Source organism: Cryobacterium sp. BB307 (assembly GCF_012274275.1).
Classification (GTDB): Bacteria; Actinomycetota; Actinomycetes; order Actinomycetales; family Microbacteriaceae; genus Terrimesophilobacter.
In genome coordinates, this window is the sequence record NZ_JAANZA010000002.1 from 170825 (window position 1) to 285006 (window position 114182).

The window sequence follows — 114182 nt, forward strand, 5'->3', positions numbered from 1 at the left end:
CGCTCACCTTGGTCGGTCGGATGCGAAGCCAGCGGACGCCCGCGCCCGTGATCCACTTGACTCGGATGCCGCGCTGCTCCGCGAGTCTCGCGATCACCTCCTCGTCGGTGATCTCCTCGGCCTGACCGACCACCAGCACACTCCAGGAGCCCTTGGCATTCGTGTCCGACCCGTCGATCTCAAACGAGACCCACGGCCATTGCAGCGCGGCGTTCAGCTTGGCTCCGACCCCGGTCGGGAAGGTGACACAGCCGGTATCGGCATCGATCACATGGTTGACCGGGAAGATCTCCGGTCGCCCTTCGATGACGACACCGAGCCGGCCGAGCCGTGACTCGGCGAGCAGCCGCGTGCACTCCTCGGGGGAGAGGTCGATGAGCCAAGTGTGCGGGGTCATCGGCGCCAACTCGAGTCGGTCACTCCGGCTGTGCGGAGCTCGTGAGCCGGATCGAACACCGGCCGAGCGGCGGGCATGATGGCGAGGTCGCCGGTGCCGCCGATCGCGACCCGGTCATCGCCCAAGTCAATGCGAATCCTTCGGCCGGCCAACGCGATGCCGTCCAGGTGCAGGCGGTGCACCCACCCAGGCAGGTCGGGAGAGATCCAGAAACGCCCCTCGGATGGGACGGGCTCAAGCTGGAGAATCGTGCGGAGCCACAGCAGCGGGGAAGCCGCCGACCACGCCTGAGGCGAGCATGACGACGGGTAGACGGCCGGCTCACCCAGTTCGTCCCGGGAGAAACCGGCGAACAACTCCGGCGGTCGGCCGTCGAACTCGACAGCGACATCGAGTTGCCGCTCGATAACAGTCATCGCCGCTTCGTGGAACCCATATCTCGACAACCCCCACGCGCAGATGGCGTTGTCATGCGGCCACACCGAACCGTTGTGGTAGCTGACCGGGTTGTAGGCGCGCGCGTTGGCGTCGAGCGTGCGGATGCCCCACCCGCTGTCCATCCCGGAACTCAGCAGTCGTTCGGCGGCGGTTGCTGCGTACCGGTCGTCGACGATGCCCATCCAGAGGCAATGGCCAACGTTGGAGGACGCGACCGCGACCCGCCGTTTCTGGCCATCCAGTGCGAGTGCGAAGCAACCGGCATCCGGGTCCCAGAATTCGGCATTGAACTTCTCACGCAGGCGCGCCGCCTTCTCGAGGCAGTCTTGGCGCAGCTCGTGGTCGTCGGCCAGCGCCGCCAGCTCGGCTCGGGCCAGGTACGCACCATACGTGTAGGCCTGCACCTCGCACAGTGCGATCGAACCGGTCGCGAGCGCGCCGTCGGCGTGCCGGATGGCGTCCCACGAGTCCTTCCAGCCCTGGTTCACCAGGCCGTAATCGCCGACCCGCTCGTACTCGACGAACCCGTCGCCGTCCCGGTCCCCGTAGTTCTCGATCCAGTTCATCGCCGCGTCGATGTGCGGCAGCAGCCGATCCAGCAACTCAGGGTCCGGGTGCCAGCGCTGCAGTTCCGCGGCGACGATGACGAAGAGGAGTGTCGCATCGACTGAGCCGTAGTAGATGTCTGCCTCATCGATGGTGCGGGCGGCGGTGCCGGTGTACCGCACTTCGTGCAGGATCTTGCCCGGTTCCTCGCCAGACCTCTGGTCGACCCGCGTGCCCTGCAGCCGAGCGAGAGTCTGCAGCACCCCGGCGCACAGCGACGGGTCGACGATCAGCGCCATCCACGAGGTCAGCAGCGAGTCGCGGCCGAACAGGGTCATGAACCACGGTGCGCCGGCTGCGATGAGGGGGAGGTCAGGGTGACCCTCATCGCGGATGCGCAGGGCAGCTAAGTCATCCGCCGTGCGTCGTAGGGTGCGAACCAACTCGATGTTGTCGCTCTTCACGTCTAGCCAGAAGCTCTGCTGCTGCTCCTCCAGTTCCCGAGCGGCCTCCTGATTGCTGGCGAGCGGGCCGAACGGACCGACCAGGGTCCCGTGGTGAGTCGAGGCGACGGACACGACCTGACGCCACGTCTCCCGCGGCTCGAGAGACACCTCCCAACGAGCACCCGTTTGGGTCACCGACGCGGTGCCGCCGAAGTCGACGTCAACCGCGCGGTCGGTGTCTCCGGCACGGCGGAACTCCAGCCGGGAGCCGTCGACCCGACACTCACGCTCGCGCTCCACCCGGCGCGACTCCTTGACCTCGAAGAGGTCGGCGAAGTCGCAGTCCGCGTCGAGCGCGACCTCCAGCACGGTCGGTTCCAGCCCGTGGTTGGTGATCTCGATGAGTTCCTTCATGCCGTCCGCGAAGGCGCGACGCCGGAACACGACGATGTCGGCATCCGCGTGCCCGATCTGAGGACGCCCGCGGCCGACGAACGTCCTCACGAACGGGGAGGGGGCGTCGAGTCCCAGCGGTTCCGTCACAGCACCGGCGACCGTGAGCACCCAGTTGGAGAGGATGCGGGTGTCGAGCACGAACAGTCCCTGGGTGAACAGGGGGGACATGTTGCCGTCACCGTCGGACAGCGCGAAGGACCGGCCGCTGATCAGGGACACTCCCGCCTGCGGTCCGTGGACGGCGGGCACAGGGATGGTTCCTTCGAATTGTGTGGTGTCAGCCATCTCTACTCGGCTTGGATGAGTCCGTCGTTGATCTGCTCGCTGCCCAGCATTGCCGCGTAAAGCGCGAGGTGCCTGAGAACCATCCGCTCGGTCGAGAACCGCCTCACCGCCGCGTCGCGGCAGTCATCGCGGTTGAGCCGGTCGACGGCGGCGAGTGCGTCAGCGAGTTCATCCTCGTCATCGCGCAGGTAGCCGGTGACGCCGTCGTCGACGATCTCCGGAGCGGCGCCACCCGGGAACGCAAGCACCGGTGTGCCGCAGGCCAACGACTCGATCATGACCAGACCGAACGGTTCGCGCCACCGGATCGGATTGACGAGCGCCCTGGCGTTCTGCAGGAGTTCGATCTTCTGTTCCGGTCCCACCTCCCCGATGTATTCGGCATCCGAGCCCAGGCGAGGTTCGACGTACTCGCGGAAGTAGGCTCGCTCGCTCGGTTCCCACATCTTCGCGGCGATCAGGATACGATGCCCGGCTTTGCGTGCAATGTCGATGGCGCGGTGGGCGCCCTTCGTGGGTTCCATCCGGCCCAGGAACAGCACATAGTCGCCCGAGCCGTCGCCCTCGCTGTACTGTTCGACGTCGATTCCGTGATGGATGACCTGGCGGAAGCGGAGCCCAGGAGCGCTCCGCCGCTGGTCGTGAGAGATAGCGATCAGTGACACCCGGTCGTCGACGGGTGCCAGCGCGTCGACCTGGCTTGGGATGCATTCCCCGTGCAGTGTCGCAGAGACCGGAATGCCCGCCGGGTGCGAGCCGACCATCGTCGGACCGACACTCGTGTGGTCGTGAATCACGTCGACATCGCGCAGGCTCTTGTACGCGTCGCGGGAGTGACGCAGCGCGAGCATGGGCGGCTCGGGTGTGCCAGCGGCCTTATCGAAGGACCAGCGGCGTTCAGCCGGGTGGGTCGATTCCCCGACGGTGAAAAGGACCGGCTCATGCCCGTGAGTGGCGATTCCGTGAACGAGCTGGTCGATGACCATCTCGATGCCGCCGTACCGGGGCGGCGGGATCGGCACTGCACACGGTGCGATCACGCCGATGCGCATGGTGGGCAGCGACGGCTTAACCGGGCTGGCCTCGAAGCGCGACTCGGGTCGTTTCGCTGGCTCTTGTCTCATGTGGCCTCGTTCGGGGTTTGGCTGAACCTAAGCACCGCAACCTGCGCGGACGCCTGCGCTGGTCTGACCGCTTCGCGGGAGTCCGCTGGCTCTTATCTGAACAGCGCCTCTACACCTGCTGGCCGAGCTCCTGCAGAACGCTGGGAAGTTCGTCGACGAGTTCGCGCGCCAGGTAGCCGGTTGGGCCGATGCGAGCGGCCAGGCGATCACCGGATGCAGCGTGCAGGTGGGTGCCCCAACAGGCCGCCTGCTCGACCGAGGCGCCGCGAGCGAGCAGACCCCCGATGGCGCCGGCGAGCACGTCACCGCTCCCCGAGGTGCCGAGGCCGCCCTGACCGGAGTCATCGACCCACATCCGCCCATCGGGCGCCGCAATATGGCCGAAGCTCGTCACAACCGCGCCGAAGCGCTCGGCGATGCGGCGCAGGTCGTCGGCGCGATCTTCGAGATCTCGCCCGAGCAGCCTGCTTGCCTCACCCTCGTTCGGTGTCAGCACCAGGCGCCCGCGCAGCTCGCCGACCTGCTCGACGACGTGCGGAATCGCCGCGAGCGCGTACGCGTCGAGGAGGACCAGAGTCGAACGCCCGACCAGTTTCGGCAGCTCACTCACGAGCGTGATCGCCTCGTGCGCGTCATCCAGGCCGGGACCGACGACGACAGCGTCCGCGCGGGCCAGTTCGTCTTCCAGCCGGTCAAGCCCGTTGCCGCGCACGGAACCGGCGGCGTCCTCGGCCAGGCCGATCACGCCCGATTCCGGCACGGCGACGGCGACGCCAATCGCAACGGATTCTGCGACGGCGATGGTGAGCCGGCCGGCCCCGACGCGCAGCGCGGCGAGTCCAGCCAGCATCGCAGCGCCGGGGGAGCGGCGCGCCCCGCCGACCACCAGGATGGCGCCGCGGTCGTACTTCGAACCCGCCCCGCTGGGCAGTGGCCACTCCCGCAGCGCGTTCGGCGTGAGCGGCTCAGTGTGGGAAGGCATCCCGATCCCCGGTGTGCGCTGTCACTGCGGCACCGGCATCCTGCAGGTGCTCGACGACGTTGTAGGAGTCAACCGTCCAGGAACCGTCGACCCGCACGAGCCGACTCACCGACGCGTTGAGCACCGGGGTCGACCGGGCCAGCTGGAGGATCTCGGGTTCGGTGAGTCGTTCGCACAGCGACCGGATGATGGTGACGACCGCGTCGTGGGCGACTATGAGCACTGTGCGGTCGGGCTCGAGCCGGTCGATGTCACCGAGCGCCGCGCGCAGCCGGAAAGCGACGTCCACCCACGACTCCCCGCCGGGCGGGCGGTAGTAGTACTTGCCGAGATGCTGACGCCGGGCGGCTTCGGTTGGGTAGCGGGCGATGATGCCGTGCTTCGTCAGCGCGTCGAGGATGCCGAGCTCGCGGTCGCGAAGCCGTTCATCGACGATGAGGTCGAGGTCGCGGCGCTGATTCACCCTGAGGCGCTGCGCCGTCTCCAGCGCCCGGACGTACGGGGAGCACCAGACCACATCCGGGAACTCATCGTCGGAGAGCGATTGCAGCCAGCGGCCGAGCGCATCCGCCTGTTCGACGCCTGTCTCGCTCAACGGGACGTCCGCATCCCTGGACGGAAGCTCGATCTCCTCGGCTCCGCTGGATTCGGCCTTGGACGCGGCGATATTGCCGATGCTCTCGCCGTGGCGGACCAGCGTCAGTGCAGTGACTCCCATGGCAGGCACCCTAAGCCTGAGCGCTGAGCGTCGGACAGGAACGACTGCCGGGCGGCTGGCCGCCGGGAGCCTGGGCTGCTTCAGGGTTGGTAGAAGTACGGGTCGAGCACTCGCACCTCGGTGATGTTGTCGATCGGCAGCGAGTTCAACTCGGCCACCTCCCGGATCGCCTCCGGGTTGGGTCCGTCGTACACGCAGAACGTCTTGCCGTTGTCGGGCGTCACGTACGAGTGCAGCCAGGTGACCTCGCGGCTCGCATTGTTGCCGACAACCGACATGCAGGCGTTGCTCCCGGCCGCGTCCAGCGGAATGCTGAGACCGTCCGGGAAGGTGCGCTCGATCAGGTAGCGGGGCATCATGACCTCCAGTTCGGGCCGGCCGTGCGCCGGCACAGCCCAGCTTTCGCTGCCGGAGGCCCCGCCACATGGGTGACGATTGCCTATTTCGTGCTGTCGTCCGCACTGCCGATCCGTGCGGCGGCCCGACGCGAGTCGACCTGCAGTTTCTGCAGCACCGCCGAGACGTGATGGTCGACGGTGCGCACCGAGACCACCAGTCGGCGCGCAATGTCCGCGTTGGTCAGGCCCTCCGACAGCAGCCCGAGCACCTCGCTCTCGCGGGCCGTCAGACCGGCCGGGTGCGCCCGCGTGGTCTCCATCGCGCCGCGCGGCAGGTTCCGGATGCCGCGTGTCCGCAGTTCCCGTCGGATGCGAGCGGTCGCCCGCGAGGCGCCCAGGGCGATGGCGCCGTCCAGTGCCTCGCGGAGCGCGTGGGTTGACCCTTGGTCGAGCCGCACGAGGACCGACTCGAATGGGCATCCGATCTCCTGCCACGCGGTCGTTGCCTCATCGAATCGGCCGGCCAGCCAGGCGGCGTACGGAGCGGCCGCGCCGCGCGCATCCGGCGTCTCACCCGCCCGCTGCAGCCAGCTCGCGAGCTCTCCGATCGCCCACCCGTGGTCGTACCGGTGTGCAAGCTCCAGCGCCGACTCCAGCCGGTCAGTGCGCGTGACGTCGCCGCCCGCCCAGTACTCGAATTCGGCGCTCGCCACCGCGGCCGGCCACACGCGCTGCAGATCACCGGTCGCCTCGGCCAGCGTCCACGCCTCGTCGAGGGCTTCCCGGGCACCGGGGTCTCCTCGACGCGATCGGATCAACGCGAGCACCGTGGAGGCGACGATCCGCGCGATGACCGGGCAGGCTCGCGAGACGACGGCGTTCGCGAGCGCTGCCGCCTCCGCCCATCGCCCCTGCTCGAGCAGCACGCGTGCCTTCCACGCTGTCGCGTAATCGGCGCTCGCGTCCAGGTCACGCGACTCGCTCCACTCGATGGTCTGATCCAACCACCTCTGCGCTGCGCTGTACCGGCGAATCTCACCCGAACCTGACCCGAGGTTGCTCAGGGCAACGGCGACGAGGGACGGTTCCGCAGCCGCACGGGCGTGCTCGAGCGCCTTCATCAGGGTGTGCTCCGCCTCATCCGGTGCGAGGAAGAGCTGGGCCGAGCCGACAGCGTTGTAAGCGCGGGAAAGCACCCGCTCAGCGCCCTCTTCGCCCGCGAGGTCGATCGCCGCACGGCCCAGGGTCACGGCGGTCGCGTTGTCGCGCGCGAGCATCGCCAGCGTCGCGGCCTGTGACAGAGCGAGCGCGTACGGCTCGCCGCCGACCTGTTCGAGCACCGTGAGGGCACGAGCGATCCGATCGTGTGCTTCCGACCCGCGACCGGCGCTCCAGGTCGCGGACGACGCCATCACGCGGGCCACCCCCGCACGGGTCGGCTGGCCAAGTCGATCGAGAATGTCGGCTGCGCTGTCGAAGCTCGTCACTGCCGCATCCGCGTCGCCGAGCGCCAGACAAGCGGCAGCATGACCCTCGAGAGCCTCGGCCAGCTCGGGGGAGGTGCCGCTGCTGTTCTCCACTACTGCCCGGAAGTGACTCGCTGCTGCCCGTCGCTCACCGTGCGCGGCCGCCTCCCGTGCGGCATCCAGCGAGTGCGTCACGATGGCCACGCGATCGTGCGCTCCGCGTGCGTGCAAGGCGAGTTCCACGGCTCCCGCGTCCGAGAAGGATTCGAGCTGAGCGAGGATGTGTGAGTGCAAACCCCGCCTCTCGGCGGGCGGCACAGTCTGCTCGATCGCCCTCCGCGCTAGTTCGTGGCGAAAGCCGAGCCAACCATCGGTGGCGATCAGGATTCCGTCTTCTACACACTCGTCGATCGCCGCTGGCTGGGCGCTCAGCCGTTCGAGTCGCAGCAGGCTGCACCCGGATGGCATGACCGAGATCAGTTCGAGCGTGCGACGCGCGGCGGGCGACAGCCGGCGTGCTCGACCCAGCACGCTGTCGGCGACGGCCGCGGGCACGTCGTCCAGGCCGGATGCGATGACCTCGGTGACGTAGAACGGGTTGCCGCCGGTCACCTCACGCAGCCTCGCCGCGTCGATGTCGACGCCGGCCGCCAGTTCGGCGACGGCGTCGAGCGACAACGGCGGCACCGCAATGCGGTTCTGCCTGATGCCGGCCAGACGCCCAAGAGCAATTCGAAGCGGATGCTCGTTCCCGACCTCGTCAGACCGGAAAGTCACAATCAGCAGCACCGGGGCGGTGGCGAGTCGCCGAGCGACGTGCACGAGCACGTCCAGGGTTGCCCCGTCCGCCCAATGGACGTCCTCAACGACGACGACCGTCGGCTGCGAGGCGACCTGCGACAGGAAGGTGCTCGCGGTAGCGAACAGGTCCGGGTCTGATCGTGCGCGTTCTGCCAGGTCGCGGCGGATTCGTCCCAGAATTTCCACGACCGCCCCCAGAGCTGGCGCCGGTTCGATCGGGTCGCAGCGTCCGACGAGCACCCTGACCGAATCGGCGTTCGCCCCCACGAATGCAGACACAAGGGCGGACTTGCCGATGCCCGCCTCGCCGCCGACAAGCACCATCCGCCCTGCCCCTGCACGAACCAGGGCAAGGTCGGCGTCGAGTTGCGCCATTGCGGAGTCGCGCTCAAGGAGTGCCACGGCTCGATGGTAGGTCGCGGCTGCTGGTAGCGACACTATCGATAGTGCTACTATCAGTGTGTGAGGATTTCCGAAGCGGCCGACCGGGCACGCGTCAGCCAGACGACACTGAAGTACTACATTCGCGAGGGGCTGGTCCACGAGGGCGCGCGCATCGCGACGAATCAAACCGTGTACGACGAATCCCACGTGAAGCGCGCGAAGCTGGTGCGCGCACTGCTCGAGACCGGGGGACTGTCGGTTGCAGAGGCGGGCCGCGTGCTTGCCGCCGTAGACGAGCATCCGGATGCTCCTGCATACGCCTTCGAGGCCGCACAGCACGCCATGGGGGCCGCGCACCGCGATGCCGGCTCCTCATCCTCACGCGAGCGCGTCACTGAGCTGGCGAAGTCGAGTGGCTGGGGGTACTCGGACCAGAACCCCGGCATCGCGATGGCTGCCCGCGTGCTCGACGGCTTCGACTCGATCGACTTCGCGCTCCCGGATGATTTTCTGGCGAGCTACGCGGCAGCTGCAGAGCGGCTTGCGAAAGCGGACATCCTTGCCCTGCAATCGCGGCACGACACCGAATCGGTGACAGAACTGATGGTCGCTGGCACAGTGCTCGGCGACGCCCTCATCGCCGGGCTCAGGCGAATCGCGCAAGAGAACGAATCGGCGGCCGCCTTTCCGGTCGACCAGTCGCCGGCACAACCAACAACAGGAGAAACGCAATGACAACACACGTCCTACTCGGAGGCAACGGAGCGGTGGGACGTGAGACCGCGACCCAATTGCTCGGGCTGGGAATCGACGTCGCCTCGTTCGGCCGCCGGCCGTCAGAAACGCCCGGCGTGCGCTCGATCATCGGCGACATTCTCGACCTGGACGCGGTCACGCACGCGCTCGACGGTGCGGCCGTCGCCTACCTGCTTGTCGGGCTGCAGTATCGGTTGGGCGTGTGGCGACGCGAATGGCCGATCGTGATGGGCAACGCCATCGAAGCGGCACGCATCAACGGTACGCACCTCTTGTTCCTCGACAACGTCTACTCGTACGGGCGCACGATCGGTCCGATGACCGAGCGGACACCGATCCGACCGACTAGCAAGAAGGGCGAGGTGCGGGCCGGACTGCTCCGGATGCTGGACGACGCTCGCGCGAGCGGCGTCACGGTCACGGTCGCACGCAGCGCCGACTTCTACGGCCCGGGCGCGGCGACCAGCGTTTTCAACATGATGGCCGTCGACAATGCCGCGCGCGGGAAGCGCCCGGTCTGGATGTTCGATGCCACAAAGCCGCACTCGATGACCTACACGCCCGACATCGGTCGCGCACTCGCCCTCATCGGAACAGATGAGCGGGCGGCTGGCGGAACTTGGCACATGCCGACCGCTGCGCCCGCCCGGACAGGCACCGACTACGTCGCCATGCTCGCTGCGGGGGACGTCTCGGTGATGGGTCCAGGAATGATGCGGATCGGCGGGCTGTTCATGTCGGCTGCGCGTGAGGTGATGGAGTTGCGCTACCAGAACACCGAGTCGTACCTATTCGACTCGAATACGTTCGAGTCGACCTTCGGCGTCACGCCGACGCCGTACGCCGATGGCATCGCAGCCACCCTCGACCATGCGAGGCGCACCGTCTAGGTTGGGGGCATGGCAAGCGACGCGGTCGTCCTTACAGTCCCGGGGCCAAACGGCCAGCGCGACGTGCGCATCTCAAGCCCCGACCGGGTGATCTACCCAGAACTCGGCATCACCAAGTTAGATCTCGCCAAGTACATCGTCGATGTAGGCGACGCCTTCGTCACTGCGAATGGCGACCGGCCGGTGACCCTCGAGCGCTTCCCAGACGGGATCGAGGGCGAGCGCTTCTACGCGAAGAACCCGCCGAAGGGCGCACCCGACTACGTCCGGTCCGAGATGGTCATCTACCCGAGCGCGCGCTCGCATCCGCAGCTCGTCATCGATGAGCCGGCCGTCGCGGTCTGGGCGGTGCAGATGAACACGGTCGTCTTCCACCCCTGGCCGTCGCGTGGCAGCAACTCGGACAACCCTGACCAGCTGCGTGTCGACCTCGACCCGCAGCCAGGAACCGACTTCGACGACGCCATCCCGGCGGCGATCGAGCTGCGGGCGATCCTCGCCGAGGCGGGCCTCACCGCCTTCCTGAAGACCTCAGGCAACCGCGGCATCCACGTCTTCGCGCCGATCAAGCCCGTGCGGGAGTTCCTCGACGTGCGGCATGCCGTGATCGCGGCCGCGCGTGAGCTGGAGAGGCGGATGCCGGATGCCGTCACCACCTCGTGGTGGAAGGAGGAGCGCGGCGAGAAGGTGTTCGTCGACTTCAACCAGGCAAACCGCGACCGCACCATGGCCGGCGCGTACAGTCCGCGCGCGCTGCCGCACGCACCGGTGTCCTGCCCGATCAGCTGGGACGAGCTGGAGAACACCGACCCGAAGAAGCACACCATCCTGACCATGCCCGAGCGGCTGCGCACGGTGGGCGACCCGTGGTCGGACTTCGGAGCCGACCCCGGCACGATCAACGAGTTGCTCGGCTGGTGGGAACGCGACCTGGCGAACGGGCTGGGCGAACTGCCGTTCCCGCCTGACTACCCGAAGATGCCCGGCGAGCCGCCGCGCGTGCAGCCGAGCAGGGCGCGCAAGCCTGACTGAGCAGGCCGACTGGGAGTGCACCCAGACTCGTTGAATGCCCTTTCCGGTGGGCGTAGCCTTCACACGAGTTTTCAACGAGGAGAGCACGGTGGTTTGGCAGCAGTCCCGCTGGCTGCCCGCGATCGTCGCACCGGCGGTCGTCGCGGCAGGGGTGCTCGGTGTGAGCGCCGCCAGCAGCGTCGACCTGCCCGGGAAGACCCCGGAGCAGGTGCTCGCGCTTGTTGCCGGTCACACGGTTGACGCGTTCTCCGGCACCCTCGAACAGCACAGCGAGCTGGGGCTGCCGGAGCTCCCGGATGTCGGTACGCCGACCGGCGACGATGTTGCGGCCGCCCTCGACCTGCTCGCCGGTTCTCACACCGTGCGGGTCTATGTGGATGGCCCCAGCAAGGCGCGGGTCCAGGTGATGGAGCGCTTCGACGAACGCGACCTGGTGCGAAACGGCGCCGACGCGTGGCTCTACGACTCCTCCACCCAGACGGCGACCCACTTCGCGGTGCCGGATGCCGCATCCGGACACTCCGACATGGACCCGCAGCACATGGGGATGACCCCGGAAGACCTCGCCGCACGCTTCCTAGACACGGCCGACCCGTCGACGGAGGTGACCCTGGGCGACACGACATCAGTGGCCGGACGAGCCGCGTACCAACTCGAGCTGGATCCGCGTACTGAAGCGACATTGGTCGACATGGTCACGATTGCCGTCGACGGGGAGACCGGCCTACCGCTGGCAGTCACCGTCTTCGCCGTGGGCCAGGCGGCCCCGGCGGCCAGTGTGGCGTTCACCGACATCACGCTCGAGACGCCGCCGGCCGAGCGGTTCGAGTTCACCCCGCCGCCCGGCACCACAGTTACCGAGCACGCCAAGAAGGCGGAAGGCGACAAGCGAGCTGACTCGGGTGAGGAGCCGACCACTCTCGGCAGGGGCTGGGAAACGGTGGTCGTGCTCCCGGCCGGCAGCGCACCGGTCGACGCGTTGCAGTCGCCGCAGTTGCAGCAGCTCAGCACCACGGTGCCGGGCGGGCGGCTGATCAGCACCGCGCTGGTGAGCGTCCTCGTGACCGACGACGGAAGCGTGCTGATGGGCGCGGTTCCGCCGGAGACCCTGCTGTCCCTGGCATCCGGTCAGTGAGCGGCAGTGCCCTCTGAGAGCCGGCTCGCGATCGAGACCAGCGGGCTGAGCAAGCGCTTCCGAACGCGCTTGGCTGTGGCTGACGTCGAGCTCGCGGTGCCAGCGGGCAGCGTATTCGGGTTTCTCGGCCCGAATGGGTCGGGGAAGACCACCACCATCCGGATGCTGCTCGGCCTCGCCGCCGCATCCGCTGGGCGGATCGCCCTGCTCGGCGAGGAGATGCCGGGCGCGGCGGCCACGGTGCTGCCCAGGGTGGGCGCACTCGTCGAGGGGCCGGCGTTCTACCCGTACCTCTCCGGTGCGGCCAACCTGAACCGGCTGGACCATGCCAATCCGTTCGCGACTCGGGTCAGCCGAGCACGGCGGGTGGCGTATGCGCTCGACCGGGTCGGCTTGACGAGCGCGGCACGCAAGAAGGTGGGGGAGTACTCACTCGGGATGAAGCAGCGGCTCGGCATCGCGAACGCACTGCTCATGCCCCGCGACCTGCTGGTGCTGGACGAGCCGACGAACGGCCTCGACCCGCAGGGTACGCGTGAGGTGCGAAACCTGGTGCGCACGCTCGCCGATGACGGGACGACGGTGTTCGTGTCCAGCCACCTGCTCAGCGAGGTCGAGCAGCTGTGCAGCCACATCGCGGTGCTGAGCGCGGGACGGCTGGTCGCGCAGGGCAGGGTCGACGCGCTGCGGTCGAATGGGTCGGCGACGGTGAACGTGCGAACCCCGGATGTCGCGCGCGCCAGGGCCGTGCTGGAACGGCTCGGCATGCACCCTGCTGTTGACACCGCCGCGGGGCTGGTCAGCTCCGGGCCCGCCGAGCCGGCCGTGACGCCGGAGGACATCGTCGCCGCGCTCGTCGCGGACGGCGTGCGCGTGCGGGGGTTCAGCATGGAGAGTGCCAGCCTCGAGGAGCGGTTCGTGGAGCTGACCGGTGAGGGGTTCGACGTTGCCCAGTGAGCCCGCCGTGCGGGCGGTCCAGGCTGACGAGGTGCACACCGCCCGCCAGCCTCTGCTGCTTGCGCTGCTCGCATCCGAGCTGACCCTGCTGTTCCGGCGCCGCCGGACCTGGGCGATGCTGGTCGCGCTCGCCGCGGTGCCGATGCTGATCGCGGTGGCGGTGCGGGTCACCGCGGTGGAACCGCCACCTGGGCGCGGCCCACCGTTTCTCGACAGCATCACGAGCAACGGCCTGTTCGTGGCGGTCACCGCGCTCGTGGTGTGCATCCCGCTGTTCCTGCCGCTCACCGTCGGAGTCGTCGCAGGCGACAGCATCGCGGGGGAGTCGCAGTCCGGCACCCTGCGCTACCTGCTAATCGCCCCGGCCGGCCGGGCGAGACTGCTCGTGGTCAAGTACGCGGTGGTGGCGGTGTTCTGTGCGTGCGCGACGCTCACCATCGCGCTCGCCGGCACGCTCATCGGGCTGGCGCTGTTCCCGGTCGGGCCGGTGACCCTGCTCTCGGGTGACACGATCGAGATCGGCGAGTCGCTCATCCGGTTGCTGCTGATCACCAGCTACATCACCATCTCGCTGCTCGGGTTCGCCGCGATCGGGCTGTTCGTCTCGACGCTCACCGATGTGCCGGTGGGCGCGATGGCGGCCACGGTTGTGCTGTCGATCGTGTCGCAGGTGCTGGACAACCTGCCGCAGCTCGAGTGGCTGCACCCGTGGCTGTTCACCCACTATTGGCTGGGCTTCTCCGACCTGCTGCGGCAGCCGATCGAGTGGAGTTCTCTTGCGTCGAACGCGCTGCTGCAGCTCGGCTACCTTGCGGTGTTCGGCGCGCTCGCGTTCGGGCGGTTCACCACTCGGGATGTGCTGACCTGAGCCGCGAGGCACCTCAGGCGAGCACGCCGCCCAGGTCGTAGGCGATCGGCCGCTCAAGCTGGTCGAAGGTGCAGGACCGCGCGTCCCGATCGGGGCGCCAGCGCAGGAACTGGGCGGTGTGCCGGAAGCGCCTGCCCTCCATCTGGTCGTACTTCACCTCAACGACGACGGTCGGCTCGAGCCGCACGAACGACACATCCCGGCCGGAGGAGAAGCGGCTGCGATCGGTCTCGCCGAGCTCGGCTTTGCCTTCGGCGTCGCGGATGACGAGGGGGTCGAGTTCCTCGACCAGTTGCAGCCGCACCTTGTCGCTGAATGCGCTGATGCCGCCGACATTCAGCAGCGTGCCATCGTCGTCGTACAGCCCGAGCAGTAGCGACCCGACACCCTGCCCGCTCTTGTGCACCCGGTAGCCGAGGACGACGGCATCCGCTGTCCGCTGGTGTTTGACCTTCAGCATCAGGCGCTTGTTCGGCACGTAACCCTGGGCGAGCGGCTTGGCGACCACCCCGTCGAGGCCCGCGCCCTCGAACTCCACCAGCCACCTGCGGGCGAGTTCGACATCCTGGGTCACCTGACTGAGCTTGATCGGGTCGTCCACGGAGTCGAGGAACGACTCGAGTTCGGCGCGACGCTCGGAGAACGGCGCATCGAGAAGGCTGCGGTCGCCGACCGAGATGAGGTCGAAGGCGACGAACATCGCCGGCGTCTCGACCGACAGCTTCCGGACGCGGCTCTCCGCCGGGTGGATGCGCTGGCTGAGCGTCTCCCAATCAAGTTTCTGGTTGCCCGGTTGGCCGGTCGGCACCACGATTTCGCCGTCGAGCACGCATGGTCCGGGCAGGAGGCGGGCGAACGCATCGGTCAGTTCGGGGAAGTAGCGGGTGAGCATCTTCGAGCCGCGGCTGCCGATCTCGACCGTGTCGCCGTCGAAGTAGATGATGGCGCGGAAGCCGTCCCATTTCGGCTCGTAGCTCAGGCCGCCGTCGACCGAGTCGGGTTCCGGCACAGCGGTGACGGCCTTGGCGAGCATCGGTGCGACGGGATCGGACGGCGTCGGGATCATGCTGAAGATCCTCCCTGCTGGGCGCGGCGCTGTCCACGCCTGTCGTGCATTCGGCGGTCAGTCGTCGTCGGAGCTGATCAACCGGCGGCGCACCGAGAGCGGCTCGGTGTCGGGGCGGCCGACGAGCATCCGCTCGACCTCGTCGAGCACCTCGACCACGTGCGCGCGGTCCGCAGCGACGACCGCAACCCCGACCGCCGTGCGCCGGTACAGCTCCTGATGCCCGACCTCGGCAACCGACAGCTGGTAGCGCCGTTTCACCTCGGCGATGATGGGGCGCACAACCGACCGTTTCTCCTTCAGCGAGTGCACGTCGCCGAGCAGGAGGTCGACCTCCAGCGTGCCGGTCCACATGGCCCAATGCTAGGCATCCGTATGCGGAACGTCAGGAGCATCGGGAATGCTCGGTAAACTGGATCTCGTTTGCGCCCGGCGCACGGATGCGTCGGCCTGCTGAAAGGAAGACATTGGAGCGGGAACGCACTGCCGAACTCGAGCGGTGGAACGCTCGCCAAGCCCTGGCCGAGACGATGATCCCCCTCATCGGGAACCTGTACCGCAACTACGGGGTTGTTCCGTCCATCCACGGACGCCGGCTGATCAACCAGTCGCCCGTGGAGATCCTCAAGGCGCACCGCTTCGCGCGCAAGCTCAACGACACCGAGCTGCCCATCGAGGAGACCCTCTCGGTGTTGGCCGCGCTCGTCGAACTGCAGCCCAGGTCGGCGTCGATCGACCTCGCCAAGCTCGTGCTGCGCTACCGCGAAGCAGGCAACGGACGCGACCTGCTCGAGTTCCTGCGTGAGGAGCTCGAACCGGCGCTCGGTGCCAGCCCCCGCCACGGCGCGGGCGTTGACGTCGTGCTCTACGGCTTCGGTCGCATCGGACGTCTGCTGGCCCGCATCCTGATCTCGCACGCGGGCAATGGCGAGGGCCTCCGCCTGCGCGCCATCGTGGTCCGCCGCGGCGCGGAGAACGACCTGCTGAAGCGCGCCAGCCTGCTGCGCCGCGACTCCATCCACGGCCCGTTCGAGGGCACCATCACCGTCGACGTCGAGAACAACACGATCCTCGCCAATGGCACGCTGATCCAGGTCATCTACTCGGATGACCCGTCCACCGTCGACTACGAGGCGTACGGCATCCGCGACGCCATCGTTGTCGACAACACCGGACGCTGGCGCGACCGGGAGGGCCTCGAGAACCACCTGAAGAACACCGGCGTCGCCCGTGTGCTGCTCACCGCGCCGGGCAAGGGCGACATCAAGAACGTCGTCTACGGCATCAACCACACGACCATCGAACCGGATGACCGGGTGCTGTCCGCCGCATCCTGCACCACCAACGCGATCGTGCCCGTGCTGAAGGCGGTCAACGACGCGTACGGTGTGCGGCACGGTCACGTCGAGACGGTGCACTCCTACACCAACGATCAGAACCTCACCGACAACTTCCACAAGGGCGACCGCCGCGGCCGCTCGGCGCCGATGAACATGGTGATCACCCAGACCGGTGCCGCGAGCGCGGTTGCGAAGGCGCTCCCGGAGCTGGCCGGGAAGCTGACCGGCAACGCCATCCGGGTGCCAACCCCTGACGTGTCGATGGCCATCCTCAACCTGCAACTGGAGACCCCGACCTCGGTGGAGGAGGTCAACAGCTACCTGCGTGGGCTGTCGCTCGATTCGACGCTGCAGCAGCAGATCGACTTCACCGACTCGCCGGAGGTCGTGTCCACCGACTTCGTCGGCTCGCACCGTGCCGGCATCGTCGACGGTCTCGCCACCATCTGTGACGGCACCAACCTGGTGCTGTACGTCTGGTACGACAATGAATTCGGCTACAGCAGCCAGGTGGTGCGCGTGCTCGAGCACATGGCGGCCACTCACCCGCGGGTGCTGCCCGAGCGCGCCGCCACGGTTGAAGCGCACACCGGTCAGCTCTCGATCGTCTGAGCCGTCAGCGCCTCGTTCCACTTGGTGAGCTTGTCCGGGTTCAGAGTCATCCACACGTTGGTGAGACGCCCGTCCCGGATGCCGACGCTGCCGGTCGCGTAGACCAGGCCGCCGCTTCGCGCGACAATGCCGAGCTCGCCGTTGACCGGTTCGAAGCTGAACTCGGTGTCCACCGCCTTGTTCATGAGGCCGAGCAGGAAGCGCGCAACGTTCTGCGCTCCGAAGATCGGGTTGAGCGCGGCGCGGGCCTTGCCTCCGCCGTCGGACACTGCGACGACGCTCGGGTCGAGCAGCGGTAGGAGTGTCTGAAGGTCACCGGTCATGCAGGCGGTGGCGAACTCGGCGACCACCCGCGCATGCTCTGACCGGTCCGGCTCGGCCGCTTGACGTCGGTCCCGGATGTGTCGGCGGGCGGTCGAGGCCAGCTGCCGCACCGCATCCGGCGACCGCCCGACGATCGTGGCGACCTCGTCGAACGACATCCCGAAGACGTCGTGCAGCACGAAGCTCACCCGCTCGGCCGGAGTCAGGCTCTCGAGCACGACCATGAGCGCCATACTCACCGACTCATCGAGCGTCACCCGCTCGGCAGGGTCGCTCGCGGCATCCGGTAACGGCTCCGGCAGCCACTCGCCGACGTACTGTTCTCGTCTCGCGCGTGCCGAACCGAGCATGTCGAGACAGACGCGACCGATCACGCGGACGTTCCAAGCGTCGGGGCTGTCGATGCCCTGACGTTGACCGTCATCGAGTGCCGCCCAGCGCGCGTAGGTCTCCTGCACGGCGTCCTCGGCATCGTGGTAGGAACCGAGCAGTCGGTAGGCGACATTAAGCAGCAGTTGACGGTCAGTCATGGACCAATTCTCTCCTGACTGCCGGGCCACCGAGTTTCAGCCACCGGTAGGCGCCGGCACGGCGCCGCTCGGCGAGCACGCTGCCGCGGGCGAAGCGGCTGATCGACTCCTTCACTAACGCGCCAAGGCCGGATCGCAGCACAATCCGGCGTGGCCGGTCGTCGCGGGTGAGGAACTGCACAAGGCCGTCCCGGCGGCCGAGACTCATGCACAGGAAGACGTAGCCGAGCGAGAATTGCGGCTGCGGGCCGCCGGTGACGGATGCCGCGATCACGTCGGCCGCGTGGGCACCCTGCGGCAGCGCGGTCGCGCACGCCATGCGCAGGTGCGGCTGCTCTGGCAGCACGCACGCGTCGCCAGCGCCGAGGATGCTCGGGTCGGAAAGGCTGCGCAGGCTGGCATCGACGATGAGGCGGCCGGTGCCGTCGACCTCGAGGCCGCTATCGCGGGCGAGCGTCGGCACGGCGAAGGTGCCGGCCCACACCACCAGGTCGGCGTCCAGGCGGCGGCCGTCGTCGGTGAGAGCGCCGCCCTGGTCGACGGATGCGACGCGACTGTCATCGAGGACGGTGACGCCGTGCCGTGTCAGCCAGGTTCTTGCTCGCTGGCGCGCTGCGGGGGATACGCCGGCGAGCAGCTCACTGCCGGCGGCGATGGTGACGGCAGCGGTTGTCTGGGTTGCGAGCTCTGCCGACAGCTCCACCGCGGTTGCACCACCGCCGATGACCAGGACCGCCGCTCCCGGCGCACGGTCGGCCAGCCTCGCGCGGAGCGCTCGAGCGCCGTCGAGTCCCGCAGCCTGCAGCGCGAACTCGGCGGCGCCGGGGACCGAGTTCACCGTCTCGCCGCTGCCGACCGCGTAGACCAGTTCGTCGTAGGCGACGGTCGTCGCATCCGCCAACTCGATCTGCCGCTCGGCAGCGCGGATCCGGGTCGCCTGTGCGTGCAGCACGCGCACGCGCGGATTGAGCATGCGGGGCAGCGGATGGACGACGGTGCTCTCGTCCGCCCCGGCTGCGAGCTCATGCAATCGGATCCGGTCGACGAACACGCCGCGCGGGTCGACGATGGTGACCGAGGCGGTCTCGCCCAAACGTCCGGCGAGGCGATTGGCGGCGGTGAGCCCGGCGTACCCGGCTCCGAGGACTACGACACGTGTGACGTTCATGCCCCTATGACGACGCAGCCCCTCCAAATGTGAGGCGTGGAGGGCGCACACAGGTGGGGGGCGTGTGATCATCGGGCAATCGCCCCATCGACGAAGGAGGAGAAGTGCTGAACTACACAGGCGCATTCAGCGGTTTCAGCGTCGACGACCTCGAGGAGGCGCGCCGTTTCTACAGCGAGAGCCTCGGGCTCACCGTCAGCGACGCCGCGATGGGAACGCTTTCACTCACCCTGCCCGGCGGGGCGCGAGTGATGGTGTACGAGAAGGAGACACATGAGCCCTCGACTCATACGGTTTTGAACTTCGAAGTCGACGACGTCGACGTCGCGGTCGACGAACTGAACAACTCCGGCATCAAGACGAAAATCTACGACGACCCGGAGCTCAACACCGATGAACGCGGGATCGCGCGCGACGAGCAGTTGGGAATGGAGATCGCCTGGTTCCTGGACCCGGCAGGCAACCCCATCTCCGTCCTCAGATCCTGAATCCCACCCGCGTCCTTCGGTCGGTATCGTCGTAACCGACGTTTTCCCGTACAGAAGAGACGCTTGTGCCCGATTCCCCGGCTTCGGCCACGCCGTATGAGGTGCTCGGCGTGCCGCCGACCGCGAGCCAGGAGGAGCTCAAGCGCGCCTACCGCAAGGCGTTGCGCCAGTCGCATCCGGATGTCGGCGGCGAGTCCGCGCGCTTCCACGCGGTGCAGCGGGCGTGGGCGCGCGTCGGCGACCCGGTCGCACGGGCGGACTACGATCGCGGTGCCGGCCGGCGTTCGGCGGTCGTCCCGGGGCCTGAGCGGCGCAAAACCCACGACTCGGCGCTGCGGGCGCGTTTGTACGGGCATCCGGGTGGTGCCGCGCGTGAAGAGTTCCTGACCCTGATGCGCGAGTGGACCGGACGCGGCGTCGAGGCCGACCCGTACGATCCGGCGCTCGTGCAGTCGGCGCCGCGCGAGATCCGGCGGCGGCTTGCGGCCGCGCTCGCCCAGGAGGCGACCGCGAAGGCCCTCGCGAAGCTCGGCATCGGCTACACCGTGTGGAGCGATGTCGCCGCGGGCGATGGCAAGATCGACCACGTCGTGCTCGGACCGGCCGGCCTGTTCGCGGTCACCTCTGCGGACTGGGGCGGCGAGGTGCGACTGAAACGGGGCGAGCTGACCGGCGACACCCTCGGCGCCGCGCAGCCGATCAAGGAGCTCTCCCGGAGCGCGCGTGCCCTCGGCCGGCAACTGGGCGTGAAGTTCACCGGCCTGCTCGTCGTGGTGCCGGATGACGACCTCAAGGAGGCGGTGAGCGTCGTGGGGCGGAAGGCGGATGCCGCGGTGATCCGCCGCTCGGTGCTGCCGATGGTCGTGCGCGACGGCATCGCCGGTGGCACCCGGCGCAGCATCGAGGACGCGTTCGAGCTGCGCACACGCCTGCAACACGGCATCCGGTTTGTCTGAGACGAAGGAGCCCGCAATGTCCACAACACCGGTGAACGTCACCGTGACCGGAGCGGCCGGAGCGATCGGGTATGCGCTGCTGTTCCGCATCGCATCCGGGCAGCTGCTCGGGCCGGACACGCCGGTCAGGCTGAGGCTGCTGGAGATCCCGGCTGCGGTCAAGGCGACTGAGGGCACAGCGATGGAGCTCGAGGACTGCGCGTTCGACCTCCTCGCGGGCATCGACATCTTCGACGACCCGCGCCAGGGCTTCGAGGGCGCCAACATCGCGCTGCTCGTCGGTGCGCGGCCGCGCACTCAGGGCATGGAACGCGGCGACCTGCTCCGCGCCAACGCCGGCATCTTCGGGCCGCAGGGTGAAGCGATCAATGCGGGCGCCGCAGCCGACATCCGCGTGCTCGCGGTCGGCAACCCGGCGAACACCAACGCGCTCATCGCCCAGCGGCACGCGCCCGACATCCCGGCCGACCGCTTCACCGCGATGACCCGCCTCGACCACAACCGCGCGATCAGCCAGCTCGCGGCCAAGACCGGCGCGTCGGTGAGCGATATCGCCGGCGTCAGCATCTGGGGCAATCACTCGGCGACGCAGTACCCGGATGTCTTCAACGCGACGATCGCGGGACGACCGGTCACCGAGTTGGTGGATCAAGCCTGGCTGGAGGGTGAGTTCATCCCGACGGTGGCGGACCGCGGCGCGGCGATCATCGAGGCGCGCGGGGCTTCATCGGCGGCGTCGGCTGCGAACGCGGCGATCGATCACGTCTACGACTGGGTGAATGGCACCGGCGACGGGTCCTGGACATCGGCGGGCGTCGTCTCCGACGGCTCCTACGGCGTACCGGAGGGACTGGTCAGTTCCTTCCCGGTGCGCTCCGATAGCGGCTCCTGGCAGATCGTCCAAGGTCTCCAGCTGAATGACTTCTCGCGCGCCCGAATCGAGAAGTCCGTCGCCGAACTGGTCGCCGAGCGCGACGCGGTGGCCGAGCTCGGGCTGATCTGACCCGGCACGCGTCGACGTCGCCGGTGTGCGGCAGACTCGACTCGTGCACCTCACGTTTCGCCCCTCCGCAGCGTCTGCCTGATGTGACCATGACGCCGTTCGAGTTGATCGTCCGCGAGCACGGGCCGACCGTGCTCCGGGTCTGTCGCGCGGTCCTGACCGCGCATGACGCGAAGGACGCCTGGTCGGAGACGTTCCTGTCGGCACTGCAGGCATACCCGCGCCTCGGCGCCGACGCCAACATCGAAGCCTGGCTGGTGACGATCGCCAAGCGGAAGGCGATCGACGTCATCCGGACGCGTGCCCGCACGCCAGTCCCGGTGGGCGACGTACCCGACGGCGCATCCGAGTTGGGCATCCCGGACGACGAACGCGGCGAAGTCTGGGCACTGATCGGCGCGCTGCCGGACAAGCAGCGCAAGTGCGTCGCCTACCACTACCTCGTCGGGCTCCCACACAGCGAGGTCGCCGCCATCGTCGGCGGGACAACGGATGCCGCGCGCCGGGCCGCCGCGGACGGCGTCGCCGCGCTGCGCCGAGCGTACGCAACCATCCCAGGAGGCACAGCATGACGAACATCGAAGCCCCGAACACCGCAGACCTGGACCGGCTGCACGACCGGCTGGTCCACGCCGCCGATGAGGCAGGCCTGCTCGACCTCGCTTACCGCACCGTGGACACGCCAATCGGCCGGCTTCTGCTTGCCGCCACCGACCGCGGCGTGGTGCGGGTGGCGTTCGAGACCGAGGGACACGACCGGGTGCTCGGCGACCTTGCCGCCCGGGTGAGCCCGCGCATCCTGAACACACCGAAGCGCCTCGACACGCTCGCACGCGAGCTCGACGAGTACTTCGCCGGCCAGCGCCTGGGCTTCGACGTGCCGATCGACTTCGCGCTGTCCAGGGGCTTCCGCCGCGACGTGCTCGGGCACCTGGCGGTGATTCCGTACGGCACCACCGAGAGTTACGCGCAGGTAGCGGTCGCGACCGGCAACCCGCGTGCCGTCCGCGCGGTCGGCACGGCGTGCGCGACCAACCCGCTGCCGATCGTCATTCCGTGCCACCGGGTGGTGCGCACCGACGGCTCGCTGGGCGGGTACCTCGGCGGTCTGCACGTGAAGCGCACCCTGCTCGACCTCGAGGCGGCCGCGTGAGCGCCATCGTCGGCGACGACGGCCTGGCCCGGCCGGCCTGGGCGGCCACCGACCCGCTGCTGCGCGATTATTACGACACCGAATGGGGCATGCCGGTGCGGGATGAACGCGGGCTGTTCGAGCGGATCAGCCTCGAGGCGTTCCAAGCGGGGCTGTCCTGGGTGACCATCCTGCGCAAGCGTGAGGCGTTCCGGGCGGCGTTCGCCGGCTTCGACCCGGATGCGGTGGCCACGTTCGGCGAGGACGACGTCGAGCGTTTGCTGTCCGACGCTGGCATCGTTCGCAATCGGGCCAAGATCCTCGCCACCATCACCAACGCCAAGGCGACCGTTGCGCTCCGCGCCGACGGGGGACTGGTCGACCTCGTCTGGTCGTTCCGGCCGCAAGCGACGCCACAGCCTACCCAGCACAGCGAGATCCCCACCTCCAGCCCGGAGTCGGTCGCGCTGTCCAAGGCGCTGCGGGCCCGCGGCTTCGCGTTCGTCGGTCCGACCACGATGTACGCCCTCATGGAGGCGATCGGCATGGTCGACACCCACCTCGTCGACAGCCATCGCCGCGGCAGTTCCGGGGTGTGGAGGTAGCTCTGGCAGTTCTCGGCGCCCGCGGTTACAGTGGCCCGAGATGACAGTGAAGCGGCGCACGTTCGTGCTGGGGGCCCTCTCCGGTGCTTCACTGCTGGCGCTCACCGCCTGCACCAACGGGGAACCAGAACCGACGCCGTCGCCGACCCGGCAGAATCCGACCGTCCCGCAACCGTCCGCCTTCTGGCGGTCGGAGTGGACCAGCGACCCGTTCTCCCGCGGCGCGTTCAGCTACCAGAGGGTCGGCTCAACGCCCGAACAGCGGACCGCACTGCGCCAGCCGCTCGGCGACCGTGTCTTCTTCGCCGGGGAGCACACATCCGAGACGTTCCCAGGCACGGTGAACGGTGCGCGCGCATCCGGGCACCGCGCCGCCACCGAGGTCATCGACATCGCAGAGCCGGGGGAGCGGATCGCCGTGATCGGCGCAGGCATGGCCGGAGCCACCGCCGCCCGCCGCCTCGCCGACGCGGGGTTCAACGTCGTCGTGATCGAGGGCAGGGAGCGCTCCGGCGGCCGCATCCACACGCTCGAGGTCGACGACGAGTCGCATGTCGAGCTCGGCGCAGCGTGGGTGCGCTCCTCATCGACTAACCCGCTCGAGAATGAGCTCGATGACGCGGGGGTCACCACCAGGCGGTTCAACTACGAGTGGGAGCACCGCACGCCAGACGGTGCTGTGGTGGACACCGGAACTATCGGCCCTGACACCATCGTCACCGCCATCGACTGGGCGTCAGAGCAGCCGGCAGACGTCTCGATGGCTGCGGCGATCGAGGGCAGCGCCGACCTCGACGACCGCCCGAACGAGCAGGGCATCTCCGAGGTTGACCTCGTCGCCGACTACGTCACAACCAATCTGGTGGTCCCGACCGGCGCCGAGCCAGACGACCTGTCCGCCTGGTACGCACCGGATGCCACGCTCAGCCACGAGGACGACCGACTGGTCACGGGCGGCCTTAGCGGCTTCGTCGACGGGCTTCTCGACGGGATCGACGTCCTGCCGTCGAGCGCGGTCGCATCCGTCAGTCACGATGACGATGGTGTGACCATGCGCCTCGCCCGCGGCGAATCGCTGTCGGCCGCGCGCGTGGTGGTCACGGTGCCGCTCGGCGTGCTGCAGTCCGGATCCATCGAGTTCGACCCGCCGCTGCCGTTCTCCCACCGCGGCGCGATCTCCGCGCTCGGCATGGGATTGCAGGACAAGCTCGTGCTGCAGTTCGAGGAACGGTTCTGGGCGACGGATGCCACGGTGTGGTCGGTGGTGGACGCCGAGACGGAGCTGCCGTTGTGGTTCAACGTCGAACCGTCGACCGGGGACAATGTCCTGGTGGCGCTCTTCGGCGGTGAGGATGCCGAGCGGCTCGCCGAGCTCAGCGACAACGACCTGGTCGCGGCGGCGCTGCGGAGCCTCGAGCCGTTCGTCGCTGACGAGACAGAAGAGGACGACGGCTCCTAACCGCGCGCGCGCAGCTCCTCGAACGTCGGCAGCCTGCTGATGCCGATCAGCATCGCTACCGTCGCCGAGAAGATCGCGATGACCAGCAGCAGGTAGCCGATGAACTCCCACGGCATGTCCACCAGGTTCGGATCGAGGAAGAAGTACGGGTACCAGAAGACGCTGGCGCCACGGATCATGGTGAACGCCACCCACATCGAGGGGAAGATCATCACCCACAGCACGGTGCGCCACGGCACGTCGCGGGCGGGGGCGACCAGCCAATCGACGATCGCGTATGCGGGAATCCAGAAGTGCAGGAGCTGGCTGGACCAGGGCGCCCACACCGGCACTCCACGCAGCGTCCCCTCGACCAGGATGACCGCGAACACGATGCCGGACACGATCAACCAGGTCGTGGACAGCACGCGGAGCATGTCCAGCCAGAGCGGGTCCTGGTCTCGTCTGAGTGCGATCACGGCACCGATCACGAAGACGCAGATCGCGATGATCATGCTCTCGACCGTGAAGTAGCTGAAGAAGTTCGCCACCGCGAATGGGCCGTTGCCGAGGGTGAAGTTGATGTCTCCGATAAGCGCGACAACCCCGGTCGCCGCGACCAGGAGTCGAAGGATCCCGAACGTCTTACGCACGGTTGCGGGCGGCTCCACGGTGGATCATCCGTCGAGTTTAGGAAATGCGACTGGCAAGGCGCCCTGCGGGTGGTGTCGCCTGCCTCCCCTAGAATTCCGGTGTGCCCGAGCAGTCTGCGAATGAGGTTTCGTCACGCGTTCTGACGATCCCGAATCTGCTGAGCTTCTTCAGGCTCGCAATGGTGCCTGTCTTCCTCGTCCTGGTGATCATCGGCGAAGACGTGCTCGCTCTTCTGGTGCTGGTCGTCTCGAGCATCACCGACTTCCTGGACGGGCTGCTTGCGCGGCGCCTGAACCAGATCTCCCGGCTCGGGCAACTGCTCGATCCGGCCGCCGACCGGCTGTTCATCTTCGCGACTCTCATCGGCCTGGCCATCCGTGAGGTGGTGCCATGGTGGCTGCTCGCGATCATCGTCGCGCGCGACGCGATGCTGGTCATCGTCGGTGTTGTGCTCGCCAACCACGGGTACGGTCCGTTGCCGGTGCACCACCTGGGCAAGGCGGCGACCTTCTGCCTGTTCTGGTCCTTCCCGGTGCTGATGCTCGGGCAGGCATTCCCCTCGATCGAGTGGCTGAGCGCCCCGATCGGCTGGGCGTTCGGATTATGGGGTGCGTTCCTCTACTGGTGGGCAGGATTCCTGTACGTGAGGGAGACGATTCGAGTCATCAAGATCCCTCTAGCGGAAGAGGGTCCCCAATCCGATACGCTGGGACGCTAGGGAGGCACGGATGACCGACGAGCAGAACCACGACCGCCACCCAGTGCACGGGCCGGATGACACCACCGCCCACTTCAGCCAGGAGTTCGAGGCTCAACTGGCGGCACTTGATGGCGAGTTGACTTCCGAGGAGCAGGAGGCAATCGCCGCGCTGCCCTCTGGCTCTGCGCTGCTGATCGTGCGGCGGGGGCCGAACGTTGGCGCGCGTTTCCTGCTCGATTCCGACGTCACCACTGCTGGACGGCATCCGGATGCCGACATCTTCCTCGACGACGTGACCGTCTCCCGCCGCCACACCGAGTTCCTGCGGCATGGCACGGCGTTCGAGATTCGCGACATGGGCTCGCTCAACGGCACCTACTTCGACGGCGTCCGCATCGACACGGCGCTGCTCACCGATGGTGCCGAGGTGCAGATCGGCAAGTTCCGGCTCACGTTCTACGCGTCGCGGCACGACCTCCGCAAGCGAGAGAGCAAGTAGTGCCGCGCTCTTCGGCCGAGGCGAAATCGCCCGGCCAGCCTGCCCTATTGAGCATCGGCCAAGTACTCGCACGGTTCACCGCGGAATTTCCGGACCTCACGCCGTCCAAGTTGCGCTTCCTCGAGGAGCGCCAGCTCATCTCGCCTGCTCGCACGGAGTCGGGCTACCGCAAGTTCTCCCCGGCCGACCTCGACCGGCTGCGCTTCGTGCTCACCATGCAGCGCGACCACTACCTGCCGCTCAAGGTGATCCGCGGCCTCCTCGACGAACTCGACGCCGGCCGGCAGCCGGAACTGCCCGGCGCGGTCAGCGGGCCGGTCCCGTCGATCCTGCCGAGCGACAGGCGGCTGCAGCGCGATGAAATGCTTCGAGAGGCCGGCGCATCGCCCAGCTTGCTGGCGGATGCTGTCTCGGCGTCGCTGATCACGCCGGCCGACTGGTACGGGGAAGACGCCGTCTCGGTGCTGCGCGCCCTGGTGGAGCTTCAGCGCAGCGGCATCGAACCGCGTCACCTGCGCGGTTTCCGCGCCGCGGCGGAACGCGAACTCGGACTTATCGAGAGCGCGCTGATCCCGGTCGCGCGCCGCAACGACGCATCAAGTCGGGCCAAGGCGACCGAACTCGCGAAGGAAATAGCAGGTCAGCTGGAGATTGTGCGATCGAGCCTGATCCGCTCGGCGCTGTCCAGGCTGACCCATTGAGCGTGGGCGACACGCCGCAGCGCTTGGGCGGGATGTCGTTGCCTACGGCAGGTGTCATGGGTACCGTGGAGTCAGCGGATCGGGTCCACGGCTCGAGCGCGGTCAACGGAGGGCAAGCAGTATGAGCGAAGTAAGCAATCGCAGCGAGGAGACCCGCTACGATCTCGGTCTGCTGTTCACCGACGGGCTGCCGGAGATGGACGACGCCGCCGGCTACCGCGGTGCGGTGGCCGCACGCGCTGCCGGGATCAGCTACCGCCAGCTCGACTATTGGGCCCGTACCGGGCTCGTCGAGCCGACCGTGCGTGGCGCGAGCGGCTCCGGATCGCAGCGCCTCTACGGCTTCCGCGACATCCTGGTGCTCAAGCTCGTCAAGCGCCTGCTCGACACCGGGATCTCGCTCCAGCAGATCCGGGTCGCCGTGAACCAGCTGCGCGAAGCCGGCATCAACGACCTCGCCCAGACGACGCTCATGAGCGATGGCGCGAGCGTGTACCTGTGCACCTCGAACGACGAGGTCATCGACCTGGTCAGCCGCGGTCAGGGCGTCTTCGGCATCGCGGTCGGCAAGGTGCTCCGCGAGGTGGAGTCCAGCCTCGTCGAGCTCGACTCCGTCGCCGCCGCTGACCCGCAGGACGAGCTCGCCGCTCGCCGCGCCAGCCGCGCCTCCTGACCGCGCCGTACGGGGACAGCCGCAGCCGTTCGGACGCTCCGCGCTGCCTCCGGACATCCGCCGCCGTGCGGCCATCCCGCGCCCGTTCCGGGCAACCGCGACCGGTGCACCGGGCGCGGATGTCCGCAACGAGCGCGTAACCCCGTTCCGAACCACCTCGGCTAGACGGCGTCAGTGCGCGACAGCTCCCGCCTCTGTCCCGGGCACGTGGATGCGACCGGCGCGGATGACACGCTCGAGCAGCTGGTCGAAGTTGCGGGCCATCTCCTGGGCGCTCTCGCCCGGCCACATGTGCAGCGGCTTCGCGGCGCCCTGCGCCTGCTGCAGGCTCGTGCGCTCCGGCAGTTGCGGGCTCAGCACGAGCGGCCCGAACATGTCGCGCAGCTCCTTGATGCGGAACTGGTGCTCGAGCGACTGCACACGCACGCGGTTCACGATGATGCCGAGCGGCTGAAGCCTGGGGGAGAGGCCGCGGCGGATCTCCTCGATCGCGCGCAGCGCACGGTCGGCCGCGGCGACCGAGAACAGCCCAGGCTCGGTGACGACCGTCACGCGGTCACTCGCCGCCCACGCGGTGCGGGTGAGGGCGTTCAGCGACGGCGCACAATCGATGAGCACCAGGTCGTAGTCCTCCTCGACCGCGGCGAGGGCCTCCTCGAGCTTCCAGATGTCCCGGATGCTCGGATGCGGGCCGTCGAAGTTGATGGCGGACGGGCTGCCGATGAGCACGTCGATCTTGCCTGGCCGGCCGCGGGTCCAGCCGCTCGGGGCGATCGCGGCCCGCACGACCTTCTCCTTCGGCGACGCCAGGACATCGGCGATGTTGAGGTGGCCTGCGACCGAGATGTCCATCCCGGTCGAGACGTCGGACTGCGGGTCGAGGTCGACGACGAGGGTCCGCAAGCCCCGGGCGAACGCTGCTGAGGTGAGCCCGAGCGTCACGGTCGTCTTTCCGACCCCGCCCTTGAGGGAACTGACGCTGAGTACATGCACGGAAAACCACGATACCTTCCTGAGACTTAGAGATTGCAGAACTTGTCGCTCGAGTGTCGGCATTCTCCCCGAATCAGACGGTGCCGTCCCTCTAAAGTGGAGAAATCTTTCGAAGGGACAATGGATGTTCAAGAAGATCCTCGTGGCCAACCGTGGTGAAATCGCCATCCGCGCTTTCCGTGCGGCATTCGAGTTGGGAGCGGAAACCGTCGCTGTGTTCCCGTATGAGGATCGCAACTCCATGCACCGGCTGAAGGCCGACGAGTCCTACCAGATTGGGGAGAAGGGGCATCCGGTTCGCGCCTACCTCGACGTGGACGAGATCATCCGGGTGGCGAAGGCCAGCGGCGCAGACGCGATCTACCCCGGCTACGGCTTTCTTTCCGAGAACCCGCAGTTGGCCGCAGCCGCGGCCCGGGAGGGCATCACCTTCATCGGCCCCGGCCAGAAGGTGCTCGAGATGGCCGGCAACAAGGTCACCGCCAAGGAACACGCGATCGCTGCCGGTGTGCCGGTACTGAAATCGACGCTGGCGTCCAGCGACATCGACGAACTCGTCGCAGGGGCAGCCGACATCGGCTTCCCGGTCTTCGCGAAAGCAGTGGCGGGCGGCGGCGGTCGCGGGATGCGCCGGGTGAACTCGCACGACGAGCTGCGGCCCGCGCTGGAAGCGGCGATGCGGGAGGCGGAGAGCGCGTTCGGTGACCCGAACATGTTCCTCGAGCAGGCCGTGCTGCGCCCACGCCACGTCGAGGTGCAGATCCTCGCCGATAACGATGGCAACACGGTGCACCTGTTCGAGCGCGACTGCTCCGTGCAGCGGCGCAACCAGAAGGTCATCGAGATCGCGCCCGCGCCGAACCTGGACGACAGCATCCGGCAGGCGCTCTACCGGGATGCCATCGCCTTCGCCAAGTCGATCGGCTACCAGAACGCCGGAACCGTGGAGTTTCTCATCGACACGGTCGGCGACCGCGCCGGACAGCACGTGTTCATCGAGATGAACCCGCGCATCCAGGTCGAGCACACGGTCACCGAGGAAGTGACGGATGTCGACCTGGTGCAGTCCCAGATGCGCATCGCCTTCGGGGAGAGCCTGAGCGACCTCGGTCTCAGCCAGGAGACCATCACGCTGCACGGATCGGCGCTGCAGTGCCGCATCACGACCGAGGACCCGACCCAGGACTTCCGCCCAGACACCGGCCGGCTCACCACCTACCGCTCGCCCGGCGGCGGCGGTGTCCGCCTCGACGGCGGAACCATCAACCCCGGCGCGAGCATCAGCGCGCACTTCGACTCCATGCTCGTCAAGATGACCTGTCGCGGACGCGACTTCGGCGCAGCGGTGAAGCGTGCCCGTCGCGGCCTCGCCGAGTTCCGCATCCGCGGGGTGGCGACCAACATCTCGTTCCTGCAGGCGGTGCTCGATGACCCGAGCTTCGCCGCAGGCGACCTGAGCACGAGTTTCATCGACGAGCGGCCGGAGCTGCTGCACGCGCGGCACTCGAAGGACCGCGGCACCAAGATCCTCACCTGGCTCGCCGACGTCACGGTGAATCAGCCGAACGGTGCCGGCGCCGGCCTGATCGACCCTGCACTGAAGCTGCCGAACGTGGACATCACGACGCCGGCACCGGCCGGCTCTCGTCAGCGCCTGCTGGAGCTCGGGCCGAAGGGCTTCGCCGAGGCGCTGCGCGCGCAGACGCCGCTGGCCGTGACCGAGACCACCTTCCGTGACGCGCACCAGTCGCTATTGGCGACCCGCGTGCGCACCAAGGACCTGCTCGCGGTCGCGCCATACGTGGCGCGTATGACCCCCGAGCTGCTCTCGGTCGAGGCGTGGGGCGGTGCGACCTACGATGTGGCGCTGCGCTTCCTGGGCGAGGACCCATGGGAGCGGCTCGCGTCGCTGCGCGAGGCCATGCCGAACCTTGCGCTGCAGATGCTGTTGCGTGGACGCAACACGGTCGGCTACACGCCGTACCCGACGAAGGTGACGGATGCGTTCGTGGCAGAGGCTGCGGCCACCGGCGTCGACGTGTTCCGCATCTTCGACGCGCTCAACGACGTCGACCAGATGCGCCCGGCGATCGACGCGGTGCTCGAGACCGGCACCGCGGTGGCCGAGGTGGCCCTGTGCTACACCGCCGACCTGCTCGACCCGGCCGAGAAGCTGTACACCTTGGACTACTACCTGCGCCTCGCCGAGCAGATAGTCGACGCGGGCGCGCACGTCATCGCCATCAAGGACATGGCCGGACTGCTGCGCGCGGGCGCAGCGGAGACCCTGGTTGCCGCCCTGCGCGAACGCTTCGAGCAGCCGGTGCACGTGCACACCCACGACACCGCTGGTGGGCAGCTGGCGACGTTGCTGGCTGCAGCTAGGGCGGGCGCGGATGCCGTGGACGTGGCAAGCGCGCCGATGGCGGGCACGACCAGCCAGCCCTCGGCATCCGCACTGGTCGCCGCCCTCGCCAACACCGAGCGGGACACCGGGCTCTCACTGACCGCCGTCTCTGATCTCGAGCCCTATTGGGAAGCGGTGCGGCACGTCTACAAGCCGTTCGAGTCCGGCCTCGCAGGGCCGACCGGTCGCGTCTATCACCACGAGATCCCGGGCGGCCAGCTGTCCAACCTGCGCACGCAGGCGGTGGCGCTCGGCCTCGGCGACCGGTTCGAGAAGATCGAGGACCTGTACGCGGCGGCCAACCGCATCCTGGGCCGGCCGCCCAAGGTCACGCCGTCCTCGAAGGTCGTCGGCGACCTGGCGCTCGCGCTGGTCGCGGCCGACGCCGACCCGGACGACTTCGAGCAGAATCCGCAGAACTACGACATCCCTGACTCGGTCGTTGCGTTCATGGCAGGCGAGCTGGGCGACCTGCCCGGCGGATGGCCGGAGCCGTTCCGCAGCAAGGTGCTGAATGGCCGCGAGGTCGATGTCTCGATCGAACCGCTCACCGAAGAGGACACCGCAGCGCTCGATGCTGACTCACTGACCCGCCGGGCGGCGCTGAACCGGCTGCTGTTCCCGCAGCCGACCAAGATCTTCGAGGACGTGCGCGAACAGTACGGCGACCTCTCGGTGGTCGGAACCGCTGATTACCTCTACGGGCTGCATCAGGGCAAAGAGCACTCGGTGGAGATCGCCAAGGGCGTCAACCTGCTGGTGGGGCTGGAAGCCATCGGCGAGGCGGACGAGAAGGGGATGCGCACGGTCATGGCGGTCATCAACGGCCAGCTGCGCCCCGTCTTCGTGCGCGATCGGAGCATCAAGGTGGAGACCCGTACCGCCGAGCGGGCGGATCCGGCGAAGCAGGGCAACATCGCGGCACCGTTCTCCGGCGTTGTGACGACGCAGGTGGAGGTGGGGGAGTCGGTTGCCGCTGGCCAGGTCGTCGCCACCATCGAGGCCATGAAGATGGAGGCCTCCATCACAACGCCGGTCGCTGGGACCGTGAAGCGGATGCCCGTGACCGGCACCCAACAGGTCGAGGGCGGCGATCTACTGGTTGAGATCGAATAGTGGCAGAGGCGGTTGCCGCCGTGGTCAGGCGCCCTCGCTGGCCAACTGCTCCATGCCGAGGTACTCCATCCTTGGTGAGAGCCATTCCACCAGGTGATCCGCGGTCTCGCCGATCTCGCTCGCCGCGTAGTGATTGGGGTCCCAGGCCATCCAGTCCGTGATCGTGACCGGCGCTCCCAAAGATGTGATGGGAATGCGATCCAGGTCATAGCGGGCAGGGCCGACGCCGATGGCGATACCGCGCCCGGCGGCAGCGAGAGCCTGTGCAACATGCGTGGAGGAAACTTCGTTGCGGTAACTGAACCTGATCTTGCGCGCGGCGGCGGCCGAATCGAAGGATCGCCGAATGGCGCTGCCAGGCCGGATGCTGAGCACTGGGTGATCCTGCAGTTCGGCGATGTCGACGGTGTCTCTCCCGGCGAACGGGTTGGAATCTGCTCGACACTGCATGGCCACCATTGCAGTCATGAGGGAGCGGCGGGAGAACTTGACCGGTGGCTCGCTCGTTCCGAACGCGATGTCGACATCGGCTCGATCCAGCAGCTGGTAGACCTCGCCGGGAGCGACCTCCGTGACATCGCCGATGATCGAACCGGTGCCCGCAATGAACGGTGCCAGCATGTGCTCGAGCACGGTAGGCGGGCACGCCACCGAGAGATTGAGTTCGCCCGCGCCGAGAGAGTCCATCACGGCCAGCCCCTGCTCAACGCGCGACCGGATGTCTCGCGCGATCGGGTAGAAGCGCGCTCCGGCGCGGTTCAATCGCATGCCCTCGGCTGAACGGTCGAAGAGCGGGAAGCCAAAAGACTTCTCGAGCGAGGCAATCTGCCGGGAGAGAGACGGCTGAGTGATGTAGCAGGCCTGCGCCGCCGCAGTCACCGTGCCGTGCTCGACGACGGCGAGGAAATAGTCGATGATCCGTAGGTCCACCTATGCCTCCAAGCTATGGCTCCCAGCCTAATAGGGCATTGGACAACATGCTTCCGAGCGTTCAGAGTTGCGGGAAGCATTTTTCCCCCGCTTCAGAAAGAGCCCTATGTCAACGACGACCCCAGAAGTCCGCCAGCGCAGGTCTGTCATCGGTGCCTTCGCCGGCACCGCGATCGAGTGGTATGACTTCTACATCTTCGGCACCGCTGCTGCACTTGTTTTCGGCAAGGTGTTCTACCCCGAGATCGATCCTGCGGCCGCACTGATGGCATCCTTCGCCACGTTCTGGGTCGGCTTCCTCGCGCGTCCGCTCGGCGGTTTCATCTTCGGTCACTTCGGTGACAAGTTCGGTCGCAAGAACACCCTCGTCGTCACGCTCGTGCTGATGGGGGCGGCCACGACGCTGATCGGTGTGCTTCCCGGCTATGCCCAGATCGGGCTTGCGGCACCCATCCTGCTGATCGTGCTGCGCGCCTGTCAGGGACTTGCCGTCGGCGGTGAGTGGGGTGGAGCAGTGCTTCTCGCCACCGAGAACGCCAAGGAGGGCAAGAAGGGCTCCGCGGGGGCCTGGGTGCAGCAGGGATCACCGGCCGGTTCCATCCTTGCCACGCTGATCTTCCTTCTCGTCGGCCAGCTGCCGAACGAGGCGTTCCTGAGCTGGGGTTGGCGCATTCCGTTCCTGCTCTCCGCAGTGCTGGTCGTCGTCGGGCTCATCATCCGCCTGAAGGTGGAAGAGTCCGAGGACTTCGTCAAGGCGCGCGAGAAGAAGCAGGTCGTCAAGGTCCCGCTCGTCGAGGTCTTCCGGTATTCGCCGTCGCTGGTGCTGTTCGGCGTCATCGCATCGGTGCTCGGCATCTCGATCGCCTACTTCACCAACACCTTCCTGCTCGCCTGGACGACCGGCGAGCTGGGCATCGAACGCCAGATCATGCTCAACATCCTGCTCGGCACCGCGATCCTGCAGTTCATCTGGCAGCCGATTGCCGCGCGCATCGCCGAGAAGATCGGCGCGATGAAGGTCATGATCGGCGGGCTGCTGTTCAACCTGGTGCTGACCATCCCGTTCTTCATGGCCATCCAATCGGCCAGCGTGCCGCTGATCGCCATCATGCTCGGCCTGACCATCATCGGCGGCACCGCGTACTACGCGATGCTCGCCACCTTCCTGGCAAGCGCGTTCCCCCCACACGTGCGGTACACCGGCGTCTCGGCCGCCTACCAGATCTGTGCCACCATCTTCGGCGGCTCGACTCCGCTGCTGGCTCAGGGCATCCTCACCGCTTCCGGCGGCAGCGCGTGGGCGGTCGCAGCTCTCTACGGCGGGTTCGTGATCATCACGATCCTGGGCGTGCTGGGACTGAACTCCCGAATCAAGAGCCGCTCCGCCAAGGAGGCACAGACCGTTGCGGCCTGAGGTCATCTTCCACAACGGCCGTATCGCCACGGGTGACCCTCGTCAACCCGAAGCCGAACGGATGGCCGTCCTTGGAGGGCGCATCGTGGCCTTTGACGAACAGGTCGGCGAGGCGAGCGCTGATCGGGTCATCGACCTGGGTGGGGCGCGGGTTGTCCCCGGCTTCCACGACGCCCACTACCACCTGTCGTTGACCGGTCAGCGGCTGGCGATGCTGGACGTCAGGCCGAGTGCGGTCAGCACTCTGGACGACTTCTACGCGAAGCTGCGCGAGTACGCGGCAGGCCTGCCTGCGGATGCCTGGGTGAAGGCGTCCGGCTACGACCAGAACATTCTCGGGGCGCACCCGACGGCGGAGGCCATCGACGCCGTCGTGGGGGGTCGCCCCGCCTACATCGAGCACGTGTCGGCGCACATGCTGGTCGCCAACACCGCGGCGTTCGAGCTGGCAGGCTACGCGGGCCGAGTCGGGGTGCCCGACTTCCCCGGCGGACACGTCGAGCGCGACGCCGATGGGCGTGCGGTCGGCCTTCTGCAGGAGACGGCGGTGCAGGTCGTCTACCAGTTGACGCGCCCTCTCCAGCTCGACGAGGTGCAGCACAACCTGCAGCTCGCATCCGACCAAGCGGTCTCCTACGGGTTGACGAGCCTCACCGAACCCGGCCTCGGCTCGGTGCAATCACTGGGCAACTCGCCGGTCGACTTCCACAGCTACCAGGTTGCGGTCGAGAACGGCACCATCCGCCCGCGGATGACTGTGATGCCGTTCATCAACACCTTCCACGCCATCGACGGCATGCGCGAACGAGACTGGTTCGGGCTCGATCTGGGCATCCGCACCGGCCTGGGCGACGACCGCCTGTCCGTCGGTCCGGTCAAGATCGTCTCGGACGGCTCACTCATCGGACGCTCGGCCGCAGTGCACCACTGCTACCACGGCGAACCGGACAACTCCGGGTTCCTGCAGGTGGACGCGGAAGTGCTCCGGCGCAGCATCATCGACGCCCACTCCTCCGGGTGGACGGTGGCAACCCACGCGATCGGCGACAGCGCCATCGATCATGTGATGGACGCGATGGAGGAAGCCCAGGCTCGGTTCCCGCGTGCCGGTGTCCGTCACCGGATCGAGCATTTCGCCATCGCAAGCGATGCGCAGGTGGAGCGTGCCGCGCGACTGGGGATCATTCCGGTTCCGCAGGGCGTGTTCATCTCCGACTTCGGTGACGGCATCATCAGCGCGCTCGGAGACGATCGCGTTGACGGAACCTACCGGATGGCCTCGCTGCTTCGCGCAGGCATCGTTGTGCCGGGGTCGACGGACTCGCCGGTCTCGGATGGCAACCCGCTGGTGAGCATCCACGACCTGGTGAACCGCCAGACGGCATCCGGGGTCCCCTTCGCGCCGGCGGAGCGTGTCAGCGTCGAGGATGCTGTGCGCGCCTACACCTATGGTTCCGCCTACGCGGTGGGCAAGGAGGGGAAGGTGGGAACACTGGCGACCGGCATGCTGGCCGACTTCGCGGTGCTCAGCGATGACATCTTCGCGGTCGAGAAGACCACTATCAAGGACCTCACCGTGACCGGCACCGTCATCGGCGGCGAGATCGTGTACGACCAGGGAGCATTCGCCGAGGCTGGCCGGTGACGACGGCAGAGCAGCGCCAGGCCATTCTCGACGCGGTGGATGCTGCGTTCGAGCGGCAGGTTGAATTCACCGCCGACCTCGTCGCCACACCGTCGCTGCGGGGACAGGAGGGGGCCGCCCAGGAGATCATGGCGGCCGCGTTCCAGGATGCCGGGCTCGCCCTGGATCGCTGGACGCTCGACCCGGAGGAGCTGGCGACCCATGAGGGGGCGGGTGCCGTTGCTGTGCCGTACGAGGACACCGAGGTGGTCGTCGGCACCTACGAGCCGCGGCGCGAATCCGGTCGCAGCCTGATCCTGAACGGTCACATCGACGTCGTACCCACCGGTGCGGATCGGCTGTGGTCTCGCTCACCCTGGGACTCGGCCATTCACGATGGCTGGCTCTACGGTCGTGGGGCGGCGGACATGAAAGCCGGCCTGGTGGCCAACGTCTTCGCATTCACTGCGCTGCGGGCGGCCGGTCTGGCCCCCACCGCGCGCGTGCACCTTCAGTCGGTGCCAGAGGAGGAGAGCACCGGAAACGGAACCCTCTCGGCGCTGCAGCGCGGCTATCGCGCGGATGCCGTCCTCATCTCGGAGCCGTCATCCGGCTCTCTGGTGCGCGCTCATGTCGGCGTGATCTGGTTTAAGGTCACCGTGCTGGGGCGCGCCGCGCACGCCTCGGAGATGTCGAACGGCATGAACGCCATCGACGCCGCCTATGCCGTGATCGGTGAGCTGAGGAAGATGGAGGAGGAGTGGAACCTGCAGGTTCCGGACTCCGAGCACTTCGGCGATCAGGAGCATCCGCTGAACCTGAACGTGGGAACCTTGCACGCGGGGGACTGGCCGTCGAGCGTTCCGGACTCCTGTGAGATCGGGTTCCGCGTCGCACTGCTTCCGGAGATGGATGTCGAAGCGTGCTGGCGGGACATTGTCGACCGCGTCGAGCGTCTCATGGCGCGCGAGCCGGCTCTGGAAGGCACAACAGCGCAGGTGGAGAAGCTCGGCTTCTTCTCGAACGGCTACGTGCTCGAGCCCGGCAGCGACGCCGAGGGCGTGCTGACCGACGTCCACGACTACGTCAACGGCACAGCATTGGACGCGATCGCGCTGCCCGGCTATGTCGACAGCCGCTGCTATGGGCTGTACGCGGGCGTCCCCGCGCTGGTCTACGGGCCGCTCGGTGAGCGCCTGCACGGTGCCGACGAGCGCGTGAACATCGAGTCGATTCGGCAGGTGACGAAGACGCTTGCACTCTTCATCGCGGACTGGTGCGGGGTGGAGAGCGTCTAGGCCGACGCTGACGCTCGACCCGCCGTGACCGGCGAGGCGGCTTGTCGTGCGCGTGGTGATTGAAATTCACAGGTTCTAAGCCGAGGATTGCTACAGCGCCGCCGTGAGTGGCTGGCTATAGGCTGAGTGGTCGGTTCTAAGAAAGGCACACCCCCGTGGCGATACAGGAGAAGCAGCCGGGCGACTCGCAACCCGTCGCCGACGACTACCCTGCCGGGTCGGAGCTGGACGAGTTGGCTGAGCCGGAATCGGATGATTTCGCGGCAGTCCTCCCGCATTCTCTCACCATCGCGGTCAACCTCCCCGAGCAGGTGCACGTCGCCCCGGAGGAAGAGCGCGCCGTCGCGATCGACGAGCGACCGGCGGTCGACCCGGGCGGGCTCAGCCAGGTTGGCGCGGGAACCACCAGTGTCACGGTCGATACCCTGCCGGCCGATTCGGTCTACAGCAGGCGTGACCGGCTCAACGGCGAGGTCTCCGACAGTCCTGAGCCGGCCGCGATGCTCACCGCCGACCGCCTCATCGACACCCGCCGCACCAAACGGCCCAAGCCCGAGGGAGGCTGGCCCAAGTTCGTCTACAACGCGACCCTGCACGCTGTGAACCTCGGTGACTCGGCCAAGATCCGTGCGCGCAAGGCACTCGATGCGCGCATCGACCGCGAGTTCGAGGGGGGAGCGCGCTTCATCCCGGTGCTGACCCGCAAGGGCGGTGTCGGCAAAACCACCATCACCGCCCTGCTCGGCATGGCGATGGCGGATGTCCGCGAGGACCGGGTGATCGCGATCGACGCGAACCCCGACCGTGGCACGCTCGCAGAGCGCATCAACAAGCAGACCCGCTCGACGGTGCGGGATGTGGTCACCAAGGCAGCGTCGATTTCCAGCTTCAGCGACTTCACGACCCTGGTGTCGCGGGACGAGACCCGGCTGGACGTGCTCGCATCCGACACCGACCCGCTGCTCTCCGACGCGTTCGACGAGGATGACTACAACGTCGTCGCCGACCTCGCCGCCCGGTACTACTCGATCGTGCTCACCGACTGCGGTACCGGCATCGTGCACTCGGTCATGCGTGCGACGATCCAGCGGGCGGACTCGATCGTCATCGTCTCCGGCGGAAGCGTTGACGAGGCGCGGCTCGCCTCCGAGACGCTCACCTGGCTGGAGGCGAACGGCTACGGCGCGCTCGTGAGGAACGCGGTCGTCGCGCTCAACACCGCGACGCAGGGCACCCAGATCGTGAAGCTCGAGGAGATCGAGGCGCACTTCCGGTCGCGCGTGCGCGAGATCGTGCGCATTCCCTATGACCCGCACCTTGCCGCCGGCTCGGCGATCAACTACCGGGTGCTCAAGCCGTTCACTCGCGAGTCAGCGCGTGAGCTCGCAGCGCTCGTGCTCGACGGCCTGCCTACGGGCAGGGGCGCCTGAGTCGATGGCGGTTCGTGAGATCAGGGTCTTCGGCGACCCGGTGCTGAGAACTCCCACGACGCCGGTGAACCCTGCCGACCCGGCAACCGCAGTGCTTGTCGCCGACCTCGTCGACACTGTTGAGCTTCCCGGCCGCGCCGGGGTCGCGGCGACCCAGATCGGCGTCGGAGCGCGAGCGTTCAGCTACAACGTCGACGGTGTCATCGGCTACATCCTGAACCCCGAGCTTGTCGAGGTCAGCGGCGAGCCCACGCTCGTCGACGAGGGCTGCCTGTCGGTGCCCGGCTTCTACTTCCCGCGGTTGCGGTATCCGTTCGCGCGGGTGAAGGGCGTCGACCTGGACGGCAACGAGCTCGAGCTGAGCGGCGAGGGACTGATGGCGCAGGCGTTGCAGCACGAGGTCGACCACCTGGACGGGAAGCTGTTCATCGAGGGTCTCGAGAAGGAGACCAAGCGCGAGGCGATGCGCCTCATCCGCGCCTCCGACTGGTTCTAACCCCCCGCCACCCAAACGAGTCGGGAGTAGTTGCCCTTATGGCGGGTGCCAATTGGGCAACTACTCCCGACTCGATGGTTGGGGTGCCGGACGCGGCGGGTCAGCTCGGCAGCGAGGTGCCCTCCGTGGCGGGTGCCTGGTTGTACAGCTCGTCGATCACCGGAGCGAAGTCCTGCAGCACGATGTTGCGCTTGATGCTGAGCTTCGGCGTCAGGTGCCCGCTCGCCTCGGTGAAGTCGTTCTCGAGCACCACGAACTTGCGGATGGACTCGGCACGCGACACCCGGGTGTTCGCCTGGTCGACGATCGACTGGATCTCGGCGAGCACCCTGGGGTTCTTCGCGGCCTCGGCCATCGTCATGGTCGCGTCCTCGCCGTTGTTGTTCAGCCAGACCGGGACCATCTCCGGGTCAAGCGTGATGAGCGCCGAGATGAACGGCCTCTGGTCGCCGACCACGACAACCTGGCTGACGATCGGGTTGGAGCGGATCGGATCCTCAAGCACCGCGGGAGCGACGTTCTTGCCGCCGGCGGTGACGATCATCTCCTTCTTGCGGCCGGTGACCTGAACGTAGCCTTCGTCATCGATCGTGCCGATGTCGCCGGTCTTGAACCACTCGCCGTCGAACGTGTCGGCGGTGGCCTGCGGGTTCTTCCAGTAGCCGTCGAAGATGTTGACGCCCTTGCCCAGGATCTCGCCATCGTCGGCGATGCGCACCGAGCATCCGGGCAGCGGCGGGCCGACCTTGCCGATCTTGAAGTTCGACGGCAGGTTGACCGTGAGCGGGGCGGTGGTCTCGGTGAGTCCGTAGCCCTCCAGGATGGTCAGGCCCATGCTGCGGTAGAAGTGACCGAGGAACAGGCCGAGCGGTGCCGAACCGGACACCGCGTACTGCGCACGTCCGCCGAGCACCTTCTTGATCTTCGAGTAAACGAGCTTGTCGAACAGCGCGAACTGCAGCTTGAGGCCGAGCGGGACCTTGCCGGCGTCGAGCGCCTTGGAGTGTTCCACCGCGACGTGCACAGCCTTGCGGAAGATCTTGCCCTTGCCGCCCGCTTCAGCCTTCTGCTCGGCCGAGTTGTAGACCTTCTCGAACACACGCGGCACAGCGAGAAGGAAGGTCGGCTGGAACGACTCGAGCGCGCTGACCAGCTTCTTGGTGTCCGGCTCGTGGCCAACCCGGACGCCGCCGTCGATGCACAGCACCGAGATGAAGCGCGCGAACACGTGAGCGAGCGTGATGAACAGCACTGTGCTCGAGTCGGTGTTCACGACCTCGGGGATCGCGCCTCGGGCGCTGCGGCTCGTCTCGTAGAAGTTCGAGTGGGTCAGCATGCAGCCCTTGGGCTTGCCGGTCGTGCCAGCGGTGTAGATGAGGGTCGCGAGGTCAGAGCCGACCGCGGCACTCCTGCGGGCCTCAAGTTCGTCGTCGCTGATGTCCTTGCCTGCGGCTGAGAGCTTGTCGATGTCGCCTAGGCCGAGCTGCCAGACATGCTTCACGTCGGGCAGGTCGGCGCGCACCTCGTCAACGCGCTGGAAGTGGTCAGCCGTCTCGACGATCGCGGCGACCGATTCGGAGTCGCTCAGGATCCACTGGATCTGCGACGGCGACGAGGTCTCGTAGATCGGGACCATCACGGCGCCGGCGTACCAGATCGCGAAGTCGACGAGCGTCCACTCGTAGCTCGTCTTGGAGATGAATCCGATCTTGTCGCCGGCCTGGATGCCGGATGCGATGAGCCCCTTGGCGAGGGCCTTCACCTGGTCGTGGAAGGCGGATGCGGTGACATTCGACCAACCGCCGTCGGCGGTCGGGAGCGAGAACAGCGCCAGGTTCGGGGTTTCCCGGACGCGGTCGACGAGCAGGTCTGTCACGTTGGCCTGCGGGTTGGCGGGCACAACCGGGGGTGTGTCGAATTGATTCACGGTAGCTCCTTCGGCACCGGGCGGGTCAGTGCAATCACTCTATATGGTGCTGACGCGCGGGGGAGCGACCCCCGTTGTGGTCGCCACGGCGCCTACGGGCCCGCTCTGTGCGGCTATTCTTGTCGGGTTCGCACGTTGAGAGGTTCGAAGATGTTCTACTGGCTGATGAAGAACCTGATCGTCGGGCCGATCGTTCGCACCTCGTTCCGTCCGTGGGTCACCGGCCACGAGAACATCCCGCGCACGGGCCCGGTGATCATGGCGAGCAACCACCTGTCGTTCATCGACTCGATCTTCCTCCCGCTCATGATGGATCGTCGCATCACCTTCCTCGCCAAGAGCGACTACTACACGGCGCGCGGGATCAAGGGCTGGTTCATCAAGAACTTCCTCAAGGCCGCCGGGATGCTGCCGATCGACCGCTCGGGCGGGAAGGCATCCGAAGCCTCTCTGCGCACCGGTTTGAGCGTGCTCGCCAAGGGCGAGGTGCTCGGGATCTACCCGGAGGGCACCCGCAGCCCCGACGGCCGGCTCTATCGCGGCCGCACCGGCGTCGCGCGGATGATTCTCGAGGGCGGCGTGCCGGTGGTCCCGGTGGCGATGATCGACACCGAGAAGGTCATGCCGATCGGGCAGCGACTGCCCAAGGTGCGCCGCGTCGGAATCATCATCGGCGAGCCCCTCGACTTCTCCCGGTTCGACGGCCTGGAGAGTGACCGGTTCATCCTGCGCTCGGTCACCGACGAGATCATCTACGAGCTGGCTCGCCTGAGCGGCCAGGAGTACGTCGACGTGTATGCGAGCACCGTCAAAGAGAAGGCCGCCAGCCTGAGCCGCTAGGCTGTTGGTGGCCATTAGAGCCCTTCCCTCCGCTGCGCCGTCGCAGCATTTTCCAATCCCTCTGCCCTTTAAGGAGCGTCCCGTGGTCGACCCGACCGAGACAATAGTTGCCGCTGATCCTGACGTGATCGACGGTCTCGACTATTGGCGGACGCTTCCGATCGTGCAGCAGCCGTCCTGGCCCGACCCTGCCGCGCTCACCGCGGCATCCGCAGAGCTCGCGACCCTGCCGCCGCTGATCTTCGCCGGTGAGGCGGACATCCTGCGCTCCCGTCTCGCGGCCGCGGCGAAGGGGGAGGCATTCCTGCTCCAGGGCGGCGACTGCGCCGAGACCTTCGCGGGTGCCACAGCCGACCAGATCCGCAACCGGGTAAAGACCATCCTGCAGATGGCCGTCGTGCTCACTTACGGCGCTTCGATGCCGGTCGTGAAGATGGGGCGGATGGCGGGACAGTTCGCCAAGCCGCGCTCCAGCGACACCGAGACTCGCGGTGACGTCACCCTGCCCGCCTACCGCGGTGACGCCGTCAACGGCTACGACTTCACACCCGAGTCGCGGATGGCCGACCCGTCACGGCTGCTGCAGGGCTACCACATGGCGGCGAGCACGCTGAACCTGATCCGGGCATTCACGCAGGGTGGCTTCGCGGACCTGCGCCAGGTGCACAGCTGGAACCAGGGCTTCGCCCGCAACCCCGCCAACGTGCGCTACGAGAAGCTCGCTGGCGAGATCGACCGTGCGATCAAGTTCATGATCGCCTGCGGCGCCGACTTCGAGGCGCTCAAGCGCACCGAGTTCTACATCTCGCACGAGGGTCTGCTGATGGACTACGAGCGGCCGCTCACGCGCATCGACTCGCGCACCGGCACGCCGTACGACACGTCGGCTCACTTCATCTGGATCGGTGAGCGCACCCGCCAGCTCGAGGGCGCTCACGTGGACTTCCTGTCCAGGGTCCGCAACCCGATCGGCGTGAAGCTCGGCCCTACGACCTCGCCGCAGGACGTGCTCGACCTGATCGAGAAGCTCGACCCTGAGCGCGAGCCGGGGCGGCTGACCTTCATCACCCGCATGGGAGCCGGCCGCATCCGGGATGCGCTGCCGCCACTGCTCGAAGCAGTGAAGGCGAGCGACGCCAACCCGCTGTGGGTGACCGACCCGATGCACGGCAACGGGCTGACGACACCGACCGGGTACAAGACGCGTCGCTTCGACGATGTCGTCGACGAGGTCAAGGGCTTCTTCGAGGCGCACCGCGCGATTGGCACCTTCCCGGGTGGCATCCACATCGAGCTCACCGGTGACGACGTCACCGAGTGCCTCGGTGGGTCGGAGCAGATCGATGAGGCGACCCTGGCGACGCGTTACGAGTCGCTGTGCGACCCGCGCCTGAACCACATGCAGTCGCTCGAGCTGGCCTTCCTGGTGGCCGAGGAGCTCGTCAAGCGCTGACCGGCTCTGCCTGCCCACCCTGTTATGCAGGACATCCCCTGTTATGCAGGACATTCCCCGTTATGCAGGAGATTCACCCGGTTTGGCGACCCTAATCAGGGACCCGGGGCCAAGAGCCGACGGATGTCCTGCACAACGCCGGTCACCCGTCGGAGGCCTGGGCTAGTCGACGCCCAACCTCACGGTCACGGTCGAGCCCTTGTCGAGACTCGTTCCGGCATCGGGATTGGTTGATCGCACGATAGATCCCGGGAACGCAGAGAGGAACTCGCTCGCGCCGTTCTGGAATTCGATCCTGAAGCCAGCCTGATCCAGAAGCGGCTTCGCTTCCCCCCAGGTCTTGCCGACGATATCGGGAACCTGCCGCTGCTCGATGCCCTTGGAGAGCACCAGCTCGATCGTCGCGCCTTCGCGCACCGGACCTTCGGGTATCTCAGCACGAATGACTGCGCCAGCCGGGATCTCGTCGTGGAAGTCCGCGAGCCCGGCCGCGGTCGACGCAATCAAACCGACACCTTCCAGCGTTTCGGACGCTTCATCGACACCCATCCCGGTAACCGACGGGATCGGGCCGAGCGACACAACAAGCGTGACCGGCTGCTGCTCGCCGTAGGTCTCGCCCGGGACGAGGTCGATCGCACCGTCAGGGCCTTGACCGAGCGCGCCGATCACGATCCCGCGGTCGGCGTCATCGAAGCGGTAGTCGGTGGTGGCCTTGCTGAAGCTAGCGTCCGCGATGCGCTGCGTGGCCACCTCTTCGGTCTGACCGACCAACTCCGGGATGGGAAGCGGTTCCGGCCCCTGCGAAACCAGCAGGGTCACGGTCGCGCCGTGAGCGACCGCCGCACCGATCTGCGGGTCGGTGCCCGCGACCAGCCCGGCGGGCACATCGACGCTGAACACCGGCTCGGGGGTTTCGGCGACCACAAGATCGAGACCCTCCAGTTCGCTTGTCGCGACTGCCGGTTCGAGCCCGGACACGTTGGGGATCATGACCTGCGAGCCTGGCCCGGCACCGAAGTACCACCCGGTGCCGCCGGCGATGGCGGCCAGCAGGAGCACCACCACGAATAGCCAGATTCCTCGCTGGTGTCGCCGCTCGCTCGCTCGCGCGAGCGCGAGGGTGCTGTTGACCGGTTGCGGGCTGGTGCGCGCACGGGCGCGGGTACCGAGCACCTGGGTTTCGCCGGTCGCGGCAAGTTCGGCGGCGGGAGGCAGCACCATCGTGTGCTGCATCGTCGTCGCCGCCGGTGTGCCGCCGCCCTCGCCGAGCAGCCGGCGCACCTCGAGCACCTGATCGAGCATGGCGCGGGCGTCGCGCGGACGCTGCTCGGGGTCGCGCGCGGTCGCCCACAGCACGAGTTCGTCGATCTCGACGGGGACGCGCGGATTCTTGGTGCTTGGCGTCGGCACGGTGTCGTTGGCGTGCTGCTGTGCGATCTGGAACGGCTGGTCACCCTTGTATGGCTGCTCGCCGGCGAGCATCTCGTACAGCATGATGCCGACCGCGTAGATGTCGCTGCGCGCATCCGCTACCCCGCGGGTCACAAGTTCGGGGGAGAGGTAGGCGATGGTGCCCAGCAGTGCGTTGCCGGTCGCGGTCTGCGCGGTCACCGCGCGTGCGAGGCCGAAGTCGCTGATCTTGATACGCCCGTCGTCGGCGAGCAGCACGTTCTCCGGTTTGAGGTCGCGGTGCACGATGCCGTTGCGGTGGGCGGCAGCCAGTCCGGCGAGCACGGCCTCGAGGATGTCGAGGGCCTGGTCGTTGGTGAGCACCGGATGCTCGCCGAGCAGTTCCCGCAGGGTGATGCCCGGCAGGTACTCCATGACCAGGTAGGCGGTCTCCTGGTCCTGTCCCTGGTCGTACACGTTGACGACGTTCGGATGCGCCAGCCGAGCGGCCGAACGGGCCTCCTGGATGAAGCGCGCCTTGTACTGCGAATCGTCGGCGAGGTGGCCATGCATGACCTTGAGGGCCACCCGACGCTCGAGTCGGAGGTCGGTCGCGAGGTAGACGGTGGCCATGCCCCCGCGGGCGACGCGTGAGCGCACCTGGTAGCGGCCGTCGATCAGACGGCCGATCATGGGATCGGTCGTGCTTGTGCTCACTGGACGAGTCTAAAGCGAGTGCCCTGTGCCATTGGCCCAAAACACCGTGCTCGTGAGACGAGAACCGCGCCGGTCAGCTGAGTTGGGCGAGCCACGCGCGCGCAGACGCCTCCCACTTGGCGTACGCATCCGGGTATGCCGAGCGCTGAACCGCCTGCGCGGCTTGCGTCACGGTCATCGACTCCCATCCGGATATGTCGAGGAGGCCGCGAGTCTTGCCCTTGTTCGGGTTGCTCGGGCCGCCGAAGAACAGGCGCGCGGAGTGGGCAGGGTCCATGATCGCATCGACCGTGCCCCAGCCGGCGCTCGGGCGCTGCTGGAACAGGCCGACCGAGTCGAGGTCGCCCCAGCGGATGTTGCGGAGGCTGGACTCCTGCATCGCGGCGGCGAGCGAGATCACCAGGCCGTACTCCGGCACGCCCAGCGAGCGACCGACCTCGAGGATGACGCGTGCGTTCTGCGCCATCTCGGCGGTGAGCGGCGTAACGCTCGAACCGGCGCCGGCCGGCGCGACACCGGGGATGATCAGCGTGCGGCCCGCGTAGATGATGCTCGAGAGGTTGAGGCCGTTGGCGTTCAGGATCGCCTGGATGGTGACGCCGAACCGGCTCGCGATGCTCGTCACGGTGTCCCCGGACTTGATCACGTAGCTGGTCTGCACCGGTGCTGGTGCCGGGGTGATCGGAGCCGGCTCGGGTGCGGGAGCGGGAGCCGGAGCAGGTTCTGGGGAAGGTGCGGGCGCGGGCGTTTGGGCCGGGGTCACCGGAGCGGCGGCGGGTGCTGCACCCGGGATGGCCAGCGTTTGGCCCGGGTAGATGATGCTCGACCAGCCGAGGCCGTTGGCGGACAGCACCGACTGGGTGCTGACGCCGAAGCGCGCTGCGATCGAGCTGATGGTGTCGCCCTTGACGATCGTGTAGCGACCGCTGGACGGTGCGGGATTGGCCGGCGCGGGCGCCGGCGCTGGTGCTGCTGTCGTCCCGTTGCTGAGCTTGAGGACCTGGCCGGGGAAGATCAGCGACTTCCAGCCCAGGCCATTGAGGGCGAGAACGGATGCCGTCGACAGCCCGAACTTGCCGGCGATGCCGCTGACGGTGTCACCGCCCTGCACGCGATAGGTCGACGGCACGGAGGCGGCCTCGACGGTGCCGGCATTCACCAGCGCATCCGGTGCGGCCTTGGCGAGCGCCTGACGAACGGCCTCGCGCAGGTCGGTGGCCGGGTGCTTCGGCTTCTCGGCCTTGGCGCCGGGAAGCGGAGCGATCGGCCCGGTGAAGGCCATGCCGACCGTCATCGACCCGGCAACGAGCATCGGGAGTGTGTTCAGGACGCCCTTGGCGACTCTGCTGGGCTTCTTTGGAGCCAGGTGCTTTCCCCCGCGGCGTGCATCGTCTGTAGCTGCGCCTGCTGACATGTTCATCCCCGTCTTTCCCCGGATGGGCGAAGGTCCCTCTGTGACCCGCGGTCGCCCAGCACTGATCCATGACAGAATCAGCGATTCTCAACTTGACACAGAAATATACAGGTGTCAATCAATGTGACGGATGTTACTAAAGTGAATTGGCGTGTCCCGTGTCGACTCAGCGATCGACCGGCTCGGCTCTGGCACTCTTTAACCGTGGAAGAAACCCCGAACGTCCGCTGGCTGACCGTGCCCGACCTGGTGGAGATGCTCGGTCTCGGCGTGAGCAAGATCCGCAGGCTGCTCGAGGACCGCGCGCTCCTCGCTCGGCGCATCGATGGCGTCTGGCATGTCCCTGACCTTTTCCTTCGTGACAACGCACCACTCCCTGAGCTGCGCGGGACCCTTATAGTGCTGCACGACAGCGGATTCACCGACGAGGAGTCAATGGACTGGCTCCTCGGCCACGACGAGACCCTTGGCACCAGCCCGATCGAGGCCCTCCGCGCCGGCCGCAAGGCCGAGGTGCGCCGGGTCGCTCAGGCGCTCGCCTAGGGTCTCGGCAAGCTCGACCACCAACCACCTTCTACCACGGGGTGTGGGTCTCAGCTAAGTGTCTTTGAGGGCGCGTTTGAGTGCTGCGGTGAGGCGGGGTTTGGCTTTGGTGGTGCGGATCCAGGTTCCGTCGGGGTTGATCCAGGGTGGGGGTTTGAACTCGGGGACTCCGTCGTTGATGCGGATCTCCCAGCCGGAAGTACCCAAGGTCCGGTGGTGGTACCAGCACAGCAGCACGCCGTTGTCCACTTCCGTCGGTCCGCCCTCTGCGTGCGGTGTGACGTGGTGGATCTCGCACCAGTCGCCGGGGGTGCCGCAGCCCGGGGCGGCGCAGTGGTAGCCGTCGCGGGCTCCGATCGCCTTGCGCTGCTGGGGAGTGAACCCGCGGGTCGGGCTGGTCAGTTGAATGACCGCGCCGGTGGCGTCCAGGGTGACGGTTTGGGTCTCGCCGGTGCAGGCCAGCTGCCGCATCGACCGCAGTGAGATCGGCAGGTCGATGCCGTCGACCCAGCCGGCACCGGTGCCCTGGTTCAGGTCGTTCGCGGTGACGGTGACCAGCACCGTCGGGGCGGCCCCGTTCACCTTCGGGGTCTCCGGGTCACGGGCCGCGGCAGAAAGGATGCCGCCGAGCACGTCGTGGCGTTGCTGGTCCGGGGTGCGGTCATCCTCCATCACCGGACCCTCCGCACCGGACGACTCGTCGCCGTCGCTGGGCAGGAAGGCGGGTGCGGTGCGTGGGGTGAGGTAGGCGTTGAACAGCCGCCGCAACTGAGCAGCCACCATGGGGGTCAGGTTCCCGGTGATCGGCACCAACCCGCCGACGGCCTTGCCGAGCCGGATGCCGCGCCGCGCCAGCGCTTCCTCCTCCGCCGGTTCCACCCCGTCGGGGTCGATGGTGATCCGCCACACCGTGGCCTGGATCTTCAACTCCTCGGCGGTGGTGGTCGGCTCGGTCGCCGACTCCACCAGCGCACTCTCCGCCGCCCGCAGGTGGTCGGGGTTCACTCGGTCGATCGTCGGCGCCAACTCGTCGACGATGGCGGCGGCCATGTCCTGCGACAGCCGACCTTCGGACAGCGCCGCGGCGAGCACCGGGAACTGCGCTGGGAACACCTCCCCGGTCAGGCCGAACCGGCTGCGGAGCTTCTCGCCCAGCCGGACGCGCCTGCGGATGGTGGCCACCGTGGCGCCGGTGGTGCGCTCCAACAGCTCGGTGCCGCTGCGACACCCCAGCTTGCCGGCCAGCCCATCACCGCCCAGCGTTCGCCGGGAGCGGTGCTCCACCTCCGCGGCGATCGCCAACCGGGACGCATCCACCAGCCGGCCGAAGTCCTCCTCCAGCGTGCGGGCGGCCACCACCAACGCGTCATCGCCCAGGTCGCGAATGCCGGCGACAGCGCCGGGAGCGAGAGGGTCGAAACGGGTCGTTGTGGTCATATTTCGATGGTGACACCGCCACCCGACATTCGTAGCTACATTCGAGCCAACCGCGGACAAGTCATCCCGCACGCCGCCTGTGGAGGAATTCCGCTGGCCCCGGGATCGCGCAGCGATCGGCTCGAAACCACCGAAGGAAACCGTCTAATTCCCGGCCGCAACCACCTCGACGACCGTTCCCCACGGGTCCGCCACGGTGAGTACGGCATCGGTGCGCTCGAACGTCACGCCCGCCTCGGTCAGCCTTGTGCCGATCGCGTCGAGTTCGGATGCCTCCGGCACGACCAACTCGAGCGAGCCCAGTCCCAGTGTGGCCGGGCGCACGCCAGCGCCGGCGCTGCCCCAGGTGTTCGCGGCCACGTGATGGTGGTAGCCGCCCGCGGCGAGGAAGATCGCGCCGTTGGCCCTGGCAGTGACCGCGAAGCCGAGGCTGTCGGCGTAGAACTCTTCAGCGCGCTCGAGGTCGCCGACCTTCAGGTGGACGTGTCCCATGGTCGCGTCGCCGGATGCTTCGTCGCCCAGGTGCTCTCCGATGAACGCGTTGACATCGAGCGGCGCGCTGCCCATCTGCACCTGGCCGTCCTCCCAGACCCACTGGTCGCGAGGGGTGTCGACGTAGAGCTCGACGCCGTTGCCGTCGGGGTCGGCGAAGTAGAACGCGTGGCTGACGGCGTGGTCTGCCGACCCCTGGTAGAGCCCGGGATACTGCCCGGCCAGTCGCGCAAGCGACCCAGCGAGGGCAGGCGAATCCGGGAACAGGATCGCCGAGTGGTACAGGCCGGCATCACCGGGCCCGGCGGGGTCGGCGTCAGCGGGGACGAGGCGGATGATCTCCTCGCCGTCGACACCGAGCGATCGGATGCCATCCGTCTCGCCGAGCAGGCTCAGCCCGACGCCTGCTGGTCCGTAAAAGTCGGTCAGCGCCTCGATGTTGCTCGTCACCAGTTCCACCGCGCCCATGCGCGTGTCAGCGTCGATCAGGCTCGCCGGCGGCGTGGCGTTCGGTGCCGACGCCGACCGGTTCGCCGACAGGATCACTGCGGTCGCGCCGACCGCGACCAGCAGGACGAGTGTCGAGATGCCGATGAGCCAGCGGGTGCGTCGAGGGGAAGCGTTCACCAGGAGACCAACCCGGCGCAGCCGGAGCTTATTCCGCCCTACTCCCGACCACCGTCGGTCTCGCTGCCCGTATCCGCGACCTCCGTCTCGTCGATCCGCTGAATCGGCTGGGTGAACGGCACGGTTCCCTGTCGTTCGCTCGAGCCGCGCACAGGGCCGAGTCTGCGTTGGCGCATCGGGTCGCGGCGCAGGTCAACGTACAGCGACACGCACAGCCCGATCATGATCAGGATGAATGGGCTGGCAGCCAGGATGGTGAAGGTCTGCAACGCCTGGAGGCCGCCGACCCACAGCAGCACCGCGGCAACCGCGCCGGTCAGGATCGCCCACACGATCACAAGCGGCTTCCACGGCCTGGTGTTGCCGCGCGTGGACAGCGTCCCCAGCACGAGCGAACCGGCATCCGCCCCGCTCACGAAGAACACAGCGGTGAGCACCATCACCACGATCGCGGTGCCGATGAAGAACGGGTATTGCTGCAACATCGCGAAGAACGCGGCCGCCTCGTTGCCAGTCCCGGCGATGTCGACGCCGCCGACCTGCAGGTTCATCCCGGCGCCGCCGAAGACCGAGAACCAGAGCACGCTCACGGATGTCGGCACCAGCAGCACTCCGAGGACGAACTCCCGGATGGTGCGCCCGCGCGAGATGCGCGCGATGAAGTTGCCGACGAACGGGGTCCAGGAGATCCACCACGCCCAGTAGAAGATCGTCCAGCTTGCCAGCCAGTCGCCGCCGCCGAACACCGCCGATTGGAAGCTCATCGGCACGATCTGCCCCAGGTAGGAGCCGATCGCCGACGGCATCAGGTCGAGGATGAACACCGTCGGACCGGCGATGAAGACGAAAGTGAGCAGCAACGCCGACAGCACCATGTTGGTGTTGCTCAGCCACTTGATCCCCTTCGTCACGCCGCTTGCCGCAGAGAACACGACGCCGACGGTGAGCACGCTGATGACGATGATCGGCAACGCGACACCCGGATCCTCGAACCCGCCGGTGCGCAGCAGCGACAGGCCGGCGGCGATCTGCAGCGCGCCGAGCCCGAGGGACGTCGCCGACCCGAACTTGGTGCAGATGATCGCCAGGATGTCGATCGGCTTGCCCCACCCGCGACGGTCGATCCGGTCGGCGCCGAAGATCGCGTGGAACGGTGCGCTCATGAGGTTGCCGCGCCCCATCCGGTACGTCGAGTAGGCGAGCGAGAGACCGACCACCGAGTAGATCGCCCACGGGTGCAGCCCCCAGTGGAACAGCGTGTACGCCATCGCGGCATTCGCCGCTTGCGGGGACTCCGGGGCCGCACCGACGAACGGGGGAGGATCCACCAGGTGCGAGACCGGCTCGTAGACACCGAAGAACATAAGGCCGATGCCCATCCCGGCGCTGAACATCATCGAGATCCAGGACAGCGTGGAGAACTCCGCCTTCTCGCCTTCGCGCGACAGCGGGATGCCGCCGTAGCGGCCGAACGCGAGCACGAGGGCGAACACAACGAACGCGGCGGCGCCGAGGATGAACACCCAGCCCAGGTTGGCCGTTACCCAGCCCAAGGCGGATGCCGCAGCGTCACCGACCTGTTCGGTGAAGGCCACGCCGAGCACGCACACGATGACGATGACTCCACCGGCCACGCCGACGACGACCTTGTCCACGCTGGCCCAGCCGGTCGTCGTGGGTTCCGGCAGTCCGTCGGCGGCGTTGTTCAACATGCGATCACCATCGATCCGTCGTGTGGTTCGAGCACAAGCGGCCTTCAGGTAGCCAACGCTACGCCTCCAGCCGCCGTCACTATAGTTGCGGCCATGTCAGATGCGGTGGGTGATTCCGCCCCGCGACCCGAGTATCAGGCGCGCGTCGGCGACGACGGCCGCACGGTCCTCGGACGCCACGGCGACGTACCGAAGTTCGACCCGAGGGTGGCAGCCTGGGGCGACTGCGACGAGGCGAACGCGGCGATCAGCGTCGCTCTCGCGGTCAGTGGATTCTCGATCGACCTGACGTCGACGCTGGCGAGCATCCAGAACGACCTGTTCGACCTTGTCACCGACCTGGCGGTCCCGCTGGACGACCCCCAGCCCGCGGATGCCCGCATTCACGACGCTCACCTGGTGCGGCTGGAACGCGCGATCGAGCACTTCGCCAAGGAGGCGCCAGAACCGGCAGGGTACGTGCTCCCGGTGGGCACTGTTCCGGCCGCAACGCTTTATCAGGCGCGCGCCGTGGTCCGGCGCGCGGAGCGGACGGTGTGGATGGCGATCGACGCGCATCCGGGAGCCGTCAACGTGCTGGCCGCGCGCTACCTGAATCGCCTGTCCACGCTGCTGTTCGCGATGGCGCGCGGCGCCAATATCGAACACGGCGACGTCTATTGGGAGCCGGAGGCAACATTCCACGCCATGGAACGCGAGGCAGAGGAACCGATCGAGCCGCTCGAGTGACCTAGGCGGAACGCTTGGTCACCGTCTCCACCAGGCTGAGCAGTTGTCGCTGCGCCGAGGGGCTGATGTCGGCGCTGTCCAAGGCGGTACGCGCACGGGTGACGTTGTTCTCGATGATGCGCTCGACCTGGTCGACGGCGCCGGAATCCCGGATGGCGACCTGCAGCATCCGCACCTGGCTGTCGTCGAGTTCACGATCACCGAGCATCTCGTCGAGGAAACGCCTGGCGCTCGTGGGGAGGCCGGAGCGGGCGATGGCGATCAGCACGGTGCGCTTGCCTTCGCGGAGGTCGTCACCGGATGGCTTGCCCGTGACATCGGGATCGCCGAAGACCCCGAGCAGGTCGTCGCGCAGTTGGTAGGCGATTCCGAGCGGCAGACCGAAGTCCCGCAGCGAAGCCACTTGGCTCTCGGTTGCGCCGCCGAGCGCGGCGCCGATCGCGAGAGGCGCCTCGATGCTGTACTTGGCCGACTTGTAGACGATCACCCGGTGGGCGCGGGGGAGCAGCTCCCGTTCGTCGTGACCGCGCCACGCCTGTTCCTCGAGGATGTCGAGGTACTGGCCCACCATGACTTCGGTGCGCATCCGGTTGAACTCTGTGCGCGCTGCGGCTCCGTCGCTCGGGCTCTCGAGTCGCTGGAGGCCAAGGTCGAACAGCTGCTCGCTCCAGGACAGCAGCAGGTCACCGAGCAGCATCGCGGAGGAGCGGCCGAACTCCGCCGGGTCGCCCACCCACCCCGCCTCACGGTGCCTCTCTTCGAAGCGACGATGCGCGGCGGACATCCCGCGGCGGGTGTCCGAGTTGTCCATGATGTCGTCGTGCACGAGCGCGGCCGCGTGGAACAGCTCGAGGGCGCTCGCCGCGCGGACGATGACGTCGAGCTCGGCCGCCAGCGCGTCGTCGCCGAGCGGGTCGAGTTCGGATGGCCTGGCCCGGACCGCCTGCCAGCCCCAGTAGCAGAACAGGGCCCGGAAACGTTTGCCTCCGCGCAGCAGGTCGCGCGAGTAGTCGACGAGGGGACGCAGGTCCTTCGCGATAGACTCGAGCTCCACCGCCCGGTCGTCGAGGAAGTCGTCGATTGCCGATTGAACCAAGTCAACTAACCGGGTACTCTCAGCCACCCTCCTAGCCTAGCCACGAGGGTGAGCATACAATTGACTTCGCTGGCGACATCTCGCGAGAGAGGGGAGTGACCATGCCGCTATCAGAGCAAGAGCAGCGACTTCTCGACGAGATGGAGAGAAGCCTTTATCACAATGACGCGGACTTCGTGGCGACAGCTGGCGCACGGCGCGGAAAGCCCAACTACACGTGGGTCGTCTTGGGTAGCCTCCTCGCGGTCGCTGGCATCGGCGGGATCGTCGCCGGGGTTGCAACTCAGCTTCCCGTGATCGGCGTCATCGGGTTCGTCGTCATGTTCGGCGGCGTTCTTCTGGCGCTCGCCCGGCCGAAGGCATCCGATGATCTGGACGAGCCGCGGGTGGGCGGCAAGGGACAGCAGCACAAGTCCGGTTTCATGGACCGGATGAACGAGCGCTGGGATCGTCGCCAGAACGGCGGAGAGCACTAACTCACTCCCCACAAACAACGGGTCGACTTCGGTCGGCCCTTTTTTGTGCCCATTTTCCGGGTGATTCCGGCGCTGAGAGTGAATTTGCCTCCACCTTCCTCCACCCGGTACTTCCCTTGATATTGCTGGGAAGTCCCTCGCAATGGGGGCGAAATTTGCCTCAGGATCATTGTTTCGTGGGGTGAAGTGGAGTAAAGTGGAGCCCACCTGAATCCGGGCCGGAGCATTGAGGGGGTGAGTGCCCATGTTTCTTGGCACCTACTCACCGAAGCTCGATGACAAGGGCCGGATCATCCTTCCCGCCAAGTTCTGGGACGAACTCGAGGCCGGCGTCGTCATCACCCGCGGCCAGGAGCGCTGCCTCTACGTGTTCAGCACGCGCGAGTTCGAAGAGATGCACGACCGCATCCGGCAGGCACCCGTCACGAGCAAGCAGGCGCGTGACTTCATGCGGCTCTTCCTCTCCGGTGCGAACGCGGAGGTCCCCGACAAGCAGCACCGCGTGACCATCCCGGCGACGCTGCGCCAGTACGCGGGCCTGGACAGGGAACTCACCGTCATCGGCGCGGGCAATCGGGCCGAGATCTGGGACTCAGAGGCCTGGAACAACTACTACGCCGAGCAGGAAAGCAACTTCGCCGAGACCACCGAGGAGGTGATTCCCGGACTCTTCTAGCGCCTGACCGCTGACTCCCAGCCGATCCGGCCCTGTCACACCTTCCCCGGTGCCAGGTACGGTGCGGATGGGGATCAGCAGCCAGGGGCATCCGGAAACCTCATGGCAGAGCAGATCCACATCCCCGTCAAGCTGGACCGCAGCATCGAGCTGCTGTCACCGGCGATCAGTGCGCCTGGCGCGGTGCTCGTCGACGCGACGCTCGGCATGGGCGGCCACTCCGCGGCATTCCTTGAGCGCTTCCCGCAGCTCACGCTCGTCGGCATCGACCGGGATGAGCAGGCGCTGGCGATTGCGGGGGAGCGTCTGGCACCCTTCGGCGACCGGGTTCACCTGGTCCACGCGGTCTACGACGAGCTGCCCCGCGTGCTCGACGACCTGGGCATCCCGGCGGTGCAGGGTGAGCTGTTCGACCTCGGCGTCTCCTCGCTGCAGCTTGATCGCGCTGAGCGCGGTTTCGCTTACGCGCAGGACGCCCCACTCGACATGCGGATGGACCCGTCTGCGCCGCTCACCGCCGAGCGTGTGCTCGCGGAGTACAGCGAGGCCGAGCTGAGGCGCATCTTCTACCAGTACGGCGAGGAGAAGCTCGCGCCACGTTTCGCCCGCAAGATCGTCGAGAGCAGGCAGGCATCACCGCTCACGTCGTCCGCTCAGCTGGTGGAGCTGATCGACAAGGCCACGCCGGCCGCTGTCCGGCGCGCCGGGCATCCGGCGAAACGCGTCTTCCAGGCACTCCGGATCGAGGTCAACCAGGAGCTTGCGGTGCTCGAGCGGGCAATCCCGGCCGCGGTTGACGCGCTCGCTCCCGGCGGGCGGATCGTCGTGCTTGCCTACCAGTCGCTGGAGGACCGGATCGTGAAGCGCGTCTTCGCGGCGCGCTCCACCTCGAGTGCCCCGGTCGGCCTGCCGGTGGAGCTCCCGGAGCACCGACCGACCCTGAAGCTACTGGTTCGCGGAGCCGAGCTGGCTGACGAGGCCGAGAAGGCGCAGAACCCCCGAGCGACACCGGTCAGGCTCCGCGCCGCCGAGAAGCTGGAGCGTGCCGCATGAGCGCGCTCGCCCGGGCGGTCAATCCCGCTCCGCTGCCGCAATCGCAGCCGCGGCACATCGAGGTCGTGCCGACACGAGCGCAGCGCAAGGCACGACCGAAGGTCTTCTACGCAATGGTCACCGTCGGTGGCCTGTTCGCTGTGCTCATTGCGCAGCTGCTGCTCAGCATCGTCGTCTCGGACGGCGCCTACGAGATCGCCGCTCTGCAGCAGCAGCAACGCGAGCTGGCTCGAGACGAGCAGCAGCTCACCGAAGCGATGCAGGTGCTCGAGTCCCCTCAGCACCTCGCCGCCAACGCCGTCGCGCTCGGTATGGTCACGAACACCGGGACCGCCTACCTGCGCTTGGCCGACGGTGCCGTGCTCGGCGCGGCGGTGCAGGCCAAACCCACGGACGGCATCGTCACCGGCGAGGACGGCCAGACCCTGATCCCGAACGTGCTGCTCACAGGCGTCCCGTTGGTGACGCCTGCCGCGGGTGAGCCGACCGCAGGCGCGCCTGTCGGGGACAGCACAAACGGCTCGGTAGCGTCGACCGAAGCGCTGCCGGCGCCGACGACTCGCTGACGCAGGCAGGGACGGAGGATCAACGGATGGTGGAACTGCGGCGAACCCGCCGACGCCTTTCCATTGCCGTCCTGCTGACCTTCGCGATCGTCGCCCTGTTCGTGGTCCGGCTGGTGGACTTCCAGGTCGTGCGCGCCGCTGAACTGAATGAGGCATCCCACGGCAAACGGGCAGTGAGTCAGACCATCTACGCTCCGCGCGGCGACATCGTCGACACCAACGGCGTCGTCCTGGCCGACAGCGTCACACGCTACGACATCACCGCATCACCGCGGCACGCCAACGCGTTCAACCGTCGAGCGGATGACGGCACGACCCAGAAGGTGTCCGTCTTCGACGCGTTGACCGAGATCTCCGAGATCTCCGGCGCCGACATCAACAAGTTGATGACCGCGATCAGCAGTGACCCCGAATCCAACTTCACCTACCTGGTCAAAGGTGTCGACACCGCAAAGTATCGCGCCATTCGGGACCTGGGCATCCCGTGGGTGTACGTCGAGACGGTGCCCAAGCGCACCTACCCGAACGGCTCGGTCGCCGGCAACATCGTCGGCTTCGTCGGCACCGACGGGCCTCAGAACGGCATCGAGGTCACCGAGAACGACTGCCTGGAGCCCACCAAGGGAGTCTCGACCTACGAACAAGGCGCGGACGGCGTCCGGCTGCCAGGCAGCACGGTGGTCAGCACCGAAGCGGTGCCGGGCGGCACGATCACCCTCACCATCGACAGCGACCTGCAGTGGTCCGTGCAGCAGACCATCGCGGAACAGGCGATCGCCATCGGCGCGGAATCGGCGATGGCCGTCGTGGTCCGGGTTTCCGACGGTCACCTGATGGCGGCGGCCGACTGGCCATCCGTCGACCCCAACGACCGCGACGGCCTCGACCCCGCCTTCCTCGGGGCCCGCATGTTCACCTACAACTTCGAACCCGGCTCCATCCTCAAGGCGATGACGGCCGCGATGGCGGTCGACCAGGGCACTGCGAGCGCCAACACGAAGGTCACCGTGCCGAGCCGGTGGGAGACCCCGGAAGGCAGCGTCATCCGTGACGCAACCAACCACGGCGAGTACCGCCTCACCCTCCCAGGAGTGCTCGCCGAGTCATCCAACGTCGGAATCTCGAAGGTCGCATCCGAACTCGCCAACGCCGTCCGCTACGACTACCTCCGGAAGTTCGGCTTCGGCGAGGAGACCGCCGTCGGCTTCCAAGGCGAGGAAAAGGGCTTGCTCGCGAGCTCCTGGGACAGCCAGCAGAAGTACGACATCGCTTACGGCCAGGGCGTCTCGGTGACGCTCGCGCAGATGGCCAGCGCCTATCAGGCGCTCGCCAACGGCGGTGTGCGGATGCCTCTCACCGTGGTTGATAGCTGCACCCTCCCCGATGGCACTGTTCTGAGGCCCGAGGCGAGCCAAGGGGTTCGCGTGGTGTCCGAGAGCGCAGCACAGCAGACCGTCGACATGCTGCAGAGCGTCGTCACGAATGGTCAGCTGAGCAGCGTCCTCAGCATCCCCGGCTATAACGTCGCGGCGAAGACCGGCACCGGTGAGGTCGCCGAGGGCGGTGTCTACACGAACGAGCGCATCGTTTCGGTAGCCGGTATCGCCCCGGCGGACAACCCTGAGTACGTCGTCATCGTGACCATAGTCAAGCCGGATATCATGAAGACTTCGTACGCAGCGGCTCCCGTGTTCCAGGAGATCATGGCCAGAGTTCTGAAGACGTACCGGGTTCCCCTGTCGATCAAGCCGGCACCGAACCTGCCAACAACTTGGTGAGAGAGAGGACGTCGTGACGACACGGATTCCACCGGTCCTACGCCCGGAGCATCCACTTCCACGGCCCCTTTCGACACTGGTCAGCGAGTTCGGCCTCGACTATCGCGGCTCGCTTGACGGCGTCGAATTGCACGGTGTCACCGTTCGCACGAACGAGGTGGAACCGGGCGACCTGTTCGTGGGCTTGAAGGGCGCCAACGCGCACGGCGCATCCTTCGCCGGCGAGGCCAAGGAGCGCGGCGCAGTCGCGGTGCTCACCGATGAAGAGGGCGCCGCTCTCGCCGCCGACACCGGCTTGCCGATCGTGATCGTCGACTCACCGCGTGGTGCGCTGGGGGACATCTCGGCATGGGTCTACCAGACCAACCAGAATCCGCCGCTGCTATTCGGCGTCACCGGCACGAACGGCAAGACGTCGACGTCGCACCTGCTCGAGGGCATCCTGAAGCAGGTGGGACTGGTCACCGGTCTCAGTTCCACGTCGGAGCGGCACATCGGCGACCTCGTGGTCGTGAGCCGGCTGACGACGCCGGAAGCCAGCGAACTGCATGCGCTGCTCGCCCGGATGCGGGAGAGCGAGGTGCGCGCAGTCGCGCTGGAGGTGAGCGCTCAGGCGCTCAGCCGCAACCGCGTCGACGGCATCGTCTTCGATGTCGTCAGCTTCACCAACCTCAGCCACGACCACCTCGATGACTACGCCGACTTCGAGGAGTACTTCCAGGCCAAGCTGGCGTTCTTCGACCCCGACCGGGCTCGCCGCGGTGTTGTCTCGCTCGACACCCCGTGGGGTCAGCGAGTGGTCGAGGGCTCCCACATCCCGGTCACCACGATCTCGGCAACGCCCGGGGTCGACGCCGAGTGGACCGTCGAGATCCTCGACGAGCAGCCCAGCCACACCGCGATCCGACTGACCGGACCGGACTCGCGTTCGCTCGAGACGACGGTGCCGATCATCGGCTGGCACATGGCAGCCAATGCCGGCCTGGCGATCGTCATGATGGTCGAAGCCGGGTTCGACCTGGAGGCGATCGGCCACGCGATCCGCGACGGCATCGAGGCGTACCTGCCCGGCCGCACCGAGCGGGTCTCCGGTGACAGCGGGCCGCAGGTGTACGTCGACTTCGGCCATAGCCCGGATGCTTTCTACAACACCCTCAAGGCGGTCCGCACCTTCACCCCGGGGCGCGTGATCATGGTCTTCGGCGCCGACGGCGACCGCGACCCGTCCAAGCGCCACGAGATGGGGCGCGTCGCAAGCGAACACTCGGACATCCTGGTCATCACCGACCACCACCCGCGCTTCGAGGATCCGGCCTCGATCCGCAAGACACTCATCGAGGGCGCCGGCCTCGCCGAGCACCCGGCCGAGCTGCACGAGGTCAGCCCGCCCGAGCCGGCCATCCGGCACGCCGTTTCGTTGGCCCGTGAGGGCGACTCGATCCTCTGGGCCGGCCCCGGGCACCAGGACTACCGCGACATCAGGGGAGTGCGCACGCCGTACTCCGCGCGCGCGGAGGCGCGCGCAGCACTCCGAGAGGCGGGCTGGTGATCGCTCTCACCGTCGCGGAGCTGGCGCGCGCGACGGATGCAGAGCTGCGTCTGGCTCCCTCCGCAGCACTGACCCCCGACAGCGTGATCGACGGTCGCGTCGTCGTCGACTCGCGCCTCGCAACCCCCGGATCCATCTTCATTGCGCTGCGCGGAGAGACCACCGACGGGCACCTGTTCGCCGAGACGGCTGTCGCATCCGGTTCCGCGATCCTGATAGTCGAGCGGCCGCTCGACCTGGATGTTCCGCAGCTGGTGGTCGAGGACGGCTACCGGGCACTCGCGTCGCTCGCCCGCTTCGCCGTCGCGCGCGTCCGTGAAGCCGGGGCGCTGCAGGTGGTGGGCATCACCGGCTCCAACGGCAAGACCACGACGAAGAACATGGTGCGCGCGATCCTTGAAACCGTGGGTCGCACCGTCGCACCGCCCGGCTCGTTCAACAATCACGTCGGCGCTCCACTGTCGATGCTCGACATCACCGAGACCACCAGGTTCCTGGTCGTCGAGTTCGGAACGAGCGGACCGGGGGAGATCGCGAACCTCGTCTCCATCGCCATGCCGGATGTCGCGGCAGTGCTCAAGGTCGGCCTCGCCCACGTCGGTGGCTTCGGCGACATCGAGGCGACCGCGCGCGCGAAGGCGGAACTGGTCACCGGTCTCGGCCCGGATGCCGTCGCCGTGCTCAACGCCGACGACTCACGAGTCGCCGCGATGGCCGACCAGACCTCGGCCGAGATTCTGTTCTTCGGCACGACCGACCGTGCCGCGGTGCGGGCCACAGACATGCAGACCACCATCGACGGCACCTCCTTCACCCTTCAGTTCGGCGAACTCAGCCGCCGGGTGCAGTTGCGCATCATCGGCGAGCACCACGTCACCAACGCGCTCGCGTCCATCGCGATCGCCGACCAGCTCGGCGTGCCGGTCGAGGAGGCGATCACCGCCCTTGAACAGCTTGAGCGTGCAGAGCGGTGGCGGATGGAGGTGTTCACCTCGCCCGACGGTTACACCGTGATCAACGATGCCTACAACGCGAGCCCCGACTCCACCGCGGCGGCGCTGAAAACCCTCGCAGAACTCACGCGCGGCAAACACCGTGCGATAGCGGTGCTCGGCGAGATGGCCGAGCTGGGTGATCACGCGGATGAGGAACATGACCGGATCGGCAGGCTCGTGGTGCGACTGAACATCGACCAGCTGGTCGTCGTCGGCAACGCTGCGCGCCACATCCACAACGCGGCCGGCTTGGAAGGCTCGTGGGACGGGGAGTCGGTCCTCGTGGCGACGCAGGACGAGGCATACGATTTGTTGCGTGGACAGTTGCTGCAGGGCGACGTGGTCCTCGTGAAGTCGTCGAACTCCGCGGGACTGCGCCAGCTGGGTGACCGACTGGCCGGAGTCGCCTGATGCTCGCCCTCCTCATCGCCGCGGGCGTCTCGATGACGTTCACACTGTCGCTCACGCCACTGTTCGCCCGTGCCTTCCGCAGGTTGAACCTCGGCCAGTTCATCCGGGCGGACACGCCGACAACGCACGTGATGAAGCGCGGTACGCCCTCGATGGGTGGCGTGGTCTTCGTCACTGCCGCAATCGTCGGCTATTTCGCCGGCCACCTCATCGGTGGCGGTGCGCCGAGCGTCAGCGCGATGCTGGTAATCTTCATGATGGGCGGCCTCGGACTCGTCGGGTTCATCGACGACCTCCTCAAAGTCACCCGCCAGAACAGCCTCGGGCTGAAGGGACCGTACAAGATCATCGGCACGGTGATCGTGGCGGTGATCTTCGCGATCGTCTCCGTCACCTATCGCGACAACAACGGCGTCACGCCCGCCTCGACCGCCATCTCGTTCCTGCGCGACACGCAGTTCGACTTCGTCGCCGTATTCGGTACCGGCGCAGGCATCGTGATGCTGATCATCTGGATCGCCCTCATCACGACCTCCACCTCCAACGCGGTGAACCTCACCGACGGCCTGGACGGACTCGCCGCCGGCGCATCCATCTTCGCGATCGGCTCGTACATCATCATCGGGTTCTGGCAGTTCAACCAGTCCTGCTTCGGCGGCAGCGACCCCGAGAACCTGTTCAAGTGCTACGAGGTCTCCGCCCCGCTCGACCTCGGCACCATCGCCGCGGCGATCATCGGCTCGCTCATCGGCTTCCTCTGGTGGAACACCTCGCCCGCGCAGATCATGATGGGCGACACCGGCTCGTTCGCCCTCGGCGGTGCCCTGGCGGCCCTCGCCATCCTGTCGCGCACCGAACTGCTTCTCGTGCTCATCGGCGGAATCTTCGCGATCATCACCGGACAGGTGATCATCCAGCGCATCTACTTCAAGGTGACCAAGGGCAAGCGCATCTGGCGCGCCAGCCCGCTGCACCACCACTTCGAGATGAAGGGCTGGCCGGAGGTCACCATCGTGGTGCGGTTCTGGATCATCTCCGGCCTGTGCGTCTCCGCCGGCGTCGGGCTGTTCTACCTCGAGTGGCTGTCCAGAAGCGCATGAGATCACCAGCCGAGGTCGCCGAACTGGCCAGCTGGCACGCCGACTGGTCAGGGCTCAAGGCCGCTGTGCTCGGAAGCGGAGTCACCGGCTTCGCGGTCGCCGACACGCTCGTCGAATTGGGCGCCGACGTGTTCGTGATCTCCGAGCGAACAGACGACACGACGGCCACCATCCTGGATGTGCTCGGTGTGCGGCAGCTGGTCACGTCGCTCGGCTCGGTTCCACCCGAGCTCAGCGAATTCGGCCCAGAGCTGGTCGTCGTCTCGCCGGGCTTCTCGCCGTCGCATCCGGTCGTCGCCTGGGCGGCGGATGCCGGACTGCCGGTGTGGGGCGAGGTCGAGCTCGCCTGGCGGTTGCGCGACAAGATCGGCCCTCCGGCACAGTGGATCGCCATCACCGGCACCAACGGCAAGACCACGACGGTGCAGCTGACAACGTCGATGCTGCTCGCAGACGGTTACCGCGCGGCAGCCTGCGGCAACGTGGGTGTGCCGGTGCTGGACGCCATCCGCGACCCGAACGGCTTCGACGTGCTCGTCGTCGAGCTCTCCAGCTTCCAGCTGCACTACTCGCACAGTCTCTCGCCGTACGCGAGCGTGTGCCTGAATGTCGCCGACGACCACCTCGACTGGCACGGGTCGGCGCAGGCCTACCGCAACGCCAAGGCGCGCGTGTACGACAACACCCAGGTGGCGTGCGTGTACAACGCGGACGATCCGGTCACCGTGGGCTTCGTCGAGGAAGCGGATGTGATCGAGGGCGCTCGTGCGATCGGGTTCAGCCTGGGCACACCCGGCCCCAGCGACTTCGGAATCGTCGACGGCATCCTGTGCGATCGGGCCTTCCTCGATGACCGGCGCAACGCGGCGCTCGAGATCACCACCCTCGACGAGTTGGCGTCGATCGGACTCGCGGGCGGCCACATGGTCGCAAATGTGCTCGCCGCGAGCGCGCTCGCACGCTCCTTCGGGGCGTCGATCGAGGGCATCCGGCTCGCGCTGAGCGGCTTCCAGGCCGACCATCACCGCACCGAGCGGGTCGCGTACCACTCCGGGGTGCTGTGGGTGGACGACTCGAAGGCGACCAACCCGCACGCGGCGCGTGCATCGCTGCGCTCCTTCAACCCAGTCGTGTGGATCGTCGGCGGGCTGTTCAAGGGCGCTGACCCGGATGAACTCGTCTCCGAGGTCGCTGGGCGGTTGCGTGCGGCGATCATCATCGGCGCCGACCGTGCAATCATCTCGGCCGCATTCAGGCGACACGCGCCCGAACTGCCGGTCTTCGAAGTCGGTGAGGCTGACACTGAAGACGTGATGCCGACAGCGGTGGGCCTTGCGGTCCAGCTCGCGGTGGAGGGGGACACCGTGCTCCTCGCCCCGGCGGCGGCGTCGATGGATCAGTTCACTGACTACGCGGACCGCGGTCGCCGTTTCCAGGCGGCAGTGCACGAGATTCTGGGAGAAGAGGGCGATGACGACGAACCTCCCTCGAGCGAGTAAGGGCGAGCAACCGGCCCACGACTCCAGCTCGCCCCCCGCGGTCGTCGTTGCCGTGCGCAAGATCTTCGCGGCCGAAACCGGGAACTACTTCCTGCTGCTGGGCACGACGCTGTTCCTGGTGGTCTTCGGCCTGGTGATGGTGTTGTCCTCATCGGCGGTCGAGTCGTTCAAGGAGGCGGGCGACTTCTTCGCCTCGTTCGTGCGGCAGGGCATCTTCGCGCTCATCGGGGTCCCGCTCATGCTGATGGCCTCCAGGATGCGCGCAGCGTTCTGGCGGCGCTGGTCGGGCACGGCAATGATCATCGCGATGGTGCTGCAGCTTCTCGTGGTTGCCACACCGCTCGGCGTCGCAGAGGGCGGCAACAAGAACTGGATCATCCTCGGCTCGCTGAGCTTCCAGCCCTCAGAGGTACTCAAGGTCGGCCTTGTGATCTGGCTGGGCATGATCCTCGCCAAGAAGATCAACGTGCTCGACGACTGGCGCGAGCTGATGATGCCGCTCGGTGTCATCTCGGCGGTCGCGATCGGCCTGGTCGTGCTCGGCGGCGACGTCGGCACCGCGATCGTGCTCGTCTCGATCGTTTTCGGTGCGGTGTTCTTCGCCGGGGTGAGGCTCCGGATGTTCCTGCTGCCGGTGCTTGCCATCATCCTCGCCGCCGTCGTGCTGACCAGCGGTGGCAGCCGCGGCGACCGGATCAGCGTGTGGCAGTCCGGCTGCACCAACCCGCAGGACTACGCCGAGCGATGCTGGCAGACGCTGCACGGATGGTGGGCACTCGCATCCGGTGGCGTGTTCGGTGTCGGGCTCGGCAATTCGAAGGCGAAATGGTCCTGGCTTCCCGCCGCCGACAACGACTTCATCTTCGCGGTGATCGGTGAGGAGCTCGGCCTGCTCGGGGCGATCGTCGTGCTGGCCCTGTTCGTGGTGCTTGCAATCGCATTCGTGCGGATCATCCGCTCCAACCAGGACCCGTTCGCGCGCATCACCGTGAGCGCGATAATGGTGTGGATCCTCGGCCAGTCGTTCATCAACATCGCGGTCGTGCTCGGGCTGTTGCCGGTGCTGGGCGTTCCGCTGCCGCTGATCTCGGCAGGCGGCACCTCGCTCGTGACCACCCTGTTCGCGATCGGCATCGCGCTGTCGTTCGCCCGAGCGCCGGTTCGCGCGAGAGCGGAGGTGCCTGCATCGTGACGCGCTATCTGCTGGTCGGCGGTGGCACCGCCGGACACGTGAACCCGCTGCTCGCGGTCGCCGACCGCATCCGCCAGACGGAGCCGGATGCCGTCATCGTCGTGCTTGGCACCCGGGAGGGTCTGGAGTCGCGGCTCGTGCCCGCGCGCGGCTACGAGCTGGTCACCATCGACCGGCTGCCGTTCCCGCGGAAGCCGAACCGGTCGGCGCTGCGTTTCCCGAAGCGTTTCAGGACGCTCGTCGACCGGGTCGCCGAGCTCATCCGCGAGCACCGGATCGACGTCGTCGTCGGCTTCGGCGGCTACGTCTCCGCGCCTGCCTACCTCGCCGCCAGGCGGACTGCGGTTCCCATCGTCATCCATGAGGCGAACGCGGTACCGGGCATGGCCAACCGGCTCGGGGCACGGTTCACCCGTTTCGTCGGGGTCGCGTTCGCCGGGACCCGGCTGCGCGGCGCGCGTTACGTCGGGATGCCGCTGCGGCAGGAGCTCGAGAGGCTCGACCGGCGGGGGATCCGGCCAGAGGCGCTCGCCTTCTTCGGCCTGGATGAGCGGCGACCGGTGCTGCTCGTGACCGGCGGGTCGCTCGGTGCATTGCGCATCAACGAGACCGTCAACCGCGCAGCCGCGTCGATCATCGGTGCCGGCTGGCAGTTGCTGCACATCGTGGGGGAGCGGTCCGAGCTGCGGCACTCCGAGCTGGCCGACTACCGGATCCTGCCGTACTGCGACCGCATGGACCTCGCCTACGCGGCCGCCGACCTCGTGCTCGCCCGCTCCGGCTCAGGCACGGTCAGCGAGGTCAGCGCGCTCGGGCTGCCCGCGGTGTACGTGCCGCTCCCGATCGGCAACGGCGAGCAGCGCAAGAACGCGCGCGGCGTCGAGGAGGCAGGCGGCGCGATCATCGTCGACAACGCTCAGTTCACCCCGGAGTGGGTGGGTGACGTGCTCGTCCCGCTCCTGCAGCATCCGGCGGCGACAGCGCACATGGCCGCGCGCGCCGAGACGACCGGCGTGCGCGACGGCACCGACCGCACGATCGCGCTCATCCACGACGCACTAGCCCAGGGACACACCCGATGATCAAGTCCGACTTCTCGCAGGCCTTCCCCGATGAGCACGGCACGGTGCATTTCGTCGGCATCGGCGGAGCAGGCATGAGCGGCATCGCCGCGCTGTTCGTCGCCGCCGGCATCCCGGTGACCGGGTCGGATATGCGCGACACCGACACCGTCGCGGCGTTGCGTCAGAAGGGCGTGCGGATAGCGATCGGCCACGACGCCGCGAATGTGGCCGGCGCCGACACTCTCGTGGTCAGCGGGGCGATCGCCGAGGACAACCCGGAATACCTTGCAGCCCGCGAGCGCGGCCTGCCCACCGTCCACCGGGCGCGCGCGCTGGCCTGGCTGACCGACCGCCACCGCGTCGTCGCGGTCGCCGGGGCGCACGGCAAGACCACCTCCACCGCGATGATCGTCACCGCGCTGAAGGCCATCGGGGCCGACCCGAGCTTCGTCAACGGCGGAGTGATCCGCACCCTCGGTGTGAGCGCCGCGCCGGGCGCGGATGACCTGTTCGTCGTCGAGGCGGATGAGTCCGATGGCTCGTTCCTGCTCTACAACACCGCGTGGTCGCTGATCACCAACGTCGACCCCGACCACCTCGACCACTTCGGCTCGGAGCAGGCGTTCGCGCAGGCATTCGTCGACTTCGCCAGCAAGGCGCGCGAGGGCGTGGTGATCTCCGCCGACGATGCCGGCGCGGTCGCGATCACACCGCGTCTCGACGGGCCGGAAGTCGTCACCTTCGGAACGGCCCAGGATGCGATGGTGCGCGTGCACTCGCTCGATCTCGGTCCCACGGTGTCGTTCACGATTCGCTGGCGGGGAGCCGACCATCCGGTGCGGCTTCGAGTGCCCGGCCTGCACAACGCGATCAACGCCGCGGGAGCCTTCGGGGTGCTGGTCGGCCTCGGGTTCGCACCGGAGCGCATCGTGGAAGGCCTGCAGGAGTTCGGTGGCGCTGAGCGTCGGTTCGAACTGCGCGGCGAGGTCCGCGGCATCCGGGTCTACGACGACTTCGCGCACCACCCGACCGAGCTGAGGGCCGCGCTGAGCGGCGCCCGTGCGGTGGCCGGCGCGGGGCGGGTCATCCCGATCTTCCAGCCGCACCTGTACTCGCGCACCCGGATGCTCGCCGCCGAATTCGCCGAGGTGCTCGAGACGCTCGCGGATGAGACCATCGTGGTGCCCATCTACGGCGCCCGTCAGGACCCCGAGCCCGGAGTGACCGGCGCGTTGATCACCGAACGCTTCACAGACGGCGCACGCGCCCACTACATCGACGACTGGGACGAAGCGGCAAACTTCGCTGCGTCGATCGCCAGGCCAGGGGACATCCTGATGCCGATGGGCGGTGGTGACATCTACCGCATCGTGCCCACGCTCATCGAGGCGCTTGAGCGCGCACCGGATGCGACATGAAGCGGCCTGAGGGGTTTGACGGTCGCGTCGAGCAGGAGACCGCCGCACCCGAACGCAAGCGCAAGGCGCCCCGCGTGACGGTGACGCGCGCGGAGCCGAAGGCGCGCGCAGCGGCGAAGGCGACCACGCCGAAGGTCGCAGCGCCGAAGACTCGAGAACCGAAGGCCAACGCACCGCGGGAGCCGGCCGCCCGGCCGCAGCGCCCGGAGACCGGGCCCTCGACGCTGAAGAATATCGACCGCCGCGCGCGCGCCGAAGTGCGCAAGGCCGCGCGCGAACGTCGCCGGTATGAGAAGGGCGAGGTCCGCCGGTTCACGCGCCGCGCCCGCCACCGTAGGGCGGCGTGGCTCTCGGTGGGAGCCGTCGTACTGCTGCTCGGCGGCCTGCTGGCGGTCGCCGTGTACTCGCCGCTGCTCGCACTGCGCGACATCCGGATCGTCGGCACCGCACGTGTCGACGCCGCCCAGCTGCGGGACGCGATAGACGGCCAGCTGGGCACCCCGCTCGCGCTGCTCGACCACCAGGCGCTGCGGGACGAACTGGGCGCGTTTCCACTCATCCGTTCCTACGTGACCGAGCTCGTGCCGCCGGGGACCCTGATCGTGAGCATCGTGGAGCGGCAACCGGTCGGCGCCCTCGCGGCCGGCGGCGCTTTCGAGGTGGTTGATCCGGCCGGGATCGTGGTCGAATCCGCCGCCGAGCGACCGGCCGGAGTGCCGCTCATCGACGTCGGCGCGCAGGGATCGAAGGCGGACGGCTTCGCCGCGGTGGTCGAAGTGCTGCTGGCGCTGCCCGAGGCGGTGCGCGTGCAGGTGGACAGCGCAACCGCGACCACGAAGGACGACGTGACACTGACCCTCGCCGGGACGGCAAACCGTGTCGTGTGGGGGAGCGCTGACCGGTCCGACCTGAAGGCGCGCGTGCTCGCGCAGTTGATGGCCGCGCAACCCGGCGGCACCCTCGAGTACGACGTCTCCGCTCCGCTCAGCCCCGTCGTCCGCCCCGCCTGACCCCGCCCCATGACGACGCCGCCCATCCTTCGGCAGAGCTTTGTGCCAAAAGCAAGCGAACGTTCCCTTGCTTTTGGCACAAACCTCTGCGAACGCTTGGATTTGACGGGGAGTTTCCGACACGCGGGCACGCTTGCTCGCCCCCGAGCGGGGTCGGAATTAGCGTCTGAGTAGGAAAAGCAAGTGAAGCTTAACTTTAGACCTCAAGTAGAGGTTGAACGTACCACCGGAGGCCGGACGTGACATCGAACCAGAACTACCTCGCCGTCATCAAGGTGGTCGGCATCGGCGGTGGTGGCGTGAACGCCGTCAACCGCATGATCGAGATGGGACTCCGAGGAGTCGAGTTCATCGCGATCAACACCGATGCGCAGGCGCTGCTCATGAGCGACGCCGACGTCAAGCTGGACGTCGGACGGGAACTGACCCGCGGCCTTGGTGCTGGCGCCGACCCCGAGGTCGGTCGCCGTGCCGCGGAAGACCACGCCGAGGAGATCGAAGAGGCCCTGGCCGGCGCCGACATGGTGTTCGTCACCGCGGGTGAGGGCGGCGGCACCGGAACGGGTGGCGCCCCGGTCGTCGCGCGCATCGCCAAGTCGATCGGCGCTCTCACGATCGGTGTCGTCACCAAGCCGTTCGGCTTCGAAGGCAAGCGCCGGGCGGCCCAGGCCGAGGATGGCGTTGCGGTTCTGAAGGGTGAGGTCGACACCCTCATCGTCGTCCCGAACGACCGCCTCCTGGAGATCAGCGATCGTGGCATCAGCTTCCTCGAAGCGTTCGCGACCGCCGACCAGGTGCTCCTCGCCGGCGTGCAGGGCATCACCGACCTCATCACGACGCCGGGCCTGATCAACCTCGACTTCGCCGACGTGAAGTCGGTCATGCAGGGTGCCGGTTCGGCACTCATGGGCATCGGATCCTCTCGTGGTGCCGACCGGGCGATCAAGGCCGCAGAACTCGCGGTCGCGAGCCCGCTGCTCGAGGCCAGCATCGACGGCGCGCACGGCGTGCTGCTGTCCATCCAGGGCGGCTCGAACCTCGGCATCTTCGAGATCAACGACGCGGCCCGCCTGGTGCAGGAAGCCGTGCACCCCGAGGCGAACATCATCTTCGGCGCGGTGATCGACGACACCCTGGGCGACGAGGTGCGCGTCACCGTCATCGCGGCCGGATTCGACGGTGGCGAGCCTGCGACTCGCAAGGCCGACCGTCGCTCCAACTACGTCACCGCCGGAGCGGTCGCGCCCGCGGTCACCTCCGCCGCCGTCGCAGAACCGGTCGCCGAACCCGCCAGCACGCCGGTGTGGGGCGCCGAGCCCGAGGTGCCGGTCCCCAGCGCCGACCCGGCGTTCGATGACGCCAGCGACGACCTGGACATCCCCGACTTCCTGAAATGACCGATCAGTCCGCGCCGCTTGCTGAGCGGGTCGCGACGGTGCAGCAGCAGCTGGCGGATGCCGCGCGCGAGGCCGGACGCGACCCGGGCGAGCTGACGACGATCGTCGTCACCAAGTTCCACCCCGCGTCGCTCGTGCGCGAGCTCGCCGCGCTCGGCATGCGCGACATCGGCGAGAACCGGCATCAGGAGGCTCACGCCAAGGCGGCGGAACTGACCGACGTGGACGTGCGCTGGCATTTCGTCGGCCAGTTGCAGAGCAAGAAGGCCCGCGCGGTCCGCCAGTACGCCGATGTCATCCACTCCATCGACCGGGACAACCTGGTCGACGCCCTCGCATCCGACGAGAAGGAGATCGACGCGCTCATCCAGTTGAACCTGACCGACGACCCCGGCCGCGGCGGCGTCGGCGACGACGCACTGGATCAACTCGTCGAGAAGGTGCTCGAGACATCTGGTCTCAGGCTGCGCGGCGTGATGGCCGTCGCGCCGCTCGATGAGGACCCGCGCGGCGCGTTCGCGCGAGTTCGGGCGGCTTCCGAGCGGGTGCGGACGCACGCTCCGGATGCGACCTGGATCTCCGCGGGGATGTCTGGAGATTTCCGGGAAGCCATCTGGGAGGGCGCGACACACCTTCGTATCGGCACGGCAATCACCGGAAACCGGCCTCCGCGCGATTAATCTGGCAAGCAGAAGTTCTACAGGAGGACGAGATGGCAAACCCGTTGCGCAAGACCATGGTCTATTTGGGACTCGCCGACGAGGAGTTCGACTACGACGACGCTCCGCAGCAGCAGCAACATCAGCAGCATGGCGCGCCGGCTCCCGTCCAGGCCGCAGCTCCTCACCATCAGCAGACCGGTCAGCGTGCGCCGGTGACACCGCTGCGCCGAGCGACCCCGGTCAAGGCGGCGCCGCAGGCCGAGCTCAACGAGATCCTCACCGTGCACCCGCGCCAGTACAAGGACGCCCAGGTCATCGCCGAGAGCTTCCGTGAGGGCATCCCGGTCATCATCAACCTGTCCCAGATGAGCGAACCGGAGGCGCGTCGCCTCGTGGACTTCGCCAGCGGACTCTCTCAGGGCCTCTATGGCAAAATCGAGCGTGTGACGAACAAGGTATTTCTGCTCTCACCCGCTCACGTCGCAGTGAGCGGCGACGAGGCCGAACTCGACGCGGACGTGGACGCGTCGTTCTTCCCGCAAGCGTGAGTCGGTTCGGGCGGTTCTGATGGCGATCATCGGGACCATCCTCTATTACGCCCTGCTGCTGTACCTGCTGGTGCTGTGGGCGCGCTTCATCCTGGACCTGGTTCGCGCGTTCGCCAGGCAATGGCGTCCCCGCGGCTTCGGTTTGGTCATCGCGGAGATCATCTACGCTCTGACCGACCCGCCCATCCGGGCGGTGCGCCGAGTCGTACCGCCGCTGCGCGTCGGCGGCGCTGCGCTCGACTTCGCCTGGAGCATCGTCATGCTCGCGGTGATCATCCTCATCTACGTCGCGCTCGCACTGGCTCGCGTCGGGTAGGGGCGGCGCGAATGGGGGCTCCCGCCGGAGCGGACGCCCCGCTATCCTGTAGCGCATCCGGTCCCTGGGAGGTTACGCGCAAGGTGGCTGTGTACTCTTGACAAGCAGGTCGTTCGATCCTTTGGTTCGGACACGCGGCCGCACCGTAAGCGGCACTTACGACCGGTGGGGGATTATTTGTTAGCGTTACTGGTACGTCTCTCCTGACGCGCCCGATGAGTTGTGAAGGTGGCACCAATGGCCCTGACGCCTGAAGATGTGGTCAACAAGCGGTTTGAACCGACCCGGTTCCGTGAGGGCTACGACCAGGATGAGGTCGACGATTTTCTCGACGAGGTCGTCGTCGAGTTGCGTCGCCTGAATCAGGAGAACGAGGAACTGCGCCAGCGACTGGCTGCGAGCGAGGCGCGCATCAACGAGCTGCAGCGCAGCGGTGCATCGGCTCCCGCTGCCGCTCCGGTGCAGCCCGCTGTCACCGAGGCCGCCCCGGTCGCACCCGCCCCGGCGCCGGTCCCCGCACCCGCGGTGTTCCCCGCGCCTGTGCAGGACGACCCCACGAGCACCAACAACCTGCTTCAGCTCGCGCGCCGTCTCCACGAGGAGCACGTGCGTGAGGGCGCCGAGAAGCGCGACGCGCTCATCGCCGAGGGGCACGCCACCGCCGCACGGATCGTCGGCGAGGCCGAGGCGCAGCAGCGTGCCCGCCTCAGCACCCTCGAGCAGGAGCGCACCGCACTCGAGCAGAAGATCGACGAACTGCGCACCTTCGAGCGCGAGTACCGCCAGAAGCTGAAGGGCCACCTCGAGGGTCTGCTCAGCGACCTCGACTCGTCAGCGGTGACCAGCGGCGCACCCGCATCGGTCGACTACGGTTCCGTGCCGACACCGCCTCCGGCAAGCTTCCAGGGCTTTGGCGGCAACTGAGCCGAAGGCCCGAACCCAGGCGCTAACGAGCGCGAGGGCGTTGATCGTCCTCGCGCTCGTCGCTGTCTTGGTCTACGGCCTCGACCAGCTCAGCAAGTTCCTCATCATCTCGTCGATGGACATCGGGGAGATGTTCCCCGTCTTGGGTCAGCTCCTGCAGTTCCACTTCGTGAAGAATCCGGGCGCGGCATTCTCGCTCGCGAGCGGCAGCACGTGGGTGTTCTCGATCGTCGCCACCGGCGTGACGACCTTCATCATCTGGTACGCGCGACGCATCCGATCGCTCAGCTGGGCGATCCTGTTCGGGATGCTGCTGGGCGGCACCCTGGGGAACCTCACTGACCGGTTCTTCCGTGACCCGGGCTTCGCGATCGGCCATGTGATCGACTTCATCCAGGTCTGGGGTTTCCCGGCGATCTTCAACGTCGCGGACATCTTCATCGTCTCCAGCATGGGGTTGTTCATCCTGCTGACCATCCGCGGCGTCGGACTCGACGGTCGGCGGCACGCCGGAGCGCAGTCGGCCGCGGATACCGGCGAGAAGTAGGAGCCATGGAATCTCGCAGCCTGCCGGTGCCAGACGGCCTGGTCGGCGAACGTGCCGACTCGGCGTTGTCCAAGCTCCTCGGATTCTCCCGCAGCTTCGCGGCCGAGGTCATCGACGCCGGCGGGGTGACCGCCAACGGGCAGACCCTCGGCAAGTCGGATCGGCTGGCACGCGACGCGTGGCTCGAAGTGCAGTGGCAGCCGAAAGAGGCTCCGGCCGTAGTCCCGCTCGCGGTGCCAGAGCTCACGATCGTGCATGATGACGACGACATCGTCGTGGTGGACAAGCCGATCGGGGTGGCAGCGCATCCGTCGATCGGCTGGGACGGCCCGACCGTGCTCGGCGCCCTTGCCGCAGCCGGCTTCCGGGTCAGCACCTCCGGCGCTTCTGAGCGAGCCGGCATCGTGCACCGGCTCGACGCCGGAACGAGCGGCCTCATGGTGGTGGCGAAGAGCGAGCGCGCCTACAGCGACTTGAAGCGCCAGTTCCACGACCGGGAGGTGGACAAGATCTACCACGCGGTGGTGCAGGGGCATCCGGATCCGCTGACCGGCACCATTGACGCGCCGATCGGTCGTCACCCGGGCTCGAAGTGGAAGTTCGCGGTGGTCTCCGACGGCAAGCCGTCGATCACCCACTACGAGACCCTCGAGGCGTTCCCGAGCGCGAGCCTGATCGAGGTGCACCTGGAGACCGGGCGAACCCACCAGATCCGGGTGCACATGGCAGCCCAGCGGCACCCGTGCGTCGGCGACAGCATGTACGGCGCCGACCCGACGATCACCGCGCGGCTGGGTCTGACGAGACAGTGGCTGCACGCCGTACGGCTGGGCTTCACCCACCCGGGAGCGCGGGAGTACGTCGAGTTCCGCACCGGGTACCCGGATGACCTCCAGCACGCGCTCGACGAACTCCGCCGCGCCTCCTGACGCGGCTTCTTGGTCGGGCGACCCTCGTAGGCTGGTGACGTGGGCTACTTCGTCATCGCACTCGGGGTGATCATCCTGATCAGCAACATCACCACCCTGACCCGCAGTCCGCGGCCGACGCACATCAACGGCCTGCGCCGACGCAAGGACAGCGAATCGGATGCCGCGTGGGAAGCGGGTTTGAAGCTCTACCTGCCGTTCAGCATCGCTGTCGGGATCATCGGAATTGTCGGCGGCGCCGTCGGGCTGTTCATGGGCGAGAGGGAGTTCGTGGTCCTCGGCATCACGCTCGTGCTGATGATTCTCGTTGCCATCGTCGGAGCCGTGCTGTTCGACCGACGCGTCAAGCGCGAGGCGCGACGGGAAGCCGGTGGTGGGTCTTAGGCTGGAGGCCCACCCTCGTTACTCGGAGATTCATTGCCCACCAGCAGCGACTCATTCGTGCACCTGCACGTGCACAGCGAATACTCGATGCTTGACGGCGCCGCCCGCGTCGCCCCGCTCATCCAAGCCGCCGTCGAACAGGGGATGCCGGCGATCGCCGTCACCGACCACGGTCAGACCTTCGGCGCATTCGACTTCTGGCGCACAGCCACCGACGCCGGAATCAAGCCGATCATCGGCATGGAGGCGTACGTAACCCCTGGCACCCACCGCAGCGACAAGACCCGCGTGCGCTGGGGCGACGGCGGCGAGAACGACGTCTCCGGCTCGGGTGCGTACACCCACATGACGCTGCTCTCGGAGTCCACCGAGGGCATGCACAATCTGTTCCGGTTGTCCTCGCTGGCTTCCATGGAGGGCTACTACTTCAAGCCGCGCATCGACCGGGAGCTGCTGCACAGCTACGGCAAGGGTCTGATCGCAACCACCGGATGCCCCAGCGGCGAGATCCAGACTCGGTTGCGGCTCGGCCAGTACGAAGGGGCGAAACGGGCCGCGGGCGAGCTGCGCGACGTGTTCGGCGCGGAGAACTTCTTCTGCGAGCTCATGGACCACGGCCTCGACATCGAGCGGCGGGTGCAGAGCGACCTGCTGCGGCTCGCCAAGGAACTGGGCCTGCCGCTGGTCGCCACCAACGACCTGCACTACACGCACGCGCACGACGCGGGCAGCCACGCGGCGCTGCTGTGCGTGCAGTCCGGTTCGACGCTGAACGACCCAAACCGCTTCAAGTTCGACACCGACGAGTTCTACCTGAAGACGGCGGCGGAGATGCGGCACATCTTCCGGGACTATCCGGAGGCGTGCGACAACACGCTGCTCATCGCCGAGCGAGCGGGCGTGCAGTTCAACACCCAGGCGAACTACATGCCTCGCTTCCCGGTGCCGGAGGGCGAGACCGAGGACACCTGGTTCGTCAAGGAGGTCCAGGACGGCCTGAAGGCGCGCTACCCGAACGGCATCCCACAGTACGTGCAGGAGCGCGCAGACTACGAGATAGGCGTCATCTCGCAGATGGGCTTCGCCGGCTACTTCCTGGTCGTCGCCGACTTCATCAACTGGTCTAAGCGCAACGGCATCCGGGTCGGTCCGGGTCGTGGCTCCGGCGCCGGCTCGATGGCCGCCTACGCGATGCGCATCACCGACCTCGACCCGATCGAGCACGGGCTGATATTCGAGCGGTTCCTGAACCCTGACCGCGTCTCGATGCCCGACTTCGATGTCGACTTCGACGACCGCCGCCGCGGCGAGGTCATCCGCTACGTGACCGAGAAGTATGGCGACGAGCGGGTCGCGCAGATCGTCACCTACGGCACCATCAAGGCCAAGCAGGCGCTCAAGGACTCCTCGCGCGTGCTCGGCTTCCCGTTCGGCATGGGGGAGAAGCTCACCAAGGCGATGCCGCCTGCGGTCATGGGCAAGGACATCCCGCTCACCGGTGTGTTCGACAAGGCCCACCCGCGGTACAAGGAAGCGGTCGACCTCCGCACCGTCGTCGAGACGGACCCGGATGCGCGGACCGTCTTCGACACCGCGCTCGGCCTGGAGAACCTGAAGCGGCAGTGGGGCGTGCACGCGGCCGGCGTCATCATGTCGAGCGAGCCGCTGATCGACATCATCCCGATCATGAAGCGGGAGCAGGACGGGCAGATAGTCACCCAGTTCGACTACCCGGCGTGCGAGTCGCTCGGCCTGATCAAGATGGACTTCCTGGGGCTGCGCAACCTCACCATCATCGACGACGCCCTCGACAACATCGAGTCGAACCGCGGCGAGCGCCCGGTGCTCGAGGATCTGGCCCTGGACGACCCGGCAGCATACGAACTGCTGGCGCGGGGCGACACGCTGGGGGTGTTCCAGCTCGATGGCGGGCCGATGCGCGGCCTGCTCCGCCTCATGAAGCCCGACAACTTCGAGGACATCTCGGCCGTGCTAGCCCTGTACCGGCCGGGGCCGATGGGTGCCGACTCTCACACCAACTATGCGCTGCGCAAGAACGGGCAGCAGAAGATCGACTACATCCATCCGGAGCTCTCTGAGGCGCTCCAGGATGTTCTTGGCACCACCTACGGGCTGATCGTCTACCAAGAGCAGGTCATGTCGATCGCGCAGAAGCTGGCCGGGTTCACCCTCGCCCAAGCGGACCTGCTGCGGCGTGCCATGGGCAAGAAGAAGAAGTCCGAGCTGGACAAGCAGTACGAAGACTTCAGCGCCGGCATGCTGGAACGCGGCTACTCGACGGGTGCGATCAAGACGCTCTGGGACATCCTGCTGCCGTTCTCCGACTACGCGTTCAACAAGGCGCACTCCGCCGCGTACGGGGTCATCTCGTACTGGACGGCCTACCTGAAGGCGCACTATCCGGCCGAGTACATGGCCGCGCTGCTGACGAGCGTCGGCGACTCCAAGGACAAGCTTGCGGTGTACCTCAACGAGTGCCGCCGCATGGGCATCAAGGTGCTGCCGCCCGACATCAACGAGTCCATCGGCTTCTTCGCCGCCGTCGGCACCGACATCCGGTTCGGGCTCGGTGCGGTGCGCAACGTCGGGTTCAACGTTGTCGAGGCGATCCGCTCGGCGCGCGAGCAGAAGGGCCGCTTCACCGCGTTCCACGACTTCCTCGCCAAGGTGCCCATCCCGGTGGCGAACAAGCGCACGGTCGAATCGCTCATCAAGGCCGGCGCCTTCGACTCGTTCGGCTCGACCCGGCGCGCGCTCATGGAGATCCACGAGGACGCGGTCGACTCGGCCGTGTCACAGAAGCGCGCGGAGGCGAACGGGCAGGTCGGGTTCGACTTCGACAGCCTGTGGGAGGAGCCGCCGGCCGAGAGCCAGGTGCCGGTGCGGCCAGAGTGGTCCAAGCGCGACAAGCTCGCGTTCGAGCGGGAGATGCTCGGGCTGTACGTCAGCGACCACCCGCTCGCCGGCCTTGAGCTGCAGCTGGCGAAGCACGCATCCATCGGCATCCACGATCTTCTCGAGGGGGAGACCGTCGAGGACGGCGACATCGTGACGATCGCCGGCCTGCTCACCAGCGTGCAGTTCCGCACCGCGAAGAACTCCGGCAACCAGTACGGCATGGTGCAGGTCGAGGACTTCGGCGGCGAGATCAACGTGATGTTCCTCGGCAAGACGTTCCTGGAGTTCCAGCCGCAGCTGTTGGCCGACAGCATCGCGGTCATCCGGGGTCGGGTGAGCGTGCGCGACGACGGCATCAACCTGCAGGCGATCAGCCTGATGGTGCCCGACCTGGGCAACGCGATGGACACCGGGCCGCTGATCATCTCCCTGCCAGAGCAGCGTGCGACGACGGATGTCGTGACCGCGCTGAGCGAGCTCCTCGGCCGTCATCGCGGCGAGAACGAGGTCCGCCTGAAGCTCATGACCAGGGGGAGCGCGCGGGTGTTCGAGGTGCCCTACCCGGTGAAGGTGACGCCCGACCTGTACGGGGAGCTGAAGGGGCTGCTCGGCCCGAACTGCCTGACCTGACCCCCGGTCAGTCGAGCGGGTGCAGCCGGTGGTAGGCGCGCTCGAAGTAGAGCAGCGCCTCATCGTCGGCGCCGAGCGCGCCATCCTGGATCTGCACCACCACAACCGCGTTGCCGTGGTGCGGATGCCTGCCGATGATGCGTCCGAGCATCCAGGCCGGGACGTCCTTCAGCAGCGGCAGCCCGGCCGGCCCCGGCTGCCAGTGGTCGCCGTTGAAGCGATCCTCGTGCCGGCCGGACATGCGTTCGGCGATCGCCCGGTTGCGCGAGCCGAGCATGTGGATGAGCACATGTTCGGTGCCCTCGATGGCCGGCCACGCGGTCGAGACGCGCGCCATGTTGAAGCTCGCCATCGGCGGGACGGCCGCGAGCGATGCGAGCGAGGTGGCGGTGAACCCCACGGGAAGGCCATCGGGGGTTCGGCCGGTGATGACTGAGACGCCGGCTGCGAGCCTGCGGAACGCCTGCTTGAAGGCGTCGATGTCGTGGGCGATGTCGCGCGTGTCCTCTGGAGTTGCCATGTCGTTGACCTCAAGTCGCTTAGGAGGGGGCGGTATTCCCGCGCCGTATGCTTGAAGCCGCCATGATTCAGACGATAGACCTCCGCGGCAGGGACTTCAGCCGCAGCGAGTTGCGCACAATCATTCCGCGTGCCCAGACGGATGTCTCGGTCGCGATCGCGACCGCCGCCGAGCTCATCGAGGGCGTGCGGGAGCGCGGGTCAGCCGCCCTGCTTGACCAGGCGGAGCGGCTCGATGGGGTGCGGCCGACGTCGCTGCGGGTGGAGGCATCCGCCATCGAGGCCGCCGTCGACGCACTGGACCCGGCGGTGCGGGAGGCGCTCGAGGAGGCGATCTACCGCGTCGGCGAGGCATCCGCCGCGCAACTTCCGCCACCGGCGGTGACTGCGCTCGGGCAAGGTGCGCAGATCGAGCAGCGCTGGCAGCCGATCCACCGTGTCGGCTTCTACGTGCCGGGCGGCAAGGCGGTCTACCCATCGAGCGTCGTGATGAACGTCGTGCCGGCGATGGCCGCGGGCGTGAAGTCGGTGGCGATCGTGTCGCCGCCGCAGAAGGCGTTCGGCGGTTCGGTGCACCCGACCATCCTCGGGGCGGCCGGGCTGCTCGGCGTCGAGGAGGTCTACGCCATGGGCGGTGCCGGGGCGATCGGGGCGCTCGCGTGGGGAGTGCCTGACATCGGTCTCGAGCCGGTCGAGCTCATCACCGGCCCCGGCAACGTGTACGTCGCGGCCGCGAAGCGCCTCGTGCGCGGTGTGGTCGGCATCGACGCGGAAGCGGGGCCGACCGAGATCCTGATCATCGCGGATTCAGGGGCCGACCCGTACCTGGTCGCGGCCGACCTCATCAGCCAGGCGGAACACGACGAACTGGCCGCAGCGGTGCTCGTCACCGACTCCGCCGAGCTCGCCGAACTCGTGGACGCCGAGGTCGCGCGGCTCGCCTCCGAGACGCACCACCGCGAGCGGGTCGCTGCCGCCCTGAAGGGACGCCAGTCGGCGATCGTGGTGGTCGACGACCTGCACGCTGCCGCGCGGCTGAGCAACGCGTACGGCCCGGAGCATCTCGAGCTGCAGACCGAGGACCCGGATGCTGTGCTCGCCGAGATCGACAGCGCAGGGGCGATCTTCGTCGGGGCCAACGCGCCGGTGAGTCTCGGCGATTACCTCGCCGGGTCGAATCACGTGCTGCCGACCGGCGGGCAGGCCAGGTTCTCGTCGGGTCTCGGCGCGTACACCTTCCTGCGGCCGCAACAGGTCGTCCGTTACTCGCGCGACGCACTCGCGGAGGTCGAGCGGCGCATCCGGGCACTCGCCACCGCGGAGGACCTGCCGGCCCACGCCGACGCGGTCACCGCGCGCTTCGCCGACTGACGCGCCATGCCGAGGGCGGCCTCAGCGGTTCTCTGGGGCCGGTGACGTAACCTTGAGGCACCATGTTCTGCCCGTTCTGCAGGTTTCCTGACTCGCGCGTGATCGACTCACGCACGAGTGACGACGGGCTGTCCATCCGCCGCCGTCGGCAATGCCCGGAGTGCGGTCGCCGGTTCAGCACCACCGAGACCGCGAGCCTCAACGTGGTGAAGCGCAGCGGTGTGGTTGAACCGTTCAGCCGCGAGAAGATCGTCTCCGGCGTGCGCAAGGCGTGCCAGGGACGCCCGGTGACGGACACCGATCTCGCTGTGCTCGCGCAACGCGTGGAGGAGTCCATCCGGGCCACCGGCGCGTCGCAGATCGACGCAAACGACATCGGGCTCGCCATCCTGCCACCGTTGCGAGAACTCGACGAGGTCGCCTACCTGCGCTTCGCAAGCGTCTACCAGGCGTTCGAGTCGCTCGAGGACTTCGAGTCTGCCATCACGCTGCTGCGCGTCGAGCGGGAGACCGAACAGCGCGAATCGGATGCGCTGAGCGAGTAGACCGCCCGGTCCGGCTCGCGACTGGCGGGCAGAGGGCGCGCCGGTCAGCCGGTAGCCTTGCCACGGCATGTATCGCGCACTCTTCACTCTCGTCCTCTCGCGGCTTGACCCCGAGCGAGCCCACCATCTGGCGATGATCGTCATTCGCGGCATCGCGGCGACCGGCCTCGGGCGGATCGTGCGGCGCTTCACCCGGGCGGATGCCGGCCTCGCGGTGCAGACACTCGGCCTGCGGTTCTCGTCGCCATTCGGGGTGGCGGCCGGCTTCGACAAGGACGGCGCAGCCATCCGCGGTCTCGGCCAACTCGGCTTCGGACATGTCGAGATCGGCACCGTGACCGCCCGCCCGCAGCCGGGCAACGAGAAGCCGCGGCTGTTCCGCTTGGTCGCCGACCGCGCGGTCATCAACCGGATGGGCTTCAACAACCACGGTTCGGCGGAGGCCGCGAAGCGTCTCGCGCGCGAGAAAACCAGGCCGGGCCGGCCGGTGATCGGCGCCAACATCGGCAAGTCGCGCGTGGTCGAGGTCGACCAGGCGATCGACGACTACCTGGAGAGCACGCGCCTGCTCGCTCCGCTTGCCGACTATCTGGCGGTCAATGTCAGCTCACCGAACACGCCCGGACTGCGCGGCCTGCAGGAGATCGACAAGCTCGAGCCGCTGCTGAAGGCGGTGCGTGGGGCGGCGGGGGAGACGCCCGTGCTCGTGAAGATCGCCCCCGACCTGACCGACGACGAGGTGCGCGCGATCGCCGAACTGACCATCCGGCTCGGGCTGTCGGGCATGATCGCGACCAACACCACGATTTCGCGGGCGGACCTGAAGAGCGATCCGGCCGTCGTCGAGAAGGCGGGCGCCGGCGGACTGTCCGGAGCGCCGCTTGCCGCCCGGTCGTTGGAGGTGCTGCGCGTCATCCGCTCGGTCGTCCCGCCCGAGCTGTGCGTGATCTCGGTCGGTGGGGTGGAAAGCGCGGCGGATGTCGCGGAACGGCTCGCCGCCGGGGCGACCCTTGTGCAGGGCTACACCGCGTTCCTCTACCGCGGCCCGCTCTGGGCGCGCCAGATCAACCGCGGACTGCGCGCACTGCGCTGAGTGACGTGCCGTCGTTTCGAGTGACCGTCACCGTGGGCGAACTGCGGGTCGGTGCGACCGCCGACAGCGTGCTGCCCACCGCCACCGCGGCGGTTGCCGAAATGGCGAACGTTGAGGCCGCCGATGTCGGTGTTCGCCGCGGTCGTGCTCAGCTGACCGTCCGTTTCACGGGCGACGACGACGAGACCGCGATGCAGCTGGGCGCTCACGTCGCATCCGTCGTCGACACCGTCGCGCGCGTCATCGACTGGAGCGTCACGCGGAGGGTGCGCGGCGATTGGCTGCCGGTCGCGCCAGCGCGCTGACGGGAATACGGGGGAGCGAGCGTACGCTGACCCCATCATGAAACGCATCGGCTTCCTCAGTTTCGGCCACTACCAGGACGTTCCCGGATCGCTCGTCCTCACGGCTCAGGACGCGCTGCTGCAGTCGATCGAACTGGCGGTCGCTGCCGAGGAACTGGGCGCCGACGGCGCGTTCGTGCGGGTGCACCACTTCGCACCGCAACTCGCATCACCGTTCCCGCTGCTGGCGGCGATGGGGGCGCGGACCAGCACGATAGAACTCGGCACGGGCGTCATCGACATGCGCTACGAAAATCCGCTCTACATGGCTGAAGAGGCGGCCGCGGCCGACTTGATCAGCAACGGGCGGCTGCAACTCGGAGTGAGCCGCGGTTCACCCGAACCCGCCATGAACGGTTACGAGGCATTCGGCTACGTGCCGGCCGAGGAGCGCACCGCGGACGACGACGCGCGCACCAAGACACAGATCTTCCTGCAGGCGATCGAGGGCGCCGCCGTGGTGGCAGCCAACCCGCAGATGACCGGACACAGCGGCGGGCTCGCGATCGAACCGCAATCACCCGGGCTGCGCGAGCGGATCTGGTGGGGCTCCGGCACCCGCGCGACCGCCAAGTGGACCGCAGAGCAGGGCATGAACCTGATGAGCTCGACACTGCTGACGGAGGACACCGGCGAGGAATTCGGTGACCTGCAGGCAGAGCAGATCCAGGTGTACCGCGATGCCTGGGTGGAAGCCGGCCATGACTGGACGCCACGCGTCTCGGTCAGCCGCAGCATCATCCCGCTGGTCACCGACGAGGACCACCACTATTTCGGCCTGCGCGCGCAGGTCGAGGGCAAGGACCAGGTCGGCCAGATCGACGGCACGCTGGCCCGGTTCGGCAAGAGCTACATCGGCGAACCGGATGCCCTGATCGAGCAACTCGCGCAGGATGCGGCGATCGAGGCAGCGGACACCTTGCTCGTCACCGTGCCGAACCAACTCGGTGTCGAGTACAACGCGCAGCTGCTCGAGAGCATCCTGAAGCACGTGGCGCCCGGGCTCGGCTGGCGCTAGCAGCTCGCACGCGCGGGACGATCACCAACGCGCCGGTCGAATTCGCCCCGCGCGTGGCTATTCGACCCGCGCAAGCGCGCGGCGACTACTTCGGGTACTGCCCGCGCTTGACTTGAGGCTTCGGCAGGCGCATCGGGCGCATCTGCATGCCGCGCATCGCGGCATACCAGCGGCTGCCCTTCTGCACGTTGGCCGCGCCGAACTTCGCGGCGAGCTTCTTCTGGATCCGCATTCCCAGGAACACCCCGTCGAGCACCGACGCGATGAAGAAGGTCCACAGCACGATGATCGCGACCATCTGCACGTTAACGTCCTGAATGAACGTCAGGATGATGACCAGGAACATGACCGGGATCAGCACCTCGCCGACGTTGAACCGGGCATCCACCCAGTCACGGACGAACCGGCGCTGCGGTCCCTTGTCGCGCACCGGCAGGAACTTCTCGTCGCCGGCTGCCATGCCGAGTCGTGCCTTCTCGCGGGCCTCGGCCATCTTCGCCCGCGCCTCCTTGTTGGCAGTCTTGCGGTCGTTCGACACGAGGGGACGCTTGTTGGCGGCCTCGCGCTCCTTGCGTGTCGGGGTCGGTCGCCCCTTGCCGGAGATGCTGTCCGTGTTGAGCTCGTACTCGACGTGCTCTTCCTTGTTGCTTGGTTTCGCCACCATGGGTCCCTAAGTTCTTGTCCCGTTAAGATTACCCGCATGACCCTGACCCCACCGACCGCCGCTGTGCCCATCGAACCGCTCGCCGAGGCGGTGCAAGCCGGGCTGCCGACCGCCATCGCCGACCTGTCCGACCTCGTGCGCATCCCGTCCGTGTCCTGGGCGGCCTTCGACCCCGCACACGTCCAGAAGAGTGCGGATGCCGTCGCGGCCCTTCTCCAGGGCACCGGCGTGTTCGAATCGGTGAAGATCTCGCGCGCCACCATCGGGGAAACGGATGCGCTGGGTCAGCCCGCCGTCCTCGCCACCCGCGCCGCGCGCAACGGGGCGCCGACCATCCTGCTTTACGCCCACCACGACGTGCAGCCGCCCGGCAAGGATGAGGACTGGGAGACCAGCCCGTTCGAGCCGACGGTCAAGGGCGACCGCCTGTACGGGCGCGGCGCCGCGGACGACAAGGCCGGCGTGATGGCGCACGTGGCCGCCATCCGGGCACTCGTGGAGACCACCGGGTCCGACTTCGACCTCGGCCTGGCGGTGTTCATCGAGGGGGAGGAGGAGTTCGGCTCCCGCTCCTTCAAGAACTTCCTGATGCAGCACCGGGACGAGCTCGCGGCCGACGTCATCGTCGTCGCCGACTCCGACAACTGGGACGTCGACACCCCCGCCCTGACCGTTGCGCTGCGCGGCAACGTCACCTTCCGGCTGACGATCAGCACGCTCGGCCACGCGTCGCACTCCGGGATGTTCGGGGGAGCGGTGCCGGATGCGATGCTCGCCACCACGCGACTCCTCGCCACCCTGCACGACGAGCAGGGCACCCCGGCTGTCGCCGGCCTCACCACGCACGACGCTCCGGTTCCCGACAGCGCCGAAGAGGACCTGCGCCGCGACGCCGCGCTGCTCGAGGGCGTCTCTTCGATCGGCACCGGCCCGATCCTCGAGCGCATGTGGTTCAAGCCGTCGATCACGGTGACCGGCATCGACGCCCCGGATGTCGCCAACGCGTCGAACACGCTCATCCCGTCCGTCGCGGTGCGGATCAGCGTGCGCATCGCCCCCGGACAGCGTGCAGAGGACGCCTTCGAAGCGATCAAGGCGCACCTGGAGGCGAACGCGCCGTTCGGCGCCCACCTCGCGATCGACGATGTCGACCTCGGCAACCCGTTCCTGGTCGACACCAGCGGCTGGGCGGTCGCCGAGGCGAAGCAGGCGATGGCGGATGCGTGGGGCACGGCAGCCGTGGACACCGGAGTCGGCGGCTCCATCCCGTTCATCGCGGACCTCGTCGAGCAGTTCCCGGACGCGCAGATCCTGGTCACCGGTGTCGAGGACCCCGACACGCGCGCGCACAGCCCCAACGAGTCGCTGCACCTGGGCGTTTTCAAGAGGGCGATTCTGACCGAGGCGATTCTGCTGGCCAGACTCAACGCGGGCCGTTCAGGGAACGTGTGAGGCAAGCGCGTACACTGAGAGCAGATTTCCTAGTAGGGGAGCAGTAGATGACTGACGTAACGCTGACCGAGTCCACCCACAGTGTCGGCCTCACCGACGCCGCGGCCGCCAAGGTGCGTGCGCTCACCGAGCAGGAGGGTCGTGACGACCTGCGCCTGCGCGTCGCGGTGCAGCCGGGCGGCTGCTCCGGCCTGATCTACCAGCTCTACTTCGACGAGCGGCTCCTGGACGGCGACGCGACACACGACTTCGACGGCGTCGAGGTCGTGGTGGACAAGATGAGTGCTCCGTACCTCGAGGGCGCGACCATCGACTTCGAGGACACCATCCAGAAGCAGGGCTTCACGATCGACAACCCGAACGCGGCCGGCAGCTGCGCGTGCGGCGACTCGTTCAGCTAGACACTTGCCACGTAAGGGAGTCGGATGCCACGCATCCGGCTCCCTTCGTCGTTAACCCGCGCGACCAGGAGCGCAACTCGCCCGGCGGTGCCCGGTGGACAACAGTGGGCGCGCCATTCGGAGTAGGCTTGCGGCAGGTCGAATAGACTCCTTTGTTGTACGTCCGCAGACATTCCGAGAGGTTCCAGGTGCGCTCTAAAGCCCGTCTTCGTTGGATTGCCATTCCGGTAGCGGCGGCGATTGCTCTCGTCGTAGCCGGGTGCACTCCGCAGCAGCTCCGGGGGTATATGCCTGGTGAACCAGGCATCACCAACCACACCGATGGAATCACCGGCCTATGGGTGACTTCCTGGATCGTGTTGCTGCTCGTCGGGCTCGCCGTGTGGGGCCTCATCATCTGGAGCATGGTCGTGTACCGCCGACGCAAGGGGCAGGTCGGCCTTCCGGTTCAGCTGCGCTACAACATGCCGATCGAGTTCTTCTACACGATCGTGCCGTTCATCCTCATCATCGGCTTCTTCGCCTTCACCGCGCGTGAGCAGGCCAGCATCGAGCAGCCGATCGAGAACCCCGACGTGCAGATCGAGGTCCACGGCAAGCAGTGGTCGTGGGACTTCAACTACCTGAACGAGGGACCCGGCGGCGAGGGCGTCTACTACCAGGGCATTCAGGCCCAGCAGACGGACGAGAGCCCGTTCATCGACTACGACGCGCTGCCCACCCTCGTGCTGCCGGTCGGTCAGACCGTCGAGATCATCCTCGAGAGCCGCGACGTCATCCACTCCTTCTGGGTACCTGACTTCCTTTACAAAAAGGACATGATTCCCGGCAAGAGCAACCACATGTACTTCATTCCTGAGAAGGAAGGAACGTACATGGGCAAGTGCGCCGAGCTGTGCGGCGAGTTCCACTCGCTCATGCTCTTCCAGGTGGAGGTCGTCTCCGCAGACGAGTACGAGGACTACATCCAGTCACTGGCGGATGCCGGCTTCACCGGCACGATCGGCCAGGACCTTGACAGGAACCAGAACCAGCCGGGCCGTGACGCTCCGGCCATCCGGGAAAACGAGTAGGACAACGAAGAAATGACTACCACTTCGACGGCAACCCGCACCACGGTTGGCGGCTCCTCAACGGGAACAGACTTCACCGCTTCCAAGGTCGGGACCAAGGGCGACAAGATTCTTGGTTGGATCACCACCACCGACCACAAGCGCATCGGCTCGCTGTACCTGGTCACCTCCTTCATCTACTTCTGCCTCGGCGGAGTGATGGCGCTGGTCATCCGCGCTCAGCTGTTCCAGCCGGGCCTGGAGATCCTGCAGACCAAGGAGCAGTACAACCAGCTCTTCACGATGCACGGCACGATCATGCTGCTGATGTTCGCGACGCCGCTGTTCTTCGGCTTCGCGAACTGGATCATGCCGCTCCAGATCGGCGCGCCGGATGTCGCGTTCCCGCGGCTGAACGCGTTGTCCTACTGGTTCTTCAGCTGGGGAAGCCTCATCGCAGTCGCCGGATTCCTCACCCCGCAGGGTGCGGCATCCTTCGGCTGGTTCGCCTACGCCCCGCTGTCATCGACGACCTTCTCTCCGGGAGTCGGCGGTAACCTGTGGGTCCTTGGCCTCGGGCTCAGCGGCTTCGGAACCATCCTCGGCGCGGTGAACTTCATCACCACGATCATCACGATGCGCGCGCCCGGTATGACCATGTGGCGCATGCCGATCTTCACCTGGAACACCCTCATCACCTCGTTGCTCGTGCTGATGGCTTTCCCGCCGCTTGCTGCCGCGCTCATGGGTCTGGCGATGGACCGCGTGCTGAATGGACACATCTACAACGTCGACGCCGGCGGTGCGCTGCTCTGGCAGCACCTGTTCTGGTTCTTCGGGCACCCAGAGGTGTACATCATCGCGCTGCCGTTCTTCGGCATCGTCTCCGAGGTCTTCCCGGTGTTCAGCCGCAAGCCGATCTTCGGCTACAAGACCCTGGTCTACGCGACTGTCGCCATCGCTGCGCTGTCGATTACCGTGTGGGCTCACCACATGTACGTGACCGGCTCGGTGCTGCTGCCGTTCTTCGCCTTGATGACCATGCTCATCGCCATCCCGACCGGCGTGAAGATCTTCAACTGGATCGGCACGATGTGGCGAGGATCAGTGACGTTCGAGAGCGCCATGCTCTGGGCGATCGGCTTCCTCGTGACGTTCACCTTTGGTGGCCTCACCGGCGTCATCCTCGCGAGCCCGCCGCTGGACTTCCACGTCTCGGACACCTACTTCGTCGTGGCGCACTTCCACTACGTCGTGTTCGGAACCGTGGTGTTCGCGATGTTCTCCGGCTTCTACTTCTGGTGGCCGAAGTGGACCGGCCGGATGCTCAACGAGCGGCTCGGCAAGATCCACTTCTGGTTGCTGTTCGTCGGCTTCCACGCGACCTTCCTCATCCAGCACTGGCTCGGCGTCATGGGCATGCCCCGTCGTTACGCCACCTACCAGCCTGAGGACGGCTACGCCTGGATGAACCAACTGTCGACGGTGGGCGCGATGCTGCTCGGCATCTCGATGATCCCGTTCCTGTACAACGTGTTCATCACCGCGCGTCGCGCACCGCTCGTCACGGTGAACGACCCGTGGGGCTACGGCCGCTCTCTCGAGTGGGCGACCTCGTCGCCACCGCCGCGGCACAACTTCACGTCGATCCCGCGCATCCGTTCCGAGTCCCCGGCGTTCGACCTCAACCACCCCGAAGCGGGCATTCCGGTTGGCATCGGGCCGCTCAAGGACGCCCCGGATGCCCCTGTGATCGACGCCTCTGACGAGAAAGTGAAGTAGGGCACGTGAAGACCAATATCGTCCTGTTCTGGGTACTCGCCGTCTTCTTCGTGGCCGTCGGGATCACCTACGCGGTGTGGAGCCTGCTTGACCCCTTCCACGGGACTATCGAGTGGGTAGGCACTCTCGCGCTGTTCCTGTCTGCCGCCCTCTTCGGGCTGGTGGCGTTCTACCTGGGTAAGACCTACAAGGCGCAGGGCGCCGAACTGCCGGAGGACCGTCCCGAGTCCACTGTCGATGACGGTGACCCTGAGGTCGGCTTCTTCAGCCCGTGGAGCTGGTGGCCGGTCACGCTGGGTACTGCGGCAGCGACGGTGTTCCTGGGGATCGCCGTTGGCACCTGGATCGTTCTCATCGGCTTCGCGCTGGCGATCGTTGCGATCGTTGGCTGGACGTTCGAGTACTACCGGGGCTACTTCGGTCGCTGACGCAACAACGTCTTAGATCGGGGACGGACCTTTCGGGTCCGTCCCCGATCTGCCTTAACCCCGCTTCCCCCTTGGTGTCAACGGCGCACCCGATAGCGCAGGTGAAGCACCCGGTTGCCCTGAATCACCACGTCAGGTCCCTCCAACAGGTGCTGCGCGTGGACCGACCCGAAGTAGCGCTTGCCAGACCCGAACACGACGGGTACGACGTCCATGCGCACCTCGTCGACAAGCCCCGCGGCAAGCACCTGGCCACCGACGTCGCCGGCGGCGACCTCGACGATGCGGTCACCCGCGAGCTCCTGCGCCTTGGCCACGGCTGCTTCGACGCCGTCGACGAAGTGAAACGGCGCCTCGGGGTCCCAGCCCGCGGGTCTAGGCCGGTGCGTCACGACGACCACGTGGTCGACTCCGCCTGGAGGCTTCCCGTCCCAGCCGTCCGTCATATCGAAGACGTGGCGGCCGGCGATTGTCGCCCCGATCTGGTCCCAGTACGGCCGGGTGTAGTCGTAGGACGCTTGTGACACCTTCAACACGCCGCTCTCGTCCAACGGCACGTCACCGCTGAGCAACCAGTCGAACAGCGGGCCGGGCTGGTCGTTGTCGTCCGCGATGAAGCCGTCCACTGACACCGAGCTGTACATGACTACTGTGCCCATGAAAGCTCCTCTGCTTGGGGGATGCCCTCAGGTTAGAGTTTCGCCCCGAGTGCACCCTGCATTGTGAAGAGTCTCATTTGGGCCGCTTTGAGACCCCTCGCACCCAGCGTTCGAGGGGAGTCGAGAGCGGGTCTCGGCGACCGCCGAAACGAACACCACCCCACAACGCAAAACGGCCGCATCCCCAAGAGGATGCGGCCGTTCCGTCGTTTACTGCTTAGTGGTGGCCATCCGACTCGATCTCCCGGCGGGTGACCGGGGAGATGCGGTCCTCGAAGAACCAGCGCGAGAGGATCGCACGCACCCGCTGAACCGGCGAGATCTTTCCACGCGCGTTCGGGCGGAGCATGAGCGGCTTGTAGTCGACGTAGTCGACCAGGCGCCAGCGGTCGTACTCGTTGAGGGGCTGGTGCACCTCGATGTACTCGCCGCCGGGGAGCCGCACGATGCGTCCCGATTCGTAGCCGTGCAGCGCGATCTCGCGGTCCTTCTTCTGCAGCGCGATGCAAATGCGCTTCGTCATCCAGTAGGCGAAGATCGGGCCGAGGATGATCAGCGCCTGCAACGCGTGGGTCACCCACTCGATGGACAACATGAAGTGTGTGGCGATGAGGTCGGAACTCGCGGCGGCCCACATGACGCCGTAGAAGACCACACCCGCAGCTCCGATCGCGGTGCGAACCGGGGCGTTGCGCGGACGCTCTGCCATGTGGTGCTCGCGCTTGTCGCCGGTGATCCACGCCTCGAGGAAGGGGTAGACCGCGACGGCCAGCAGGAACAGGCCGAGGATCGCAGCCGGAATCAGGATGCTGAGCGTGACGGTGAAGCCCCACAGCTCGAACTCCCAGCCCGGCGGAATCAGTCGCAGCGCACCATCGGCGAATCCGATGTACCAGTCAGGCTGAGTACCGGCGGAAACGGGGGAGGGGTCGTACGGTCCGTAGTTCCAGATCGGGTTGACCGTGAACGTCGACGAGATCAGCACGATGACGCCGAACACCACGAAGAAGAACCCACCGGCCTTCGCGGCGAACAGCGGCATGACCGGAACGCCCACGACGTTGTCGTTCGTGCGGCCGGGGCCGGCGAAGTGGGTGTGCTTGTTGATGACCATCAGCAGCAGGTGCAGACCCAGTGCCGCGATGAGCAGGGCCGGCAGCAGCATGATGTGCAGTACGAACAGGCGCGGCACGATCACGGTGCCCGGGAACTCTCCGCCGAAGAGCAGGTACGAGATCCAGGTTCCGACGATCGGGAAGCCCTTGACCATTCCGTCGATGATGCGGAGGCCGTTGCCCGAGAGCAGGTCATCCGGCAGCGAGTAGCCGGTGAAGCCCTCAGCCATCGCGAGGATGAACAGCACGAAGCCGATCACCCAGTTGAGCTCACGCGGCTTGCGGAAGGCGCCGGTGAAGAACACTCTCAGCATGTGCAGCCCGATCGAGGCCACGAACAGCAGCGCCGACCAGTGGTGGACCTGGCGCATGAGCAGGCCACCACGGATGTCGAAGGTGATGTCGAGCGTCGAGGCGTAGGCCGCCGACATCTCGATGCCCTTCAGCGGCACGAACGAGCCCTCGTAGGTCACGTGGCTCATCGACGGGTCGAAGAAGAAGGTCAGGAACGTGCCGGAGAGAAGGATCGCGATGAAGCTGTACAGCGCGACCTCGCCGAGCATGAATGACCAGTGGTTGGGGAAGACCTTGCGGCCGAGTTCCCTGACGATGCCCGAGATGCTCGTGCGCTCGTCCAGGTAGTTCGCGGCAGCCCCAGTGAAGCGCATGCCCGGGCCGGGCGGGGTGGTGTTCGCGCTTGGCTCTGTAACTGTAGCTGTGCCAGCGGCGGTGCTCATAGTGAACGCTCCCAGAAGCTAGGGCCGACAGGTTCGGTGAAGTCGCTACGGGCGACGAGGTAGCCCTCGGCATCCACCGTGATCGGAAGTTGGGGAAGAGGACGCTTGGCGGGTCCGAAGATGACCGCTGCTTCCTGGGTGATGTCGAACTGCGACTGGTGGCAGGGGCACAGCAGGTGGTGCGTGTGCTGTTCGTACAGTGCCACCGGGCATCCGACGTGGGTGCAGATCTTGGAATAGGCGACGATGCCGTCGTAGTTCCAGTCCTCACGGCCGGCGGAGACGTTCAGGTCCTCGGGCTTGAGGCGCATGAGGAGCACCGCGGCCTTGGCCTTCTCTTCGAGCGGGTGCTCCGCGTCGGCCAGGTTGTCCGGGATCACGTGGAAGACGCTGCCGAGGGTGACTTCGGATGCCTTGATCGGCGTTCCGGACGGGTCCTTGGCGAGGCGAATGCCCTTGTCCCACAGCGTGGTCTTGAGGAGCGGTACCGGGTCAGCGGCGGGCGCGAGGTCGCGGAACAGCACGACCGCGGGCAGCGGCGAGAGCGCTAGCGCTCCGATCAGCGTGTTGCGGATCAGCTTGCGGCGGTTGAAGCCGGACTCCTGGTTTCCGAGGGTGAACACGTTCGCTGCGATCGCGCGCGTCTCCTCAGTGCCACGGGTACCGTGGCGGGCCTCAGTCATCTCGACATACGTCATCAGGTTCTTCGCCCAGTGGATCGCGCCAATACCGATCGGAATCAGCGCGAGTGCGATGCCCAGCCCGACGAAAAGGTTGTTGAGGCGAGTCGAGTTGAGGTCGCCAGGCTCGATCGGAACAACGATGTAGGCGACGATCGCCATCACGGTGCCGACGATGGAGAGCGCGAACATACCCGCAACGACGCGCTCGGCTTCCTTTTCCTTCTTCGGGTCGAGGTCGGTCACTCGATCGCTGTGCGGCGGAAGTCCGGGGTTCTCAAAGGCGTCAGGTGCGATGACGGCCGTGCCGGGGGAGACTTCACGTCCCGGGCTCTTCACGAGCTCCGAGCCGGCAGCGGCGCCTGTGTCGCCGTCATGCTGAGCCATTTGTTTCCCTTCGATTTCTTGCTGTGGAAAAGTGTGCGACTAGTTGGGGCGTGCGGTGATCCAGATGGCCACACCGACGATCGCACCCAGCCCGAAGATCCAGATGAAGAGGCCTTCAGCGACCGGCCCGAGGCTTCCGAGGTCGAAGCCGCCAACGGAGGGGTTGTTCTCCAGGAACTGCAGATACGCGATGACGTCTGCCTTGTCCTGGGGAGTGAGGTTCATGTCGTTGAACACCGGCATGTTCTGCGGGCCGGTGACCATCGCTTCGTACACGTGGCGGGGCTCGACGCCTAGCAGTCCGGGAGCGAACTTGCCCTCGGTCAGCGCGCCACCGGCACCGGCGACGTTGTGGCACATTGCGCAGTTGATGCGGAACAACTCGCCACCGACGCTGGGGTCGCCGCCCTCCAGAGCGGCGTCACTCGGAACCTCCGGGCCCGGCGCGAGCGAGGCGACCCATGCCGCGACGGCGTCGATCTGCTCCTGCGTGAACTGCGGCGGCTTCTGCTGCCCCTGCGGTCCGTTCATGGCGAGCGGCATGCGGCCGGTTGCCATCTGGAAGTCGACGGATGCCGCGCCGACGCCGTACAGGCTGGGGCCGACATCCGTTCCGGTTGCCTCAAGACCGTGGCAGCTGGCGCAGTTCGCTGCGAACAGCTTCTGGCCCTCTTCTGCGGTCGCCTGAGTGATTGCGGTCGGCGTCTCGGCGGCGGCCGTGCTCGAGAACAGGGCGTAGCCGCCTCCAGTCGTCAGCAGGCCGATCGCGATGAGCGCGACCGTCGCGAGAGGGCTGCGGCGACCGGTGGCCCGCTTCTCAGGCACGTCGGTCGAAGAAGAGTTGCGCATTGACACGTCTTTCCGGTTGCTATTTGAGGACGTAGATGACAAGGAACAGGCCGATCCAGACGACGTCGACGAAGTGCCAGTAGTAGGACACTGCGATCGCGCTCACTGCCTCTCGGTGGGTGAAGTTCTTGGCGGCGAAGGCCCTTCCGATGACCAGGAGGAAGGCGATGAGGCCGCCGATCACGTGCAGACCGTGAAAGCCGGTGGTGATGTAGAAGGCCGAGCCGTACGAGTTCGAGCTGATGCTGACGTGCTCGCTGACGAGCTTCGCGTACTCGAAGATCTGGCCGGTGACGAAGACAGCACCCATGGCGTAGGTCAGGAAGAACCACTCGACCATGCCCCACTGCGTCGGCTTCCAGCCGGTTGCGCGCGCCTGCAGCCGCTCCGCCGCGAACACGCCGAACTGACACGTGAACGAGGAGGCGACGAGGATCAGGGTGTTGACGGTCGAATACGGCACATCGAGTACGGCGGTCTCCGATGCCCACAGATCCGGTGCAGTGGATCGAAGCGTGAAGTACATCGCGAAGAGGCCGGCGAAGAACATGACTTCGCTGCCGAGCCACACGATGGTTCCGACGGAAACCGTATTGGGACGGTTGACCGCGGGAACGCCGATGCTGTGCGAGAGAGAGGTGCTGGTCACGTGAACCATTATGGCCGATATCGGAGTGCTCGGTGCGACTCCGACAGGCCGTATGCAGGCAAAAGCGTAGGATCGTTAGCCATGACCTCCTCCGCCTCCTGGCCCTCGATCCTGACCACGCTGCTCGAACGCGAGGATCTTTCGATTTCTGAGGCGACCTGGGCGATGCGCCGGATCATGCACGGGGAGGCGACGGATGCGCAGATCGCCGGCTTCCTGCTTGCCCTGCGCTCGAAGGGGGAGACGGTCAACGAGATCGTCGGTTTCCGCGACGCGGTGCTGGAGAACGCGCTGCCGCTGCCGGTGAACCCGATGGCCGTTGACATCGTCGGAACCGGCGGAGACCGGGTCGGGACGGTCAACATCTCGACGATGGCATCGGTGGTGGTTGCCGCATCCGGCGTCCCGGTGATCAAGCACGGGAACCGTGCGGCCAGTTCGGCATCCGGCGCGTCGGACGTGCTTGGAGCGCTCGGTATCCCACTCGACATGCACGAGACGCGTGTCGCAGAGGTGCTCGACGAGACGGGGATCACCTTCGCGTACGCGTCGCACTTCCATCCCGGCTTCCGGCACGCGGCGAAGGTGCGCGGTGAGCTTGCCGTGCCGACCGTGTTCAACTTCCTTGGGCCGCTGTGCAACCCGGCGCGAGCCGAGGCCAACGCTCTCGGCGTGGCCAACCTGAAGCTCGTGCCGCTGTTCGTCGGCGTGTTCCAGACGCGTGGTGCGACCGCGCTCGTCTTCCGTGGCGATGACGGGCTGGATGAGCTCACGACGACCGGGCACTCGCACATCTGGGAAGTCACCCGCGGTGCCGTCACAGAGCACGACCTGAACCCGGTTGACCTGGGGTTGCCGATCGTCGAGCTGGCCGAGCTGATCGGCGGCGACCCGGAGCACAACGCGCGCATCGCGCGTGAGACGCTGTCGGGCGCGACCGGGCCGGTGCGCGACATCGTGCTGCTCAATGCGGCCGCTGGCCTGGTGGCATTCGACCTCGCAAATGACCCGGCGCAGGCGCTGCTGCCGATCGTCGAGCGTTTCCGCGCACGCATGGCCACGGCGGCCGAGACCATCGACTCTGGGGCAGCGATCGCGAAGCTCGACCAGTGGGTGGAGGCGGCGAACCGCTGATCTCCTATTCCCAGTCGAGGGTGCGCTGCACCGCCTTCTGCCACTTGGCGTAGCGCGCCGCGCGCTCGTCTTCTGGCATTGACGGCTCCCACCGGCGGTCCTCGTGCCAGTTGCCGCGCAGCTCAGCCAGCCCGGACCAGAACCCGGTCGCGAGCCCGGCCGCGTAGGCAGCGCCGAGCGCCGTCGTCTCGGTGACCACAGGGCGGATCACCGGCACGTTCAGGATGTCGGCCTGGAACTGCATCAGCAGCTCGTTGACGACCATCCCGCCGTCCACCTTCAGCTTTGAGGCGGGAACACCGGTGTCGGCGGTGACGGCGTCGATCACTTCCCTGGTCTGGAAGGCGGTCGCCTCCAGCACCGCCCGGGCGATGTGCCCCTTGTTCACGAACCGGGTGAGTCCGACCAGGGCGCCACGGGCATCCGGGCGCCAGTGCGGCGCAAACAGCCCGGAGAACGCCGGAACGAAGTAGGCGCCGCCGTTGTCGTCCACGGTTCGCGCGAGCGGTTCGATGTCGTCAGAACTGCCGATGAGCCCGAGGTTGTCGCGCAGCCACTGCACGAGCGAGCCGGTGACCGCGATCGAGCCCTCGAGCGCATACCGCGGCTCGGCGGCCTCGAGCTGGTAGGCGACGGTGGTGATGAGGCCGTTGCGCGAGGCGACCGGTTCGGTCCCGGTGCCCACGATCAAGAAGTTGCCGGTGCCGTAGGTGTTCTTCGCCTCGCCCGCCTCGAACGCGGTCTGCCCGAACGTGGCCGCCTGCTGGTCACCGAGGATGCCCATGATCGGCACCTCGCGCAGCAGGCTCTCGCCGCCGGCGACGCCGAACGAGCCGGACGACGGCCGGATCTCCGGCAGGAGCGACCGCGGCACGCCGAGAAGAGCGAGCAGCTCGTCGTCCCACTCCAGGGTGCGCAGATCCATGAGCAGGGTGCGGGATGCGTTGGTGACGTCGGTGAGGTGCTCGCCGCCCGTGAGGTTCCACACCAGCCAACTGTCGATGGTGCCGAAGGCGAGTTCGCCGGCCTCGGCCCGTGCGCGCGCTCCGTCCACGTTGTCAAGCAACCAGGCGATCTTGGTCCCGGAGAAGTACGTGCTGACCGGCAGGCCGGTCCGCTCACGGAACAGCCCCGCATCCGGCCCGAGACGGTCGACGATCGCCTGCGTGCGGGTGTCCTGCCAGACGATCGCGGGAGCGATCGGGCGACCCGTGGCGCGATCCCAGATCACCGTCGTCTCACGCTGGTTGGTGATGCCGATGGCGGCGATGCGCAGCCGGGTCGTGTTGGCGCGGGCGAGCACCTGCGCGATCACCTCGCGCGTGTTGTCCCAGATCTCGATGGGGTCGTGCTCCACCCAGCCGGCGCGCGGGAGCAGCTGTCGGTGTTCCTTCGCGGCGTTGGCGACGATCAGCCCGTCGTGACCGAACAGGATGGCGCGCGTGCTCGTCGTGCCCTGGTCGATGGCGATGACGTAGTCGCTCATGCCGCCGCCAAGACGTCGCGATTCAGCTCCGCGACCGAGGTGTGACCGGAGAGCCCAAGCGCGAGATCGAATTCGGCGATGATGTTGCGCAGCACTTCCCGCGCGCCGGCAGCGCCGCCGATCGCGAGACCGTACACGTAGGGTCGGCCGACGAGCACAGCGCTGGCGCCGAGGGCAAGCGCCTTCAGCACGTCGCTTCCGGTGCGGATGCCGCTGTCGAACAGCACCGGAACGCGCCCGGCGATCCGGTCGACGATGTCCGGCAGCGCCGCAGCCGATCCGATCGCGCCGTCGAGCTGACGGCCTCCGTGATTGGAGACGATGATGCCGTCGACGCCGGCGTCGAGAGCCTTCTCGGCGTCATCCGGATGCTGGAGGCCCTTCACAACGATCGGCAGGTCGGTGTGCTCGCGAACGAACGCGAGGTCGGGCCAGGTGAGCGAGGAGCGGGAGAACACGTCCAGGAAGGTCTCGACGGCTGCCCGCGGTTCCGCGCTGCGCAGGTTGTCGCGGAACCGGCCGGGGTAGCGGCGGGTCATGTCGATGAGCGTCCGAATCGCCGCGCGCGTCACCTTCGGCCTCGGGCCGGCGGGTTGCGACGCTCGCTTGCGCACGAGTTCACGAAATACCGGGTCGCTCGTGTACTGCGCGATGCCCATGCCGTGGATGAACGGCAGGTACGCCAGATCGAGGTCGCGTGGCCGCCAGCCGAGCATGTGCGTGTCCAGGGTGACGACGATGGCCTGAGCGCCGGATGCCTCGGCGCGTCGCACGAGGCTGGCAACCAAGTCGTCGGAGCTGCTCCAGTACAGCTGGAACCAGTGCGGCGCGTCGCCCGTGGCCGCCGCGGTGTCCTCCATGGGCACCGAGGCCTGGTTCGAGAACACAAACGGGACCCGCAGCTCTGCGCACGCTCGCGCGGCCTCGAGGTCTCCGTTCTTGTGGGCGAGCTCGAGCACTCCGACCGGTGCGGCCAGCACGGGTGTGTCGTAGCGGTGCCCGAACAGCTCGATGGACAGGTCGCGGTGGGAGACGTCTCGCAGCATCCGGGGCACGATCTGCCAGCGGTCGAGAGCCGCGCGGTTGGCGGCGGTCGTCCACTCAGTGCCGCTCGAACCGGCGATATACGCCCAGGCTGCGGGGGAGAGGGCCTTCTCCGCGGCCCGCTCAAGCGTCTGCGCCGAGGCGGGCGTGATGGGTCTGAGTCCGGTCGCACCATTCCGATAGACGATCGTCTGAACCCTGCGGCCATAACCCGGGACGGTGTGCGACATTGAAGATCCCTCCGAGCCCAACTGTAACGGTCAGGCTCGGGGGAGCGATCTCTCCGCGAACAACGCGCCTGCCCGCCCGGAGTGAAAGTCTGCTGACAGCCCACTCCGCGGCGGTGAGCGCGGCGTACCCTGACCTTATGAAGAAGGTAGATAGCGCGAAGGGCCGCCGGTCTTACGCAACGCCCTTCAACTGGCTCGACAACAAGTTGGAGCGCTTCGTCTCCCCACAGTTGGGACCGTGGGAAGAGTCGGCGCCCTCCGAGGCGACCTGCCCGGTGTGCGGTCACGATATGGCCGAACACGTGGTGGACCGTTCCAAGGAGAACCAGGTTCTGCACTGCCCCGCGCCACCGCTCGCCAACTACGAGCGTGACCCGGATGCGCCGCTCAACGAGCTGGGAATGCCGAAGCACAAGACGGAGCAGCTCTAGAGAACGGCGGTGCGGATGCCGTCACGGCGGCATCCGTTGGTACGACCTGCGGTTAGGGGTTGTGGCGCTCGACTCCCAGCCACGCGGCGAGATCGTCAAGCTCCGCCTGTACCGCTGCAGCCGTGTCGGTATCGAACGGCACGTCCTCGTGGATCGCACGAACGGTGAGCTTCTTTCCCTTGCGGTCGACGACGGCGTCGACCTTCCCGACAAGGCGGTCGTCGTGCAGGATCGGCAGTGCGAAGTAGCCCCACTTGCGTTTCCCCTCTGGCTTGTACATCTCCAGCTGGTAATCGAACTCGAACAGGTGCCCGGCACGAGCGCGGTCGTAGCTGAGCCGGTCGAAGGGGGAGAGGAGCGCTGTCCGTCCCTCGAACGGCTGCCCGAGCAGGGTCGGGTCGACCCGCCAGGTGCCCTTGACCCCATCGACGACGGCCTCTTCGCCCGCGTCCTCCACGTACACCTGCTCGATGGCCTGCTCGGTGGCGGACGCGCGTGCGATGCCGAGCGCGGCGAGCCGGCGGGAATTGCGGATGCGACGGGCCTCGTCCGGGGGAAGCGGTACAACATCCGCGGGGTAGACCCGTTCGGCGAGGTCCCAGAAGCGTTCGCGCCCATCACGCCGGGAGATCGCGATCTCGCCACGGCGGAGCAGCAACTCGAGCATCTGGGTGACGTTGCGGTTGTTGGACCATCCGGTCGACTGCCATGACACCTGGCTGGTGTCCGGGATGTCGCGCGACTTGAGTGGTCCCTCGGCGCGCAGCCGATCGAGGATGTCGGTGCGGAAGCGATCGTTGGCAGCCAGCCATTCGCGCCCGCGTGCAGAATGCGGCACATCGGCCATGGAGGCGAGGAAGAGCGGCAGATCGTCCATTGGGCGGATCATGGCGTCAAGTTCGAAGAGTGTGCGATCGTGCTCCAGGGCCCGAGAGAGATCGGCGGGGCGATAGGCGCTGCCGAGTCGTGTCCACGCGACGAGGTCGGCCGCCGGCGCGATCGCCGCAGTGGGGTCGACCTGCAGGAGCGTCAGGTGCTTGACGGTTGACAGCAGGTCGGCCGGACGCCCAGCGGTCAGCAGCTGCGCTCGGACAGCGATGCGTCGGGCCTCGGTGCGGTCGAGTTGGTGCTGCGCCATGGCGCCGACACTACCGACCGGCGCCGATAAATCTGGCGTTTGGTGTCGGATTCAGGCGAGAGTGTTCGTAGAGGAGGTAAACGGCCGTTCAGTGGCCAGACCTCAAAGGAGTTGACACACCGTGAAGTACATGGTTTCCGTGATCGATGACAGGACCGCATCCGGCACCTCGGACGAGATGGTTGCCATCGATGCCTTCAACGAACGAGTTGTGGCAGATGGCCACTGGGTTCTCGCCGGTGGCCTCGCGTCACCGAGCGCCTCGACCGTCATCGACGGGCGAGGGGAGGAGCCGGTGTTCACCGACGGGCCGTTCCTCGAGTCGAAGGAGCACATCGCGGGCTTCTGGATCTTCGAGGCCCCCGATCTCGAAACGGCGCTGGAACTCGCAGTCGACGGATCAAAGGCCTGCAACCGGCGGGTTGAGGTGCGACCGTTCCTGTGATCAGCGCCACAGATGCGATCAGCCGTGCCCACCAAGAGGAGTGGGGCCGGCTGGTCGCCATGCTGGCCCGACGCTTCGGCGATCTCGACATCGCCGAGGAGTCGGTGGCTGAAGCGTTCGCAATCGCCGCGGAGCGCTGGCCGGGGGGCGGTGTGCCGCCCAACCCTGGCGGGTGGCTGACGACCACGGCCAACCGCAAGGCGATCGATCGCATCCGCCGAGAGAGCAAGCGCATCGACAGGCAGCACGAGGCTCAGTTGATGCAGGACGCCACCGAGGCCGAGCAGGCTGGCGCGATCGAGGATGAGCGGCTCCGGTTGATCTTCACGTGCTGCCATCCCGCGCTGGCGATGGAGGCCAGGGTGGCGTTGACACTCCGGTTGATCGGCGGGCTGAGCGTCGCCGAGATCGCCCGTGCCTTTCTGGTGTCGGAGGTCGCGATGGGGCAGCGGATCACCCGGGCCAAGGCCAAGATCCGGGCCGCCCGGATCCCATACGGGGTGCCGACGGGCGAGGATCTGCCGCGGCGGGTGTCCGGTGTTCTGGCTGTCCTCTTCCTGATCTTCAACGAGGGCTATCTGGCCACCAGCGCCGATGCCGATCCCATCCGGAGCGAGCTGACTGCCGAGGCCATTCGGCTGAATCGGGTGCTGTGCTCCCTCATGCCGGATGACGGCGAGGCTGTCGGGCTGCTGGCGCTGATGCTCCTGACCGAATCGCGGCGCCGCGCGCGGGTCTCGGCCAGCGGGGAGCTCGTGCCGCTTGACCAGCAGGACCGGGGATCCTGGGATGCGGAACTCATCGCCGAGGGCCATGGTCTTGTGCGGCAATGCCTCGCATCCGGAGCGGCTCCCGGTCGCTATCAGCTGTTGGCGGCCATCAACGCCGTGCATACCTCGGCTCGCGACTTTCGCGACACCGACTGGTCGCAGGTGGTGGCCCTGTACGACCAGCTCGCACGCCTCGACCCGTCTTCGATCGTCGCGCTGAACCGCGCCATCGCGGTTGCCGAGGTCGACGGCCCGGATGTTGCGCTCGCGACGGTGGACCAGCTTGAGGAAAAGTTGAGAGACTATCACGCGTTCCATGCCACGCGTGCGGAGTTGCTTCGACGTGTCGGTCGCAGCAGGGACGCACGAGAGGCATATGACAAAGCCGTCGAACTGGCGGGCAACACGGCGGAAGTCGCGTACCTGACCCGCCGCCGAGACCAGCTGGGGGAGCGGGACTAGGGGAGAGGTCGGGCAGGGTCACTGGAGGCAGAATTCGTTCCCTTCCGGATCCTGCATCTGGTAGTAGTACTCCGGCCACGGGCCCCAGGTCTGTTCGATGCGGCGGACAACCGTTGCCCCGAGCGCGACGAGTCGATCCTTCTCGCCGTCGATTCTCGAGTGGTCGGATGGGGCAGCATCCGGGTCCCGGCCCACGTTGACATCCAGGTGAATTCGGTTTCGACCTTGCTTGACACTGTCAGCGTGATGGAAGAAGAACCTGGGGCCCTTGCCTTCCGGGTCCTCGGCGAGTGCCCTGGAGGCGAGGTCGGCCTCCGTCAGTCCTGAGTCCAGGAGCTGCTGTCTCAGTGGGTCTTCCCAGTCCAGCTTGGGGTAACCGAACACCTCGGCCCAGAAGTGGGCGAGCGATCTGGGATCGTTCGCGTACATGGTGATGTTTCCGAGCGTGACCACTGCTGCCTCCCGGCGTCATGGGCGGTTGGTGCTTGCCGCCGAGACTACAACCGCCCGAGGTCGGCCCACAGTGATGCCCACTGGGCAGGGGAGAGGTCGCGAGGCAGGCTGCCGGCGCGAATGCGCGTTCGGTCGATCGCTCGCTGAACTGTTTTGGCGTCACGCCGTGAAGCGCCTTGGATGATGCGGGGGAGCGTGCCACCGGATCCGGTGAACACCGCGCGGACGAAGGTCTCGTACCCGCGCCGTTCCTTGGCCGGGACGAGAGGCGACTGGCGCCGCGTGATGCGGAGCAGGCCTCCGTCGACAGTGGGTCGGGGTGTGAAGCACCAGGCGGGGATTCGACCGTGCAGCTCGAACTCGAACCACGGAGCCGACTGCGCCGACATCATCGTGCGCCCGCCGACACCAGCTCGCTTGCGGGCGACCTCCCATTGCGTCAACAGCACCGCGTGATGCCAGGCGGTGTCATCGAGCAGGCGTCGCAGGATGGGCGTTGTCAGGTGGAAGGGGATGTTTCCCACGACGACCGGAGCGTCGAGCGGGTAGCGCAAGGCGTCGGCGTGCTCGATCCGCACCTGAGGCAGGGTGCGCCGCAATCGACGAACCCGGTGTTCATCGATTTCGATGGCCGTCAACGGGCGTCCCAGTGCGGCGATAGTGCGCGTGAGCGCGCCGTCGCCTGCGCCGATCTCGAGAATTGGACCGCTGGTATCCGCCACGAGAGCGGCGATCCGATGGATGGTGGGTTGGTGGTTCAGAAAGTTCTGGCCGAGTTCGTGTCGGCCGCCGTGCAATGAACGAGGCATGAGCGCGCTCCAAAAGAGTGTGTTGGAGCACCCCGACGGCAGGGCGAAATGGGTACGCGAAAGCTGCCTGTCCGAGGTGCAGGTGACATCTCGGAGGACGGCGCGTTATGCGTGCGAGAGCGAGCGCGCCGTCAGGCGCGGCGGTCGCGGAAAGTGTAGAAGCGCGCCATCGCGGGCGCGGAAAGTATCATCCCCATGGACACGACCGTAGCATCAGTCAGGTTTGCTGGCCAACGCCGTCGGTGACGCCACGCATCCCGTCAACACCAGAACTGCGCCAAGAACCCCTAACGCGCGTATCCGCATGCGAGGAGTCTGGCAGACCCGTGGGGAGCGGTGCAGAATCTCAAACTGACATAATCGACATTATCGGAGACTAAGGACGTTGCCCGAGAGGGGTCTTCTGCCGGGCCCTGGGTCTCTGACAGAGTGTTGCGCAGTCGAGAGGATTCCGCGTGTCCGATACGAGCGACAGCACAACGCTGAGCGTCACCTCGAGCACACTGCCAGGTGCCGACCTGCTTGCACTCGTGCGCCGGCTGATCGTCGCGGCCATCATCGCCGCTGTCGTCTATTCGGCATTGATGTCTGGAAGCAAGGGTGGCTGTCCGGGCATCGTCCCCGTATCCGGCGGTCGCACCGGATCGTTCGAGTCGACGGTGGACGTGGTGCGGTCGTGCGTGAACCTGTCGCTCCGTCCCAGCCCGCTTGTGTACATCGCGCTCGCGCTGATCGTCGTGTGGGCCATCGGCGCTGTCTTGCGAAAGGCACACGACGAGCAGGAAGCGACGCGCATCTTGGAGCGAGCGGTCGTCATCGTCAATGTGGTCGCGCTCGGGTCTGTCCTGATCAGTCAGGTGTGGTTCTGGCTGATCCCGCTCGACAACTGGGTCGGCGGCGGAACATTCTTCTACCCGTTCCCATTCGGCGTGGTCGATCTCGAGATCTCACCCATGACGACCAGGTGATCATCGCTCAATTCAGCACGCTCATCCCACCATCTCGCATCGAGTTGCCCACTTCGGCCCCAAAACGGTGCCGGGAATGGGGCGAAAGTGGGCAACTCGAGGCTATGAGAGCGCTGTCAGGCGCCGACGTACGCCGCCAGGTGCTTGCCAGTGAGAGTCGAGCGGCCGGCGACAAGGTCAGCCGGTGGCCCTTCGAACACAATCCGACCACCGTCGTGACCGGCGCCCGGTCCGAGGTCGATGATCCAGTCGGCGTGCGCCATGACTGCCTGGTGGTGCTCGATCACGATGACCGATTTGCCCGAGTCCACCAGCCGGTCGAGCAATCCTAGAAGCTGTTTGACATCGGCGAGGTGCAGGCCGGTGGTCGGCTCGTCGAGCACGTAGACGTCGCCCTTCTCCCCCATCTGGCTGGCGAGCTTCAGCCGCTGCCGCTCGCCACCGGACAGGGTCGTCAGCGGCTGCCCGAGTGACAGGTAGCCGAGTCCGACATCCGCCAGCCGGGTCAGGATTTTGTGTGCTGCGGGCGTCCGCGCATCACCCTCGCTGAAGAACTCCTCAGCTTCGATGACCGGCATCGCCAGCACCTCGGCGATGTTCCGGCCGCCAAGCGTGTACTCGAGCACCGAGGCCTGGAATCGCTTCCCGCCGCACTCCTCACACGTGGATTCCACCGTCGCCATGACGCCAAGGTCGGTGTAGATGACACCAGCGCCGTTGCAGGTCGGGCAGGCACCCTGCGAGTTGGAGCTGAACAGCGACGCCTTGACGCCGTTCGCCTTCGCGAAGGCCGTCCGGATCGGGTCGAGCAGCCCGGTGTAGGTCGCCGGGTTGCTCCGTCGTGATCCGCGAATCGCGCCCTGGTCGATCACCACCACGCCGTCACGCCCGGCGACGGAGCCGGTGATCAGCGAGCTCTTCCCCGAGCCCGCGACGCCGGTAAGCACGCACAGCACGCCGAGCGGGATGTCCACATCGACGTTCTGCAGGTTGTTGGTCGTTGCCCCGCGAACCTTGAGCGCGCCGGATGCCGAGCGCACCGAGTCCTTGAGCGTCGCCCGGTCGTCGAGATGGCGCCCGGTGATGGTGTCACTCCCCCGCAGCCCGTCCACGGTGCCCTCGAAGCACACCGCGCCGCCGGAGGAACCGGCGCCGGGACCGAGGTCGATGACGTGGTCGCCAATGGCGATGGTCTCTGGCTTGTGCTCGACCACGAGCACCGTGTTGCCCTTGTCGCGCAGCTGCAGCAGCAGTGCGTTCATCCGCTCGATGTCGTGCGGATGCAGTCCGATGGTCGGCTCGTCGAAGACATAGGTGACGTCGGTGAGCGACGAGCCGAGATGACGAATCATCTTGGTGCGCTGCGCCTCTCCCCCGGACAGCGTGCCCGCCGGTCGGTCGAGCGAGAGGTAGCCCAAGCCGATCTCGGTGAACGAGTCGAGCAGGTGCCGCAGTCCGCTCAGCAGCGGCGCAACCGACGGCTCGTCCAGCTCGCGCACCCACTGGGCGAGGTCGCTGATCTGCATCGCGCAGACATCGCCGATGTTCTTCCCCTTGATCTTCGACGACCGAGCCTGCGGGCTCAGGCGGGTGCCATCGCAGTCTGGGCAGGTGGTGAAGGTTACGGCCCGCTCGACGAAGGCGCGGATGTGCGGCTGCATCGCGTCGACATCCTTCGACAGCATCGACTTCTGGATCTTCGGGATCACACCCTCGTAGGTGAGGTTGACGCCCTCGACCTTGACCTTGACAGGTTCGCTGTAGAGCAGCTTGTGCAGGTCCTTCTTGTTGTACTGCCCGATCGGCTTGTCCAGGTCCAGCCCGGCGCCGCTGAAGATGCGCCCGTACCAGCCGTCCATGCTGTAGCCGGGCACCGTGAGCGCGCCCTCGCTGAGTGACTTCGTCTCGTCGTACAGCGCCGCGAGGTTGAAGTCGTTGACCGAGCCCATGCCCTCGCAGCGCGGGCACATGCCGCCGAGCTGGTGGAAGGTGGCCTTCTCGGCCTTCGTCTTGCCGCCGCGCTCCACCGTGATGGCGCCGCTCGCGGTCACCGACGGGACGTTGAACGAATAGGCGTTCGGTGAGCCGATCTGCGGATCACCCAGCCTGCTGAACAGGATGCGCAGCAGCGCGTTGGCGTCGGTGGCCGTACCGACCGTTGAACGCGGGTTGGCGCCCATCCGCTCCTGATCGACGATGATCGCCGTGGTCAGCCCTTGGAGCAGATCCACCTCGGGGCGCGACAGCGTCGGCATGAAGCCCTGCACGAACGCGCTGTAGGTCTCGTTGATCATCCGCTGCGACTCCGCGGCGATGGTCGCGAACACCAGCGAGCTCTTGCCCGAGCCGGAGACCCCGGTGAACACAGTCAACCGTCGCTTCGGTATCTCGACGCTGATGTTCTTGAGGTTGTTCTCCCGCGCACCCTGTACGCGGATCAGGTCGTGGCTGTCGGCCGCGTGCGGTGAGGCCGATGTGGTGTGGGTGGCGATGCTCATTGCCTAGCGCTTCTCCTGGATGCGCATCAGGTTCCCGGATGGGTCGCGGAAGGCGCAGTCGCGGATGCCGTACGGCTGGTCGGTGGGCTCCTGAACGACCTCTGCACCGCTGGCCTCCAGCTTGGCGAACGTGCCGTCAAGGTCGGCGGTGGCGAGGTTGATGCTCGCGAAGGTGCCCTTGGCCATCATCTCGGAGATGACGTTGCGCTCATCGTCGGTAAGGCCAGGGGTGGCTGCCGGAGGGTACAGGACGATGGAGGTGCCGGGCTGGTCGGCGGGGCCGACCGTGATCCAGTGCATCCCCTGGTAGCCGACATCGTTGCGCACCTCGAAGCCGAGGATGTCCCGATAGAACGCCAGCGCGGCATCCGGATCGGTGTGCGGGAGGAAGGTTTCGTGAATGGTGATGTTCATGTTTTTCACGCTAACTGCTGCTCTGAGGCGCGCGCTTCTCGATTCCTGATCGGTCTGGTCACTTGCTTTGCGACGCACGGCGCCATGCCGAGAGTCGCGTTCCCCGCTCGGTGCCGGTAGACGCTCGGCGGCACGCCGACGAGCTCGGTGAAACGGGTGCTGAACGTGCCCAGGGACGAGCAGCCGACGGCGAAGCAGATCTCGGTGACGCTGAGGTCACTCCCCCGCAGCAACGCCATCGCGCGTTCGATCCGCCGGGTCATCAGGTAGGCGTACGGCGACTCGCCGTACGCCAGCCGGAACTGGCGGCTCAGGTGCCCGGCCGACATGTTGACTCCGCGGGCGAGCGCTTCGACGTCCAGCGGCCGCGCGTACTCGCGGTCCATCCGGTCGCGGACACGACGCAGCAGCGCGAGATCGCTCAGGCGTTGTGCTGCGGCTGCGCTGCTGGTCACCTGCTCGATTGTGCCATGTGCCTACGACGTTGCCCAGCGTCGCGCGGCTTGACGCCCGGCTTCTCGGGTGCCAGGCCCACCAGCACGACGAGGACGGTGAGCAGGAGGCTCGCAACGCCGTAGAGCTGTCCGAGACCGGATGCGCGGGCCACGGCATCCGGGACTACTTCCACGATGTCGATGGCGAGTCTCAACTGTGCGATCAGCCAGGTCCACATCGCGGCCACCGCGGCCGCAGCTACCAGAACGACGTACCCGCGTGGGGTCCTGCCATCCCATTCCCGATCGCGATTCGGCAGCAGCGGGAACGCGGCGATGGTCGCGAATACAGCCAGCCAGCTCACGGCCCACACTCCGAGGATCGGCAACCCGGGGGTGAGTCGGCCCGCGTCCGCGAGGAGCGAGTACACCTCCCCCAGCGATCGGGCGGGGACCATCGCGAGCGGTGCGACCACCAGGCCGTCAAGCAGCCCGATCGCCAGGACGCCTCCGAAGAGCCAGCGGGCCACTGCTGCCGTGCGCCGCGGTGGGACGCCCAGTGAGGTGCACGCCGCCTTGTCCGGTTCGCGCGCTCGGAGCGCAGGTGCGAGCGCCGGCAGCCCCAATGCGATCAGCACCGCCGCTGCGATCAGCAGCGCGAGCGCCGCGCCCGTCAGCGCCATGCGCAGCCAGTCAGGCGAGAACAGGGCGGCGAGCATCACCAGCGGTGCCGCCGCCACGAACGAGAATCCCCGCTGCAGTCCACGCAGCTTCGCTGCCGCGTCCATGCGCTCGTTCTACCACCCGGCCCGTTCAATTGGGCTGAGAGTTCCGCCTGACCCATCTCAAGGAGATGACTGAGGAGGCGGCCGGATGCCTGGTGGCCGGCTTCCAGCTGTGCATTCTCCTTGAGACGGATTAAGAGGGGGGTTAGGCGGGGTCGGCCGCGTGGGCCACCTCTGTCGGGATGGCGCGGGTGACAGGCAGGTGCCGCGCCCACCAGCGAAGGATCGCGTCGAACCGCTGCACGCGGTGACGCGGCCGGCCGCTGCGGCTGAGCTCGTGGTCCTCCCCCGGGAAGATCAGCAGCTCGGCATCGGTGCCCTGCCGCTTGAGCGCCGCGTAGTACCGCTCTGCTTGCGGCAGGGGGCAGCGGAGGTCCTCCTCAGAGTGGACGACGAACGTCGGCGTCGTCACCCGGTCGACCACCGCCTGCGGGCTCTGCTTCCTCACCAGCTCGGGGTCGACGCCGGTGTACTCGTCACCGAAGTACATGCCGATGTCCGAGGTACCGACGAAGGCCTCAGGGTCGAGGAAACCCCGCTCGACGACGGCCGCAGCGAACCGGTGGTCGTGCGCGATCGTCCACGCGGTCAGGTAGCCGCCATATGAGCCGCCCATGATCCCCACCCGATCGTCGTCGAGTTCCGGATGCCGCTCGAGCGCGCCCTCGAGGAAGTCCAGCACGTCGGTCATGTCGAGGGTTCCCATCGCCTGACGGATGGACCGCCCGTGCGCTTCGCCATAGCCAGCCGAGCCGCGCGGGTTGCTCATGAGCACCGCGTACCCGGCATCCGCATAGACCTGCGCCTCGTCGAACACGCTGACGGTGTACTGCGCGAACGGCCCGCCATGGATGTTGAGGAGCACCGGATGCGGGCCCTCCCCTCGCGGCAGCACCAGCCAGCCGTGCAGCGGGTACCCGTCCCGCGCCTCGAACTCAAGCTCGATCGCAGGTGCGATGCCGGCGACCAGGAGTTCCGCGGAGAAGTTGGTGAGCACGACGGATCCGCCGTCGCGGAGCACCGCAACATCCCCCGCCGTCTCCGGTGCCGTGAACGACACCACGGTGACACCGGCCGCGTGCGCGTGCCCGGTGATCTCGGCATCCCACGCCGCCACAGGCGCCAGCTCGCCCTCGGGGCTCACCGAGTGCAGCTCCAATCGCCCGCGCGTGACCTTCTGCACCAGCGCTGAACCGTCCGGCAGCACCACGATCGAGCTTCCGGCCTCGCCGAGGTCGACGGTCTCCGGATCGGTGAGCCGCACCGGCCGCTCCCCGACGCCCAGCCGGTACAGTCCGCCGAGGCGGCCGACGAAGTCGCGTCCTTCTTCGCCGATGTCGCTCGCGAGCAGGTACAGTCCGCCATCGGGCAGGTACGCGAGCGCGTCGACGCTGAGGTGGTCCTCGACCGACGTCAGGTCGCGAAGCGGCGCATCCGGATGCGTCAGGTCGAGTTCGAAGACATTCTTGACGAGGTCGTCATCGCGGGTCGCATGCCGCGCGGCGACCAGCGCGAGACGCGTGCCGTCGGGTGAGAACTCGATCGGCCCGTGGTCGAAGTCGCCGGAGGTGACGTGCGTCGCCTCCGGAACAGACTTCGGCATCTCCGGCGACGGGTCGGCTGCCGATGGCGCCGGCGAGTACACCGGCTCTTCGCTCGGGTCCGGAACATCGACGAGGAAGACGTGGTTGCGGCGGTCGCTGATGTAGCCGACCCCGTTGGCGCGGTACTTCAGCGCGGTCAGGTGGCGCGGCGGCTCAGCGCCCGCCCCGAGCTCCTTGACCGTCCCGTAGCGGCCCTCCTCCGGCACGCGCGCGACGAAGGCGATACGGGTCGAGCCCGGCGACCAGCGGAACGAGCCCACACCGAGCGGCGCATCGGTGACCTGCACCGGCTCTCCCCCACCCGCGGGCATCACGTAGACCTGCGCAGGTGAGTCACCCTCACGTCGGAGGAAGCCGATCAGCGCGCCATCCGGCGAGAACCGGGGCGCAGAGTCGTTCATCCCGCGGGTGATGCGCCGCGGCGGCGTCGACCCGTCGGTGGCGATGCTCCACAGCTGGCCGACGTAGGCATCCGCGTCGAGATTGGGTCGCGTCACCGCCACCACGGCGCGAGCGCCGGTCGGGTCGATGGTCGGGGCGGAGACGCTCTTCAGGAGCGGAAGGTCAGTCGCTTTCACTTGGCTCAGCCTAGGGATCAGCGAGAGGTGAAGTCTGAGATGTCGCCCACGTAGCGGGTGTTGTCGGCCGGAACCGGCTCGACCGCTGCCAGCGCGACTTCCGCCGCGAACTCGCCGACGTTGTACAGCCGCCCTGCCGACTCCTTGCGTGCGTCGATCGCTCCCGGGTTGGCGCGCTCGAGCAGCGTCGCGGTGATGGTGCCCTCGATCATGTCGCCAGAGACCACGACGAACTCGATGCCCGCGCTCTCGAGCTCCGGGATCATCGCCCGCAGCGCATCCTCGCCCGCGCGCTTGCTCAGCGCGACCGGCTCGTACTCTGGCATGGTCGGCACGGTCCGGATGAAGTGGGCCTGGTGGCTCGTGACGAAAACGACCCTGCTCCCGCTCTCGAGCAGCGGCAGCGCGCCGGTCAGCACGCCCACCTGCGCGTCTCGGTTCAGACGCATCGCGTAGTCCTCACCCATTCCGCTCTCCATGCCACCGGATGCGTTGAGCACGAGCAGGTCCAGCCCGCCCCACTGCTCGCGCACCGCCGCGAACAGCTGCGCAACCGACTCCGGATCGGTCAGGTCGGCGCCGAGCGCGACCGCCTCTCCCCCACTCTCGGTGATCTTCTCGACCAGCTGGAGGGCGCGCTTCTCCTTGTTGCGGTAGTTGATGACCACCTTCGCGCCGGCCGCGGCGAGATACTGGGCTGTGTCCGCTCCGATGCCGCGAGAGGAGCCGGTGATGAGGGCGCGTTTGCCGGCCATGCTGCCGGGCATCAGAGGGGTGCTGGTCACAGCATCCGACCCTACCAACGCTCGCGCACAGCCGATGTTTCCCTACTGCTAGCGTGTATGAAACGAGGAGGGTGAATGTTCGTCGACCTGACGCAGTACATGTGGATCCTCTGGCTGATCTTCATCTTCATCTTCATCATCATCGAACTGCTGACGCTCGAGTTCACGTTCCTGATGATCGCAGTCGGCAGCCTTGCCGGCCTCGGCGTGAATCTGCTGGGCTGGGAGTGGTGGCTGCAGTTCGTCGTGGCCGCGGTCGTGTCGGTGCTGCTCATCCTGACCATCAGGCCGCTGCTGCTGCGCACCATGCATAAGGGCGCGGATAATACGCCCACCAACATCCCCGCACTCATCGGGATGCGCGCCAGGGTCGTGAAGTCGGTGACCGCCGATGGTGGTGGCCAGGTGAAGCTTGCCAACGGCGAGACCTGGACCGCGCGCATCGCCGACTCAGCGCCGGCCGCGCCGCTGGAAGAAGGAACCGTCGTCACCGTGACCGCCATTGAGGGCGCCACCGCGGTCATCACCCCGCAAGAGGAGGAATCCACCACATGATCGACTTCGGCGGCTTCATCGGCCAGATATTCATCATCGCGTTGCTTGTCGTTCTCGGCATCTTCGTGCTGGTCGTGCTCATCCGTGCCATCCGGATCATCCCGCAGGCCTACGCCGGCGTCGTCGAGCGGCTCGGCAGGTACCACAAGACCCTCAACCCGGGGTTGAACATCCTTGTGCCGTTCATCGACCGGGTGCGCCCGCTCGTCGACATGCGCGAGCAGGTCGTCTCCTTCCCGCCGCAGCCGGTGATCACCGAGGACAACCTCGTCGTCTCGATCGACACGGTGGTCTACTTCCAGGTGACGGATGCCCGTGCCGCGACCTACGAGATCGCCAACTACCTGGGCGCGGTCGAGCAGCTCACCACCACCACCCTGCGCAACGTGGTCGGTGGCCTGAACCTCGAAGAGGCGCTCACCAGCCGCGACAACATCAACGGCCAGCTGCGTGTCGTGCTCGACGAGGCGACCGGCAAGTGGGGCATCCGCGTCAACCGGGTCGAGCTCAAGGCGATCGACCCGCCACACTCGATCCAGGACTCGATGGAGAAGCAGATGCGCGCCGAGCGTGACCGCCGCGCCGCCATCCTCACCGCGGAGGGCACCAAGCAGTCGGCGATCCTCGAGGCCGAGGGCGCCAGGCAGTCGGCGATCCTCCGCGCAGAGGGTGACGCGCAAGCGGCGGTGCTCCGCGCCAACGGTGAGGCGGAGGCGATCACCACGGTGTTCAAGGCCATCCACGAGGGCAACCCCGACCCGAAACTGCTCGCCTACCAGTACCTGTTGACGCTCCCGAAGCTCGCCGAGGGCGAGTCGAACAAGCTCTGGATCATCCCGTCGGAACTCACCGAGGCGCTCAAGGGCATCGGTGGCGGCTTCGCGGAGAAGTTCGGTGGCCAGGCGGGCTAGCCGCGAGCGGGTTCCGGTGGCGTTTCTCGAACCCGCCCCGCCGCGCGTGCTTGCGCACCGCGGGCTCGCGATCGACGCGCCCGAGAACACGCTGCTCGCGTTCGCGAGGGCCATGGCCGTCGGTGCAACGCACATCGAGACGGATGTGCACGCCAGTCACGACGGGCACGCGGTCGTCGCACACGACGACACCCTGAAGCGCGTCGCGGGACGCGAGGTGCGCGTCGACCACCTGTCGATGGCGGAGCTTCGCCGGGTGGACCTCGGCCACGGACAGGGCTTCGCGAGTCTCGGTGAAGCGCTCGACGGGTTCCCGGATGCCCGCTTCAACATCGACATCAAGTCGGAAGCGGCCATCGCGCCGACGGTCGCGGCGATCCTCGACGCCAACGCGACGTCCCGGGTGCTGGTGACGAGCTTCTCCGAGAAGCGCCGGCTGGCAGCGCTCGCGATGCTGCCCGGCGTCGCGACATCCACCGGCGCCGGGGCGAGCGCGACCTTGTTCGCCACGAGCACGTTCCGACTGGCGAGGCGTGCCCGCAAGGTGCTCGCCACCGTCGACGCGGTGCAGCTGCCAGAGCGGTACAAGGGCATGAGGATCGTCACTCCCCGGCTCATCCGGATGGCGCACGACGCGGGCGTCGAAGTGCACGTCTGGACCGTCAACGACCCGGCCGACATGAGCCGCCTCCTCGATCTGGGCGTCGACGGCATTGTCACCGACCGGGCCGATCTCGCGATTCCCCTCCTCGCCGCCCGCCAGTAAGCATCCGCGAGCCTGTGAACCGGCTGTGAGAACCGGCGCGCGGAAAGGATTCGCTCAGCCAAGCGGTTTATAACTTGGACTTAGATTCGCGAGAGAGGACCGCACGATGGCAGATCGCAGTTTGCGTGGCATGCGACTGGGGGCTCAGAGCCTGCAGAGTGAAGAGGGCGTGACGTTCTCCCCGCGGGTGCGCAGCACCTATCAGTTGGAAGACGGATCGACCTTCGAGGTCACGTTCGCTGCTGACGCCGAAGTCCCACTGGAGTGGGAGTCGCCAAAGAGCGGACTCGTCGGCCGTCTGCTCGATGAGGACGGCAAGCAAGTCCCGATCGATGAGAGCGAGACCAAGGTTCCGCGCACGCACTGGGACATGCTGCTTGAGCGTCGCACCCGGGCCGAGCTCGAGGAGATCCTGGCGGAGCGCCTGACCTACCTCCGCGCACGCCGCGGCGAGCACAAGATCGGCGCCTAGCTCCCCGTTTTTCTACCGCATCCGGCGGGTCTCCCTTTGACGACGAAGGAGATTTCGCCGGATTCGGGCGTTAAAGCGACGACACGCCGTAATGCGGGTCGGATCTCCTGCATTTTCAGAGGCGGGTCAGGGGCGGCGGCGGGCGCGCGTGAAGCCCCAGAAGGTGACGCGCAGGAGCGCCTCGGCGACGATACCCAAATGCATTTTCGAGCGTCCCGCCGCGCGCTCGACGAAGGTGATCGGATGCTCGACGACGCGCATCCCGGCACGCTCGGCGCGCCACGCGAGTTCGACCTGAAAGCAATACCCCTGCGACGACACGTCAGCAAGGTCCAAGCTTTTCAGCGCGTCGACACGGAACACCCGGAACCCGGACGTCAGGTCGTGCAGCCGTGAGCGCAGCATGAAGCGCGCGTAGCCGTTCCCGGTGCGTGAGACGAACTGCCTGAGCCAGGGCCAGTTGCGCACCGCTCCCCCGGGCACCCAGCGTGAGCCCAGCACCAGGTCGGCTCCGGATGCCGCCAGCGGCAGCATCGACCGCAGCTCGAGCGGATCGTGGGAGCCGTCGGCGTCAAGCTCGACCACGAAGCGGTAGCCGTCCTCGATCGCCTTCTGGAACCCGGCCAGGTACGCCCGGCCCAGGCCGTCCTTGTGTGCGCGGTGCAGCACCGACACGGCCGGGTCCTCGGCGGCGAGTTCATCGGCGATGCGCCCGGTGCCGTCCGGGCTCGCGTCGTCAACGATGAGCACGTCGACATCCGGCACCGCCTGCCGCATCCGCCCGACGAGCAGCGCGAGACTATCGCGCTCGTTGTAGGTGGGGACGATTGCGAGCGCCTCAGCCACGCCGCCGCCCGAGCATGACGGCGGCAAGCAGTGTGGTCAGCGCGAAGCCGCCGACCGCCCACTCCGGCGCGCGGCGCAGCACCGACGCCGGCGTCACGGTGTCGCTCAGCGGCACGGTCTGCACCATCGAGCCCGGCTCGAACACGGGCAGCTCGTCGATCGTGCTGCCGTCCGGTGCGATGATCGCGCTGGTGCCGACCGTCGAGATGTTCACGACGCTGCGCCCGGTCTCGATCGCCCGCAGCCGCGCGATCCCCAACTGCTGGGCGCTCTCGTCGGTCCGGCCGAAGTCGGCGTTGTTCGTCGGGGCGAGGATGATGTCGGCGTCGTCATCTAGCATCTGCCAGACGAGCGAGTCGTCGACAATGTCGAAACAGATGG

The 114182-nt window shown here is 67.3% G+C and carries 110 protein-coding genes (2 of these 110 running past the window's edge); 69 read left to right on the forward strand and 41 right to left on the reverse strand.

All coding sequences use genetic code 11. The features are described 5' to 3' along the window. From HGK58_RS08110 to HGK58_RS08140, 7 genes are all read right to left on the reverse strand, one after another. Window positions 1-397 carry the 5' portion of a pyridoxamine 5'-phosphate oxidase family protein gene (locus HGK58_RS08110; protein ID WP_168627087.1) on the reverse strand. The gene continues 29 nt to the left of window position 1, outside the view, so only the first 397 of its 426 coding nucleotides appear in the window; its start codon is at window positions 395-397; the stop codon falls past the left edge of the window. Then, window positions 394-2568, reverse strand: a complete 2175-nt coding sequence (locus tag HGK58_RS08115; RefSeq protein ID WP_168627088.1) for a glycogen debranching N-terminal domain-containing protein — start codon at window positions 2566-2568, stop codon at window positions 394-396. The genes HGK58_RS08110 and HGK58_RS08115 overlap by 4 nt, the downstream gene beginning before the upstream one ends. A 2-nt stretch (window positions 2569-2570) precedes the next feature. Beyond that, complete coding sequence (locus HGK58_RS08120) at window positions 2571-3692, reverse strand: glycosyltransferase family 4 protein (protein ID WP_168627089.1); 1122 nt, start codon at window positions 3690-3692, stop codon at window positions 2571-2573. Window positions 3693-3801: 109 nt separating this feature from the next. Next, window positions 3802-4674, reverse strand: coding sequence for an NAD(P)H-hydrate dehydratase (locus tag HGK58_RS08125; protein WP_168627090.1), 873 nt, complete (start codon window positions 4672-4674; stop codon window positions 3802-3804). Beyond that, the gene (locus tag HGK58_RS08130) at window positions 4658-5392 is read right to left on the reverse strand and encodes a histidine phosphatase family protein (protein WP_168627091.1); all 735 of its coding nucleotides are present in this window, start codon (window positions 5390-5392) and stop codon (window positions 4658-4660) included. Before HGK58_RS08130 ends, HGK58_RS08125 begins: the two co-directional genes overlap by 17 nt. 80 nt (window positions 5393-5472) lie before the next feature. Then, complete coding sequence (locus tag HGK58_RS08135) at window positions 5473-5748, reverse strand: DUF4242 domain-containing protein (protein WP_168627092.1); 276 nt, start codon at window positions 5746-5748, stop codon at window positions 5473-5475. Between the two features lie 83 nt (window positions 5749-5831). Beyond that, window positions 5832-8399, reverse strand: a complete 2568-nt coding sequence (locus tag HGK58_RS08140) for a LuxR family transcriptional regulator (RefSeq protein ID WP_168627093.1) — start codon at window positions 8397-8399, stop codon at window positions 5832-5834. Window positions 8400-8459: 60 nt separating this feature from the next. On the opposite strand from HGK58_RS08140, the gene HGK58_RS08145 reads away from it, so the two are divergent. From HGK58_RS08145 to HGK58_RS08170, 6 genes are read left to right on the forward strand one after another with little or no spacing between them, the layout of a single operon-like run. Beyond that, window positions 8460-9116: a MerR family transcriptional regulator gene (locus HGK58_RS08145; RefSeq protein ID WP_168627094.1), complete on the forward strand. Its 657-nt coding sequence runs from the start codon at window positions 8460-8462 to the stop codon at window positions 9114-9116. After that, on the forward strand, window positions 9113-10027 hold the full coding sequence (locus tag HGK58_RS08150; RefSeq protein WP_168627095.1) for an NAD-dependent epimerase/dehydratase family protein: 915 nt from the start codon (window positions 9113-9115) through the stop codon (window positions 10025-10027). Before HGK58_RS08145 ends, HGK58_RS08150 begins: the two co-directional genes overlap by 4 nt. A gap of 9 nt (window positions 10028-10036) precedes the next feature. After that, window positions 10037-11059: a non-homologous end-joining DNA ligase gene (gene ligD / locus HGK58_RS08155; RefSeq protein WP_193509694.1), complete on the forward strand. Its 1023-nt coding sequence runs from the start codon at window positions 10037-10039 to the stop codon at window positions 11057-11059. A gap of 34 nt (window positions 11060-11093) precedes the next feature. Further along, window positions 11094-12194 carry a DUF2092 domain-containing protein gene (locus HGK58_RS08160; protein ID WP_168627096.1) on the forward strand — a complete coding sequence of 367 codons (1101 nt, stop codon included), beginning with the start codon at window positions 11094-11096 and terminating at the stop codon, window positions 12192-12194. A gap of 6 nt (window positions 12195-12200) precedes the next feature. Continuing rightward, entirely contained in the window at window positions 12201-13151 is a 951-nt protein-coding gene (locus tag HGK58_RS08165) for an ATP-binding cassette domain-containing protein (protein ID WP_168627097.1), read from the forward strand. Window positions 13152-13158: 7 nt separating this feature from the next. Then, entirely contained in the window at window positions 13159-14019 is an 861-nt protein-coding gene (locus HGK58_RS08170; protein WP_349236174.1) for an ABC transporter permease, read from the forward strand. Window positions 14020-14032: 13 nt separating this feature from the next. Here the strand turns inward: HGK58_RS08170 and HGK58_RS08175 are convergent, their stop codons facing one another. Together HGK58_RS08175 and HGK58_RS08180 are read right to left on the reverse strand one after the other, a co-directional pair. Further along, window positions 14033-15085, reverse strand: a complete 1053-nt coding sequence (locus HGK58_RS08175) for an ATP-dependent DNA ligase (RefSeq protein ID WP_168627099.1) — start codon at window positions 15083-15085, stop codon at window positions 14033-14035. Window positions 15086-15142: 57 nt separating this feature from the next. Further along, a complete protein-coding gene (locus tag HGK58_RS08180; protein WP_168627100.1) occupies window positions 15143-15439 on the reverse strand; it encodes a DUF503 domain-containing protein in 297 nt (98 codons plus the stop codon). 113 nt (window positions 15440-15552) lie between these two features. Between HGK58_RS08180 and HGK58_RS08185 the strand changes: the two genes are divergently transcribed. Then, window positions 15553-17037: a glyceraldehyde-3-phosphate dehydrogenase gene (locus tag HGK58_RS08185; protein ID WP_282597251.1), complete on the forward strand. Its 1485-nt coding sequence runs from the start codon at window positions 15553-15555 to the stop codon at window positions 17035-17037. On the opposite strand, the gene sigJ is transcribed toward HGK58_RS08185, so the two are convergent. Then, the gene (gene sigJ / locus HGK58_RS08190; protein ID WP_168627102.1) at window positions 17019-17891 is read right to left on the reverse strand and encodes an RNA polymerase sigma factor SigJ; all 873 of its coding nucleotides are present in this window, start codon (window positions 17889-17891) and stop codon (window positions 17019-17021) included. The genes HGK58_RS08185 and sigJ overlap by 19 nt on opposite strands. Beyond that, the gene (locus HGK58_RS08195) at window positions 17884-19059 is read right to left on the reverse strand and encodes an FAD-dependent oxidoreductase (protein ID WP_168627103.1); all 1176 of its coding nucleotides are present in this window, start codon (window positions 19057-19059) and stop codon (window positions 17884-17886) included. Before HGK58_RS08195 ends, sigJ begins: the two co-directional genes overlap by 8 nt. A gap of 104 nt (window positions 19060-19163) precedes the next feature. Here HGK58_RS08195 and HGK58_RS08200 point away from each other — a divergent pair, with 104 nt between their 5' ends. From HGK58_RS08200 to HGK58_RS08230, 7 genes are all read left to right on the forward strand, one after another. Continuing rightward, on the forward strand, window positions 19164-19547 hold the full coding sequence (locus HGK58_RS08200) for a VOC family protein (protein ID WP_168627104.1): 384 nt from the start codon (window positions 19164-19166) through the stop codon (window positions 19545-19547). A gap of 65 nt (window positions 19548-19612) precedes the next feature. Further along, window positions 19613-20503 (forward strand): DnaJ domain-containing protein, encoded by an 891-nt coding sequence (locus HGK58_RS08205; RefSeq protein WP_168627105.1) that lies wholly within the window; start codon window positions 19613-19615, stop codon window positions 20501-20503. A gap of 16 nt (window positions 20504-20519) precedes the next feature. Then, window positions 20520-21506 (forward strand): malate dehydrogenase, encoded by a 987-nt coding sequence (locus HGK58_RS08210; protein WP_168627106.1) that lies wholly within the window; start codon window positions 20520-20522, stop codon window positions 21504-21506. Window positions 21507-21595: 89 nt separating this feature from the next. Next, window positions 21596-22078: a sigma-70 family RNA polymerase sigma factor gene (locus HGK58_RS08215; RefSeq protein WP_210422801.1), complete on the forward strand. Its 483-nt coding sequence runs from the start codon at window positions 21596-21598 to the stop codon at window positions 22076-22078. After that, complete coding sequence (locus HGK58_RS08220; RefSeq protein WP_168627108.1) at window positions 22075-22659, forward strand: methylated-DNA--[protein]-cysteine S-methyltransferase; 585 nt, start codon at window positions 22075-22077, stop codon at window positions 22657-22659. The genes HGK58_RS08215 and HGK58_RS08220 overlap by 4 nt, the downstream gene beginning before the upstream one ends. Continuing rightward, entirely contained in the window at window positions 22656-23243 is a 588-nt protein-coding gene (locus HGK58_RS08225) for a DNA-3-methyladenine glycosylase I (protein WP_349236175.1), read from the forward strand. The genes HGK58_RS08220 and HGK58_RS08225 overlap by 4 nt, the downstream gene beginning before the upstream one ends. A 40-nt stretch (window positions 23244-23283) precedes the next feature. Further along, on the forward strand, window positions 23284-24702 hold the full coding sequence (locus tag HGK58_RS08230) for an NAD(P)/FAD-dependent oxidoreductase (RefSeq protein ID WP_168627110.1): 1419 nt from the start codon (window positions 23284-23286) through the stop codon (window positions 24700-24702). Here the strand turns inward: HGK58_RS08230 and HGK58_RS08235 are convergent. Beyond that, window positions 24699-25352 carry a Pr6Pr family membrane protein gene (locus HGK58_RS08235; RefSeq protein WP_168627111.1) on the reverse strand — a complete coding sequence of 218 codons (654 nt, stop codon included), beginning with the start codon at window positions 25350-25352 and terminating at the stop codon, window positions 24699-24701. The two genes, HGK58_RS08230 and HGK58_RS08235, sit on opposite strands and share 4 nt — an antisense overlap. 83 nt (window positions 25353-25435) lie before the next feature. Between HGK58_RS08235 and HGK58_RS08240 the strand changes: the two genes are divergently transcribed. From HGK58_RS08240 to HGK58_RS08255, 4 genes are all read left to right on the forward strand, one after another. After that, window positions 25436-26053 (forward strand): CDP-alcohol phosphatidyltransferase family protein, encoded by a 618-nt coding sequence (locus tag HGK58_RS08240; protein ID WP_168627112.1) that lies wholly within the window; start codon window positions 25436-25438, stop codon window positions 26051-26053. Between the two features lie 10 nt (window positions 26054-26063). After that, window positions 26064-26534 carry an FHA domain-containing protein gene (locus tag HGK58_RS08245; protein WP_168627113.1) on the forward strand — a complete coding sequence of 157 codons (471 nt, stop codon included), beginning with the start codon at window positions 26064-26066 and terminating at the stop codon, window positions 26532-26534. A 47-nt stretch (window positions 26535-26581) separates the two neighbouring features. After that, complete coding sequence (locus HGK58_RS08250) at window positions 26582-27235, forward strand: MerR family transcriptional regulator (protein WP_210422802.1); 654 nt, start codon at window positions 26582-26584, stop codon at window positions 27233-27235. 121 nt (window positions 27236-27356) lie between these two features. Beyond that, entirely contained in the window at window positions 27357-27908 is a 552-nt protein-coding gene (locus tag HGK58_RS08255; RefSeq protein WP_168627115.1) for a MerR family transcriptional regulator, read from the forward strand. A 171-nt stretch (window positions 27909-28079) separates the two neighbouring features. Here the strand turns inward: HGK58_RS08255 and HGK58_RS08260 are convergent, their stop codons facing one another. Next, window positions 28080-28901: a ParA family protein gene (locus HGK58_RS08260; protein WP_168627116.1), complete on the reverse strand. Its 822-nt coding sequence runs from the start codon at window positions 28899-28901 to the stop codon at window positions 28080-28082. A gap of 124 nt (window positions 28902-29025) precedes the next feature. Between HGK58_RS08260 and HGK58_RS08265 the strand changes: the two genes are divergently transcribed. After that, window positions 29026-32424 (forward strand): pyruvate carboxylase, encoded by a 3399-nt coding sequence (locus tag HGK58_RS08265; protein WP_168627117.1) that lies wholly within the window; start codon window positions 29026-29028, stop codon window positions 32422-32424. 24 nt (window positions 32425-32448) lie between these two features. On the opposite strand, the gene HGK58_RS08270 is transcribed toward HGK58_RS08265, so the two are convergent. Beyond that, entirely contained in the window at window positions 32449-33354 is a 906-nt protein-coding gene (locus tag HGK58_RS08270) for a LysR family transcriptional regulator (RefSeq protein ID WP_168627118.1), read from the reverse strand. Between the two features lie 106 nt (window positions 33355-33460). On the opposite strand from HGK58_RS08270, the gene HGK58_RS08275 reads away from it, so the two are divergent. From HGK58_RS08275 to HGK58_RS08295, 5 genes are all read left to right on the forward strand, one after another. Then, a complete protein-coding gene (locus tag HGK58_RS08275) occupies window positions 33461-34768 on the forward strand; it encodes an MFS transporter (protein ID WP_168627119.1) in 1308 nt (435 codons plus the stop codon). Window positions 34769-34853: 85 nt separating this feature from the next. Next, on the forward strand, window positions 34854-36413 hold the full coding sequence (locus HGK58_RS08280) for an amidohydrolase (RefSeq protein ID WP_349236176.1): 1560 nt from the start codon (window positions 34854-34856) through the stop codon (window positions 36411-36413). After that, window positions 36410-37690 carry an ArgE/DapE family deacylase gene (locus HGK58_RS08285; RefSeq protein ID WP_168627121.1) on the forward strand — a complete coding sequence of 427 codons (1281 nt, stop codon included), beginning with the start codon at window positions 36410-36412 and terminating at the stop codon, window positions 37688-37690. Before HGK58_RS08280 ends, HGK58_RS08285 begins: the two co-directional genes overlap by 4 nt. A 155-nt stretch (window positions 37691-37845) precedes the next feature. Beyond that, window positions 37846-39120: a MinD/ParA family protein gene (locus HGK58_RS08290; protein WP_168627122.1), complete on the forward strand. Its 1275-nt coding sequence runs from the start codon at window positions 37846-37848 to the stop codon at window positions 39118-39120. Between the two features lie 4 nt (window positions 39121-39124). Beyond that, window positions 39125-39616, forward strand: coding sequence for a peptide deformylase (locus tag HGK58_RS08295; protein ID WP_168627123.1), 492 nt, complete (start codon window positions 39125-39127; stop codon window positions 39614-39616). 100 nt (window positions 39617-39716) lie between these two features. Here the strand turns inward: HGK58_RS08295 and HGK58_RS08300 are convergent, their stop codons facing one another. Next, a complete protein-coding gene (locus HGK58_RS08300; RefSeq protein ID WP_168627124.1) occupies window positions 39717-41543 on the reverse strand; it encodes an AMP-dependent synthetase/ligase in 1827 nt (608 codons plus the stop codon). 150 nt (window positions 41544-41693) lie between these two features. Between HGK58_RS08300 and HGK58_RS08305 the strand changes: the two genes are divergently transcribed. Next, a complete protein-coding gene (locus HGK58_RS08305; protein ID WP_168627125.1) occupies window positions 41694-42383 on the forward strand; it encodes a lysophospholipid acyltransferase family protein in 690 nt (229 codons plus the stop codon). Between the two features lie 124 nt (window positions 42384-42507). Next, window positions 42508-43836 (forward strand): 3-deoxy-7-phosphoheptulonate synthase class II, encoded by a 1329-nt coding sequence (locus tag HGK58_RS08310; protein WP_168627723.1) that lies wholly within the window; start codon window positions 42508-42510, stop codon window positions 43834-43836. Between the two features lie 162 nt (window positions 43837-43998). On the opposite strand, the gene pknB is transcribed toward HGK58_RS08310, so the two are convergent. Further along, a complete protein-coding gene (pknB, locus tag HGK58_RS08315; protein WP_168627126.1) occupies window positions 43999-45945 on the reverse strand; it encodes a Stk1 family PASTA domain-containing Ser/Thr kinase in 1947 nt (648 codons plus the stop codon). 73 nt (window positions 45946-46018) lie between these two features. After that, window positions 46019-47257, reverse strand: a complete 1239-nt coding sequence (locus HGK58_RS08320) for a LysM peptidoglycan-binding domain-containing protein (protein ID WP_210422803.1) — start codon at window positions 47255-47257, stop codon at window positions 46019-46021. A gap of 306 nt (window positions 47258-47563) precedes the next feature. On the opposite strand from HGK58_RS08320, the gene HGK58_RS08325 reads away from it, so the two are divergent. Next, the gene (locus tag HGK58_RS08325) at window positions 47564-47902 is read left to right on the forward strand and encodes an Rv2175c family DNA-binding protein (RefSeq protein WP_349236177.1); all 339 of its coding nucleotides are present in this window, start codon (window positions 47564-47566) and stop codon (window positions 47900-47902) included. Between the two features lie 54 nt (window positions 47903-47956). Here HGK58_RS08325 and HGK58_RS08330 read toward each other — a convergent pair whose 3' ends face one another. The 3 genes from HGK58_RS08330 to HGK58_RS08340 all read right to left on the reverse strand — a co-directional run bounded on the left by HGK58_RS08330 (window position 47957) and on the right by HGK58_RS08340 (window position 52170). Then, window positions 47957-49339, reverse strand: coding sequence for an HNH endonuclease signature motif containing protein (locus HGK58_RS08330; RefSeq protein ID WP_168627127.1), 1383 nt, complete (start codon window positions 49337-49339; stop codon window positions 47957-47959). A 144-nt stretch (window positions 49340-49483) separates the two neighbouring features. Continuing rightward, a complete protein-coding gene (locus HGK58_RS14075; protein WP_210422804.1) occupies window positions 49484-50458 on the reverse strand; it encodes a VOC family protein in 975 nt (324 codons plus the stop codon). A gap of 38 nt (window positions 50459-50496) precedes the next feature. Then, a complete protein-coding gene (locus tag HGK58_RS08340) occupies window positions 50497-52170 on the reverse strand; it encodes a BCCT family transporter (RefSeq protein ID WP_193509674.1) in 1674 nt (557 codons plus the stop codon). A gap of 93 nt (window positions 52171-52263) precedes the next feature. Here HGK58_RS08340 and HGK58_RS08345 point away from each other — a divergent pair, with 93 nt between their 5' ends. After that, the gene (locus HGK58_RS08345) at window positions 52264-52899 is read left to right on the forward strand and encodes a cob(I)yrinic acid a,c-diamide adenosyltransferase (RefSeq protein ID WP_168627128.1); all 636 of its coding nucleotides are present in this window, start codon (window positions 52264-52266) and stop codon (window positions 52897-52899) included. Window position 52900: 1 nt separating this feature from the next. Here the strand turns inward: HGK58_RS08345 and HGK58_RS08350 are convergent, their stop codons facing one another. Continuing rightward, window positions 52901-53995, reverse strand: a complete 1095-nt coding sequence (locus HGK58_RS08350) for a polyprenyl synthetase family protein (protein WP_210422805.1) — start codon at window positions 53993-53995, stop codon at window positions 52901-52903. 101 nt (window positions 53996-54096) lie between these two features. On the opposite strand from HGK58_RS08350, the gene HGK58_RS08355 reads away from it, so the two are divergent. The 22 genes from HGK58_RS08355 (at window position 54097) to dnaE (ending at window position 78038) form a co-directional block, all read left to right on the forward strand. After that, the gene (locus HGK58_RS08355; protein WP_168627130.1) at window positions 54097-54471 is read left to right on the forward strand and encodes a DUF3040 domain-containing protein; all 375 of its coding nucleotides are present in this window, start codon (window positions 54097-54099) and stop codon (window positions 54469-54471) included. 244 nt (window positions 54472-54715) lie between these two features. Next, window positions 54716-55147, forward strand: a complete 432-nt coding sequence (gene mraZ / locus HGK58_RS08360; protein WP_168627131.1) for a division/cell wall cluster transcriptional repressor MraZ — start codon at window positions 54716-54718, stop codon at window positions 55145-55147. A 102-nt stretch (window positions 55148-55249) separates the two neighbouring features. Next, the gene (gene rsmH / locus HGK58_RS08365; RefSeq protein ID WP_168627132.1) at window positions 55250-56200 is read left to right on the forward strand and encodes a 16S rRNA (cytosine(1402)-N(4))-methyltransferase RsmH; all 951 of its coding nucleotides are present in this window, start codon (window positions 55250-55252) and stop codon (window positions 56198-56200) included. Further along, window positions 56197-56766: a hypothetical protein gene (locus HGK58_RS08370; RefSeq protein WP_168627133.1), complete on the forward strand. Its 570-nt coding sequence runs from the start codon at window positions 56197-56199 to the stop codon at window positions 56764-56766. Before rsmH ends, HGK58_RS08370 begins: the two co-directional genes overlap by 4 nt. Before the next feature lie 26 nt (window positions 56767-56792). After that, on the forward strand, window positions 56793-58544 hold the full coding sequence (locus HGK58_RS08375) for a penicillin-binding protein 2 (protein WP_168627134.1): 1752 nt from the start codon (window positions 56793-56795) through the stop codon (window positions 58542-58544). 13 nt (window positions 58545-58557) lie between these two features. After that, window positions 58558-60093: a UDP-N-acetylmuramoyl-L-alanyl-D-glutamate--2,6-diaminopimelate ligase gene (locus tag HGK58_RS08380; protein WP_168627135.1), complete on the forward strand. Its 1536-nt coding sequence runs from the start codon at window positions 58558-58560 to the stop codon at window positions 60091-60093. Then, entirely contained in the window at window positions 60090-61499 is a 1410-nt protein-coding gene (gene murF, locus HGK58_RS08385; protein WP_168627136.1) for a UDP-N-acetylmuramoyl-tripeptide--D-alanyl-D-alanine ligase, read from the forward strand. The genes HGK58_RS08380 and murF overlap by 4 nt, the downstream gene beginning before the upstream one ends. After that, window positions 61499-62599 carry a phospho-N-acetylmuramoyl-pentapeptide-transferase gene (gene mraY / locus HGK58_RS08390; RefSeq protein WP_168627137.1) on the forward strand — a complete coding sequence of 367 codons (1101 nt, stop codon included), beginning with the start codon at window positions 61499-61501 and terminating at the stop codon, window positions 62597-62599. Before murF ends, mraY begins: the two co-directional genes overlap by 1 nt. Continuing rightward, window positions 62596-64098 (forward strand): UDP-N-acetylmuramoyl-L-alanine--D-glutamate ligase, encoded by a 1503-nt coding sequence (murD, locus tag HGK58_RS08395; protein ID WP_168627138.1) that lies wholly within the window; start codon window positions 62596-62598, stop codon window positions 64096-64098. Before mraY ends, murD begins: the two co-directional genes overlap by 4 nt. After that, complete coding sequence (gene ftsW, locus HGK58_RS08400) at window positions 64070-65290, forward strand: putative lipid II flippase FtsW (protein WP_168627139.1); 1221 nt, start codon at window positions 64070-64072, stop codon at window positions 65288-65290. The genes murD and ftsW overlap by 29 nt, the downstream gene beginning before the upstream one ends. After that, window positions 65287-66372 (forward strand): UDP-N-acetylglucosamine--N-acetylmuramyl-(pentapeptide) pyrophosphoryl-undecaprenol N-acetylglucosamine transferase, encoded by a 1086-nt coding sequence (locus HGK58_RS08405; protein WP_168627140.1) that lies wholly within the window; start codon window positions 65287-65289, stop codon window positions 66370-66372. Before ftsW ends, HGK58_RS08405 begins: the two co-directional genes overlap by 4 nt. Next, the gene (gene murC / locus HGK58_RS08410) at window positions 66369-67772 is read left to right on the forward strand and encodes a UDP-N-acetylmuramate--L-alanine ligase (RefSeq protein ID WP_168627141.1); all 1404 of its coding nucleotides are present in this window, start codon (window positions 66369-66371) and stop codon (window positions 67770-67772) included. Before HGK58_RS08405 ends, murC begins: the two co-directional genes overlap by 4 nt. Next, complete coding sequence (locus HGK58_RS08415; protein WP_210422806.1) at window positions 67769-68782, forward strand: FtsQ-type POTRA domain-containing protein; 1014 nt, start codon at window positions 67769-67771, stop codon at window positions 68780-68782. The genes murC and HGK58_RS08415 overlap by 4 nt, the downstream gene beginning before the upstream one ends. 239 nt (window positions 68783-69021) lie before the next feature. Beyond that, window positions 69022-70179, forward strand: a complete 1158-nt coding sequence (ftsZ, locus tag HGK58_RS08420) for a cell division protein FtsZ (RefSeq protein WP_168627142.1) — start codon at window positions 69022-69024, stop codon at window positions 70177-70179. Continuing rightward, window positions 70176-70859 (forward strand): YggS family pyridoxal phosphate-dependent enzyme, encoded by a 684-nt coding sequence (locus HGK58_RS08425; protein WP_168627143.1) that lies wholly within the window; start codon window positions 70176-70178, stop codon window positions 70857-70859. The genes ftsZ and HGK58_RS08425 overlap by 4 nt, the downstream gene beginning before the upstream one ends. Window positions 70860-70891: 32 nt before the next feature. After that, complete coding sequence (gene sepF / locus HGK58_RS08430; RefSeq protein WP_168627144.1) at window positions 70892-71389, forward strand: cell division protein SepF; 498 nt, start codon at window positions 70892-70894, stop codon at window positions 71387-71389. A gap of 19 nt (window positions 71390-71408) precedes the next feature. Then, window positions 71409-71705, forward strand: coding sequence for a YggT family protein (locus HGK58_RS08435; protein WP_168627145.1), 297 nt, complete (start codon window positions 71409-71411; stop codon window positions 71703-71705). Window positions 71706-71942: 237 nt separating this feature from the next. Beyond that, on the forward strand, window positions 71943-72629 hold the full coding sequence (locus tag HGK58_RS08440) for a DivIVA domain-containing protein (RefSeq protein WP_168627146.1): 687 nt from the start codon (window positions 71943-71945) through the stop codon (window positions 72627-72629). 40 nt (window positions 72630-72669) lie between these two features. Beyond that, entirely contained in the window at window positions 72670-73176 is a 507-nt protein-coding gene (lspA, locus tag HGK58_RS08445; RefSeq protein ID WP_168627147.1) for a signal peptidase II, read from the forward strand. Between the two features lie 5 nt (window positions 73177-73181). Further along, the gene (locus HGK58_RS08450) at window positions 73182-74105 is read left to right on the forward strand and encodes an RluA family pseudouridine synthase (protein ID WP_168627148.1); all 924 of its coding nucleotides are present in this window, start codon (window positions 73182-73184) and stop codon (window positions 74103-74105) included. Between the two features lie 39 nt (window positions 74106-74144). Continuing rightward, window positions 74145-74489: a hypothetical protein gene (locus HGK58_RS08455; protein WP_168627149.1), complete on the forward strand. Its 345-nt coding sequence runs from the start codon at window positions 74145-74147 to the stop codon at window positions 74487-74489. A 33-nt stretch (window positions 74490-74522) separates the two neighbouring features. Next, a complete protein-coding gene (gene dnaE, locus HGK58_RS08460; RefSeq protein ID WP_168627150.1) occupies window positions 74523-78038 on the forward strand; it encodes a DNA polymerase III subunit alpha in 3516 nt (1171 codons plus the stop codon). 7 nt (window positions 78039-78045) lie between these two features. On the opposite strand, the gene HGK58_RS08465 is transcribed toward dnaE, so the two are convergent. Next, a complete protein-coding gene (locus HGK58_RS08465) occupies window positions 78046-78558 on the reverse strand; it encodes a flavin reductase family protein (protein WP_168627151.1) in 513 nt (170 codons plus the stop codon). A gap of 62 nt (window positions 78559-78620) precedes the next feature. Between HGK58_RS08465 and hisD the strand changes: the two genes are divergently transcribed. The 5 genes from hisD to HGK58_RS08490 all read left to right on the forward strand — a co-directional run bounded on the left by hisD (window position 78621) and on the right by HGK58_RS08490 (window position 82928). Beyond that, window positions 78621-79928 carry a histidinol dehydrogenase gene (gene hisD, locus HGK58_RS08470; protein WP_168627152.1) on the forward strand — a complete coding sequence of 436 codons (1308 nt, stop codon included), beginning with the start codon at window positions 78621-78623 and terminating at the stop codon, window positions 79926-79928. A gap of 62 nt (window positions 79929-79990) precedes the next feature. Next, window positions 79991-80473 (forward strand): transcriptional regulator NrdR, encoded by a 483-nt coding sequence (gene nrdR / locus HGK58_RS08475; protein ID WP_168627153.1) that lies wholly within the window; start codon window positions 79991-79993, stop codon window positions 80471-80473. Window positions 80474-80540: 67 nt separating this feature from the next. Then, the gene (locus HGK58_RS08480) at window positions 80541-81566 is read left to right on the forward strand and encodes a quinone-dependent dihydroorotate dehydrogenase (protein WP_168627154.1); all 1026 of its coding nucleotides are present in this window, start codon (window positions 80541-80543) and stop codon (window positions 81564-81566) included. Between the two features lie 20 nt (window positions 81567-81586). Next, on the forward strand, window positions 81587-81871 hold the full coding sequence (locus HGK58_RS08485; RefSeq protein WP_168627155.1) for a hypothetical protein: 285 nt from the start codon (window positions 81587-81589) through the stop codon (window positions 81869-81871). A 37-nt stretch (window positions 81872-81908) separates the two neighbouring features. Beyond that, window positions 81909-82928, forward strand: coding sequence for an LLM class flavin-dependent oxidoreductase (locus HGK58_RS08490; protein WP_168627156.1), 1020 nt, complete (start codon window positions 81909-81911; stop codon window positions 82926-82928). An 85-nt stretch (window positions 82929-83013) separates the two neighbouring features. Here HGK58_RS08490 and HGK58_RS08495 read toward each other — a convergent pair whose 3' ends face one another. Then, a complete protein-coding gene (locus HGK58_RS08495) occupies window positions 83014-83589 on the reverse strand; it encodes a DUF3043 domain-containing protein (protein ID WP_349236178.1) in 576 nt (191 codons plus the stop codon). A 39-nt stretch (window positions 83590-83628) separates the two neighbouring features. Between HGK58_RS08495 and HGK58_RS08500 the strand changes: the two genes are divergently transcribed. The 5 genes from HGK58_RS08500 (at window position 83629) to HGK58_RS08520 (ending at window position 88707) form a co-directional block, all read left to right on the forward strand. Then, window positions 83629-85044 carry a dipeptidase gene (locus HGK58_RS08500; protein ID WP_168627158.1) on the forward strand — a complete coding sequence of 472 codons (1416 nt, stop codon included), beginning with the start codon at window positions 83629-83631 and terminating at the stop codon, window positions 85042-85044. A gap of 47 nt (window positions 85045-85091) precedes the next feature. Beyond that, window positions 85092-85445, forward strand: coding sequence for an iron-sulfur cluster insertion protein ErpA (erpA, locus tag HGK58_RS08505; RefSeq protein WP_168627159.1), 354 nt, complete (start codon window positions 85092-85094; stop codon window positions 85443-85445). Window positions 85446-85633: 188 nt separating this feature from the next. Beyond that, the gene (gene coxB / locus HGK58_RS08510; protein ID WP_168627160.1) at window positions 85634-86518 is read left to right on the forward strand and encodes a cytochrome c oxidase subunit II; all 885 of its coding nucleotides are present in this window, start codon (window positions 85634-85636) and stop codon (window positions 86516-86518) included. A 12-nt stretch (window positions 86519-86530) separates the two neighbouring features. Further along, window positions 86531-88279 carry a cytochrome c oxidase subunit I gene (gene ctaD / locus HGK58_RS08515; protein WP_168627161.1) on the forward strand — a complete coding sequence of 583 codons (1749 nt, stop codon included), beginning with the start codon at window positions 86531-86533 and terminating at the stop codon, window positions 88277-88279. A 5-nt stretch (window positions 88280-88284) separates the two neighbouring features. Then, window positions 88285-88707, forward strand: a complete 423-nt coding sequence (locus HGK58_RS08520; RefSeq protein ID WP_168627162.1) for a cytochrome c oxidase subunit 4 — start codon at window positions 88285-88287, stop codon at window positions 88705-88707. 77 nt (window positions 88708-88784) lie between these two features. Here the strand turns inward: HGK58_RS08520 and HGK58_RS08525 are convergent, their stop codons facing one another. The 5 genes from HGK58_RS08525 to HGK58_RS08545 form a co-directional block, all read right to left on the reverse strand. Beyond that, window positions 88785-89366: a dihydrofolate reductase family protein gene (locus HGK58_RS08525; RefSeq protein ID WP_168627163.1), complete on the reverse strand. Its 582-nt coding sequence runs from the start codon at window positions 89364-89366 to the stop codon at window positions 88785-88787. Between the two features lie 217 nt (window positions 89367-89583). Further along, window positions 89584-91149, reverse strand: coding sequence for a cytochrome bc complex cytochrome b subunit (locus HGK58_RS08530; RefSeq protein ID WP_227411942.1), 1566 nt, complete (start codon window positions 91147-91149; stop codon window positions 89584-89586). Window positions 91150-91214: 65 nt separating this feature from the next. After that, complete coding sequence (locus HGK58_RS08535; RefSeq protein WP_168627165.1) at window positions 91215-92285, reverse strand: Rieske 2Fe-2S domain-containing protein; 1071 nt, start codon at window positions 92283-92285, stop codon at window positions 91215-91217. A gap of 39 nt (window positions 92286-92324) precedes the next feature. After that, the gene (locus tag HGK58_RS08540) at window positions 92325-93134 is read right to left on the reverse strand and encodes a cytochrome c (protein WP_168627166.1); all 810 of its coding nucleotides are present in this window, start codon (window positions 93132-93134) and stop codon (window positions 92325-92327) included. 19 nt (window positions 93135-93153) lie between these two features. After that, window positions 93154-93792 carry a heme-copper oxidase subunit III gene (locus HGK58_RS08545; protein WP_168627167.1) on the reverse strand — a complete coding sequence of 213 codons (639 nt, stop codon included), beginning with the start codon at window positions 93790-93792 and terminating at the stop codon, window positions 93154-93156. A 72-nt stretch (window positions 93793-93864) separates the two neighbouring features. On the opposite strand from HGK58_RS08545, the gene trpD reads away from it, so the two are divergent. Next, a complete protein-coding gene (gene trpD / locus HGK58_RS08550; protein ID WP_168627168.1) occupies window positions 93865-94917 on the forward strand; it encodes an anthranilate phosphoribosyltransferase in 1053 nt (350 codons plus the stop codon). Window positions 94918-94921: 4 nt separating this feature from the next. Here trpD and glpK read toward each other — a convergent pair whose 3' ends face one another. Then, window positions 94922-96403: a glycerol kinase GlpK gene (glpK, locus tag HGK58_RS08555; RefSeq protein WP_168627169.1), complete on the reverse strand. Its 1482-nt coding sequence runs from the start codon at window positions 96401-96403 to the stop codon at window positions 94922-94924. Beyond that, entirely contained in the window at window positions 96400-97677 is a 1278-nt protein-coding gene (locus tag HGK58_RS08560) for an alpha-hydroxy-acid oxidizing protein (protein ID WP_168627170.1), read from the reverse strand. The genes glpK and HGK58_RS08560 overlap by 4 nt, the downstream gene beginning before the upstream one ends. 137 nt (window positions 97678-97814) lie before the next feature. Here HGK58_RS08560 and HGK58_RS08565 point away from each other — a divergent pair, with 137 nt between their 5' ends. Beyond that, window positions 97815-98108: a hypothetical protein gene (locus HGK58_RS08565; protein ID WP_168627171.1), complete on the forward strand. Its 294-nt coding sequence runs from the start codon at window positions 97815-97817 to the stop codon at window positions 98106-98108. 52 nt (window positions 98109-98160) lie between these two features. On the opposite strand, the gene HGK58_RS08570 is transcribed toward HGK58_RS08565, so the two are convergent. Continuing rightward, window positions 98161-99246: a crosslink repair DNA glycosylase YcaQ family protein gene (locus tag HGK58_RS08570; protein ID WP_168627172.1), complete on the reverse strand. Its 1086-nt coding sequence runs from the start codon at window positions 99244-99246 to the stop codon at window positions 98161-98163. Between the two features lie 121 nt (window positions 99247-99367). On the opposite strand from HGK58_RS08570, the gene HGK58_RS08575 reads away from it, so the two are divergent. Then, window positions 99368-99691: a YciI family protein gene (locus HGK58_RS08575; RefSeq protein WP_168627173.1), complete on the forward strand. Its 324-nt coding sequence runs from the start codon at window positions 99368-99370 to the stop codon at window positions 99689-99691. Next, the gene (locus HGK58_RS08580; RefSeq protein ID WP_168627174.1) at window positions 99688-100923 is read left to right on the forward strand and encodes an RNA polymerase sigma factor; all 1236 of its coding nucleotides are present in this window, start codon (window positions 99688-99690) and stop codon (window positions 100921-100923) included. Before HGK58_RS08575 ends, HGK58_RS08580 begins: the two co-directional genes overlap by 4 nt. Window positions 100924-100941: 18 nt before the next feature. Here HGK58_RS08580 and HGK58_RS08585 read toward each other — a convergent pair whose 3' ends face one another. Together HGK58_RS08585 and erm are read right to left on the reverse strand one after the other, a co-directional pair. Next, on the reverse strand, window positions 100942-101376 hold the full coding sequence (locus HGK58_RS08585; RefSeq protein ID WP_168627175.1) for a VOC family protein: 435 nt from the start codon (window positions 101374-101376) through the stop codon (window positions 100942-100944). Between the two features lie 44 nt (window positions 101377-101420). Continuing rightward, on the reverse strand, window positions 101421-102185 hold the full coding sequence (gene erm / locus HGK58_RS08590; protein ID WP_168627176.1) for a 23S ribosomal RNA methyltransferase Erm: 765 nt from the start codon (window positions 102183-102185) through the stop codon (window positions 101421-101423). Between the two features lie 455 nt (window positions 102186-102640). Between erm and HGK58_RS08595 the strand changes: the two genes are divergently transcribed. Continuing rightward, on the forward strand, window positions 102641-103153 hold the full coding sequence (locus HGK58_RS08595) for a hypothetical protein (protein WP_168627177.1): 513 nt from the start codon (window positions 102641-102643) through the stop codon (window positions 103151-103153). Window positions 103154-103269: 116 nt separating this feature from the next. On the opposite strand, the gene HGK58_RS08600 is transcribed toward HGK58_RS08595, so the two are convergent. The 6 genes from HGK58_RS08600 to HGK58_RS08625 all read right to left on the reverse strand — a co-directional run bounded on the left by HGK58_RS08600 (window position 103270) and on the right by HGK58_RS08625 (window position 110233). Next, a complete protein-coding gene (locus tag HGK58_RS08600; RefSeq protein WP_168627178.1) occupies window positions 103270-105651 on the reverse strand; it encodes an excinuclease ABC subunit UvrA in 2382 nt (793 codons plus the stop codon). 3 nt (window positions 105652-105654) lie between these two features. Beyond that, the gene (locus HGK58_RS08605) at window positions 105655-106065 is read right to left on the reverse strand and encodes a VOC family protein (RefSeq protein WP_168627179.1); all 411 of its coding nucleotides are present in this window, start codon (window positions 106063-106065) and stop codon (window positions 105655-105657) included. 5 nt (window positions 106066-106070) lie between these two features. Then, complete coding sequence (locus HGK58_RS08610; protein ID WP_168627180.1) at window positions 106071-106520, reverse strand: helix-turn-helix transcriptional regulator; 450 nt, start codon at window positions 106518-106520, stop codon at window positions 106071-106073. Further along, on the reverse strand, window positions 106517-107287 hold the full coding sequence (locus tag HGK58_RS08615; RefSeq protein WP_168627181.1) for a hypothetical protein: 771 nt from the start codon (window positions 107285-107287) through the stop codon (window positions 106517-106519). The genes HGK58_RS08610 and HGK58_RS08615 overlap by 4 nt, the downstream gene beginning before the upstream one ends. Before the next feature lie 142 nt (window positions 107288-107429). Further along, window positions 107430-109466: a S9 family peptidase gene (locus tag HGK58_RS08620; protein WP_168627182.1), complete on the reverse strand. Its 2037-nt coding sequence runs from the start codon at window positions 109464-109466 to the stop codon at window positions 107430-107432. Window positions 109467-109483: 17 nt separating this feature from the next. After that, complete coding sequence (locus HGK58_RS08625) at window positions 109484-110233, reverse strand: SDR family oxidoreductase (RefSeq protein WP_168627728.1); 750 nt, start codon at window positions 110231-110233, stop codon at window positions 109484-109486. A 93-nt stretch (window positions 110234-110326) separates the two neighbouring features. Between HGK58_RS08625 and HGK58_RS08630 the strand changes: the two genes are divergently transcribed. From HGK58_RS08630 to HGK58_RS08645, 4 genes are all read left to right on the forward strand, one after another. Further along, complete coding sequence (locus tag HGK58_RS08630; protein WP_168627183.1) at window positions 110327-110806, forward strand: NfeD family protein; 480 nt, start codon at window positions 110327-110329, stop codon at window positions 110804-110806. Then, window positions 110803-111717, forward strand: a complete 915-nt coding sequence (locus HGK58_RS08635; RefSeq protein ID WP_168627184.1) for an SPFH domain-containing protein — start codon at window positions 110803-110805, stop codon at window positions 111715-111717. The genes HGK58_RS08630 and HGK58_RS08635 overlap by 4 nt, the downstream gene beginning before the upstream one ends. A 16-nt stretch (window positions 111718-111733) precedes the next feature. Then, the gene (locus HGK58_RS08640) at window positions 111734-112483 is read left to right on the forward strand and encodes a glycerophosphodiester phosphodiesterase (RefSeq protein ID WP_168627185.1); all 750 of its coding nucleotides are present in this window, start codon (window positions 111734-111736) and stop codon (window positions 112481-112483) included. Between the two features lie 106 nt (window positions 112484-112589). Then, window positions 112590-112955 (forward strand): RNA polymerase-binding protein RbpA, encoded by a 366-nt coding sequence (locus HGK58_RS08645; protein ID WP_168627186.1) that lies wholly within the window; start codon window positions 112590-112592, stop codon window positions 112953-112955. 126 nt (window positions 112956-113081) lie between these two features. On the opposite strand, the gene HGK58_RS08650 is transcribed toward HGK58_RS08645, so the two are convergent. Further along, window positions 113082-113801, reverse strand: coding sequence for a polyprenol monophosphomannose synthase (locus HGK58_RS08650; protein WP_168627187.1), 720 nt, complete (start codon window positions 113799-113801; stop codon window positions 113082-113084). Then, on the reverse strand, window positions 113794-114182 hold the final stretch of the coding sequence (gene lnt / locus HGK58_RS08655; RefSeq protein ID WP_168627188.1) for an apolipoprotein N-acyltransferase. Its footprint extends 1177 nt past the window's final position; 389 of the gene's 1566 nt are visible here — the last part of the coding sequence; the start codon falls outside the window, past its right edge — the gene reads right to left on this strand; it ends in the stop codon at window positions 113794-113796. Before lnt ends, HGK58_RS08650 begins: the two co-directional genes overlap by 8 nt.

What these genes read in the sequence shown, in the direction of transcription:
- HGK58_RS08630 (WP_168627183.1), top strand. Translation starts at nt 110,327, where the DNA reads ATGTTCGTCGACCTGACGCAGTACATGTGGATCCTCTGGCTGATCTTC.
- mraY (WP_168627137.1), top strand. Translation starts at nt 61,499, where the DNA reads ATGCTCGCCCTCCTCATCGCCGCGGGCGTCTCGATGACGTTCACACTG.
- HGK58_RS08465 (WP_168627151.1), bottom strand. Translation starts at nt 78,558, where the DNA reads ATGGCAACTCCAGAGGACACGCGCGACATCGCCCACGACATCGACGCC.
- HGK58_RS08545 (WP_168627167.1), bottom strand. Translation starts at nt 93,792, where the DNA reads ATGGTTCACGTGACCAGCACCTCTCTCTCGCACAGCATCGGCGTTCCC.
- HGK58_RS08530 (WP_227411942.1), bottom strand. Translation starts at nt 91,149, where the DNA reads ATGCGCTTCACTGGGGCTGCCGCGAACTACCTGGACGAGCGCACGAGC.
- HGK58_RS08605 (WP_168627179.1), bottom strand. Translation starts at nt 106,065, where the DNA reads ATGAACATCACCATTCACGAAACCTTCCTCCCGCACACCGATCCGGAT.
- HGK58_RS08295 (WP_168627123.1), top strand. Translation starts at nt 39,125, where the DNA reads ATGGCGGTTCGTGAGATCAGGGTCTTCGGCGACCCGGTGCTGAGAACT.
- HGK58_RS08215 (WP_210422801.1), top strand. Translation starts at nt 21,596, where the DNA reads ATGACGCCGTTCGAGTTGATCGTCCGCGAGCACGGGCCGACCGTGCTC.
- sepF (WP_168627144.1), top strand. Translation starts at nt 70,892, where the DNA reads ATGGCAAACCCGTTGCGCAAGACCATGGTCTATTTGGGACTCGCCGAC.
- HGK58_RS08500 (WP_168627158.1), top strand. Translation starts at nt 83,629, where the DNA reads ATGACCCTGACCCCACCGACCGCCGCTGTGCCCATCGAACCGCTCGCC.
- HGK58_RS08565 (WP_168627171.1), top strand. Translation starts at nt 97,815, where the DNA reads ATGAAGAAGGTAGATAGCGCGAAGGGCCGCCGGTCTTACGCAACGCCC.
- HGK58_RS08230 (WP_168627110.1), top strand. Translation starts at nt 23,284, where the DNA reads ATGACAGTGAAGCGGCGCACGTTCGTGCTGGGGGCCCTCTCCGGTGCT.
- HGK58_RS08320 (WP_210422803.1), bottom strand. Translation starts at nt 47,257, where the DNA reads ATGCTCGTTGCCGGGTCGATGACGGTCGGCATGGCCTTCACCGGGCCG.
- trpD (WP_168627168.1), top strand. Translation starts at nt 93,865, where the DNA reads ATGACCTCCTCCGCCTCCTGGCCCTCGATCCTGACCACGCTGCTCGAA.
- nrdR (WP_168627153.1), top strand. Translation starts at nt 79,991, where the DNA reads ATGTTCTGCCCGTTCTGCAGGTTTCCTGACTCGCGCGTGATCGACTCA.
- HGK58_RS08355 (WP_168627130.1), top strand. Translation starts at nt 54,097, where the DNA reads ATGCCGCTATCAGAGCAAGAGCAGCGACTTCTCGACGAGATGGAGAGA.
- HGK58_RS08535 (WP_168627165.1), bottom strand. Translation starts at nt 92,285, where the DNA reads ATGGCTCAGCATGACGGCGACACAGGCGCCGCTGCCGGCTCGGAGCTC.
- HGK58_RS08330 (WP_168627127.1), bottom strand. Translation starts at nt 49,339, where the DNA reads ATGACCACAACGACCCGTTTCGACCCTCTCGCTCCCGGCGCTGTCGCC.
- ftsW (WP_168627139.1), top strand. Translation starts at nt 64,070, where the DNA reads ATGACGACGAACCTCCCTCGAGCGAGTAAGGGCGAGCAACCGGCCCAC.
- rsmH (WP_168627132.1), top strand. Translation starts at nt 55,250, where the DNA reads ATGGCAGAGCAGATCCACATCCCCGTCAAGCTGGACCGCAGCATCGAG.
- HGK58_RS08115 (WP_168627088.1), bottom strand. Translation starts at nt 2,568, where the DNA reads ATGGCTGACACCACACAATTCGAAGGAACCATCCCTGTGCCCGCCGTC.
- murD (WP_168627138.1), top strand. Translation starts at nt 62,596, where the DNA reads ATGAGATCACCAGCCGAGGTCGCCGAACTGGCCAGCTGGCACGCCGAC.
- mraZ (WP_168627131.1), top strand. Translation starts at nt 54,716, where the DNA reads ATGTTTCTTGGCACCTACTCACCGAAGCTCGATGACAAGGGCCGGATC.
- HGK58_RS08435 (WP_168627145.1), top strand. Translation starts at nt 71,409, where the DNA reads ATGGCGATCATCGGGACCATCCTCTATTACGCCCTGCTGCTGTACCTG.
- HGK58_RS08450 (WP_168627148.1), top strand. Translation starts at nt 73,182, where the DNA reads ATGGAATCTCGCAGCCTGCCGGTGCCAGACGGCCTGGTCGGCGAACGT.
- HGK58_RS08245 (WP_168627113.1), top strand. Translation starts at nt 26,064, where the DNA reads ATGACCGACGAGCAGAACCACGACCGCCACCCAGTGCACGGGCCGGAT.
- HGK58_RS08570 (WP_168627172.1), bottom strand. Translation starts at nt 99,246, where the DNA reads ATGGCGCAGCACCAACTCGACCGCACCGAGGCCCGACGCATCGCTGTC.
- HGK58_RS08540 (WP_168627166.1), bottom strand. Translation starts at nt 93,134, where the DNA reads ATGCGCAACTCTTCTTCGACCGACGTGCCTGAGAAGCGGGCCACCGGT.
- HGK58_RS08150 (WP_168627095.1), top strand. Translation starts at nt 9,113, where the DNA reads ATGACAACACACGTCCTACTCGGAGGCAACGGAGCGGTGGGACGTGAG.
- ctaD (WP_168627161.1), top strand. Translation starts at nt 86,531, where the DNA reads ATGACTACCACTTCGACGGCAACCCGCACCACGGTTGGCGGCTCCTCA.
- HGK58_RS08375 (WP_168627134.1), top strand. Translation starts at nt 56,793, where the DNA reads ATGGTGGAACTGCGGCGAACCCGCCGACGCCTTTCCATTGCCGTCCTG.
- HGK58_RS08210 (WP_168627106.1), top strand. Translation starts at nt 20,520, where the DNA reads ATGTCCACAACACCGGTGAACGTCACCGTGACCGGAGCGGCCGGAGCG.
- HGK58_RS08480 (WP_168627154.1), top strand. Translation starts at nt 80,541, where the DNA reads ATGTATCGCGCACTCTTCACTCTCGTCCTCTCGCGGCTTGACCCCGAG.
- HGK58_RS08130 (WP_168627091.1), bottom strand. Translation starts at nt 5,392, where the DNA reads ATGGGAGTCACTGCACTGACGCTGGTCCGCCACGGCGAGAGCATCGGC.
- HGK58_RS08625 (WP_168627728.1), bottom strand. Translation starts at nt 110,233, where the DNA reads ATGCCCGGCAGCATGGCCGGCAAACGCGCCCTCATCACCGGCTCCTCT.
- ligD (WP_193509694.1), top strand. Translation starts at nt 10,037, where the DNA reads ATGGCAAGCGACGCGGTCGTCCTTACAGTCCCGGGGCCAAACGGCCAG.
- HGK58_RS08635 (WP_168627184.1), top strand. Translation starts at nt 110,803, where the DNA reads ATGATCGACTTCGGCGGCTTCATCGGCCAGATATTCATCATCGCGTTG.
- HGK58_RS08600 (WP_168627178.1), bottom strand. Translation starts at nt 105,651, where the DNA reads ATGAGCATCGCCACCCACACCACATCGGCCTCACCGCACGCGGCCGAC.
- erpA (WP_168627159.1), top strand. Translation starts at nt 85,092, where the DNA reads ATGACTGACGTAACGCTGACCGAGTCCACCCACAGTGTCGGCCTCACC.
- HGK58_RS08615 (WP_168627181.1), bottom strand. Translation starts at nt 107,287, where the DNA reads ATGGACGCGGCAGCGAAGCTGCGTGGACTGCAGCGGGGATTCTCGTTC.
- HGK58_RS08305 (WP_168627125.1), top strand. Translation starts at nt 41,694, where the DNA reads ATGTTCTACTGGCTGATGAAGAACCTGATCGTCGGGCCGATCGTTCGC.
- sigJ (WP_168627102.1), bottom strand. Translation starts at nt 17,891, where the DNA reads ATGACTGACCGTCAACTGCTGCTTAATGTCGCCTACCGACTGCTCGGT.
- glpK (WP_168627169.1), bottom strand. Translation starts at nt 96,403, where the DNA reads ATGAGCGACTACGTCATCGCCATCGACCAGGGCACGACGAGCACGCGC.
- HGK58_RS08135 (WP_168627092.1), bottom strand. Translation starts at nt 5,748, where the DNA reads ATGCCCCGCTACCTGATCGAGCGCACCTTCCCGGACGGTCTCAGCATT.
- HGK58_RS08180 (WP_168627100.1), bottom strand. Translation starts at nt 15,439, where the DNA reads ATGTGGACCGGCACGCTGGAGGTCGACCTCCTGCTCGGCGACGTGCAC.
- HGK58_RS08340 (WP_193509674.1), bottom strand. Translation starts at nt 52,170, where the DNA reads ATGTTGAACAACGCCGCCGACGGACTGCCGGAACCCACGACGACCGGC.
- HGK58_RS08275 (WP_168627119.1), top strand. Translation starts at nt 33,461, where the DNA reads ATGTCAACGACGACCCCAGAAGTCCGCCAGCGCAGGTCTGTCATCGGT.
- HGK58_RS08415 (WP_210422806.1), top strand. Translation starts at nt 67,769, where the DNA reads ATGAAGCGGCCTGAGGGGTTTGACGGTCGCGTCGAGCAGGAGACCGCC.
- HGK58_RS08425 (WP_168627143.1), top strand. Translation starts at nt 70,176, where the DNA reads ATGACCGATCAGTCCGCGCCGCTTGCTGAGCGGGTCGCGACGGTGCAG.
- HGK58_RS08255 (WP_168627115.1), top strand. Translation starts at nt 27,357, where the DNA reads ATGAGCGAAGTAAGCAATCGCAGCGAGGAGACCCGCTACGATCTCGGT.
- HGK58_RS08560 (WP_168627170.1), bottom strand. Translation starts at nt 97,677, where the DNA reads ATGTCGCACACCGTCCCGGGTTATGGCCGCAGGGTTCAGACGATCGTC.
- hisD (WP_168627152.1), top strand. Translation starts at nt 78,621, where the DNA reads ATGATTCAGACGATAGACCTCCGCGGCAGGGACTTCAGCCGCAGCGAG.
- HGK58_RS08220 (WP_168627108.1), top strand. Translation starts at nt 22,075, where the DNA reads ATGACGAACATCGAAGCCCCGAACACCGCAGACCTGGACCGGCTGCAC.
- HGK58_RS08265 (WP_168627117.1), top strand. Translation starts at nt 29,026, where the DNA reads ATGTTCAAGAAGATCCTCGTGGCCAACCGTGGTGAAATCGCCATCCGC.
- HGK58_RS08175 (WP_168627099.1), bottom strand. Translation starts at nt 15,085, where the DNA reads ATGATCCCGACGCCGTCCGATCCCGTCGCACCGATGCTCGCCAAGGCC.
- HGK58_RS08160 (WP_168627096.1), top strand. Translation starts at nt 11,094, where the DNA reads ATGCCCTTTCCGGTGGGCGTAGCCTTCACACGAGTTTTCAACGAGGAG.
- HGK58_RS08440 (WP_168627146.1), top strand. Translation starts at nt 71,943, where the DNA reads ATGGCCCTGACGCCTGAAGATGTGGTCAACAAGCGGTTTGAACCGACC.
- HGK58_RS08370 (WP_168627133.1), top strand. Translation starts at nt 56,197, where the DNA reads ATGAGCGCGCTCGCCCGGGCGGTCAATCCCGCTCCGCTGCCGCAATCG.
- HGK58_RS08645 (WP_168627186.1), top strand. Translation starts at nt 112,590, where the DNA reads ATGGCAGATCGCAGTTTGCGTGGCATGCGACTGGGGGCTCAGAGCCTG.
- HGK58_RS08490 (WP_168627156.1), top strand. Translation starts at nt 81,909, where the DNA reads ATGAAACGCATCGGCTTCCTCAGTTTCGGCCACTACCAGGACGTTCCC.
- HGK58_RS08125 (WP_168627090.1), bottom strand. Translation starts at nt 4,674, where the DNA reads ATGCCTTCCCACACTGAGCCGCTCACGCCGAACGCGCTGCGGGAGTGG.
- HGK58_RS08120 (WP_168627089.1), bottom strand. Translation starts at nt 3,692, where the DNA reads ATGAGACAAGAGCCAGCGAAACGACCCGAGTCGCGCTTCGAGGCCAGC.
- HGK58_RS08345 (WP_168627128.1), top strand. Translation starts at nt 52,264, where the DNA reads ATGTCAGATGCGGTGGGTGATTCCGCCCCGCGACCCGAGTATCAGGCG.
- HGK58_RS08195 (WP_168627103.1), bottom strand. Translation starts at nt 19,059, where the DNA reads ATGAACGTCACACGTGTCGTAGTCCTCGGAGCCGGGTACGCCGGGCTC.
- HGK58_RS08525 (WP_168627163.1), bottom strand. Translation starts at nt 89,366, where the DNA reads ATGGGCACAGTAGTCATGTACAGCTCGGTGTCAGTGGACGGCTTCATC.
- murC (WP_168627141.1), top strand. Translation starts at nt 66,369, where the DNA reads ATGATCAAGTCCGACTTCTCGCAGGCCTTCCCCGATGAGCACGGCACG.
- erm (WP_168627176.1), bottom strand. Translation starts at nt 102,185, where the DNA reads ATGCCTCGTTCATTGCACGGCGGCCGACACGAACTCGGCCAGAACTTT.